This is a genomic window from Acidovorax sp. GW821-FHT11A03 (genome assembly GCF_058809075.1).
Genome location: NZ_JBXASG010000003.1, coordinates 349362 through 460057 on the forward strand (window position 1 = coordinate 349362; position 110696 = coordinate 460057).

Here is a 110696-nt window from a genome sequence, read left to right on the forward strand (position 1 = left end):
ATGCGGGAATAGCTCAGTTGGTAGAGCGCAACCTTGCCAAGGTTGAGGTCGAGAGTTCGAGACTCTTTTCCCGCTCCAATTTCCACAAAAAGGGAAGCAATTGCTTCCCTTTTTTGTCAGAGGAATGTGAATTCCTGGCGCGGTAGCAAAGCGGTTATGCCCCGGATTGCAAATCCGGTTAGTCCGGTTCGACTCCGGACCGCGCCTCCAGATACGGTTTGTGCCGTCGATGCGGCACAGGATCCTGCGGGATCTTTGCATCGACCGGATCGTGGAGGATGGATGGTGGTCAGTTGGTTGATTTTTTGGCTTGCAATCGAATAGAGCCAAAAAATAGCGATATAATTTGAGGCTTGCTGATTCATGCAGGTGGAAACATCGGCTGCAGTAGGCAAAATGCGGGAATAGCTCAGTTGGTAGAGCGCAACCTTGCCAAGGTTGAGGTCGAGAGTTCGAGACTCTTTTCCCGCTCCATATTTGTAAGGGAAGCTTCGGCTTCCCTTTTTTCTTGGCGGCGCAGCAAAGGTGGTTTGGCGACCAGCGGCCCTGTGACCAGAGATGCGACAGGGCATTGCGCGCATGCGCTGCCCGGGTTACGCTGCGACGCAGGAGTGCGTTGGGCAGCCGGCGCCCCGATGGTGAAATTGGTAGACACTGCGGACTTAAAATCCGCCGCTTTCCTGAAAAGGGGCGTGCCGGTTCGACCCCGGCTCGGGGCACCACTACGATTCAATCATGTCAAGTTACAACGCTCCCTTTGAAATCCACGTCCACGGACAAGTCCAGCTGCGCGCCGATGCCAGCTTCGACCAGCTCCAGGAGGCGCTCAAACCCTTGTGGAAGTACGCAGGAGCCCGCTCCCTGGCCGACGGTGCTGCGAGCGCCTACGAGGAAGAGCCGGGCATCAAGTTCGACACGCAGGAGCACCTGCTGCAGATGTGCTGGACCGTGCGGGGGGATGAGGATTTTCGCCAATCGCTCGACGAGATGTGCATGAGCCTGAACGAGCTGGCCGAGCAGGGTGCCGCCATTGAAGTCACGTTCTACGATGCGGACTTCGACGAGGAAGAGGAAGAGCAGGACGCAGAGTCGCGCGATGATTTCGTCATGCTTTTCGTGGGCCCGACGCCTGCGGCCATCATGCAGGTGCAGCGCGATCTCCTGGTCCAGGACGTGGTGAACATGATGGAGCGCCATTTCGACGGCGCGGAACTCGGCGGCGTGGTGGCCGAGATCGACAAGCTGTTCAGCCAGCGCTTCGATGCCCTGGTGAACTCGCTGGAAATCGGCAAGCCCCCCAGGGGCCCGGGGGGCTCGGGCAGCGGACACGGTGGCGGGGGGGGGCGCCGTCCGCGCCACCTCCACTGAGCGGCCGCCGGCTTCGCATCGCTCCGCTATTCGTGGGGCCGCAGCGGGCTCGGGCATCAGCGCGCGGTGCAAGCGCTGGCGCTGAACCGGCACCGTAGTAGCCGTCGCTGCCTCTTCGCTGTTCATGAACCATGACATCCGATCTTCCTTACCTGCGCTCCTACCCTGAGTCCCTGCAGGACCAGGCCCGCGACCTGCTCGCGCAAGGGCGCCTGGGGGCGATGCTGTTGCGCAAGTACCCCCGCGCGCATGCGGTGCGCAGCGACAAGGCGCTGTACGACTATGCGCTGGAGCTCAAGGCGCGCCACCTGCGCAACGCAGGCACGGTCAACAAGGTGCTTTTCGACAACAAGATCCATGTGGTGCGCCATGCGCTGGGCTTGCACACGGCCGTGTCGCGCGTGCAGGGCAACCGGCTCGCAGCGAAGCATGAAATCCGCATTGCCGCAATGTTCAAGCAAGCGCCGGACGAGTTTCTGCGCATGATCGTGGTCCACGAGCTGGCGCATCTGCGCGAGAAGAACCACGACAAGGCGTTCTATCAGCTGTGCACCCACATGGAGCCGCAGTACCACCAGTACGAATTCGACCTGCGTCTGTACCTCACGCACGTGGAGCATGCCGGAGAGCGGCTCTGGAGCGCCGAGCCTGCGTGAAGCGGCTCCTGGGCGCCAGCGCGATGGCTATGGCCGCGGGCGGTGCGGCATCAGGAGGTGATGGGCAGGCCTGCGCTGCGCGCGCTGAGGGCCTCCGAGGCGCCTGGGCAAGGCACCGCAACGGTTTCGCAGCAATCCGCGGGCAGGCCCAGCCAGCGCTGCGCCGCCGCCTCGAGCATGGCCACCGGGCCGGTCGTGAGCAGGCGGATGTCCGGCGATTGCGCCGCGGTGGCGCTGGAGGGCGTGTTGAGCAATCCCGCTGTTTCCAGGAGCCGCTGCGTCTGCCGTGCCACAGGCGCGCCGGTTTCGATGAACTGGACGTCAGGCCCCACCAGCGCCCGCAATTCATGCGCCACAAAGATGTAGTGCGTGCAGCCCAGCACCAGCGTGTCGATCTGCCCGGCTGAAGCGCCGAACACGCCCATGGCGTGGATGTAGCGCTCACACAAGGCGCCGGTTTCGGTGGCACCGACGGCGCCGCCAGGTGCTGGCATGGGCTGGGCCACGCCGCGCTCGATGGCATGGGCCAGGCCGTCGCACGGCTGCACCACGAACTCCGCTTGATCCGCCAGCGAACCCAGCAGCTTGCCGAACTTGCTGCTGGTGAGTGTGCCCCGCGTTCCGATCACGCCCACGCGGCCTGTTCTGGTGGCTGCCAGCGCTGGCTTGATGGCGGGCTCCAGGCCCACCAGGGGCAGGCCGGGGTGGTTGCTGCGCACCTCGTGGATGGCCGCCGCCGTGGCGGTGTTGCATGCCACCACCAGGGCCTTGATGTGGTGCTGCCCGCGCAGGTACTGCGTGATGGCGTGGGTGCGCGCGCTCACGTAGGCATCGCCGCGCTCGCCGTAGGGAGCGTTGGCGCTGTCCGCCAGGTACACGAAACGCTCGTGGGGCAGCTCGGCCCGCAGGGCGCGCAGCACGCTCAGGCCGCCGACCCCGCTGTCGAACACGCCGATGGGTTGTTGTGGCTGCGGCGGCGTTGGCTGGATCATGAAAAAATCACTGCGATGCTGGGGGAGATGAAGTCGACAGTGTGCCGCAGTCGCGCGCAAAATGCCGCGCGGCGGGAGGCACTCCGGGGGGCGCGTGCCTGGCGAGGGCCCGAGGAGGCCACCCACCAGGCCGCGCGGGCCGCCTGTCAGGCGGTGGCGGCGACCCCGATGCCCTTGAACTCCCCGGTGGCGATGCGCTTTTGCCACTCGGCCGGGCCGGTGACGTGCGCGCTGGTGCCGCCGGAATCCACGGCCACGGTCACGGGCATGTCCACCACGTCGAACTCGTAGATAGCCTCCATGCCCAGGTCCTCGAAGCCCACGACCTTGGCGGTCTTGATGGCCTTGCTCACCAGGTAGGCGGCGCCACCCACGGCCATGAGATAGGCGCTCTTGTGGTTCTTGATGGACTCGATGGCCACCGGGCCGCGTTCGGCCTTGCCGATCATGGCGATCAGGCCGGTTTTCTCCAGCATCATGTCGGTGAACTTGTCCATGCGGGTGGCGGTGGTGGGGCCGGCGGGGCCCACGGCCTCGTCCTTGACCGGGTCCACGGGGCCCACGTAGTAGATGACGCGGTTCGTGAAGTCCACGGGCAGCTTCTCGCCCTTGGCCAGCATGTCCTGGATGCGCTTGTGCGCGGCGTCGCGGCCGGTGAGCATCTTGCCGTTGAGCAGCAGCGTGTCGCCGGGCTTCCAGCTGGCCACTTCTTCCTTGGTCAGCGTGTCCAGGTTAACCTTCTTGCTCTTGTTGTAGTCGGGTGCCCAGTTCACGTTGGGCCACAGGTCCAGGCTGGGCGGCGTGAGGTAGACGGGCCCCGAGCCGTCCAGCACGAAGTGCGCGTGGCGCGTGGCGGCGCAGTTGGGGATCATCGCGATCGGCTTGCTGGCCGCGTGCGTGGGGTACATCTTGATCTTGACATCCAGCACGGTGGTCAGGCCGCCCAGGCCCTGAGCGCCGATGCCCAGGGCATTGACCTTCTCGAACAGCTCCAGGCGCAGCGCTTCGACCTTGTCGAGCGCGGGGCCGCCGGTCTTGGCGGCTTCGGCCTTGGCTTGCAGCTCGTACATATCGAGGTCGTCCATCAGGCTCTCCTTGGCCATGAGCACGGCCTTTTCCGCCGTGCCGCCGATGCCGATGCCCAGCATGCCGGGCGGGCACCAGCCGGCGCCCATGGTGGGCACGGTCTTGAGCACCCAGTCCACCACGCTGTCGCTGGGGTTGAGCATGTACATCTTGGACTTGTTCTCCGAGCCGCCGCCCTTGGCCGCCACGGTGATGTCCACGGTGTTGCCGGGCACGATCTCGGTGAAGATCACGGCGGGCGTGTTGTCCTTGGTGTTCTTGCGGTCGAACTGCGGGTCGGCCACCACGCTGGCGCGCAGGGTGTTGTCGGGGTGGTTGTAGCCGCGGCGCACGCCTTCGTTGATGGCGTCGTCCAGGCTGCCCGTGAAGCCGTCCCAGCGCACGTCCATGCCCACCTTCAGGAACACGTTGACGATGCCGGTGTCCTGGCAGATGGGGCGCTGGCCGGTGGCGCTCATCTTGCTGTTGGTCAGGATCTGCGCGATCGCGTCCTTGGCCGCCGGGCTTTGCTCGCGCTCGTAGGCGCGGGCCAGGTGGGCGATGTAATCGGTGGGGTGGTAGTAGCTGATGTACTGCAGCGCGGCGGCTACGGATTCGATGAGATCGTCCTGGCGGATGGAGGTGGTCATGGCGGTTCGTGGGGGAGTCTTTTGTGGAGAACGCAAACGCGTTCCTGTCCTGCCCGCCGCACACGCCGCCTGTCGACCAGCGCTGGGCCGCAAACCGCGCTGCCGATGGCAGGCGGACCGTATTTTGACAGACCCCCGCTGGCGCCACCTTGCGCCCGGGCAAAGGCGGGCGCCGCCGGTCGGCCATTGGCGTCTGCACGGGGCGCCAGATACCCCCATGGGGTGGTGTTCGGTCCGCCGTGTTCACGGCGCGCCTGTTCCCTCTCCGTCCTCCGGTTCTTCGTTGGTGTCGCTGCTGCCCGGCAGGTCGTCCGAGCTCAAGGGGGGCGCGCCGGCCTGCCGGTTGCCGCGCCCTGGCGTCTCGCGCTCGGTATCCACGGCGTCGCGTTCGTCATCCTGCATCCCTTCATCCGGGCCGCCGCCGTCACCGGGACCGCCAGCTTGCATGGTTTCCACATGGTCGGGGAGGATGTCGCGGGCGGTGGGCTGCGGGTCGGGCTCCACGCTGCCGCGCTCGCCCGTGCCAAAGCGGTCGGTGTCGCTGTCCGATTCCGTGCTGTAGGCCCCTGCGCTGTCGCTGCCGGAGTCGGAGGCGTCACTGGGCCCCAGGCTGTCGATGCCGGTAGCACTGTGGGCGGGGGGAAGGTTGTCGGCGTCGATGCCGAGAAGGCTGCTGGTGGCCATGGTCTGCTCCGATGGTTGAGGAGGGGGCGCGGGCTCCATGCGGATCCGCGGCGCGGAGGCGGAAACACCGCCGCAATGCCATCGTCGGCGTGCACGGCGCTGCCCCGCGTCAGGCAGCGCTGACATGGGTGTCGTCCATCTTCGCCGGTACCTTCCCAAGGCCTTGAAAAGGTGCCCGGGCGCTGGTTGCCGCGCTCAGAAGTCCGGCAGCGTCCCGATGACGGACGGGGTGAAGTCCGCGCTGCCCACGGGCTTTTCGCCCTGCGACCAGGCCAGCAGCGTGTCTGCCGGCATGGGGCGGGCGTAGAAGAAGCCCTGCAGCTCGTCACAGCCCATGCCCAGCAGGATGTCGCGCTGGCCGCTGGTCTCCACCCCCTCGGCCACCACGCGCAGGCCCAGGGCATGCGCCAGGCTGACCACGGCGGCCACGACGGCGCGGGCGTCCTCGCTGCTTTCCAGGTCGTTCACGAAGCTGCGGTCGATCTTGAGCTGCTGCGCGGGCAGCTGGCGCAGGTAGTTCAGGCTGGAGTAGCCGGTGCCGAAATCGTCGATGGACAGGAACACGCCGATGCGCGCCAGCCCGTCGAAGGTGCGCTGGGTGGCCTTGATGTCTTCCATGGCCACGGATTCGGTGATCTCGCACAGCAGCTGCGAGGCATCCACCCCGTGGCGCAGCAGGGCCTGCCCGATGCGCTCGGCCAGCCCGCTTTCGCGCAGCTGGTGCACCGACAGGTTGATCGCCACGCGCATGCGCATGCCGCTGCGCGCCCACTCGGCGACCTGGCGGCAGGCCTCGTTGATGACCCAGTTGCCCAGCCGCCCGATCAGGCCGAAGCGCTCGGCCAGCGCGATGAACACCACCGGGCTCACCATGCCATGCTTCGGATGGTTCCAGCGCAGCAGGGCCTCCACGCCGCTGATCTGGCCGCGCGTGCCGTCGATCTTGGGCTGGTAGTGCAGGGCCAGTTCGCCCCGGTCCAGCGCCTGGCGCAGGTCGTTCTGCAACTCCAGCTGCTCGGATGCATCGGAGCCCATGTGGGGTTCGAACAGCGCATAGCAGCCGCCGCCCGCGCGCTTGGCGGCGTACATGGCGGCATCGGCGTTGGCCACGAGCTTGTTGCGGTCACCGTGGTCGGGGTGCACCACGACGCCGATGGAGCAGGCGATCTGCACCTGCTTGCCCGACACCTCGAACGGCTGCGACAGGGAGGACAGCACCCGGTTGGCCACCGTCACGCAGTCGGCCACGTCGCTCACGTCCTCCAGCAGGATCAGGAATTCGTCGCCCCCCACGCGCGCCACGGTATCGCCCTCGCGGGCTTCGCGGCGCAGCCGGTCGGCCGCGCTGCGCAGGATCACGTCGCCCGCGGCATGGCCGAACGAATCGTTGATGGGCTTGAAGCCGTCCAGGTCCACGAACAGCACGGCCAGGCGGTCCTCCACGCGGTGGTGGTTGGTGCGGTCCAGGCGCAGCAGCGCGTGGATGAGGCGGTCTTCGAACAGCAGCCGGTTGGGCAGGCCGGTGAGGGCATCGGCGAATGCGCGTTTTTGCAGTTCGTCATTGGCCGCCTGCAGGCGGGTGTTGCTGTCCTGCAGCGACCGCGTCAGACGCTCGGCCGTGGCTTGCAGACGCGCGTCCAGGATGGAGGTGAACAAGGTGCTCACCAGCAGCATGCCGGTGGCCATGAGCACCATGGCCGTCAGGCCCGGGCCGCCGAGCTCTCCCGCGCTCAGGCACACGGAGCCCATGGCAAAGCTGGCCGCCGCCATGCCGGTGTAGTGCATGCCACAGATGGCCACGGCCATCACGAACGATGCCGCCAGCTGGTAGGGCAGGCGCTGGCTGGGCCGCACCCGGCGCAGCAGCTTGAAGATTAGCAGGGCCGTGGCCGAGGCCAGCACCGCGATCAGCACCGACAGCGCCACCAGCGGCAGGTTCCACACGATGCCTGGCGCCATTTCCATGGCCGCCATGCCGATGTAGTGCATGCCGCTGATGCCGGCTCCCATCACCAGCGCGCCCAGCGCCAGCTGCGTCCGTCCAAAGTGTGTGCGGCTTGCGAGCTGCAGGGCCATGGCGGAGGCGGCCACGGCGGCCAGCCACGACAGCAGCGTGAGCCCGCCGGCGAAGCCGATCTCGATGGGCAGCCGGAAGGCCTGCATGCCCAGGAAATGCATGGACCAGATGCCCGTGCCCATGACGATGGACCCTGCGGCCCACCACGCCAGGCCGACGCGGCGCTGCGCGGTGCGCACCCGCCGCGCCAGGTCGAGCGTCACGTACGACGCGAGCATGGCAATGGCAAAGGAGGCGGCCACCACGAACAGGTTGTAGCTGGAGGGCATGAACGTGTTCATGGTGCGAAAGGTGCTGGGGTTGGAAGGGCAGGGTGCATCGGGCGCGCGGCGCCGTCAAGGGCCTGGGCAGACATGCGGCGAAAGCCTGCAGGGCAGGGGCCGCGCGCGACGGAGTGTAGCCAGGGGCGCGAAGCCGCGCCGGAGTGGGGGTTTGCCCTGGCTGGGCCGGGTCGGGGGGCCGGGCGGATGTCCCCACCTGCAGTGGTGGCGGTGCGGGCTGTTTCCTTCCGGGGCAAGGCTTGCCGCACACTGACTGCTTCAGGCTCCCGCACGGGCCATACAAGCCTGTAAATGAGAATGGTTTGTTTTTGCATTATGCTGCCGGTCGCGCCGACATTCCCCGGTCGCACCCTTTTCCGGCCAGACGCCGGCCCGCCGCCGTGGCCTTCCCGCCACGCCGGGCGTCCGGCGTCCGCCCGCCTGTTGTTTCACTTGGAGAACCACTGCCCATGACCTCCCGTACCGAACGCGACACCTTTGGCCCCATCGAGGTGCCGGCCGACAAGCTGTGGGGCGCGCAGACGCAGCGCTCGCTGCAGAACTTCGACATCTCGGGCGAGCAGCAGCCGCGCGAGATCATCAAGGCGCTGGCCCAGGTCAAGCGCGCCTCGGCTGTCGTGAACCAGGCCCTGGGCCTGCAGGACGCGAAGAAGACCGAGGCCATCGTGGCTGCCGCCGATGAAGTCATTGCCGGCAAGCACCCCGGCGAGTTCCCGCTGGTGGTGTGGCAGACGGGCTCGGGCACGCAGACCAACATGAACGTCAATGAGGTGCTGGCCAACCGCGCCAGCGAGATCCTGGGCGGCGAGCGCGGCGAAGGCCGCCTGGTGCACCCCAATGACGACGTGAACCGCAGCCAGTCGAGCAACGACGTGTTCCCCACCGCCATGCACGTGGCCGCCGTGGAAGCGCTCACGCACAGGCTCCTGCCCGCCATCGCCAGGCTGCGTGCCACGCTGGCGAAGAAGGCAAAGGATTTCGACGGCATCGTCAAGATCGGCCGCACCCACCTGCAGGACGCCACCCCGCTCACGCTGGGCCAGGAGTTCTCGGGCTATGTGGCCCAGCTCGACCATGGCGAGCGCCACGTGCGCGCCGCGCTGCCCCACCTGTACGAGCTGGCTCTGGGCGGCACGGCGGTGGGCACGGGCCTGAATGCGCCCAAGGGCTATGCCGAGCAGGCCGCCGCCGAGCTGGCGCGCCTCACCGGCCTGCCCTTCGTCACCGCGCCGAACAAGTTCGAGGCGCTGGCCTCGGTGGATGGCCTGGTGCACGCCCACGGAGCCCTCAAGACCCTGGCCGCCAGCATGATGAAGATCGCCAACGACGTGCGCTGGCTCGCCAGCGGCCCGCGCAGCGGCATCGGCGAGCTGAGCATCCCCGAGAATGAGCCCGGCTCGTCCATCATGCCCGGCAAGGTCAACCCCACGCAGAGCGAGGCCGTGACCATGCTGGCCGCCCAGGTGTTCGGCAACGACGTGGCCATCAACTTCGGCGGTGCCTCGGGCAACTTCGAGCTCAATGTCTTCCGGCCCATGGTGGCGCACAACTTCCTGCAGAGCGTGCGCCTGCTGGCCGACGGCATGGTGAGCTTCAACGACCAGTGCGCCGTGGGCATCGAGCCCAACCGCGAGCGCATCACCGAGTTGGTGGACCGCTCGCTCATGCTGGTGACCGCGCTCAACACCCACATCGGCTACGACAAGGCCGCCTACATCGCCAAGAAGGCGCACAAGGAAGGCACCAGCCTGCGCGAAGCTGCTGTCGCCTCGGGCCACGTCACGGGCGAGCAGTTCGACCAGTGGGTGGTGCCGGGCAACATGGTGGGCCGCTGATTCCGCCCGGGTCGGCCTGCACGCCATGGGCACGGGGGCACTGCCGTCATCTCCGCTGCTCGCGAGCTTTCGCGACAGCTACCGCGACCTGCTGCGCTACCTCTCGCACCGCACCGGCAATGCCGATGACGCGCGCGACGTGGCGCACGACACCTGGCTGCGCCTGGCCGACATGGACCTGCGCGGCGAGCAGCCCGCGCTGTGCGAGGCCGAGGCGCGGGCCTATGTATTCGCCATGGCGCGCAATCTCGTCATCGACCGGCAGCGCCACGCGGGCGTGGTGGCCCGCCATGCGCTGGCCCAGGCCCATGCGGACTCGGGCGCCGGCACGGCGGCGCGCCACGGCCCCGATGCCGCCGAGGCCCTGATGTACCGGCAGGCGGTGGATGCGGTCGAAGCCGCGCTCGCCGCCGTGCCCGAGCGCGCGCGCCAGGTCTTCCTGCGCCACCGCATCAACGGCGAAGGCCAGGGCGCGCTCGCGGCCGAATACGGCATCTCGCGCAACATGGTCGAGCGCGACATGATGCTCGCGATGGACCGCGTGCAGGCCGCCATGGAGCAGTGGCACGCGGCGGGCCGCAGCTCTCCTGTGGCACCGGCGTCGCACCACGAAGCCCGCCGCACCGGCCGCCGCCGCTCGCTGGCGGCATTGCTGAGCTTTGCCGCAATGGGCGTGGGTGGCGTGGGGGCCTGGCAATGGTGGCGCACCGCAGTCGCGCAGTGGCAGCAGGTGGCACGCACCGGCCAGGGGCAGACGCTGCGCCACCCGCTGCCCGACGGCAGCCGCATCACGCTCGACGCGCAAAGCCGCGTGCACATGGCGTACTACGCCGGGCAGCGCCGCGTGAGCCTGCTGGCCGGGGCGGCGTTCTTCGACGTGGTGCGCGACGCGGACCGCCCCTTCGTGGTGGAGGTGCCCGGTGGCGCCGAGGGGGGCGCCGTGCGTGTGACCGTGCTGGGCACGCGCTTCGGCGTGGAGCACGGCGCCAGCGGGGTCGATGTGCAGGTGGAGTCGGGCCGCGTGCGGGTGGAGTCGCTGGGGCCGGATGGCCAGCCCCTGGCGGTGCGGGAACTCGCGGGCGGACAGGCGCTGCGGGTGCGGCCGGGCGAACCGCTCGCCCAGGCCGTCGCCCCGGCGCACGAGGCCGCCGCTTGGCGCCACGGCGTGGTGGCTTTTGCCGATGCGCCGCTGGCCGAGGCCGTGGACCGCCTGCGCCGCTACCTGCCGCGCCCGGTTCAGGTGGAGGCCGGTGCCGCCGCGCTGCGCCTGTCGGGGCAGGTGCGCATTGCACAGGCCGAGGACTTCGTGCGGGCACTGCCTTCCGTCGTGCCGGTGCAGGTGCGGCTCGTGGCGGGGCAATGGCGGGTGGCCGCGCGCTGACGGCCAGGCCGGAGGATGGGGCAGGACGCGCGACTTTGGTGAATTTTGGTGAAAGTGGCCGCCAGCGCTTTCTCCATAAGCGCTGAAAGCTATTGTTTTAATAGCTCTTTGGCCGATCAGGGCGCTGGCAGGCGCGCCGCCATTCAGGAAGTGGGAGGGCCCATTCGTTGTAGCGGGGAAAGGACTTCACCATGAACCGACAACGGCCCCGCACCCCGGCCCCCCGGCCTTCCGGCCCCGCACGCACCTCCCGTCCTGCCCGCCACGCACTCGCAGCCGCCATGCTGGCCATGGCGTCGCTGCAGATGGACATGGCCACCGCCCAGGGCGCACCCGCCCCGGCGGCCTTCGACATTGCCGCCCAGCCCCTGCCTGAGGCGCTGGCGCAATTCGCCCGGCAGTCGGGCGTGCAGCTGATCTACCCGCCCGAGCTGGTGCAGGGCCGGCATGCCCAGCCCGTGCAGGGCGCGCGCAGCCCCGAGGCGGCGCTGGCCGAGTTGCTGCGCGGCAGTGGCCTGCGCATGCGCCGCGACGGCGCCACCCTGGTGGTGGAACGCGCTCCGGCCGACGGCGCCGCCGCGCTGCCCGAGGTGCGCGTGGCCGCCGAGGCCGAGGTCGAAACCGCCACCGGCCCCGTGCGCGGACTGGTGGCCCGGCGCAGCGCCAGCGCCACCAAGACGGACACGCCGCTCATGGAAACGCCGCAGACCATCACCGTGGTCACGGCCGAGCAGATGCAGGTGCAGCGCGTGCGCGACCTGGAGCAGGCGTTCGAATACTCTGCGGGCGTGCGTCCCGTGTCCGGTTACAGCGGTTCGTACGACGCGATCTACAGCCGGGGCTTCTGGGCCGATGCGCGCAATGGCAGCCTGTTTGCCGACGGGCTCAAGGTGTCCGACAACTCCTGGGCCTCGGGCAAGCAGGAGCCGTACGGGCTGGAGCGCGTGGAACTGGTCAAGGGCGCGGCGTCGGTGCTGTACGGCATGTCGGCGCCCGGCGGCGTGCTGGCCACGGTGAGCAAGCGCCCCACGGCCGATGCCGTGCGCGAGGTGGTGGTGGAGGCGGGCACGTATGCGCACCGGCAGATCGGCGTGGACCTGGGTGGCGAGGTGGCACCGGGCAGCGACTGGACCTGGCGCCTCACCGCGCTGGCGCGCGACAGCGAGACACCCGTGCGTCCGCTGCAGGACGACGCGGTGTACATCGCGCCCGCGCTGCGCTGGCAGCCGTCGGCCGCCACATCGCTCACCCTGCTGATGCAGCACCAGAAGCGCCGCCTGGGCTATTCGTACCCGCTGCCGCGGGTGGGCACCCTGTTGCCCGGCCCCGGCGGCCAGCGCATCGCGCGCTTTCGCTTCGTGGGCGAGCCTGCCTACGACCGGCAGGATGTGCGGCAGACCACGCTCACCGCCTTGTTCGAGCACCAGGTGAACGAGCATGCCACCCTGCGCCAGGGGCTGCGGTTCTTCGACTCCGAGGCGGACATCTTCTTCACCAACGCCACCGTGGACCCGGCCGCGCCCACGCGCGTGCAGCGCCGCGCCATCGACGAGTTCGAGCGCGTGCGCGGCTTCTCGTCGGACACGAGCTGGCAGCAGCGCTGGCGCAGTGGCGAGGTGGAGCACACGCTGATCGCCGGCGTGGACTACACCCGCTACCGCTCGGAATCGGAGTGGTACGCGCGCACGCTCGCCCCGCTGGATTTGTACCAGCCGCAGTACGGCGCCGTGCCCGGCGCGCCCGCGCCGATGGCGTTCTCGGACACGTCGCAGCGCTGGCAGGCGGGCCTGTATGCGCAGGACCAGATCAAGCTGGGCGAGCGCTGGGTGGTGCTGGCCGGCCTGCGGCACGACTGGAGCGACGACCGCTCGCGCCCGTTCTTCACGGCCGCGCCGTGGTCGGTGGAGCGCACCGATGCCTTCACCGGCCGCGTGGGCGTGGTCTACCTGGCGCCGGGCGGCTGGGCGCCGTTCGCGGGCTACAGCCAGTCGTTCCAGCCGCAGGGCGGCACGGACGCGCAGGGCCGGCGCTTCAAGCCCACCGAGGGCGAGCAGTTTGAACTGGGGGTGCGGTGGCAGCCGAGCGGCAGCGAGGGGATGATGTTGTCGGCCGCCGTGTACGACCTGCGCCAGGACAACGTGCTCACGCCCGATCCCGCCCATCCGCAGTTCAGCGTGCAGACGGGGCAGGCACGCTCGCGCGGGGCCGAGCTGGAGGTGCGCGGGCAGGTGGCGCGCCACCTGGAGGTGGTGGGCGCCTATGCCTACACCGACCGCCGCATCACGCGCAGCAACCTGCCGGACGAAGTGGGCCGCCGTGCGGCCGAGGTGCCCTACCACCAGGCCTCGGTCTGGGGGCACTACCGCCTGGCGGCCTGGGGCCTTCCGGCGTGGACGCTGGGCACGGGTCTGCGCTACACCGGCGACATGGTCGATGGCACGGCCAGCGCCTACCGCATCCCGGGTTATGGACTCGTCGATGCCATGCTCGCCTGGCAGGACGGGCCGTGGCGCGTGGCGCTCAACGTGCGCAACCTGTTCGACAAGGCTTTCCTGATCTGCAACGGCGCCCACTGCCGGGACGGCAGCCCGCGCACGGCCACGCTTTCGGCCGCGTACCGCTGGTGATGCGCTGCGGCGGGCGGGGATGTGCGGGGCCTAGCCGTGGGACTCGGCCAGTTCCTGCTGCGCCAGCGCCTCGAGCTGCTCCTGCTGGTAGACCACGATGCTGCGCTGGTGGATGCCGATGATGCCTTCGCGTTCCATCCACTTGAGCTCCACGTTGATGCGCTGGCGCGAGCCGCCCAGGAGCTGCGCGAGCTCGTCCTGCACCAGCGACAGCCCGATGGCGCCGCGCTGGCCGGGCACGGCGGCGCGCTCGCCGAAGCGGCGCAGCACGTGCAGCAGCTGCTTGGCCAGCCGCGCGCGCAGGGGCAGGGTGGCCATGTCTTCCATCATCCAGTACAGGTAGCGCATGCGGCGCGCCTGCAGCGTGAGCAGGGCCTCGCCGAACTCGGAGTGTTCGCGCAGCAGCTGGCGGAACACGCCCTCGGCCACGCTCAGCACCGTGGTGGGGCCGTGGGCATGCGCGTCGTAGGTGTTGGGGCCGCGGTGCAGCACCTCGGCCTCGCCCACCCAGATGCCGGGCTCCACGTAGGCCAGCGTCACCTGCTTGCCCGAGGGCGTGGTGCGCCGAAACCGGATGGCGCCGCTGGCGCAGGCAAACCAGTCCTGCGCCAGATCACCCTGCTCCACGATCATCTGGCCGTGTGTGTAGCGCGTGATGCGGCCCAGCCGGAAGATGTCATGCCGCAGCGACGGCGTGAGCGCGGCGAACCAGCGGCCCCGGTTGATGGCTTCGCGCTCCGGCGGGCTGAGGAAGGGGCGTTGCTGGTGGCGGTCGGCCAGGGGGCTCTCGGACTCTGGCAAGGCGGTGGTGGGCATGGCGGCAGGCTGGCGTTGGGCGGGGCCGGCCTGTGCGCGGGGCCGGGCCGACAGGGCGGAGAAAAAGGCGCAGGCGCCAAGTTTAGCGATGCGCCCCGGCATGCCGGGCGTGGCGCGGCACCTGCGCGACAGCAGGCGCTCCAGGCGGGGCCTTCGCGGGCCGTGGACGGGCGCGCGGCTTGCGCAAGAAGGCCAGGAGCCTGCGCTCGGCCGCGCTCAGCCCCCGGGGCGACGCGCTGCCGCCGATGCGGTCCCACACTTCCTGCAAGCCCGGGCCGGAGTCGGATGCAAGCCGCGAGCCCAGCTCCAGCACGGCAGGATGAACGTACGACTTCTTGCACACCGCAGGGGTGTTGCCCAGCTGGCGCGCCACCTCGGCCAGGATGGCCTTGGCGCTGTAGCGCACGTTTTTGTCGGCCGCGCCGGAGGCATCGGTCTGCGCACATGCCAGGCGGGTCAGCTCCAGCGCCTGCGTGGTGCCATGCCAGGTGCGGAAGTCCTTGGCCGTGAAGTGGTCGCCGCCGGTGGCGGCCGTGCCGTGCGTGATCTCGCGCAGGTAGTCGTTCACGTCGCCCGAGCCCACGGTGCGTGGGGTGCCGTCTCCGTCCTCGTACTGGAAGAGCTCCTGCCCCGGCAGCTGCTGGCAGCGGCGCACCACCCGGGCCACGCGCGGGTCGTTCAGCTCGGCCTCCTGCAACACGCCGCTCTTGCCCCGAAAGCGCAGCCTGAGCTGGCTGCCGTGAAGCCGCGCATGCCGGGTGCGCAGCGTGGTCAGGCCGTAGGACCGGTTGCTGCTGGCGTATTCCTCGTTGCCCACGCGCAGGTAGGTGGTGTCCAGCAGGCGCACCAGCGCGGCCAGCACCAGCGTGCGCGTGAGCGGCTGGCCGCCGCGGTGCGCGGCCAGGTCGCGCGCCACGCGGGCGCGGATGCGCGGCAGCGCGCGGCCAAAGGCCTGCATGTGCTCGAACTTGCCTTCGTCGCGCTGCTGGCGCCACTGCGGGTGGTAGCGGTACTGGCGCCGTCCGCGCGCATCCAGCCCCGTGGCCTGCAGGTGGCCGTGGGGCAGGGGGCAGATCCACACATCGGTGTACGCGGGTGGAATGGCCAGGCGCTGGATGCGGGCGATCTCGTCCGGGTCCCGGAGCCATTGGCCGTCGGGCAGGCGGTAGCGAAAAGTCTTGTCGCCGCCGGGCTCCCGCGTGAGGCCTGGCATGGACGGGGTGACGTACACCAGCCCCCCGGGCAGCTTCTGTGGGCGGGGGGGGGGCCGGGGTGGCGCAGGTGCGCGGGGCGATGGGCAGGGGGTGGGCATCGGGGCGAGCAGGTGATAAGGACCAGTGCGTGGCCCCGATCACACCCGTGCCCGGGCGGTGCTGGTGTAGGTGCGCTGCGTGCGCCGGGGTGAGACAGGGACCGAATCGGCAGCGCCGCCGCGCCGCCATTTGGGGTGAATAATGGCCCTTGCGCTTATTGAATAAGCGGCAATAGCTATAAAAAATGTAGCAATCTGCTCGGTCGGGCCGCGCTCAATCGGCCGCAGCCGGTTCCAGCGCAAAACCCACGCCGTACACCGACCGGATCCAGTCGCTGCCGTCGCCGCTGGCGGCCTTGAGCTTCCTGCGCAGGTTCTTGATGTGGCTGTCGATGGCGCGCTCGTTCACGTCCAGCGTGTCGTCGTAGGCCTGGTCCAGCAGCTGTGCGCGCGAGAAGATGCGCCCGCGCTGGCGCGCCAGCACCTGCAGCAGCCGGAACTCGCGCCGCGTGAGGCCCAGCGGCGTGCCGTGCAGCGTGGCCTGCCAGTGCGATTCGTCGAGCACCAGCGCCGATCCGGCGGCGGGCGGCGGTTCCTGCGCGGCGGCCGTGCGGCGCAGCACGGCCCTGGCGCGGGCGACCACCTCGCGCGGCGAAAACGGCTTGCAGATGTAGTCGTCCGCGCCCAGCTCCAGGCCGATGAGGCGGTCCACCTCTTCCACGCGGGCGGTCAGCATGATGATGGGGTGCTGCGTGTGGCGCCGCGCCTGGCGCAGGATGGAGAGGCCGTCCATGCCGGGCAGCATGATGTCCAGCAGCGTGAGGTCGGGTGGCGCGGCCAGCAGGCTGGCGAGCGCGGCACGGCCCTCGGCCTGGTGCTCCACGGTGTAGCCCGCGTGGCGCAGGTAGTCCACCACGATGGCGGCGATGTCGGGTTCGTCTTCGACGACGAGGATGCGGTGGCTCATGAAGGGTTGTCCAGCAGGGGCAGTTGCAGGGTGACGCGCAGGCCTCCCAGCGGGGAGGCCTCGGCCGCGAGGGTGCCGCCATGGGCCAGCACGATGGCGCGGCAGATGGCCAGGCCCAGGCCGGAGCCGCCGTGGTCGCGGTTGCGCGAGGTTTCGGCACGGTACAGGCGCTCGAAGATGCGCGGCAGCTCGTGCGCGGGCACGCCGGGCGCGCTGTCGTCCAGCTGCACGCGCAGCAGCGGCGCGCCATCGGTGGCCCGTGTTTCCCCGGCCGTGACGCGCAACTGCCCGCCCGCATCGGTGTAGCGCAGGCTGTTTTCCAGCAGGTTCATGAAGACCTGGTGCAGCTGCTGCGCGTCGCCCCGCACCAGTGGCGCGGGGGCTTGCGCGGCCAGGGCCTCCAGGCCCGTGGTGTCCACCTCGATGCCGGCCTGGGCCAGGCGCGGGCGCATGGAGGCCAGCGCCTCGGCCAGCAGCGCGAGCGGGTGCACGGGCACCTGGGCCGACGGTGCACTGGTGCCAGCGGCATCCAGGCTGGCGCGCAGGTCGCCCACCAGCTGGATGAGGCGCATCACCTGCCGGTGCAGGCGCAGCGCGGTCTTGTCGTCAAAGGGGCGCACGCCGTCCTGCACGGCTTCGATCTCGGCGCGCATGGCGGCCAGGGGCGTGCGCAGCTCGTGGGCCACGTCGCCCAGCCACTGGCGGCGCGAAGACTCGATGCTGCTCAGTTGTTCGGCCATGGTGTTGAAGGTGCGGGCCAGTCGGGCCAGTTCATCGTTGCCGTGCACGGGCACACGGGTGTGCAGGTGGCCCTGTGCAATCTCGCGCGCGCCGGTGGCCAGGGCCTCGACCGGGGCCAGCCAGCGCCGTGCCAGCCAGCCCGACAGCAGCAGCGCCAGCGCCAGGCCGGCCAGGCCCGTCCACGCCACGAAGCCCAGGTGTTGCGCCAGAAAGGCCTGGTCGGCCTCGCTGCGCACGCCCTGCGGGGGCGCCAGCACCAGATGGCCGATGGCCTGGCCGTCGGCGCCGGTCAGGGCCACGCGCGCGCTGCCGGGCTGGGGTGCCGTGCCTGCCACCAGCTTCTGCTGCGCGTCCACCAGGCCCAGGCGGGGAAACAGGTCGTCGGGGTGGCGTTGCGCGGATGGGGGCGGGGGGCCGCTGGTGCCACGCTCGCCCGGGGGCGGGCCGCCATCGGGGGGCGGCGGCTGCTGCTGCATGCCGCGCTCCGACGCCGGGTTGCCGTTCGCCATCCCGGGGGGCATGCCGGGCGGCTGTCCGCTGCGGTCGCTGGGCGGGGCGTCTTCCATGCCCTGGTTGCCACCCCGGCGCGGGCTTGCGCCCGGGTGGCTGAGCTGGCCCCAGAGGCGGGGCTGGCCGCGCAACGTGTCCCAGCCGCCCGTCTGTGTGTGGTGGGCCTGCAGGCGCTCCGCGAGCCAGCCCATGCGGGCCAGTTCGATCTCGGCCACGTAGGGCCCCAGGCCCCGCTGCAATCCCAGGCGGGAGAAGCCCGCAAAGATCAGCAGCAAGGCCAGCAGCAGGGCCGCCAGGGCGATGAAGGCTTTGCGGTGCAGGGTCAGGTGGGGCATCGGTGGGGCTGCAGGTGTCGTCAGCGGGCGGGTGGCGGGCCGCCCGCACCGCCGGGGCCGCCAGGCCCGCCCGCGGGCATGGCCACCAGGGTGCCGCCCATTGTGCGGCATGTGCCCGCGAGCGATTTGCCGTCGGGCATGGTCAACGTCACGCTGGCGCCTTCGGTCTTGCCCTTGCAGGCGGCATAGGCCTCGGGCGGCGGCGCGGGCGGGTCCTGCCGGCCCTGGGGTTGCGCCAGCACGGGGGTGGCGGATATTGCAGCCAGCATGGTCGTGAGGGCCACGCAGGCCAGCCAGCGTGGACGAAGAGAGTGCACAGGCATGGTGTTTTTTCTTTCAGTGTTGTGGAGAAAGGATTTCAGCGAGTCAGCGCCAGCACGTGCTACCGGCGCGGCGCGTCTGAGGGCGCAATGGATTAAGGAAAGCGGTTGACGGGTGGGGCACGTTGTCAGAAACCGGCGCCGCCCAGGCCAGTGCACCCGAGGAACCGGCTTCGCCGGACCACCGGGTGCGTCCCCCTCCGGGGGAAGGCGCCGAAGGCGACTCAGGGGGGCTTTCAGTCAAGCTGCGATCGAGATCGTGATGCTGGCCGAGTACCCGCCGCCGCTGTTGGCCTGCATGGTGGTCATCTCCAGCGTGGTGCCGTCGCTGAAGACGTTGTCCGTGGCGAACGACATGGAGGCCAGGTTGCGCACGCTGGCGCTGTAGCCCGAATTGGCGCTGTAGATGGTGCTGAGCAGCGCGGTGGGGAAGGCCAGCTGCGTGGTCTTGATCTTGTTGCTCGCGCTGCTGGCGGCGGCCAGGCTGCGGTACACCTCCAGGTGCATGTGGGGCATGCGGCCCGCGTAGCAGCCGGGCACGATGGTGGTGAAGGTGACCGTGCCGCTCGCATCGGTGGCCTGCACGCCACGCAGGTAGTTGTCGGCGATGTTGCTGGAGCTGTACACGGAGTAGTTGCCGTCCTGCGTGCAGTGCCACAGGTAGATGGCGTAGCCGGACAGCGCGGCGCAGCTTGCGTTGGTGTTGGTCAGCGTGATGGTGATGGTGAACGGCACGCCGCTGACCTGCGTGGAGGAGCCGATGGAGCTGCGGATGTCCGAGCGCACGATGCCGCTGAGCGCCAGCACGTTGTAGGTGTTGTTGCTGGCATTGGAGCCATCGGCAGGGTAGGGGCCGGCGGTTTCTTCCGGAACAACCGAGCAGGTGGCGGCGGTGCCTGTCCCGGTGCCCGTACCTGTTCCCGTTCCGGTCCCCGTCCCCGTGCCGGTGGCCTCGGTCGTGTCGCTGGCTTCGGTGTCGCTGCCCCCGCCCCCGCAGCCAAGGAGCGTGGCCACGCCCAGCGAACCCAGGGCATTCAGCGCAAGGCGGCGGTTGGAAGGGGCCTGTGCGGCGGCCAGGGGCTCGGGGAAGGGGAGGCGGTCCATGGATGGCTCCTGCAAGTGGGTATGGCCTGCACTGTGCCGTCCGATTGGGGAGAAATTAGGGAGCCGCTGCTTCGTCGGAACGCTATATATTCAATAGCTATCAGCGCTTGTCCCTAAAGCGCAAAAGCGGTTTTTTGCCGGAAACCGTGGGCGCCGGATGCAAGCGCACTGCGCGGCGCCGGGCGGGCTTCGTGGGCTTACTTCGCCGCCCCGGTGGCCTCGTGCCGGCAGCTGAAGGACCGGTCGCCACGCACGATGTCGTCGCTGCCGCACTGCCATTTGTGGATGTCCGTCTGCTGCTTGCGGGTGCGCAGCACGGGGGTGTAGACCAGGTGCTTGCCAGCCAGCGCCCGGTCGCCTGAGCTGTCGGCAATGGTCAGCCGCACCACGCCATTGGCCGGATCGATGGCCATGGCCTGGAAGCCGGTGGGAAGCTGCCCGGGCCGGCCCAGGCCGATGGCGGCGGCGCTGGCGGGAAAGGCGCCGGTGCTCCGGTAGTGGTTCTCCACCAGCCCCAGCACCGTGCGCGCGGCGCCGTCCAGCTGGCGCACGGCTTCGCGGCGCGGATTGGCGGGCTCCTCTCCCTGGTGCCACAGCGCCACGGCCACCATGGCCGCAAAGCTCAAGGCGGCCACCCCGCCCAGCATCACCAGCGCCTTGAGGAACCAGCCGGGCCCGCGGACCAGGGCCACTGCCTGCTGGATGGCGGTATCGCTGGCGTGGCGGGAGACCACGAACGTGCCCGTGATCGAACTGTGCAGGCCCCGCTCGCCAAACAGGGCGGTCAGCAGGCGGTGCAGCAGGAACGGCACGGCCAGCGTGAGCGCCAGGGTGAGCGAATACTTCAGAAAGTGCCGCAGCACGGACCGCGCGATGCCGGGGCGTTCACCCGTGCGGGTCGCCACCCGCATGCCGAGCAGCCGCTTGCCCGCCGAGCCCTGGCCCAGCGCATCCATCAGCGCGGGGAGGAACAGGCCGAGGATGCCCAGCGCCAGCGCGGCCGGGTACGTGGCGCCCGGGGCGCTGTCGAAGGCCGGGCGCGCGAACACCCAGGCCAGCGCCAGCGCGACCGGAAAGGCCGCCATGCATGCGCCGTCGATCAGCGTGGCACCCAGGCGCGCCATGGTGCCCGGAAACACCTCCACCAGCCGCGCCGGCGCGGGTGTCTGGGCGGGCTGCCCCCGGCCTGCCGGGGCCCTCGGGGCGGGCATGTCCGCCACCAGCGGCGCCTGGCAACTGAAACACTGCGTGTAGGAAGCATGGTTCTGCCAGTTGCAGCGGGGGCATTGCATGGAGGGTGCGCCTGGGGTGGGCAAGAGGCCGCGCCAGGCGGCCTCCTCGCGGGGTGGGGGCTCAGTGCCGTGCGGGCGGCGCGGTGTGCGCCATCAGGCGGTCCGTCAGCGCGATGGCCAGCGCGCTCAGCAGGAACACCACGTGGATGATGGTCTGCCACATCAGCACCTTGAGGTCGTAGTTGGCGGCGTTGATGAAGGTCTTGAGCAGGTGGATCGAACTGATGCCGATGATGGCGGTGGCCAGCTTGACCTTGAGCACCGAGGCGTTCACGTGGCTCAGCCATTCGGGCTGGTCGGGGTGGTCTTCCAGGTGCAGGCGCGAGACGAAGGTCTCGTACCCGCCCACGATCACCATGATCAGCAGGTTGGAGATCATCACCACATCGATCAGCGCCAGCACCACCAGCATGATGATGGTCTCGTTGAGCGCGGTGACCTCGAAATCGCTCTTGTAGCCGATGCTGGAGACCAGCTGCTTGAGCGCGGCGGTGTTGCCGAAGGCTGCCTCGATCAGGTGCACCAGCTCCACCCAGAAGTGGAACACGTACACCGCCTGCGCCAGGATCAGGCCCAGGTACAGGGGCAGCTGCAGCCAGCGGCTGGCAAAGATCAGCGACGGCAAGGGGCGCATGGGCGACGGGGTGGCGGGATTTGGGGGGAGGGACATGGAATGTAGGGTGGGACTTGGGTCGCGCGATTTTAGGGGTGCCGCGTGACAGCCCCTCGCGCACAGGTGCCTTCTTCCCTGCCCGGCACTGGCGATTCTGTAAGCTTCGTGCCAGTCAGTGGCTTGTAAGTGCCGCGTCCGACAGTACCGCCCAATTCCAATTCCATCAGACCCAGGAGACAACACCATGAGTGCGCCCACATCCGCGATCGAGTCCGTATTGGTTGAGAACCGCGTGTTCCCGCCCGCCGATGCGGTCGTCAAGGCTGCCCGCATTTCGGGCATGGCGGGCTACGATGCGCTGTGTGCCGAAGCCGACAAGGACTTCGAAGGCTTCTGGGCCCGCCTGGCCCGCGAGAACGTGCAGTGGACCAAGCCTTTCACGCGCACGCTGGATGAATCCAACGCACCCTTCTTCCAGTGGTTCGCCGATGGGGAACTCAACGCCTCGGCCAACTGCCTGGACCGCCATATCGGCACGCCCACCGAGAACAAGACCGCCATCGTCTTCGAGGCCGACGACGGCACCGTCACCAGGATCACCTACAAGGAGCTGCTGGCCCGCGTGAGCCAGTTCGCCAACGCGCTCAAGGCCCACGGCGTGAACAAGGGCGACCGCGTGCTGATCTACATGCCCATGACCATCGAGGGCGTGATCGCCATGCAGGCCTGCGCGCGCATCGGCGCCACGCACAGCGTGGTGTTTGGCGGCTTCAGCGCCAAGGCGGTGCATGAGCGCATCATCGACGCGGGGGCCGTGGCCGTCATCACGGCCAACTACCAGATGCGCGGCGGCAAGGAGCTGCCGCTCAAGGCCATCATCGACGAGGCCCTGGCGACGGGCGGCTGCGACACGCTGCGCAACGTGTTTGTCTATGAACGCACATCCACGGCCTGCAACATGGTGGCGGGGCGCGACAAGACCTTCGCCGAGGCGCTTGCGGGCCAGAGCACCGACTGCCCGCCGGTGGCCGTGGGGGCCGAGCACCCGCTGTTCATCCTGTACACCAGCGGTTCCACCGGCAAGCCCAAGGGCGTGCAGCACAGCACCGGCGGTTACCTGCTGTGGGCCAAGCTCACCATGGACTGGACCTTCGACCTGCGCCCGGACGACGTGTTCTGGTGCACGGCCGACATCGGCTGGATCACCGGCCACACCTACGTGGCCTATGGACCGCTGGCGGCTGGCGCCACGCAGATCATCTTCGAGGGCATTCCCACCTTCCCCAACGCCGGGCGCTTCTGGCAGATGATCGAAAAGCACCGGTGCACGATCTTCTACACCGCGCCCACCGCCATCCGCTCGCTCATCAAGGCGGCCGAGGCCGACGCCGCCGTGCACCCCGCGCGGTCGGACCTGTCGAGCCTGCGCATCCTGGGCAGCGTGGGCGAGCCCATCAACCCCGAGGCCTGGATGTGGTACCACAAGAACGTGGGCGGCGAGCGCTGCCCCATCGTGGACACCTTCTGGCAGACCGAGACCGGCGGCCACGTGATCACCCCGCTGCCCGGCGCCACGCCGCTGGTGCCCGGCAGCTGCACGCTGCCGCTGCCCGGCATCACCGCAGCCATCGTGGACGAGACCGGTAACGATGTGGCCAACGGCGCCGGCGGCATCCTGGTCATCAAGCGCCCGTGGCCCAGCATGATCCGCACCATCTGGAACGATCCCGAGCGCTTCAAGAAGAGCTACTTCCCCGAAGAGCTCAAGGGCTACTACCTGGCTGGCGATGGCGCCGTGCGCAGCGCCGACCGGGGCTACTTCCGCATCACGGGCCGCATCGACGACGTGCTCAACGTGTCGGGCCACCGCATGGGCACGATGGAGATCGAATCGGCACTGGTCTCCAAGACCGACCTGGTGGCGGAGGCCGCCGTGGTGGGCCGCCCCGACGATGTGACCGGCGAGGCGATCTGCGCCTTCGTGGTGCTCAAGCGCTCGCGCCCCACCGGCGAGGAAGCCAAGCAGATCGCCAACGAGCTGCGCAACTGGGTTGCCAAGGAGATTGGCCCCATCGCCAAGCCCAAGGACATCCGCTTTGGCGACAACCTGCCCAAGACCCGCAGCGGCAAGATCATGCGCCGCCTTCTGCGCAGCATCGCCAAGGGGGAAGCCATCACGCAGGACACGAGCACGTTGGAAAACCCCGCAATCCTGGATCAGTTGGCCCAGACCAACTGATCCAGGAGGTGCCGTGCATGCGGCGCCAGCGTGCAGCGCCTGCGGGTTTGGGGCCACTCATGTCGCCACAGGCGATGTGACGTGGCCACAGAATCCGGCAATCCTGGACCAGCTGGCCAAGGCCAACTGACCAGAGGGCGGTGCACCGCCGCGGGGCGCGGGCGCGCTGCGCCTGCAAATCAGCGTGGTGGGGGGCCTTGCGTGGGGGCGTGGCTGGCGTTCACCGTTCACGGGAACCTCGCCATCGGCAACGGGGTGCCGTCCAGCCCGAAGGCGTGCGCGGCCCCTTGTAGGACACCGACTGAAACCGCTCCCCCGCGGCGCGGGATGGCCCCTGCATGGGTTACAACGGCGGCATCGTGTCCCAGGCTGCATGCCTGGGCGCTGCATACCGGAGGTTTCCCATGCATCTGCGTTCCATAGTACTTTTGTTGACGGTGCTGGCCATCGCGATACTCGCGGCGCTCAACTGGCCCACCCTGGCCGCTCCCGCCCTGGTCTCCCTGGGGATCGTGGTCTTCGAGGCACCGCTGGGCCTCATCATGCTGGCCCTGACGGCCCTGCTGGGGATATTCTTCCTGGCCTACGTCCTGTCCCTCCAGGGGTCCGTGCTCATGGAGACGCGGCGCCACGGCAAGGAGATGCAAGTCCAGCGTGAACTGGCCGACAAGGCAGAAGCCTCGCGGTTCACGGAATTGCGCACCTTCCTGGATGCCCAGCACCATCAGGCGCACGCCGCCTTGCTGACCCGGCTGGACCAGTTGGAGGCGCGCCTGGCGGCGCGGGTCGCCGAATCCGACAATTCCACCGCGGCCTACGTGGGGCAGCTGGAACACCAGCTGCGCACCCGGGGCCTGGAGCCCGCGCCCGTGGTGCCGCCACTCGTCTGATCCCCGCTTGCGCGAGGCGCGGGCGGCAGGGCCCGGAAACGTTTGCGGCCGTGACAGGGATCTGGCACGGCCGCAAGGGGCGGGGAAGGGCGATGCAGCCCCCCGCCGTAAGTCCATCAAAGGCGCATCACTTTTGCGTCAGCACCCAAGCCGCCAGCTTCTTGGCCTCTGCATCGTTGACCTGCGCGTTGGCCGGCATCGGGACCGGACCCCATACGCCCGCGCCACCCTTGATGATCTTGGCGGCCAGCTTGTCCACGGCATCCTTCTGGCCCGCATACTTGGCGGCCACGTCCTTGTACGAAGGACCCACCAGCTTCTTGTCCACGGCGTGGCAGGCCATGCAGTTCTTCGAGGTCGCCAGGGCCAGATCGGCCATGGCGGGTGCCGCAACCGACAGCGTCATGGCAAGGGTGATCAGGGTACGCTTCATGGTGGGATTTCCTGTGGGTTGGGTTACAGTTCTTTTAATGGAATTGTAGTGAGTTGGGTTGACAGGCATTTGTCTGTCGTCAACCCGGCGTTTTCTGGAGATCGCGATGTACCTGCTGGGTCTTTCACTGGTGCTTCTGGCACTGAAGTATTTCGAGATCGGACCCGTGGCCAACTGGTCCTGGTGGTGGGTGCTGGCACCCTTTGCCGCCACGGCCCTATGGTGGGCCTGGGCGGATTCCACAGGGTATACGAAACGTAAAGCCATGGAAAAGATGGACCAGCGCAAGCAGGACCGGATCAACAAGAACAAGGAAGCCCTGGGCATGCGCCCGCGCAAGCCACGCTAGACAGTCCATTGCGTTTGTTCCTCGCACCGCCAGCGCGGATGTACCCAGGTTGCGCCACAGAAAGAATCGATCATCGTTGCACATGGCAAAACAGCAGTCATCACTGGCGTAACCGGGCAGGATGGGGCCTATCTGGCAGAGTTTCTTCTGCGAAAAGACTACCAGGTCATAGGGACTCATCGCCGCACGAACAGTGTGAATACCTGGCGCCTGCGGGAGCTGGGCGTGCTGGGCCATCCCAATTTGTCCCTGGTCGATTTCGATCTGACGGACCCAGGTTCTGCCATCGCACTCCTGCAGAAATTTCGCCCCGATGAGTTGTACAACCTGGCGGCACAGAGCTTCGTGGGGGCCAGTTTCGATGTTCCGACCACCACGGCGCTGGTCAACGGCCAGGGTGCGCTCAATCTGCTGGAGGCCGTCCGGCTGGTGAATCCCCGCATACGCTATTACCAGGCCAGCTCCTCCGAGATGTTCGGAGGCGTGCAGGACGCTCCCCAGCATGAGGGCACTCCGTTTTCCCCCCGCAGCCCCTATGGCATCTCCAAGCTGTTTGCCCACTGGATGACGATCAACTACCGGGAAGTGCACGGCATCTATGCCGTCAGTGGCATTCTTTTCAATCACGAGAGCCCGCTGCGTGGCCTGGAATTCGTGACGCGCAAGGTCTCGGATGCCGCGGCCCGCATGGCCCACGGCCACCTGGGGCGGCTTGAGATCGGCAATCTGGATGCCCGCCGTGACTGGGGCTTCGCGGCCGAGTATGTGCAGGGCATGTGGCAGATGATGCAGGCCGATCAGCCCGGTACCTACGTGCTCGCCACCGGGCGCCAGCAGTCCGTGCGGGATTTTCTCGGCATGGCGTTCTCCGTGGTCGGGGTGACCCTGGAGTTCTTGGGAACCGGGGCGTCGGAGGTGGCGGTGGATTCGCGCACCGGCCGGGTGGTGGCGTGCGTGGATCCAGTTTTTTTCCGGCCTGCAGAGGTTGATCTGCTGGTAGGGGATGCCTCCATGGCAAAGGCCCGGCTGGGCTGGGAAGCGCACACGACGCTGGAGCAGCTCTGTTGCATGATGGTCGAAGCCGACCTGCGGCGAACCCATCCGGGGGCGCGGTGATGGGCGGCTGCTACCGTATTGCGCCCCGGGCCCTCCACTGCGGGGTGGCGCCATGAACGTGGCCTTTGGGGTCAGCGTGCTGGCGCGTTCTGTGCAACAGGGCGGTGTGGATGGCATTGGCACCTACACGCGGGAGTTGATGGCGGCCATGCCGCGGGCGGCGCGGCTGCAGCCCTATGTATTCGATGCTCCGGCCAGTGTGTGGCAGGGCCCGACACCCGCGATGTCGTTGGGACCCTTTGCGCGGCAGGCATTGGCCGCGACGCTGCCGGGCATGGACTTTGGCGGCGCGCGCCGCGCGCTGGGGGCGGGGACCGATCTGGTGCATGCCACCGACCACCTGGTGCCGCGCCTGCGCGGAATCCCGGTGGTGGCGACGATCTTCGATGCCATACCGCTGTCGAACCCGGAGTGGGTCAGATACCGTTTCAAGAGCCTGAAAAATGAGTTGTGGCGGCGCACGGCCTTCTGGGCGCAGCATGTCATCACGATTTCGGAGTACTCCCGCCAGCAGATCGCCATCCATTTCCGCCTGCCCGAGGAGCGGATCACCGCGATTCCGCTGGGAGTCGGGGCCCAGTGGTTCGTACCTCTGGACGCGGCCCTGCATGAGGCCGTGCGATCGCGGCATGCGCTGCCCGACCACTATTTCGTGAGCGTGGGCACCCTGCAGCCGCGCAAGAATATCGACCGCCTGCTGTCGGCGCATGCGAGCCTTCCAGAGCATCTGCAGCGCGAGTACCCCTTGCTCATCGTCGGCAAGCCGGGCTGGGGGTGCGATGACGTCGTTGCACGCTTCACGGGGGGTGGATTGAAGCATGTGCGGTGGCTTCGGCATCTGCCGGATGCGGAGCTTCAGGTCGTGATCAAGCGGGCCACCGCCCTGGTGTTTCCGTCGCTGCACGAAGGTTTCGGCTTGCCGGTGCTGGAGGCATTCGCTGCCGGCGTGCCGGTGGTGGCGTCCAACACGACATCGATCCCCGAGGTCGCGGGTGACGCGGCCTTGCTGATCGACCCTCTTCGCACCGATGAGATCGCGGATGCGATGCGCCGCATCGCGGAGCAGCCTGAGCTTGCGGCCCGGCTGGTGGCACGGGGGCGTGACCGGGTGCAGGCGTTCAGCTGGCAGGCGTGCGCCGAAAAAACCTTGCGTGTCTACGAGTCGATGGCTTGAAATATTTCTGCGATGACCACAGCGACCCACAGCCCCTCCGTCTCGGCGCGACAGCGCCAGGTCCAGCTGCTGTGGCGCGATATCCGGGGCGCCATGCTCGCATGGAGGTTCTGGTGCTTCATGGGATGGAACGATGTCGCCAAGCAGTACCGGCGCACCTTCCTGGGCCCCGTGTGGATTGCGTTGCACACGGCCTTGTTCATCATCGCTTTTGGCCTGATCGGTGCGCAGCTGTTCAAGTACCCGCCGGACTGGTACTTGCCTTATTTTTGCGCGGGGCATGTGCTGTTCGGGTATTTCAGCGCCTTGATCAATGAGGGCTGCCTGACCTACATCGGCGCGGACGCCTTCTTGAAGCAGACGCCCTATCCCAAGATGGCGTTTGTTTTTCGCACCGTGTTCCGGTGCTCCCTTCTGATGTTGCACAGCGCGGTCATCGTGCTGGCGGTGCTGCTCTGGTCGGGGCGGCTGGGGGACGTGCAGTGGTGGGCCTTGCTCGGCGCGGCTGCCTTGACGCTGGCCGCCGCCTGCTTCGTGGTCGCCATACTGGGGGGCCTGGCCACCCGTTTCCGTGATGTCACGGTGGCCACGGGCAGCCTCATGCAGGTCAGTTTCTTTGTGACGCCCGTGCTGTGGGTGCCGGACCAGTTGACCGAACGGGCCCAGTGGGTGGTGCACCTGAATCCCCTGGCCCTGTTCCTGGACCTGGTGCGCAGTCCCTTGATGGGGACCGTGCCCAGCATGCGGACCTGGGGGGCGGCCGGCGGCATGGTCGTGCTGCTGGCGCTGGTTTTTTTCTGGCAGTACGTGGTGATCCGGCGCCGGATCGTGTACTGGCTGTGATGCGGGCGCTTTCGGGGTCGGAGACGGCCTACATCCAGCTGAAAGGCGTGTCGATAGATTTCCCCGTCTTCACGACGCGTTCCCGTGGCCTGCTCAATACCGTGCTGGGGTTTCCCCAGCGCGACAAGGCCCGCGTCGAATCCAGCGGATTGGGCCGGGTCAGCGTGCATGCGTTGCGCGACGTGAACCTGGCGTTGCGCACGGGGGACCGCGTCGGCTTGATCGGCTCCAACGGCGCCGGCAAGACCACGCTGCTGCGCGTGCTGTCCGGCGTGTATGAGCCCATGCAGGGCGATCTGTCTTTCCGCGGCCGGGTGGCCGCCCTCACGGACATCATGCTGGGCATGGACGTGGATGCCACGGGCTACGACAACATCATCATGCGCGGCATCGTGATGGGCCTCACGCGCAGGCAGGCGATGGAACTTGTCCCTTCGGTGGAGGCGTTCACCCAGCTCGGTGAGCACCTGCAGCTGCCGGTAAGGACCTACTCCCAGGGCATGCTGCTGCGCCTGGCGTTCGCGGTGTCCACGAGTGTGGTGCCCGATATCCTGTTGATGGACGAGATGATTGGCGCCGGGGACGCCAAGTTCTTCAGCCAGGCCAAGGAGCGCATCAACGGGCTGATCGAGCAGGTCTCCATCCTGGTGCTGGCATCCCACAACGAGGTCATCCTGCGGAGCTTCTGCAACCGCGCACTCGTACTCAGCGAGGGGCGCGTGGTGATGGATGGCAGCGTCGATGACGCCCTGGCTTTCCACAACCTGCAGCAAGGAGTGCTCCGGTGAGACTGAAATGCACGGGCCCGGCCGAGGTGCTGGAAACCATCGCGGCGCTGGGGCGTACCGAGGACGTGAGCTGGTCGCCCAATGGGCGCCGCATCGCGCTGGCCGGCATCGCGGTGGACAAGCTGCTGATTCTCGGCGTGGATTGCCGCCTGGAGGATGGGCATAAATGCATCCATGTTTCCGATGCCATGCAGGTGGCTTCCTCCAGCCTGAAGCGCCCGCACGGGGTGTGCTGGGTCAGCGACGGGACCGTGGCGGTTGCCAGCCGCGAGGGCAACGTGTCGTTCTTTGATATTCCCGCCGCGCAGCGGCCCGTGTCCGCCTGCAGGCTGCAGCCGCTGGCGATGGTTGGCAAGGGCGATACCGAACTGCTGAAGTCGCCCGGCAGCCTGTGCGCCCGGCCTCTGGGCTCCGGCCTGCTTGAACTCTGGGTGTGCAATGGCTTCGCGCACTACGTGACCCACCACCTGCTGGATGCCCGTTCCGGCTTGACCCATGTGGACGCCCAGGTCCTGATGCGCGAAGGCCTGGAAGTGCCCGATGGCGTGGCACTGGATCCTGCGGGCGATTGGGTCGCCATCAGCAACCATGACCGGCATGTGGTGGCCCTGTATCGCAACGATGCGCGGCTGGAGGCCGCCGCCAGGCCGTCGGCCGAACTGCACGGGCTCAGCTATCCCCATGGCGTGTGCTTCGCGGCGGGGGGCAGCGTTTTGCTGGTCGCGGATGCGGGGACTCCGCACATCGCGTTGTTCCGCCGAGCGCCGCAGGGCTGGCAGGATGGTGCGTCCGAGCCCCATGCGCTGGTGCGGGTGCTCGACGATGCCACCTTCCGCAAGGGGCAGCACAACCCCAGGGAGGGCGGGCCCAAGGGGGTGGATGTGCATGAGCCCTGGGGTTTGCTGGTCACCACCTGTGCGGAACAGCCCCTGGCCTTTTTTGATCTTGAGGCCATCTTGCCGCCTGACCTGCGCCAGCAGGACACGCTGGCGCCCGCACAGGCCGCGGGCGAGGGGCTGCGGACCGCGATGCTTCGATTGGCGCGCGGTGTCTCTGCGCGAGAGGCGTTGCTGATGGGCGCGGTACGCAATGAAGCGGCCCTCATGCGCGCCAGCTGGTCGTGGCGTGTGACGGCCCCGCTCAGAAGCCTGGCGGGAGGATGGCTTCGCTGGATCTCCCGGTTTCGCAAGCATTGAGGCCCTGCGAACGGGCCGGCACGCACGGTGATGGGCTGGCCAGCGTCTTTCGGGAAACACCCGGGGCGCGTGCCCTGGGCCTCCCTGTGGTGATGCCCGCCAAGGCAAAACGCCCATGCGGGGCAGCATGGGCGCTTGTTTGTCCGGCGCGGCCCCGGGGGCGCTGCGGCCTGCCGCCAGAAAGGGCCATCAATGGCCGCTCATCCGTTCATCAATAGGCGTCCAGCACCGCACCCTTGCTCGCGCTCGATGCATTGAAGGCGAACTTGGCCTGCACGCCGCGGGTGTAGCGGGGGGCAGGGGCCGTCCAGGCGGCGCGGCGCTTGACGATTTCTTCCTCGGGCACGTTCAGCTCCAGCAGCAGCTGGCGCGCGTCGATGGTGATGCTGTCGCCTTCGTTGACGAAGGCGATGGTGCCGCCGGCCGCCGCCTCGGGCGCCACGTGGCCCACCACCATGCCCCAGGTGCCGCCGGAGAAGCGGCCGTCGGTGATCAGTCCCACGCTTTCGCCCAGGCCGGCGCCAATGAGCGCACCGGTGGGGGCCAGCATCTCGGGCATGCCGGGGCCGCCCTTGGGGCCGAGGTAGCGCAGCACCATCACGTCGCCGGCCACGATCTTGCCGGCCAGGATGGCTTCGAGGGCCGATTGTTCGTCGTCGAACACGCGGGCGGGGCCGGTGATGACGGGGTTCTTCAGGCCCGTGATCTTGGCCACGGCACCCTCGGGGCTCAGGTTGCCCTTGAGGATGGCCAGGTGGCCCTGCGCGTACATCGGGTTGTCGATGCCGCGGATCACGTCCTGGTCGGCGCGGGGCACGTCGGGCACGTCCTGGAGCACTTCGGCAATCGTCTTGCCGCTGATGGTGATGCAGTCGCCATGCAGCAGGCCGGCGTTGAGCAGCACCTTCATCACTTGCGGGATGCCGCCCGCGCGGTGCAGGTCCACGGCCAGGTACTTGCCGCTGGGCTTGAGGTCGCACAGCACGGGGGTCTTCTGGCGCACGCGCTCGAAGTCGTCGATGGTCCATTCCACGCCGGCGGCGTGTGCGATGGCCAGGAAGTGCAGCACCGCGTTGGTGGAGCCGCCGGTGGCCATGATCACGGCCACGGCGTTCTCGATGGCCTTCTTGGTCACGATGTCGCGGGGCTTCAGGTCCATCTTGATGGCCTCGATCAGCACCTTGGCCGATTCCTTGGCCGAGTTCATCTTCTCGTCGTGCGGGTTGGCCATGGTGGACGAGTACGGCAGGCTGATGCCCAGGGCCTCGAAGGCGCTGGACATGGTGTTGGCGGTGTACATCCCGCCGCACGAGCCGGTGCCGGGGATGGCGCGCTTCTCGATTTCCTTCAGGTCGAAGTCGCTCATCTTGCCCGCGGCGTTCTCGCCCACGGCCTCGAACACGCTCACGATGTTCAGGTCCTTGCCCTGGTAGTGGCCGGGCAGGATGGTGCCGCCGTAGACGTAGATGGCGGGCACGTTGGCGCGCAGCATGCCCATCAGGCCGCCGGGCATGTTCTTGTCGCAGCCGCCCACCACCAGCACGCCGTCCATCCACTGGCCGCCCACGCAGGTCTCGATGCAGTCGCTGATGACCTCGCGGCTCACCAGGCTGTACTTCATGCCTTCGGTGCCCATCGCCATGCCGTCGCTGATGGTGGGCGTGCCGAACACCTGGGCGTTGCCGCCCGCTTCCTCGATGCCGGCGATGGCCGCGTCGGCCAGCTTCTGCAGGCCGCTGTTGCAGGGCGTGATGGTGCTGTGGCCGTTGGCCACGCCGACCATGGGCTTGACGAAGTCGCCTTCCTCGTAGCCCATGGCGTAGTACATGGAGCGGTTGGGCGCGCGCGACTTGCCTTGCGTGATGTTGGCGCTGCGGCGGTTGATGGGCTGGATCGGGATGGTCTTGCTGTCTGCCATGGCGGTTTTCCTGGTGGGGAGTCGTTGTAGTGGGAAGACGCCGCAGAGGGGCGCACGGGTCTTCGGCTGTCGGGGTGCAAGTATGCGAGGTTTGGAGTGGCGTTTCCAATCCCTTTCGCCTGCTTCAGTAATATATAAAACATATCACCGGATCACCACCGCTATGAAAGAAGCATTCATCGACGTGCGCGCCTGGCGCCAGTTCGTGGCCGTGGCCGAGGAGCTGCACTTCGGCCGCGCCGCGCTGCGCCTGCACATGACGCAGCCGCCCCTGACCCAGGCGATCGCGCAGATGGAGCGCTCGCTGGGCGTGGTGCTGTTCGACCGCACGCGCCGGCGCGTGGCGCTGACCCCGGCGGGCGAGGCGCTGCTGCCCGACGTGCGCGACTTTCTGGAGCGTGCGCAGGCCTTGCCGGCCCGCGCCCGCGCGGCGGCGGCCGGTGAGGTGGGGCGCGTGCGCCTGGGATTCGTCTCCACCATCGGGTTCGAGCGCCTGCCTGAATGGGTGCGGGACTTTCGCGTGTTGTGCCCCCAGGTGGCGCTGGAACTGGTAGAGGCCACGGGCGATGTGCAGCGCGAACTGTTTGCGCGCGGTGAACTGGACGCCGGGCTCATGCTGCATTCGCCGGGCTTCGCGCCGCCCGGGCTGGCGCGGCTGGTGGTGGCGCAGGAGCCGCTGGTGCTCGCCTTGCCCGAGCGCCACGCGCTGGCCGGTGCGCCGCGCCTGGACCTGGCGCGGGTGCTGGCCGAACCTTTGGTGATCTTTCCGCGCCGCATCGTGCCTTCGCTGCACGACGCGATCTTTGCGCTGTACCACGCAGCGGGCCGCGTGCCCGTGGTGGCGCAGGAGGCCATCCAGATGCAGACCATCGTCAACCTGGTATGGGGCGGCCTGGGCGTGGCGTGGGTGCCCGAGAGCGTGACCCAGTTCCGCCGCGAGGGCGTGGTCTACCGCGCTGCGGATGCGTTCGGGGCCGCGCCGGCCAGGGCCGCCAAGGCGGCCGCCGCGCCGCCACTGCCCGTGTGCGAAACCAGCCTGGTCTGGCCCGCCGCGCTCAACAACCCCGCGCTGGCGCGCTTCACTGATTTTGTGCGCGAGCGCTCGGCGGCGGGGTGAGTCAGCCCGCCGCGGCCGGCGCGGCGCGCCCGCGCGCGAACAGCAGCCCCACCGCGATGGCCAGCAGTGGCAGCATCACCGCGTTGATCGCCGTCCAGCCCACGCCGGTGAGCAGCGCGCCCGAGGCAAAGGACATGGCCGCCGCCACGGTGCCGTTGGCCAGTTGCATCAGCGCCTGCGCCTGGCCGCGCTCCTCGGGTGCATGGCTTTCGGCGAGCAGCGCTGTGCCCGAGATCACCATCAGGTTCCAGCCCGTGCCCAGCAGGAAGGAGCTGGCCAGGAATTCGGTGAACGCCATGCCCGAGAGCGCCACCGCCGCGCTGGCCGCCAGACAGGCCGCCCCCACGGCCGCCACCGGGCGGCTGCCGAAGCGGTCCACGAGCTGGCCCGCGAACAGCGCCGGGAAGAACATGCCGATCACATGCCACTGGATCACCTGCGCGGCCGATGCCGCCGAGAAGCCGCACACCTCCATGGCCAGCGGCGTGGCGTTCATCACCAGGATCATCAGGCCGTGGCCGATGGCCGCCATCACCACGGCGGCGCGCAGCCCGGGCCGGGCGAGCAGGGTGCGCATGGCCGCGATGCCGCCCGCCGCAGGCTGGGGCGCGGCCCCCTCGCGCAGCCGTGCCATCACCGCCCACCCGAGTGCGGACAACACCGCAATGGCCAGGTAGGCGCCCGCCAGCGGCGTGGCCAGCAGGTTGCGCGACCACAGCGCCAGCGGTGGCGCGAACACGGCGGCGCACAGGCCGCCTGCCACCACGCAGGCCGCCGCGCGCCCTTTTTGCTGCGGGTCCACCGCCTCCAGCGCCGCATAGGTGTAGTAGCCCGACGATGCCTGGTACGCGCCGATGGCCAGCGTGCCCGCGCAGAACACGGCAAAGCTGCCCCATTGCACGCCCGCCATGCTCACCAGCCCGCCCGCCACGCCAAGGAGCGCACCGGCCTGCAGCCCCGCGCGCCGCCCCCGGCGCTGCATGAACAGCGACAGCGGCTGCACCGACAGCAGGTTGCCCAGCACCAGCAGTGCCAGCGGCAGCGTGGCGAGGGTGGGCCAGGGCGCCAGCCTTGCCCCCACGATGGAGGTGAGCGTGATGCCGATGATGGAGCAGCCCCAGTACAGGGCCTGGCCCGCGAACAGCAGGCGAACGGACGCATTGCGCAAGAGCAGCATGGATGGCTTTCGGTGGTGCGCCCCGGTGGGCGCGTAGGAAGGAAAGGGGCCGGGCCGCGGGGCGGTCAGTCCAGCGGCACACCCGCGCCAAAGCGCTGCGCATAGGCCTGCGGGCTCACGGCGCGGTGCTTGTGAAAGCTGCGGCGCAGGTTCTCCGGGTGCTCGAACCCGCACAGCCGGGCCACGGTGGAGATCGATGCCTGGGCCTGCGCCAGCAGCGTGGACGCAGCTTCCACGCGCACGCGTTCCACGTAGCGGGCGGGCGTCATGCCCAGCTCGCGCTGGAACACGCGCGAGAGCGTGCGGGTGGGCATGCAGGCACGTTCGGCCAGGGCATCAAGCGACAGGTCGCCGCCCAGCTGCGTGGGAATCCATTCGAGCAGCGCGGCCAGCCGTGGGGCGTGCAGGGTCTCGGGCGCCAACAGGGGGCTGAACTGGGCCTGCCCGCCCGGGCGGCGCATGAACATCACGAGCCGCCGCGCCACGGCCAGGGCCAGGGGACGGCCCAGGTCCGCCTCCACCAGCGCCAGGGCCAGGTCAATGCCGGCGGTGACGCCCGCCGAAGTGAAGACATGGCTGTCGTGTGGGCTGGCGGCGTCGTACGTGTGCAGGCAGTCGTGCTCCACCAGCACCTTCGGGTGGCTCTGGCGCAGGCGGTCCAGGCGCGACCAGTGGGTGGTGGCGCGCCGTCCGTCCAGCAGCCCCGCCTGTGCCAGCAGCAGCGCGCCGGAGCACACCGACCCCAGCCGCCGCACCCGCGGCTCGGCGTGGCGCAGCCACTCGCACAGGCCGGCATTGGACAGCTGCGCAATCACCCCATCGCCGCCCGCCACCAGCACGGTGTCGAAGCCAGCCGCATCCAGGGTTCCCCAGGCGCCATCGGCCACCAGCGCGAACCCGGCCGATGTGGGCACGGGCCCTGGCGCTTCGGCCAGCAGGTGCAGCGTGTAGGCCGGCGGCAGGCCATGGCCCGTGCGCTCTGCGTTCGCAGAGCCAAACACCTGCATGGGGCCGACCACGTCCAGGCTCATGACGCCGGGGTAGAGGAGGCAGGCGACAGCGCGGGATGGAGGGTGCATGGCGCCAGTGTGAAGGCTCCGTGGGTTGGCTGCAACGACAAGATCCCCACAGATCTGGCCACTGGCTGGAGGGCGGCCTGGGGGACAGGGTGCTTCCGGCGGGTCGCCGGCGTTCGCACCGGGGCCGGGGCAGTCGCCAGGCGATTCAGCGCGGGGACGGCGGTGCGCCGATGCCGGGCAGGACGGCGCTCAGATCGACGGCCTCGGCCATCGCGCGGTTGCCTTCATCGCCCGGATGCAGCCGGTCGCCTGAATCGAAGCGCGCCGCGATGTGGGCAGGGTGGGCCGGGTCGCGCAGCGCCGCATCGAAGTCGATCACCGCATCGAATGCGCCGCTTTGGCGGATCCAGTCGTTCACCTGCCGGCGCAGTGTGTCCTTGTCGGGATGGTGGTAGTTGCTGAGCGGCGTGCCAGGCAAGGCACCCTCGAACGGCGTGAGCGTCGCGCCGATCACCCTCAGCCCGTGGCCGCGTGCCTGCGCGATCAGCTGGCGGTAGCCAGCCACCAGCGCCTGCAGCGTCGGCCGGGGACTTGCCGGGGCGAACGCGGTGCCCGGCCAGGAGATATCGTTGATGCCCAGCATCACGATGACGCTTTGCACGCCAGGCTGGGCCAACACGTCGCGCTCCAGCCGCGCCAGCGCATTGGCGCCCATGCCGTCGGACAGCAGGCGGGCGCCGGAAATGCCGGCATTGACGACCGCCACCCCGTGCGGCGCCAGGCGGGTGGCCAGGAAATCCGGCCAGCGGCGGTCCTTGTCCAGGCTGGCGGTGGCCCCGTCGGTGATGGAGTCCCCGATCACGACGACCGCGCGCGCGGCCGGTGCGGCTTCCACCTGAATGCCCGCTAGCAGCGGGCGCGCCGTGGTGCTCTGCACCGCTGCGCCTCCGGCGACCAGCTCCGGGGCGGTGGCCTGGTCGCCGGGGGCGATCCAGGTGGTCTGCCGTCCGTCCCAATGGAAGGTGCTCACCGGCGTTTCATCGGGGAGGTACAGGCTCACCGCAAGCTGCGCCAGCGCGGGCACGGCCAGCCCCACGGGGTCGCTGACCAGCGACGCGCCGGGCAGGATCGTCGCCGCCTCCTGGCCGCCAAAAGTGACGGTGTGCAGGCTGTCTGCCAGCACGGCCCCGCCGGGAGCTGGCCGCGCGACCGTCGCCTTGCCCAGCGCCACCGGCTGCCGGCCGTAGGCATTGGACAGCACAATGCGCACGCGGGGCCCGCCCAGGCTGACGCGCGCCACCTGCCGCACCGTCTGGCCATGCAGCACCGGCGGAAGGTGGGTGGGGAACAGGAAGTCCGGTCCCCAGGCAGGCTGGGGGCTGGCGCCCCAGGTTGCCACCCAGGTGGACGCACGGACAGGCGCTGGAGCGTGGGGCGCGGCCGCGCCAGCCGAAAGTGCAATGGCCAGCAGCGCCGACGCCGAGAGTGCAGGGAGGGTTTTCATATTGTTGAATTCATTGGCTTTGTAAGATTCAATGATGAATTCAAAGACATGAATAAACTAGACTTCTCCCCGGAAGAACATTTGTGATTTGAATTCACCGAGGAAGCCGCGATGGCCCGTCTGGATGTCAATCGCTCCGGCGAACTGGAGGTATTTGTCCGTGTCATCGAGCTGGGCGGGTTTTCCGCGGCAGCCCGTGCCTGCGGCATGACGCCCTCTGCCGTGAGCAAGCTGGTGGCGCGCATGGAGCAACGCCTGGGCACGCGGCTGGTGAACCGCTCCACGCGGCAGCTCCAGCTCACCCCCGAGGGCTGTGCCTTGTACGAGCGTGGCGTGCGCATCCTGGCCGATCTGGACGAGGCCGAGCGCTGCGCCAATGCGCACGCCGCGCCGCGCGGGCGGCTGCGGGTGAACGCGAACGTGCCGTTCGGGCACCATTTCCTGCTGCCGCTTGCTCCGCAGTTCCTTGAGCGCTGTCCCGATGTCACCCTGGACATCGTGCTGACCGATGAAGTCATCGACATCCTGGAGCAGCGCACCGACGTGGCCGTGCGCGCGGGTCCGCTCAAGAGCTCGAACCTGATGGCGCGCAAGCTCGGTCAGACGCGCATGGTCATCGTTGGCGCGCCCGGCTACCTGGAGCGCAAGGGCATGCCGGCGGCGCCGGATGATCTGCTGCTGCACAACCGGCTGGGCACCAGCTACGTGCGCGCCCAGGCCGGCTGGCCGCTGCGGCACAACGGTGTGGACGTGGTGGTTCCGGTGGCGGGCAATGCCCAGGCCAGCGACGGTGAAGCCCTGCGCCACCTGGCGCTGGCCGGCCTGGGGCTGGCGCGCCTGGCCGCCTTCCAGGTCCGCGACGACCTGGCGGCAGGCCGGTTGCGGCCCGTGCTGGAGGAATCCAATCCGGGCGACCTGGAGGAAGTGCATGCCGTGTTCGTCGGCCAGGGAGGCTACCTGCCGCTGCGCGTGCGCGCCTTCCTGGATTTCCTTGCCGAACGGGTCGACATCGGCGCGCAGTCAGTTCGTTCATGAGGCGCGCCGCATGCTGCGGCCGGGCACGGCCTTGCCGGGATGGCAGTCCTTTGAGTTGTTCTAGGCCGAAAAGGCCTTGAACAGGTTCCTACGCCGATGCCTGTGACTGCAGGTAGTTCTGCAGGCCGATCCTGTCGATCAGTCCGATCTGCTTTTCGAGCCAGTAGGCGTGGTCTTCCTCGGTGTCGCGCAGCTGGGCCAGCAGCAGGTCGCGGCTCACGTAGTCGCCCACGCTTTCGCACAGGGCCATGCCGTTTTGCAGGGCGGCGCGCACTTCGTACTCGGTGGCCAGGTCCTTGCGCAGCATCTCGGGCACGGTCTCGCCGGGGGTGAATTCCTTGGGGCGCATGTCGGGGCGGCCGCCCAGGAAGAGGATGCGGCGCAGCAGCGCGTCGGCATGCTGGGTTTCTTCCTGCATCTCGTGGTCGAGACGGGTATAGAGCTTGACGAAGCCCTGGTCCTCGTAGATCCGCGAGTGCGCGAAATACTGGTCGCGCGCGGCCAGCTCGCCGCGCAGCAGATCCTTGAAATACTCGACGACTTGTGGGTTTCCCTGCATGTTCTTATCCTTGAATTTCTGGTGGGGAGTATCGCGCGGACCGTGGCCTTTGTGGGCAATGCCCCCGGCTTGCCGCTCTGCATGCGTACCGGGATCAGAAGCGTTCTCATTGGGGCGCAAATGGGGCGCGCGGCCCGCGCCGCGGCTGCCCCCACGCCCCGCGGGGCTGCCGGCTGCCCTCCGCCACGGCGCGCGGGCACAATACCGCCCAAATGCTGATCTACCCCCACATCGATCCCGTCGCCCTGCAAGTGGGCCCGCTGGCCATCCACTGGTATGGCCTGACCTACCTGGCGGCCTTCGGGCTGTTCATGCTGCTGGGCATCGCCCGGCTGCGGCACCCGCCATTCGCGTCCATCACGGGGCCCGGCGCGTGGACGCGCAAGGATGTGGAGGACATCCTGTTCCTCGGCGTGGCAGGCGTGGTGGTCGGTGGGCGCCTGGGCTACTGCCTGTTCTACAAGCCCGGCTACTACCTGAGCCACCCGCTGGAGATCTTCGCGGTGTGGCAGGGGGGCATGGCCTTTCACGGCGGGCTGCTGGGCGTGATTGCGGCGATGCTGTGGTTTGCCCATTCGCGCAAGCGTCCGTGGCTGCAGGTGGCCGACTTCGTGGCGCCCTGCGTGCCCACGGGGCTGGCGGCGGGGCGGGTCGGCAACTTCATCAACGGCGAGCTGTGGGGCCGCTTTTCCAGCCCCGACCTGCCGTGGGGCATGGTCTTCGCGCACAGCGGCTCCATGCAGCCACGCCACCCGTCGCAGATCTATCAGTTCCTGTTGGAAGGGCTGCTGCTGTTCATCCTGCTGTGGCTCTATGCGCGCAAGGAGCGCCGCCAGGGCCAGGTGGCGGCGGCGTTCCTTGTGGGCTACGGCGCGTTCCGCTTCATCGCCGAGTATTTCCGGGAGCCCGACGCCTTCCTGGGCGTCCTGTCGCTGGGCATGAGCATGGGCCAATGGCTCTGCGTGCCCATGATCGTCGCCGGCGTCGCGCTGTGGCTGTGGGCACAGCGGCAGCCGGCCCCCGTGCCCGGTTTCAAGTAAAAAATACTTCTGACGCTTGATGATCAAGCGCTGGCAGCTATTGAAAATATAGCAAACAGCGGGTTGTGGCCGACTGCTCATCCCGCAGCCTGTATTGCGGGGTGGCGGGCTTGCGCACGCGGCTTCTTCCGCTGCCTTCCTCAGGGCGCTCCTTCGCGGCGGGGCCCTGGCTGGCGCCGAACCCGAACCCGTGCCATGCGCGCGGCGCGTCCTGCAGGGCCTGGGGCACCGGTTTTCCAGTGAGTCCGGCGGCCGTGCGGGCCTTGCCACTGGGGGCGGGCAGCCCCGCCAACCTCATCCCGACGTGCGCGAAGCGCCTGGCTTCTCCGTGACCTCTTCCAGCGTGCTCCGATGGCCCGCTGAGTGCGCGCGGATGTGGTGTGGGTGCCACCGGCCCGCATTTTTTTGCGAAATTCAACGAATTGGACGTTTCAGGTCTTGTAATTTTTCATAATTATGAGAAATTACATAGAAATCAGAGAAAGCCCGGTATTTGTGAGCTTTTGGCGGCGTGTTGGCGGCCAAAGGCGTCAGAGGATCTGACTGTGCCGCCTCTGCCACTGGAGTTCACCCGCACCATGCGCCCGATTCCCAACTCATTGCACGACGAAGCCGCCTCGCGGCTGCGCGAGCAGATCTTCGCCGGGGCCTTGCCGCCGGGGAGTTTTCTGGACGAGGCGGCGCTGTGCGAGCGGCTGGCCATTTCGCGCACGCCGCTGCGCGAGGCGCTCAAGGTGCTGGTGGCCGAGGGCCTGCTGCGCCACGAGCCGCGCCGGGGGTGCTTCGTGGCAGAGATCTCCGAACGCGACCTGGACGACCTGTTCCCGGTGATCGCCTTGCTGGAGGGGCGGGCCGCGCACGAGGCCACCCGCAAGGCGGGCGCCGCCGACGTCGCGGCGCTGGAGGTGCTGCACGAGCGCCTGCAGCAGTGCGCCTCGGACGGACTCCTTACCGACTACTACGAAGCCAACTACGCGATCCATGAGGCCTTCATCACGCTGGCGGACAACCGCTGGCTGGCGCAGGTGATCGGCGACCTGCGCAAGATCCTGCGGCTGGCGCGGCTGCAGACGCTGCATGCGCCGGGCCGCCTGCAGCAAAGCCTGGCCGAGCACCTGGCCGTGTTCGCCGCGCTCAAGGCGCGCGACTGCGACGCTGCCGAGGAGGCCATGCGCACCCACCTGTTGCGCCAGCGCGATGCGCTGCGCGACGTTGCCCGCAACCAGCAATCGAGGCTGACACCATGATGAACAGTACCCCCGAATGGATCGCCCGCAGCGTGTCCCGCCTGCGCACCGCCGCGCCTGCCACGGACAAGGCGGCCGACAAGTCCGGCGAGAAGCCCGCGAGGGCCGCCATCGACAAGTCGGTGACGGATGTGGTGGCCAAGGTGGCCGTGCCGCGCTCCACGCACGAACGTCTGCAGGCGACGCTGCGCCGCGGGCAGGAGGCGCTGTCGCCGCGCGCGCTGCGCCGCCTGCTGGCGGACCTGCAGGAGGTGGTGGCCCCGCAGGTGAGTGAGCTCGAGGGCGGGCGCCGCGCCCAGGCGGTGGCCGAGTGGTATGCCAGGGCCGAGACCGAGGAGCGGCGCGACATGTGGCTCCTGATGTGCGAGCAGTTCGCGCCCGACGCCACGCGCTTCAAGTCGGCCCGCCAGCGCTACGAGGCCGCGGCGGGCACGGCCGAGGAGGGGCAGGCCGAGATCAGCCTGCGCCGCGCGCTGGTGTCGCCGCGCACCCGGCTGCTGCAGCGCTTTTCCGTGTTTCCCGAGGGCATGCGCTTCCTGGTGGACATGCGGGCCGAGCTGCTGCCGCTGCTCAAGGCCGACAAGCGCCTGCTGGCGCTGGATGCGGAGCTGGAACACCTGTTCTCCACCTGGTTCGACGTGGCCTTCCTGGAGCTGCGCCGCCTGTCGTGGGATTCGCCGGCCTCGCTGATCGAAAAGCTCATCAAGTACGAGGCCGTGCATGACATCCGCAGCTGGGCGGACCTCAAGAACCGGCTCGACAGCGACCGGCGCTGCTACGGCTTCTTTCACCCGCGCCTGCCCAACGAGCCGCTGATCTTCGTGGAGGTGGCACTGGTGGACAAGATTTCTGCCAGCATCACGCCCTTGCTGGACGAGGCGGCCGCACCGGTGGACATCTCCCGGGCCACCACGGCGATCTTCTACTCGATCAGCAACACACAGACGGGCCTGCGCGGCGTGAGCTTTGGCGATTCGCTCATCAAGCACGTGGTGGAGACGCTCACCGCCGAGTTCCCGCGGCTGCGCACCTTTGCCACGCTGTCGCCCATTCCGGGCTTCCGCTCGTGGCTGGGCAAGCACGCGGGCGCGATGCTCGAGCGCCTGGATGACAAGCGCCGCGCCGAGCTGGGCCGCGCGGTGGGCTTCGAGCCCCCGCAGCCCACGCACCTGCTGGCCGCCATCGACAAGGCCCTGGAGCTTGACGCCAAATCGCCCGTGCGCCAGATGCTGCTGGAATGCGCCGCCCGCTACCTGGGGCGCGAACTGCACGAAGGCAAGCCGGTCGACCCGGTGGCACGCTTTCACCTGGGCAACGGCGCGCGGGTTGAGCGGCTGAACTGGGCGGGCGATCCTTCCGGCAAGGGGCTCAAGCAGTCGTACGGGCTGATGGTGAACTATCTGTATGACCTCAAGCGCATCGACAAGCACCGCAGCCTGCTTGCGCAGGGCAAGGTGCCGGTGTCGGGGGACATCGACAGCCTGTGCCGTGGTGATTGATCCGTGCCGCCCGCGCGGCGGGCGGCACTGTTTTGGCCCTGGGCCGGTGGGCCGGGGGCCGAAAGGCGGCTGACCTGCCCGCCTGGCAGGCGTGGCGCCCGGGGCGCGGCGTCTTTCTGGTAGAAGTGCAGGCAGCAACCGGTGGCCGATGGCCGATCGCACGCCACGGGCCGGTTTCCATTTTTACAACGACGACAGGAGACAAGGAAATGACAGACAACATGCGAATCGACGACCGAGCGGTGCAGCGCCGCAGCCTGCTGGCCGCAGCGGCGGCAGCGGGCCTGGGCCTGGGCAGCGGCGGCAGCTGGGCGCAGGCCTCCGCCTGGCCCTCCAAGCCCGTGAACCTGGTCGTCCCCTTTCCGGCCGGAGGCGGCACCGATGCGTTCGCACGGCCGCTGGCCGCGCAGTTTTCCCGCGCCACCGGCAAGACGCTGGTGATCGACAACCGGGGCGGGGCGGGGGGCACCGTGGGGGCCAGTTTTGCCGCCAAGGCCGCGCCCGACGGGTACACGCTGTTCATGGGCGCGGTGCATCACGCCATCGCCCCGTCGATGTACCCCAAGCTCGACTACGACATCGAGAAGGATTTCATTCCGCTGTACCTGCTGGCCAACGTGCCGCAGGTGGTGGTGGTCAACCCGAAGAACGTGCCGGTGGGCAACTTCCAGCAGTTCATGGACCATGTCAAGCGCAACCCCGCCAAGCTCAACTACGGCTCGGCGGGCGCGGGCACATCGCACCATCTGGCGGGCGAGCTGTTCAAGCAGCAGACCAACACCTTCATCACGCACATCCCCTACCGTGGCGCGGGCCCTGCGCTGCAGGACCTGATCGGTGGGCAGGTGGACATGATGTTCGATGGCCTGGGTTCGTCGGCCGCGCATATCAAGGCGGGGCGCATCAAGGCGCTGATGGTGTCCGGCTCCAAGCGCAACGCGGCCTTCCCGGACGTGCCCTGCGCTTCCGAAGTGGGCCTGCCCGACTACACCGTGACCACCTGGTATGGCCTGTGGGCGCCCAAGGGAACGCCGGCCGATGTTCAGGCGCGCATCGTCGAGGAGATCCGCAAGCTCGGCGCGGCCGACGAGCTCAAGACCATCTGGGCCAGCAATGGCGCCGAATACGGCGGCCTCACGCAGCAGCAGTTCGCCGGCATGGTCAGCAGCGAGGTCAAGCGCTGGGCGGCGGTGGTGAAGGCTTCTGGCGCGAAACTTGATTGACCCCCTGAGGCGCTTCGCGCCATCCCCCTGAGGGGGACGCCACCCGTGGCCTGGCAGAGCCAGTTCCACGGTGGCACTGGCGATGGCGTTGCGCCAGTTGTTGTGGGGCGTGGACTTTGCAAACGTGATGGGCAACGAATATGTCAGGTGAAGTGTTGATGGATGCCGGTGAGCGTGGCGTGGTGCATGTCACCTTGCGCCATGCCGGGCGGCTGAACGCGATGTCGCGGGGCATGTGGCGGCAACTGCGCGAGGTGTTTCAAGACATCCAGCGGCGCAGCGATGTGCGCTGCGTGCTCATCGCCGGCGAGGGCGATGCCTTCTGCGCGGGGGGCGACATTTCGGAGTACCCGGGCTTTCGCTTCGACACCGCGGCCTTGCGCGATTTCCATGAGAACGACGTCTGGGGCGGGCTGAGCGCCATGCTCCTGTGCGACGTCCCCATCGTGGCCCAGATCAGCGGGGCCTGCATGGGTGCCGGGGTGGAGATCGCCAGCTGCTGCGACATCCGCATCGCGGGCGGTACGGCCCGCTTTGGTGCCCCCATCGCCAAGCTCGGCTTCCCCATGGCCCCCCGCGAGGCGCAGCTGGTGGCCGGCGCCGTGGGCGATGTGACGGCCCGGCAGATGCTGCTGGAAGCCGCCACCTTCAGCGCCGCCGACATGCTGGCGCGCGGTTTCCTGAGCCGCGTGGTGGCCGATGACAGGACGGCCACCGAGGCGGTGGGCAGCGCGCAGCGCATTGCCGCGCTGGCACCCCAGGCCGCCCGCATGAACAAACAGACATTTCGGGCATTGAAAGTGCCTGTGGCGCCTGCTGTAAATGCGCAATCAGCTATTAAAGATATAGCAAGCGATGTGCCTGACCCCTATGCGTACGCGGACAGCGCCGAGCACCGCGAAGGCATCACTGCGTTCCTTGAAAAACGCGCCCCCCTGTTTTGATGGGCCTTGCCCATTTCCATTCCTCTTGTGGATCTGACCATTTGCAACCCCGTCCAACTGCCATGAGCCAACACAACCTCTTCAGCGCCCTGCGCGCAGCCTTTCCCTCCGACCTGGGCCGCACCGCCGTGGAAACCACGGCGCCCGACGGCACCCCGCTGCACTACAGCTGGGCCGACCTGGACCATGCCAGCGCGCGCATCGCCAACCTGCTGGCCTCGCTCAAGCTGCCCGAGGGCAGCCGCGTGGCCGTGCAGGTGGAAAAGTCGGTCGAAGCCATGCTGCTGTACCTCGCCACCTTGCGCGCGGGCTACGTGTTCCTGCCGCTCAACACGGCCTACCAGAGCGCCGAGATCGAGTACTTCATCGGCAACGCCGAGCCTGCGGTGGTGGTGTGCAGCCCGGGCAACTTCGGCTGGGTGTCGAAGATCGCCTTCACGCTGGGCACGCAGCACGTCTTTACCCTGGGCGACGACCGCACCGGCAGCCTGCTGGAGCGCGCGGCGCACCATGGCGACAGCCACACGCCCGTGCAGCGCGCGGCCGATGACCTGGCCGCCATCCTGTACACCAGCGGCACCACGGGCCGCAGCAAGGGCGCCATGCTTACGCACGGCAACCTGCTGTCGAACGCGCAGGTGCTCAAGGAGTACTGGGGCTGGACGGCTACCGGAGGGCCTGATGGCCGTGGCGACGTGCTGATCCACGCCCTGCCCATCTTCCACGTGCACGGCCTGTTCGTGGCCATCCACGGCGCGCTGATCAATGGCAGCAAGATGATCTGGTTCAGCAAATTCGACCCCAAGGCCGTGCTCGCCGCCATGCCGCGCGCCACCGTCTTCATGGGCGTGCCCACGCTCTACGTGCGCCTGCTGGGCGAGGCCGGCCTCACCAAGGAGGCGGCGAAGAACATGCGCCTGTTCGTCGCGGGCTCGGCGCCGCTGCTCATCGAGACCTTCAACGAATGGCAGCAGCGCACCGGCCACACCATCCTGGAGCGCTACGGCATGAGCGAGACCATCATGCTCACCTCCAACCCCTACGCGGCCGATGCGCGCCATGCCGGCCAGACCGAGCGGCGCGGCGCCACCGTGGGCTTCCCGCTGCCCGGCGTGGGCCTGCGCGTGGTGGACGATGCCAACAAGCCGCTGCCCGTGGGCGAGATCGGCAACATCCAGGTTCAGGGCCCCAACGTGTTCAAGGGCTACTGGCGCATGCCCGAGAAGACGGCCGAGGAGTTCACGCCTGACGGCTGGTTCAAGACCGGTGACGTGGGCAAGGTGGACGAGCGCGGCTACGTGAGCATCGTGGGCCGCAGCAAGGACCTGATCATCAGCGGCGGCTACAACGTCTACCCCGCCGAGATCGAGGGCTACATCAACGACATGCCCGGCGTGGCCGAAAGCGCCCTGGTGGGCGTGCCGCACCCGGACTTCGGCGAAGTGGGCGTGGCCGTGGTCATCGCCAAGCCGGGCGTGAAGCTCGACGGCGAGGCCATCGTGGCGCGGCTCAAGTCGCAGCTGGCCAACTTCAAGATCCCCAAGCGCTGCTTCGTGGCCGACGAGTTGCCGCGCAACACCATGGGCAAGGTGCAGAAGAACCTTCTGCGCGAGCAGCACAAGGCACTGTTTTCCTGACCCCGTGGGCTGGCGGCTGCCGCAGGCGCGGCCTGCTGGCACCTGCCCGTCGCAGTCAGTGCCCGCCGCCGACCAGGGCGCGTCCGGCCGCCCGCAGGGCCTTGGCCGCGCTGTCGCCCAGCAGCAGCGCCCCGCTGCTGAACGCGCCATCCACGAGCAGCGAGAGCTGGGCGGCGGTCACGTCCGGCTTTTTCACACCGAGCCGCCGGCACAGCGCCGAAAGCCGCTTGCGCTGCTCCAGCCTGTGGCGGGCCGAGATGGCGCGGGCAGGGTGCGCGGGGTCCGCGAATTCCGCGGCCACGTTCAGCTGGGGGCATCCCCGGTAGCCCGGGCGGGCCACCCGCTCGCCCACCCACTGGAGCAGGGCGTCGAGCTCCGCCGCGGGATCGGGGCCGTGCGTTGAGACAACGTCGTCCCATTGCTGCCAGAACTCGCGGTCTTCGCGCTCCAGGAAGGCCGCGATCAGGTCATCCTTGGTGCGGTAGTAGCGGTAGAGGCTGGTCTTGGCGATCTTCGCGCGCTCGATGATCAGGTCGATGCCCACCGCGCGAACGCCTTCGTTGTAGAAAAGCTGGGAAGCGGTGTCGAGGATGCGTTGCTGCACATCGCCGGGCGGCATGGCCGCGGGCGTGGCGGAGGAGGCAGCTCGCGAGGACGGGGTGCCGTCACGGGTTCCAGGTGGTCTCATGCGCAGATTTTCCCACATCGCGCGGAGATGTGATACAGACCTGTATGTTGCCGGCAGGCCTGCATGCGCCGCGTGCCTTCAGCCCGCTCCGCGGGGGCGGCCAGGGCCAGGGCCGTGGGTCCGACCCTGCCGTTGGGCAAGGCCCGCGCGGCGGGGCCTCTGCCCTGTGCTCAGCGCAGCACCAGCACGGGGATGTGCGAGTGCGTGAGCACATGCTGGGTTTCGCTGCCCAGCAGCAGGCGCTTGAGCCCCTTGCGGCCGTGCGATGCCATGACGATCAGGTCGCACTTGTGTTTCTTGGCGGCGGAGATCACCGCTTCCGCGACGAGATCGGATTTGGCGATGACGGCCTTCACGGCAACGCCCTGGGCGATGCCTTCGGTCTTGACGCCATCGACCATGGCCTGCGCGGCGTCGCCCCACTGTTTCTCGATGCGCTTGACGTCGCTCATGTCGACCGGCATGCCGCCTTCAAAGTAGCTGCGGGGATAGCGTGGCACGACCTTGAGGGCCACCACCGTGGCGCCCGACAGGGCTGCAAGGGACAGGCCGTGCTCCACCGCTTTGTCCGACAGGGCCGAACCGTCCGTGGCAATCAGGATGCGTTTGTACATAAAGGGCTCCTCAAAGTGATGGAACAAGCTTAGGATCAATCATGTTCCGGGGCTTGATCCAGGTCAATGTACCTGCCGGGCCCTCACGATAGGCTTGAACCATGTCAATGTTTGGACCCGGTGCGCCGGCCTCATCCCCGGTGCATCAGACAGATGCCGGGACGGACGCGTGGCCGGCGGCCGCGCCCGCTCCGCAGGCCGTGCTGCTGGACGACCCGCAGGAATGGTCGGCATTCGGCCGCCCGTGTGCTCAGGCGGGTGGTGCTCCCGCGGACCTTGCCGCGTGCGCCTGGGAATCCCAGGTGGTGCTGGAGGGCATGCACTGCGCGGCCTGCGCGCTCACCATCGAAGACGCGCTGCGCGCCGTGCCGGGCGTGCAGCAGGCCGATGTGAGCGCCGCCACGCGGCGCGCGCGCGTGGTCTGGCACCCGGCGCAGGTGCGCCCCTCGCAGTGGATGCAAGCAGTGCACAAGGCAGGCTACCGCGCCATGCCCGCCATGGACGCCTTTGCACGCGAGCAGCGCCTGCGCGAGAGCCGCCGCGCGCTGTGGCGCTGGCTGGTGGCGGGTTTTTGCATGATGCAGGTCATGATGTACGCGTGGCCGGCCTATGTGGCACAGCCGGGCGACCTCACGCAGGAGATGGAGCAGCTGCTGCGCTGGGCTTCCTGGGTCATTACCTTGCCGATGGTGGTCTTTGCGTGCGGACCCTTCTTCTCCAGCGCGCTGCGCGATATCCGGTTGCGCCGCGTGAGCATGGACCTGCCCGTGGCGCTGGGCATGGCCATCACTTTCGCGGTGAGCACGGCCGGGACCTTCGACCCCACGGGCATCTTCGGGAAAGAGGTGTACTACGACTCGCTGACCATGTTCGTCTTTTTCCTGCTCACGGGGCGCTGGCTCGAACTGCGCCTGCGCGACCGCACTGCCGGCGCGCTGGAAGCCGTGATGAACCGCCTGCCCGACAGCGTGGAGCGGCGCTCGGCGGATGGCAGTTTCGTGCGCGTGGCCACACGCCGCCTGGCCGTGGGGGACACGATCCGCGTGCTGCCGGGGGAGGCCTTTCCGGCCGATGGGCGCATCACCCGGGGCAGCACCCAGGCCGACGAATCCCTTCTGACGGGAGAGTCCACCCCGGTGGCGCGGCCTGTGGGCAGCGTGGTCACGGCCGGCAGCTACAACCTGCAGGCGCCGGTGGAGGTGCAGGTGGAGGGCACGGGCGGGCAGACGCGCTTCGCGCAGATCGTGGCCTTGATGGAAAGCGCGTCGCTGCAGAAACCCCGGCTGGCACAGCTGGCCGACCGCATCGCGCGGCCGTTCCTGGTGGCGGTGCTCGCGGCCGCGGCCCTGGCGGCCGCGTATTGGTGGCCCTCCGATCCTGGCCATGCGCTGATGGTGGCGGTGGCGGTCCTCATCGTGACCTGCCCCTGCGCACTGTCCCTGGCCACACCGGTCGCCATGCTCACGGCGGCGGGCACGCTGGCGCGCCATGGCGTGCTGGTGCGCAACCTGCAGGGCCTGGAGGCCTTGGCCCGTGTGGATACCGTGGTGTTTGACAAGACCGGCACACTCACGCGGGACGGCATGGCATTGCAAGCCGTGCATGCCACCGAAGGATGGACGGCGCGGGGCGCGCTGGCGCTGGCGTCCGCCTTGGCGCGCCAATCGATGCATCCCGCATCGCGCGCCGTGGTGGCCGCTGCTGGCGCGCAGGACGACGGGCGCTGGATCGTGAGCGGCCTGCAGGAGGAAGCCGGGCTCGGCCTGGTGGCCGTGGCGCGGGATGGCCTGGGCGCGGAGCCTGCCCGCACGTTCCGGCTGGGCTCCGCTCGCCATGCGGGCGTGGCGCCGCAGGACGGCGCCGCACTGCAGGTGGTGCTGTCGGAACAGCGCCCCGACGGGCGGGTGCTGGAACTGGCGCGCTTCGACCTGGTGGAGGCTCTGCGCGCCGAGGCCCCGGCCGTGGTGACGACGTTGGCGGATGCCGGCATGGCGGTGCAGCTGCTGTCCGGTGACCGGGCCGTGTCGGTGCGGCGCGTGGCTGCGCAGGCGGGCATAGCGCAGGCGGCGGGGGAGTGCACGCCCCAGGGCAAGCTGGCCGCGTTGCAGGCGCTGCAGGCCGGCGGCCACCACGTGGCCATGGTGGGCGATGGCATGAACGATGGCCCGGTGCTGGCAGGCGCCCATGTGTCCTTCGCGTTTGGCCGCGCCGTGCCGCTGGCGCAGGCGCAGGCCGATTTTGTCGTGCTGGGCGACAGCCTGGCGCTGGTGCCGCAAACGGTGCTGCTGGCGCGGCGCACCCTGCGTGTGGTGCGCCAGAACCTGTGGTGGGCCGCGGGCTACAACGCCCTGTGTGTTCCATTGGCCGTGGCGGGTTTCATGCCCGCCTGGCTTGCCGGGCTGGGAATGGCGCTGAGTTCGCTGCTGGTGGTCCTCAATGCCGCGCGCCTCGCACGAGATCTTCCGCCGTTGTCTTCCTCGGGCGCGGCGCCGCTGCCGCCAGAGGGTGCTCCGGCCATTGAAATCACCAAGACAACGCTGAAGGCCGCCTGATGGACATTCTGTACCTGCTGATTCCGCTGTCCGTGGTGCTGGTCTTGATGGTTCTTGCAGGACTGTGGTGGGCGGTTCATCACGGCCAGTTCGAGAGCGTCGAGCAAGAAGGTGAACGGATTCTCCGAGACGATTGACTTGTGTCAATGCCCTGAAAAGCTGGCTGCAACAAACTCTTAATGCAATACAAAGAGGTGCCCGATGGATTCTCCAAAAACAAATGCTGCGCACTACAACGACACGGTGGTGCGGCAGTTTTCTATCATGGCCGTGGTATGGGGGGTGGTTGGCATGCTGGTGGGCGTCATCATCGCCGCCCAGCTGGCCTGGCCTGAACTCAACTTTGGCATACCCTGGCTCAGCTACGGGCGCTTGCGCCCCCTGCACACCAACGCGGTGATTTTTGCGTTTGGCGGCTGCGCGCTGTTTGCCACAAGCTACTACGTGGTGCAGCGCACCAGCCAGGTCCGGTTGTTCGCCGGGCCGCTGGCGGCGTTCACGTTCTGGGGCTGGCAGCTGGTCATCGTGGCCGCCGCCATCAGCCTGCCGCTGGGCTACACCTCCGGCAAGGAGTACGCCGAGCTTGAATGGCCCATCGACATCCTGATCACGCTGGTCTGGGTGTCCTACGCCATCGTGTTCTTCGGCACCATCGGTGTGCGCAAGGTCAAGCACATCTATGTGGCCAACTGGTTCTTCGGTGCGTTCATCCTGGCGGTGGCATTGCTGCATGTGGTCAACAGCGCAGCGATTCCCGCCGGCTTCATGAAGAGCTACTCGGCCTATGCGGGCGTGCAGGATGCGATGGTGCAGTGGTGGTATGGCCACAATGCCGTGGGCTTCTTCCTCACGGCGGGCTTCCTCGGGATGATGTACTACTTCATCCCCAAGCAGGCAGGCCGTCCGGTGTACAGCTACCGCCTGTCCATCGTCCACTTCTGGGCGCTGATCTTCACCTACATGTGGGCCGGTCCCCACCACCTGCACTACACCGCGCTGCCCGACTGGACGCAATCGGTGGGCATGGTGTTCTCGCTGATCCTGCTGGCCCCCAGCTGGGGCGGCATGATCAACGGCGTGATGACGCTGTCCGGCGCCTGGCACAAGCTGCGCGACGACCCGATCCTGCGTTTCCTGATCGTGTCGCTGTCGTTCTACGGCATGTCCACGTTCGAGGGCCCGATGATGTCCATCAAGACCGTCAATGCCCTGAGCCACTACACCGACTGGACCGTGGGCCACGTGCACTCCGGCGCCCTGGGCTGGGTGGGTCTGATCTCGATGGGGTCGCTGTACTACCTGGTTCCCCGCCTGTTCGGCCGCGAGAAGATGCACTCCATCAAGGCGATCGAGCTGCACTTCTGGATGGCCACCATCGGCATCGTCCTGTACATCGCCGCCATGTGGATCGCCGGCGTGATGCAGGGCCTGATGTGGCGCGCCATCAATCCCGATGGCACGCTCACCTACACCTTCGTCGAGAGCGTGAAGGCCACGTACCCCTTCTATGTGATCCGTGTGGCTGGCGGCCTGCTGTATCTGGGGGGCATGGTGGTCATGGCCTGGAACGTGTGGGTGACAGCGATCTCGGGCCGTTCGGTCAAGGTTGCCATTCCCGCCGTGAATGCGGCGCACGCCTGAGCCGAAGGAGATAACCCATGTCCAACAACAATCCATCTTCTTCGACCGGCTTCTCCCACGAGAAAGTCGAGACCAACAACTTCCTGATGATCGTGCTGATCCTGCTCGTGATCGCCATTGGCGGCCTGGTGGAGATCGTGCCGCTGTTCTTCCAGAAGTCCACGACCGAGGCGGTCAAGGGTGTGGAGCCCTACAACGCCATGCAACTGGTGGGCCGCGACATCTATATCCGCGAGGGCTGCTACAACTGCCATTCGCAGATGATCCGCCCCTTCCGCGCCGAGACGCTGCGCTACGGCCACTACTCGGTAGCGGGCGAGTTCGTGTACGACCATCCCTTCCAGTGGGGCAGCAAGCGCACCGGACCCGACCTGCACCGCGTGGGCGGCAAGTACAGCGATGAGTGGCACCGCATCCACCTGAACAACCCGCGCGACGTGGTGCCTGAGTCGAACATGCCCGCCTATCCCTGGCTGGAAAAGAACGCGGTGGACCCCGCGAGCGTTGCGCCGCGCATGAAGGCGCTGCGCACCGTCGGCGTGCCCTACACGGACGAGCAGATCGCGGCATCCGCGGCCGACGTCAAGGGCAAGACCGAGATGGAGGCGCTGGTCGCCTACCTGCAAGTCATGGGCCGTGCGCTCAAGTAAAGGAGGTTCGCAATGGACATCACCACCATGCGCATCGTCGCCACGCTGGCCTCGATGGCCTGCTTCGTCGGCATCTGGGTCTGGGCCTACCGGGGCCGCAACAAGGCCCGGTTTGACGAGGCCGCTCGGCTGCCCTTTGAACAAGATTGACCCCCACCAGAACGAGAACACCCCATGAGTGACTTCACCAGCAATTTCTGGTCGGTCTTTGTGACCACGCTGACCCTGGTCGGCATCATCGCCTGCGGCATCCTGCTATGGATGGCAGGCCGCAAGAAGGTGATGGCCACGGCCGACAACACCACGGGCCACGTCTGGGACGAGGACCTGGTCGAAATGAACAACCCCCTGCCGCGTTGGTGGGTCTGGCTGTTCGTCATCACCATCGTCTTCGGCTTCGGCTACCTGGCCGCCTACCCAGGCCTTGGCAGTTTCACCGGCAAGCTGAACTGGACGCAGAAGGGCGAATACGAAGCCGAGATGGCCAAGGCCAAGGCTGAACTGGAGCCGCTGTATGCCCGTTTCGCCTCGATGAAGCCGGAAGACGTGGCCAGGGACCCGCAGGCCCAGGCCATTGGCGAGCGCCTGTTCATGAACAACTGCGCTCAGTGCCATGGTTCCGACGCGCGCGGCAGCAAGGGTTTCCCCAATCTGGCGGACGGTGACTGGCTCCATGGCGGGGCGCCCGAGAAGATCCGTGAAACGATCGAGAAGGGCCGTGTGGGCAACATGCCTCCCATGGCGGCCGCAGTGGGCACGCCCGAAGACGTGCGCAACCTGTCGCACTATGTGCTGAGCCTGTCGGGCAGCCCGCACGATTCGCTGCGTGCTTCGCTGGGCAAGTCCAAGTTCACGGCATGCGCGGCCTGCCATGGCATGGACGGCAAGGGCAACCAGGCGCTGGGTGCCCCCAATCTGACCGACGACGTCTGGCTGCATGGCTGGGGCGAGGCGGCCATTACCGCCATGGTCAACAACGGCAAGGTCAACCAGATGCCGGCCCAGGCCGACAAGTTGACGGAAGCGCAGATCGGCGTGCTGTCTGCGTACGTATGGGGCCTGTCCAACGGCAAGCAGGCTGCCGCGGTGCGCTGATCCGGGCCGGGTGGTGCGCCCCCTGGCGCTGCCCCCGGTTTTTTGCCCCATTGCTGAAGACACACCAAGCCAATAGGTCGACACCACCATGAAGCCACCCAGCGGGCCAGCCCGCAAGGTCATTCCGATTGCACCGGTTGCATCCGATGCCTCGTCCGAGGGCGAGATCGTCTCCTTGTACGAAGCGCAGAAGAAGATTTACCCGCGCTCCATCAGTGGCCTGTTCGCACGCTGGCGCTGGGGCATGGTGTTTCTCACGCAACTGGTCTTTTACGGCCTTCCCTGGTTCGAGTGGGGGCAGCGCCAGATGGTGCTGTTCGACCTGGGGGCACGGCGGTTCTATATTTTCGGGCTGGTGCTCTATCCGCAGGACTTCATCTATCTCACGGGCCTGCTCATCATCTCGGCGCTGTCGCTTTTCCTGTTCACGGCCGTGGCGGGGCGGCTGTGGTGCGGTTTCGCCTGTCCCCAGACGGTCTACACCGAAATGTTCATGTGGATCGAGCACAAGATCGAAGGCGATCGCAGTGCCCGGCTGCGGCTGGACAACGGGCCCTGGACCTTCGAGAAGATCCGCAAGAAGTTTCTCAAACAGGTGGTATGGATCACCGTGGCGCTGTGGACGGGGTTCACGTTCGTGGGCTATTTCGTTCCCATCCGCGAGCTCGGCGCGGAACTGCTGGCGCTGCAGGGCAACTGGCAGATATTCTGGGTGCTGTTCTACGGCTTTGCCACGTATGGCAATGCGGGCTACATGCGCGAGCAGGTGTGCAAGTACATGTGCCCCTACGCGCGCTTTCAGAGCGCGATGTTCGACCGGGACACCCTGATCGTGAGCTATGACGTGGAACGCGGCGAGCCGCGCGGCCCGCGCAACAAGACGATCGACCACAAGGCCAAGGGCCTGGGCGACTGCATTGACTGCACCTTGTGCGTGCAGGTGTGTCCCGTGGGCATCGATATCCGCAAGGGCCTGCAGTACGAGTGCATTGGCTGCGGACTGTGCGTGGATGCGTGCAACACGGTGATGGACAAGATGCACTACCCCCGGGGGCTGATCCGCTTTTCCACGCAGAACGGCGTGGCGCAGCGCTGGAGCCAGTCGCAGATCCTGCGGCGCGTCCTGCGGCCTCGCGTGCTGATCTACACCGCCGTGCTGGTGGCACTGTGCGTGGGCATGATGGCCAGCTTGGTCACCCGCACGCCGCTCAAGGTGGATGTGGTGCGCGACCGCGCGGCCCTGTCGCGCATCGTGGCGGGCGGCAAGCTGGAGAATATCTACCGCCTGCAGATCATGAACGCCACCGAAGGCCCCCAGCGCTACCGCATCGGCGCCCGCGGCCTGGACGGGCTGGAGGTGGCCTCTGAAGCCGAGGTGGACATTGGCCCCGCGGAGTCCCGGTGGGTGGCCGTGCGCCTGCAGATACCGTATGGCTCCGCGCCCCCGGGCTCCCATGCCGTGCAGTTCGATGTGCAGGCGGTGGGCGCTGCGGCCCATGTGACCGAGAAGTCCGTATTCCTGGTGCCCCGATGAGGCGACGTGCACCCCGGTGCACGGCACCGGGGACTTTGTATGACCGAGAAGATTTTTGAGGAGCAAGCACCCATGCCATCCAATCCAGCCATCGGCTCCGCCCCCGCCACCGCTGCGCCCTGGTGGAAATTCGGCCACGTCTGGCTGATCATCGCCGGCCCTGCCATCGTCATCGTGGCGGGTTTTGTCACGCTGTGGCTGGCGATTTCGCGGCCAGACCCCGTGGTCGCCGAGGACTACTACCGCCAGGGCATCGAAATCAACAAGACGCTGGAGGCTCCGGAGAAGAGCCTGGCCCCGGCCATGAAGGGCCGCAACCACGCGGCGACACCGGTTCAGGACCAGCCACGCTGAAACCCCTGGCCGAGCAGCGGGTCTGCGCGGCCTTACCAGGAGACAACCCCGATGTGGACGCAACGCCTGATGTGGATTGCATGGCCCGCCTTTCTGATGGCGGGCGCGATGGAGATGCTGGTTTTTGCGATGGTGGACCCGCAGGACCTGCATTGGTTCGGGCAGCCGCTGGCCCTGTCGCGCCAGGGCGTCTACACGCTCGCGTTCTTTGCGTTCTGGGCCATCACCATGGCCTCCAGCGCGTTGACCACGCTGCTGGCAATGTCGCCCTTTGAACTCAACCGCTGCCCCGTGCCTGAAGGCGAGCGCCCTGATGATTGCCGAAAGACATCATCCTGCCCTTGAACAGCGCACCGGCCGGGCTCCGGTGGCAAGGCGTTGCCGGGACGGGCGGACCTGGCTCGCCTTGCTCAGTGGCAGGCGGACTGGTTGTTCACGATGCGCTTGAGCGCGTCGGTCTCGAGGATGCGGACATGGCGCTGCTTGACTTCGACAATGCCTTCTTCCACAAACTTGGAGAAGGTGCGGCTCACGGTCTCGAGCTTGAGGCCCAGGTAGCTGCCGATCTCCTCGCGCGTCATGCGCAGCACCAGCTCGGACTGCGAGAATCCGCGGGCGTGCAGGCGCTGCACCAGATTGAGCAGGAACGCTGCCAGGCGCTCCTCGGCCCGCATGCTGCCCAGCAGCAGCATCACGCCGTGTTCGCGCACGATCTCCCGGCTCATGATCTTGTGCACGTGGTGCTGCAGCGCGGTGACCTCGCGGGACAATTCCTCGATGCGGTCAAACGGCATGACGCAGACCTCGGCGTCTTCCAGGGCCACCGCATCGCAGGTGTGGTGATCATTCACGATGCCGTCCAGGCCGATGATCTCGCCCGCCATCTGGAACCCCGTGACCTGGTCGCGTCCGTCCTCGGTGGCCACGCAGGTCTTGAAAAAGCCGGTGCGGATGGCATAAAGCGAGGTGAACGACTCACCATTGCGAAACAGCGTGCCGCCGCGCTTCACCTTGCGGCGAACTGCAACGACCTCGTCGATGCGGTGCAGTTGCTCTTCGCTCAGGCCCACCGGCATGCACAGCTCGCGCAGGTTGCAATTGGAACAGGCGACTTTGATGGTGAGCGGGTTCATAGGCACAGGGCGGAGTTAGGTTTCGAGCATACCGCCCGATGGCCGAAGAGGGAGTCTCTTGGAGGGCGGGCAGGCGACTGACATGCATCAAATTGTCGCTGTTCCGGCCACTCCATCACTTGATTCATGTCAAGGACATGGGGAGCAGCTTACGGCACAGTCAAGGTGTACGCAAGGATTCGCCCCATGACCGCTGTTTCGCCTGACCTGCTGCGCCGTTTTGACGTACCAGGCCCCCGCTATACCTCCTATCCGACGGCCGACCGGTTTGTGGAAGCCTTCGGCCAGGAGGACTACGCCCTCGCCCTCGAGCAGCGCCGCATGGGCACCCTGACCAAGGCGCTGCCCTTGTCCCTGTATGTGCACATCCCCTTTTGCGAGTCGCTGTGCTACTACTGCGCCTGCAACAAGATCATCACCAAGCACCACGACCGGGCTGAAGTCTATCTGCGCTATCTCAGCCGCGAGATCGATCTGCACACGGCGCACTGCGGCACGGGTCAGGTGGTGAGCCAGCTGCACCTGGGCGGCGGCACCCCCACCTTCCTGTCGGACGATGGCTTGCGGGAACTCATGGCGATGCTCCAGCGCAGCTTCACCCTGGCGCCGGGCGGGGAGTACTCAATCGAGGTGGACCCCCGTACCGTCAATGCCGACCGGCTTGCCGTGCTCGCGGAGCTTGGATTCAACCGGCTGAGTTTTGGCGTGCAGGATTTTGACCCCGAGGTCCAGAAGGCGGTGCACCGCATCCAGCCCGCCGAACAGGTGTTTTCGCTGGTGGAATCCGCGCGCTCGCTCGGCTTCGAATCGATCAATGTGGACCTGATCTACGGGTTGCCGCGCCAGACGCCGGAGTCGTTCGACCGTACGCTGGCGCAGGTGGTTCAGTTGCGGCCTGATCGCATTGCGCTGTATGCCTATGCCCACCTGCCGGAGCGGTTCAAGCCCCAGCGCCGCATCCTCTCCGCCGAACTGCCCGCAGCCTCCGGCAAGGTGTCGATGCTCTCCCGTTCGCTCGACGCGTTCATGGGCGCCGGCTATGTGTATGTGGGGATGGACCACTTCGCGCTGCCGGAGGACTCGCTGGCCGTCGCCAAGCGGCAGGGCCGCCTGCACCGCAACTTCCAGGGCTACAGCACCCAGCCCGACTGCGACCTGATCGGCCTGGGCGTGTCGGCCATTGGCAGGGTCGGCGCCACCTACAGCCAGAACGCCAAGACCCTGGATGAGTACTACGACCTGCTGAACCAGGGGCGTCTGCCCGTGGTGCGTGGCCTGGCCCTGACGCGGGACGACCTCGTGCGCCGCGCCGTCATCATGTCCTTGATGTGCCAGGGAGAACTGCTGTTCGAGCCCATGGAGCAGGCCTGGCTCCTCGATTTTCGGCACTATTTCTCCGCCGAACTGGCGCAACTCGACACCATGGCCGAGCAGGGGCTGGTCAAGGTGAGGCCCGACGGTGTCGAGGTCACGGCCATGGGCTGGTTCTTCGTGCGCGGCATCGCCATGGTTTTCGACCGATATCTGCAGGCAGACCGCAACCGCGCGCGTTTTTCACGCATCATCTGAATCCCATGCTTGCAACGGTTGCCTCGACTGCCTTGTTGATGGGGCTCGTTGGCGGGTCCCATTGCCTGGCCATGTGCTCGGCACCTTGTGGCGCCGTGGTGGGGCAGGGGAGCGCGGGCTGCGCATCCGCCCCGGGCGCAGGGGCGCCGGCGGAGGGGGCTCCCCCGAAGGTGCAGGCGGTGCGGTGGGCACCGCGCGGTGGCGTGGCCCGGCGGGCCGTGGCCTTTCATGCGGGCCGCCTGACGGGATATGCCCTGGCGGGCGGGCTGGCCGCCCTGGCCATGGACAGCCTGGCGTGGCTCACTCAGCAGACCATGGCACTGCGCCCGGCGTGGACCTTGATGCACGTCGCGGTGATGGCGTGGGGGCTGATGCTGATGGTCCAGGCGCGGCAGCCGCTCTGGGTGGAGCAGGCGGGCCGTGGCGTGTGGGAGCGCGTGAGGCCTCTGGTCCGTGCCCCGGGAGGCATTCTTGCCGCGGGGTTTCTCTGGGCGCTGATGCCCTGTGGCTTGCTGTATTCGGCGCTGCTGGTGGCTGCCTTGAGCGGAGGGCCCCTGGAGGGCGCATTGTCCATGGCGCTTTTTGGCATTGGCAGCGGCGTCTGGCTGGTCGGCGGGCCCTGGGCCTGGACGCGGTTGCGGGCCCGGCTCAACACCGTGCGCGCGGACTGGGGGACGCGCGCCGCCGGTGGCCTGCTCTGCGCGGTGGCAAGCTGGGCACTGTGGATGGACCTCGTCTACAAACCCTCGCTGTGGTGCCGCTAGCGTGCATTCGGGCCGCGGCGGCCTGAGGGCGAGGCGGTTTCGGTAACCCACATCCCCATGAGGGGGATTGCCCCGCCCCGCGCCTTCGGGCAGGCAAGTGTTGCCGTGCCGCCGCGGCGCGGGTGGGCTCCTTCGACAAGGCCTTCGAACTGGCGATAATCTGTGTAACTATTGGTGGCATTCACGTCTCCATGTTTCGCGCGCCCCGAAGTGAACTCCTCCATCCTCATCGATATCAGCCAACTGCGCGTCGGCATGTACATCCAGCTCGATGTGGGCTGGATGCACCATCCGTTCCCGGTGAGCAGTTTTCGGGTGGCATCGGCGGACCAGATCGCGACGTTACGGGAGCTGGGGCTCACCGAGGTGCGATACGTCCCCAAGAAAAGCGATCCGGAGCAAAGAGAGCTGGTTCCGGCCGCCTGGAGCGTGCCGGAGATGACGGTGCCCTCGGCCCAGGGACCGGATGCCCCCGGCGCCACGGCCACCGTGGACCCGGAGGCGCAGCGCCGGCGCGAATTGCTGGAGGCGCAGAACCGCACCTTGGCGGCCTGCAACCAGCGGTTCGGAGAGGCCACCCGGCAGTACCAGGCACTCGAACGCGTTGCGTCCGAGCACCCGGACCAGGCCCGCACCAAGGGCGATGCGCTGGTGGCTGGCTGCGTATCGGAACTCCTCGAGAACGGTGACTCCGTCATCCGGTTGCTGTCGGAGGGCGTTGGCGAGCGCAATGCCCTGCACCCCATCAACGTGATGGTGATCTCCCTGCTGCTGGGCCGTGCCCTGGGCATGAAGAGCTCCGAGCTGCATGATCTCGGCATCGCGGCCCTGATCCATGACCTGGGCAAGCTCAAGCTGCCGCCGAACCTGCGCCAGCCCACGCCCTCGATGATCCCCATGGAGCGAACGCGCTACGAGTCCCACGTGGGCGAGTCCGTGGCATTCGCCACGCGCATGGGGCTGCCCGAAGCGGTGCTGACGGCCATTGCGCGGCATCACGAAATGGCCGATGGCAGCGGGTTCCCCCTGCGGCTGTCGGGGCCTGACCTGGGACGGGCGGGGCAGGTGCTGGCGCTGGTCAACCGGTACGACCGCATGTGCAACCCGGCCAACGGCGTGGATGCGCTCACGCCCCACGAGGCGTTGTCCGTCATCTTCGCGCAGCTCAAGGCGCGCTTCGATTCCGTGGTTCTGGGGGCATTCATCCGCATGATGGGGGTGTACCCGCCGGGCTCCATTGTCCAGTTGGTCAATGACCGCTATGCGATCGTTGCCTCGGTCAACTCGTCGCGGCCCCTGCGGCCCAAGGTCATCGTGCACGATTCCCGTGTGCCCAAGGACGAAGCACCGATCCTGGACCTGGAAACGGTGCCCGAGCTGGGCATCCGGCGCAGCCTCAAGCCCGCGCAGCTGCCACGCGATGCGCTGGACTATCTCTCTCCCCGTCAGCGCATCTGTTACTTTTTCGAGCGTGCGGTCAGTCCCGGCAATGAAGAGGCAGGTTCGTGAGGGTTTCGCAATCCCACGGCTGGCTGGACGCGCTGCAGGAAGCCGTCTGGCTTGTCGATGAGGCCAGTCTGCTCATCCTGCACGCGAATGCCGCCGCGCAGCGGCTGGTAGGGACCCCCGTGTCCGCCATGGTCGGTGCATCGGTGCTTGGCCTGGCCACCACGCCGCAGGACCAGGCGTTCTGGGGGGAGCCCGCCGAGGTGGTGGCGGGCGGCATCCATTCCCACACCCGTCTTCTGCGTGCGGATGGCACGCTGGTGCCCGTGGACCGGCAGGTAAGCCGCGTGCCCTGGGGCGCAGCGGGGGGCGATACGGTGTACATGCTGACCATGCTGGACCGCAGTGCCCAGGAGGCCACCGAGCGCGAACTGGAAACCCTGCTGTCCGAACTGCGCGCCACCCTGGACTCCGCGGCCGACGGCATGCTCGTCTGCAGCCTTGATGGCCGGGTGCGGGCGTTCAATCAGCGCCTTGCACAGCTGTGGAGCATTCCGCGCGACCTGCTCCTTGAGCGTGACGACGGGGCGGTGTATGCCCACATGGCTACGCAGGTGAACGATGCGGCGGCCTATTCGGAGCGCCTGGCCGCGATTGCGCGCGAGCCGATGCAGGAGAGCACCGACATCCTGGTGCTGCGCAACGGCGCGGTGCTGGAGCTGCGCACGGTCCCCCAGTTCAGCCAGGGTCGGCCGGTGGGGCGTGTGTACTCGTTCCGGGACATCACCCGGCAGACCGAGATACAAGCCAGCCTGCGCCTTGCCGCCAGGGTGTTCGAATCCAGCCTGGACGCGATCTTCATCGCCGACAGCCAGCACCGGGTCCTGCGCATGAACCCGGGATGCGAGCGCCTCGTGGGCCCGTCGGCCAAGTCGTTCGAAGGCAACACGGCGGCCTCTCTCTTTGGCGGCGGCCCCGATGCGGCGTTCATGGAACAGGTGCTGCAAGGCTGGTCCAGAGAAGGCTTCTGGGAAGGCGAGCTGTGGCTTCCCCGGGACAACGGGACCTATTGCGCGGTGCAGCTGTCGTGGGTGGCGTTGCGCGACGACGAGGGGCGGCTGGTGCAGAGCATCGGCTTCATGCGCGACCTGACGCTGCAGCATGCGGCCCAGAAGCGCATCGAAGAGCTGGCGTACAGCGATGTGCTCACAGGGCTGCCCAACCGGCTGCTTCTGTCGCAGCGGGTGGACACGGCCATCCAGGGCGCCCGCCAGAGCGACACCGGTTTCGCGATCCTGTTCCTGGACCTCGACCGTTTCAAGATCATCAATGACTCGCTGGGCCATCCCTTTGGCGACCGGGTGCTGCAGCTGGTGGCCGAGCGATTGCAGGCCTGCCTGCGCCAGACGGACATGCTGTGCCGGCTGGGCGGGGATGAGTTCGTCATCTATCTGCACGGTGGGGATGCCGTGGTGGCCGAGAGCGTGGCGCGCCGCATCCTTGACGACATGCTCAAGCCCTTCATGCTCGATGGCATGGGTTTCTCCATCCAGTGCAGCATCGGCATGGCGCTGTACCCGCAGGACGGGGCCACGCTGGACGACCTCATCAAGCAGGCCGATACCGCCATGTACCGCGTCAAGGAGCGCGGCCGGGGCAGCTATGGCTTCTACCAGCCGCAAATGAACGCCAACCTGCTCTCGCGCATGCGGATGGAGCATGCGATGCGCCAGGCGCTGGGTCTGGACCGCATGGCGGTGCACTACCAGCCGCAGGTCAACATGGCCACGGGGCGCATCACGGGCGCCGAGGCCCTGATCCGCTGGACCGACCCTGAATTCGGCGCGGTCTCGCCCGGGCAGTTCATCCCCCTCGCGGAGGAGTCCGGCTACATCGTCACGCTGGGTGCCTGGGTCATGGAGCAGGCCGTGCGCGAGGCGGCGGTGTGGATGCACAGCGGCATGCCCATCATGATCTCGGTGAACGTGTCCGCGCTGGAGTTCCGCCAGCCCGATTTCGTGGACCGGATCACGCGCCTGCTGGCGGTGCACCAGCTGCCGCCCACGCTGCTGGAGCTGGAGCTGACCGAAACCATCCTGCTGCAGGATGCGCAGGAGATGGAGCAGCGCCTGCGCGTGCTGGCCGGCCTGGGCATTGGCCTCGCCATCGATGATTTCGGCACGGGCTATTCCAGCCTGGCGTACCTGAAGAAGCTGCCGATCCACAAGCTCAAGATCGACCAGTCGTTCGTGCGCGGGCTGCCCGACGACGATGGCGACCGGGCCATCGTGAGCGCGATCATCAGCATGGGGCGCGCCATGCATGTGGAGGTGGTGGCGGAGGGCGTGGAAACCGAAACCCAGCAGGCGGTGCTGCTTCAGATGCAATGCGACCACTACCAGGGTTTTCTGTGCGCGCCCGGGCTTCCTGCCCACGAGTTTCGTGCCCTGCTGGGCAAGCCGCTGCCCTTGAAGGCGCAGGGCCGGCGCAATTCCGTCCAGACCTAGGCGCGCGAGGCCAAGGGCTTCGCACCACCGCCTTGGCCACCATCTCCGCTGCCCTTGCGCCGTGGCCCCACGGCAGAGCCTCAGGAGGCCGCGATGCCCTTCCAGAGCATGTAGGCCGCCAGGCCGAAGAGCAGGGATGCGAACACGCGCTTGAGTTGCTTGACCGGCAGGCTGTGCGCCGCCCTGGCGCCCAGGGGCGCGGTGAGCACGCTGCAGGTCGCGATCACCGCCAGGGCGGGAAGCCAGATGTAGCCCAGCGATGCCGGGGGCAATCCGCTCACGTTCTGGCCGCCAATCACGTAGCCCACCACGTTGGCGAGGGCGATGGGAAAGCCGAGCGCGGCGCTGGTGGCCACGGCATTGTGGATGGGCACGTTGCACCACGTCATGAACGGCACGCTCACGAAGCCGCCGCCGGCACCCACCAGCCCCGACAGGAACCCGATCACGCCGCCCGCCGCCACCTGCCCCGCGCCGGCAGGCATCTGGCGCGAGGGGGCGGGCTTCTTGTCCAGGAACATCTGAGAGGCCGAAAAACTCACGAACAGCGCGAAGAAGATCGCCAGGAACGAGCCCTTGAGGAGCGCGAACACGCCCAGGCTGGCGATGAATCCACCGAGCACGATGCCGGGCGCCAGGCGCTTGACGATGTCCCAGCGCACCGCCCCACGCTGGTGGTGCGCGCGCACGCTGGAGATCGAGGTGAACATGATCGTCGCCATGGAGGTCGCGATGGCCATCTTCACCGCGAGGTCCGGTGCCACCTTCTGGGCACCCAGGATGTACGTCATGAACGGCACCAGCAGCATGCCGCCGCCGATGCCGAGCAGGCCGGCCAGAAAGCCGGTTGCCAGGCCCAGTACACCGAGTTCAACGATCAGGAGAGGATCCAGCATGGGGCAAAAAGGGAGAAGGGGAGGGAACAAGGGGCGGGGAGGCGGCGCCCGGTCGGCCGTTCAGCGGGAAGGTGAGGCGGCGGCGACAGCGGCATGGGGAAGGAAGAAGGTGTCTGCGATTGCCACCGGACTCTCATCCTGAACCGGGGGTTCAGGTGGGCGAGGGCAGCCAAGCGTTGGGTTCATCTGACGCGAGATGATCACGCTCACCGGGCAATGTACCAAGCCCGAGCTCGTTGAGCATTGGTTCAAGGAAATATAAAGCCCGACAGCATCGCAGACAGCCTGATTGTAGGCGCTGGCGGAGTCCGACGCCGGCGCCAGGACATGTAAAGACCGCAGGGCGGCGCGCCGGGTTCAGAGGTGCCGGGGGGCGCCGTGTCAGAGCAGGCGCCCGTCCTCGCCCAATGCCTCGTCGAGCCGCTGGACCAGGGCCTTGAGGTGGTCCTCGTCCCGCTCGGGCAGGGGCAAGGCGGCCTGCGCTCCGGGCTGTGCCGCAGGCGGCGGGGAGGACTTGGCGGCCGCGCCCGCCGCCAGGTCGGCCGCCTCGCGGTCCGCAATCTCGAAAGCCAGGTTCAGCGCGGCCAGCACCGCGATGCGTTCACGGGCGCGCACCTTGCCGGCGTCGCGGATGCGGGTCATGGCCGTGTCGACGCGTTCAACGGCATCCAGCAAGCGGCTTTCATGCCCCTCGGGGCAGGTCAGCAGGTAGCTTTGCTGCAGGATCTGCACCTCGATTTGCTTCATTCGGATTCTTTCGTGACAGGGGCCGCCGCGGGCAGCCGCTCCAGCAGCGCGTCAACCCGGGCGCGGGCCGCGCTCAGGCGCGATTTGAGCGAATCCCGCTCCTGCGCGAGGGCGGCCACCTGATCGGCGAGCAGCGCGTTGGTGCGTTGCAGTTCCGCGTGCCGCAGCAGCAGGCGTTCGACGCGCTCGGCGATCTGGTCGGTGGTGGACGGTGTTGCCATACAGCTGTCGATTGTAGGGTTGGCGGTTGTAAACGGTCGTAAAATCCCATTGTTGGTGCTCGCGGTGTGGTTCACATGCCGCAGTTCAACGGGAAGCAGGGAGGTGCCGCCAACCATGGTGCGCCCAGCCTGCGCTGCCCCCGCAACGGTCAGCGGACGAATCGTTCCGATTCCCCCTTCATACACATGCCACTGGGTGCCTTGAACAAGCCCCTGGGAAGGCTTTGAAGGGTGTTCCGCCAGCCCGGATACCGGCCAACACGGTGGTTGCACGCGCCCGATCAGGGTGCGCGCAGCCGTATCACCCATTTGCTGGCGGGGAGGCCGGCGCGGGTTTTGTTTGTTGACGATGTTCCCCATGAAAATCCGTACCTCTCGTGCGCGCCTTGCTGCGCCGCTGTGCCTGCGTCCCGCGCTGGTGGCGCTGGCCGTTGTGGGCGCCTGCTCCGTGCAGGCCCAGCAGGCCGATGCCGGCGGCCCCGTGCTGCTGGCGCAGAACCTGCGCGCGCCCTCGCTGACCGAAACCGTGGTGACCGCCACGCGCACGCCCCAGCCCTTGTCCGACCTGGTGGCCGATGTGACCGTCCTGGATCGCGAGACCATCGAAACCAGTGGCGCCACCGGCCTGGCCGACGTGCTCGCCCGTGTCCCCGGCATCGAGTTCTCGCGCAACGGCGGCCCCGGCACGACCACGGGCGTGTTCCTGCGCGGCGCTGAGTCGCGCTTCACGGCCGTGTACATCGACGGCGTGCGCATCGATTCCCAATCCACCGGCGGCGCGGCATGGGAGTCGATCCCGCTGGCGCAGATCGACCGCATCGAAGTGCTGCGCGGCCCGGCGGGCGCGGTCTATGGCTCCGACGCCATGGGTGGGGTGGTGCAGATCTTCACCAAGCGCGGCGAAAACGGCACCGCGCCCTATGTGGGCGTGGGGTTCGGCAGCCACGGCACGCGCAAGATCGAAGCCGGTGTGAGCGGTGCCAGCGGCACGATCGACTACGCGCTGGGCATTGCACGCGAGGAAAGCAAGGGCTTCAACGCGCGCACCGTCGCCACGCAGAACCCCGACCGCGACGGGTATGAAAGCACCTCTGCCAACGCGCGGGTGGGCCTGCAGGTCAACGCCATGCACCGGCTGGAAGGCACGCTGCTGGTCAACGACCTCGACAGCGGCTACGACAGCGGCCTGGGCAAGGATGACCGCAACAAGCACAGGCTGCATGCCCTGGGCCTGAACTGGCAGGCGCAATGGACCCCGCAGTACAAGACGCGCCTGCAGCTGACCGATTCGCGCGACAGGTACGAAACCAAGCCCTCGGTGTACCTGAGCGATACCCACCTGCGCGGCTACCTGTTCCAGAATGAATGGCGCGAGGGTGCGCACCTGCTGACCGCCGCGCTGGAGCGCCGCGAAGACAACCTGGAAAACAAGCCCATCGACCGCAAGCGCTCGCAGGACGCCGTTGCGCTGGGCTATGGCTACAGCGCGGGCGGCCATACGGTGCAGGCCAATGTGCGGCACGACGCGGACAGCGAGTTCGGCGGCAAGGGCACGGGCAGCCTGGCCTACGGCTACGCCTTTGCACCCCGGTGGCGCGCGACGGCATCGGTGGGCACGGCCTTCCGGGCCCCCACGCTGTACCACCGCTTCAGCGAATACGGCACGGGGTCGCTCAATCCCGAGAGCAGCCGCAATGTCGAGGTGGGCCTGCGCTGGGCCGAGGGCAGCAGCAGCTTCTCCGCCACCGCCTACCGCAACCGGGTGCAGGATCTGATCACGTTCGGGGCTGCAGGGCCTTGCCCGTCGGATTTCGGCTGCTACGTGAACACCGCGCGGGCCGAGTACAAGGGAGTGACGCTGGCGGGTTCGTACCGCCTCGGCGGCGTGCAACTGCGCGGCTCGCTCGATCTGCAGAACCCGCGCGACCTGGCCACGGGCAAGCTGCTGGCCCGCCGCTCCAAGCGCCACGGCACGCTCGGAGCCGACACGCAACTCGCTGGCTGGACGGTGGGCGCCGAGGTGCAGGCCTCTGGCCGCCGCTTCGACAACGCCGCCAACACCACGGTGCTGGGCGGCTACACGCTGGTCAGCCTGTATGCCAGCACGCGGGTTGCTCGCGATTTCACCCTGGTGGCGCGCGTGGACAACCTGGCCGACAAGCATTATGAGCTGGCCCGCACCTACGCCACCGCGGGCCGCATCGCCTACGTCGGCGTGAAGTGGGCCCCGCAGTGAAGCACCCCCTGAGGCGCTGCGCGCCTTCCCCCCGCGGGGGGATGCCACCCGGGGCCTGGCGGAGCCAGTTCCACGGTGGCACTGGCTTCGTGCGTGCCAGTTTCATCGGCATGCCGGGAATGTGTCCCACAGGGTTGCTGAAATGACCAGGTGCCCCGCGCTGCTGATCGCCGCCCCGGCCTCCGGGCAGGGCAAGACCACCGTCACCGCCGCCCTGGCGCGCCTGCATGCGCGCCAGGGGCGGCGGGTGCGGGTGTTCAAGTGCGGCCCGGATTTTCTGGACCCGCACTGGCACCAGCTGGCCAGCGGAGCGCCGGTGCACCAGCTCGACCTGTGGATGAACGGCGAGGCGGACTGTGCCCAGCGCCTGCACGACGCCGCCCGGGCGTCGGACCTGGTCCTGATCGAAGGCGTGATGGGGCTGTTTGACGGCACCCCCAGCGCGGCCGATCTGGCGCGGCACTTCGGCGTGCCGGTGCTGGCCGTGGTCGATGCCTCGGCCATGGCGGGCACCTTTGGCGCGCTGGCCTATGGCCTTCGCCACTACCGGCCGGGCCTGCCCTGGGCGGGGGTGCTGGCCAATCGCGTAGGCAGCGCGCGCCATGCCGACATGCTGCAGGGTGGCTTGCACGATGCGGAGGACTGGATGGGGGCGCTGATGCGCGTGCAGGCCACAGGCACTGCGCCCGCCACCGGTAAGGCCGGTGCGGCGCTGCTGCCCGAACGCCACCTGGGTCTGGTCGCGGCGCATGAGCTGCCCGACAGTCTGCAGCGGCTGGACGCCGCCGCCGATGCCCTGGCGGCGACGCCCCTGGGCCAGATGACGCTGGAGGATCTGCAGCGCTGGGCCGTGGAGTTTCCGGCTCCCGCAGTGGCAGACACGGTGCCGCCGCTGCTGGCCGGCCGCACCGTGGCCGTGGGGCGCGACGCGGCGTTCTGCTTCATCTACGCCGCCAATGTGCTATGCCTTGAAAAAATGGGCGCGCGTGTGGTGTTCTTCTCGCCCCTGCACGATGCCGCGCTGCCCGACTGCGATGCCGTGTGGCTGCCCGGCGGCTACCCCGAGCTGCACACAGCGCAGATCGCCGCCAACACCGGCATGCAGGCCAGCCTGCGCGCCCATGGGGCCGCAGGCAAACCCCTGTGGGCCGAGTGCGGCGGCATGATGACGCTGTTTGAATCCATCACGCTGGCCGACGGCAGCACGGCCCCGCTGTGGAGTCTGCTGCCCGGCCGCGTGACCATGCAAAAACGCCTGGCGGCGCTCGGGCCGCAGCAACTGGCGGTGGCGGGGCACACCCTGCGCGGCCACACCTTCCACTACTCGACCAGCGACAGCAGCGCCCCCGTGGTGGCCCGCACGGCCCGCCCCCATGAAGCGGTTGCGCCGGATGCGGGCGAGGCGCTGTACCAGCAGGGCAGCCTCCACGCCAGCTACTTCCATGCGTGGTTTCCGTCCAGCCCCGAGGCCGTGGCGCATCTGCTGGGAGGCGTCTCGGCATGACTCCCACCCCGCACCCCATCACCAGCGAACTCATCCTGGGTGGCCAGAAAAGCGGCAAGTCCCGCCGCGCCGAGTTGCTGGCGCGCGACTGGCTGGCGCAGTCCAGCGACCACCGCGCCGTGCTCATCGCCACGGGGCAAGCCTGGGACGACGAGATGCGCGAGCGCATCGCCCGCCACCAGCGGGACCGCGCCGAGCGCGTGCCGGGTCTGCGGACCGTGGAAGAGCCACACGATGTGGCCGCTGCCGTGGTGTTGCACAGCACGCCGCAGACCCTGGTGGTGGTGGACTGCCTCACGCTGTGGCTCACCCACTGGACCATGCCCATGGGCTGCGAAGACATGGATTTGAAGCAAAAACAGGCTCTGGCTCTGGATTGGCAAGCGCAAGCAGCTATGTTTTTGATAGCGGTTCGGAAATCCCCCGGCCCCGTTGTTCTGGTGGGCAACGAAATTGGCCTGGGGGTCATCCCGATGGGGCGCGAGGTGCGCGCCTTCGTGGATGCGCTGGGCACGCTGAACCAGCAGGTGGCCCAGGTGTGCCCCCGCGTCACGCTGATGGCCGCCGGGCTGCCATTGACCTTGAAATGAAACTATGAAACCAACCCCCGTGCGCCGCATCCTGTGGGTGATCGCCATCCTGTTGCTGCTGGGCCTGCTCATGGCCGGGCTGGCGCGGGCGCAGCCTGTGCAGATCACCGACGACAAGGGCCGCAAGATCGCGTTGCCCCGCCCGCCCGAGCGCATCGTGAGCCTGCTGCCCTCGCTGACCGAAAGCGTGTGCGAGCTGGAGCAGTGCCACCGGCTCGTGGGGGTGGACCGCTATTCCAACTGGCCCGAGGCCGTGGTCGGCAAGCTGCCCAAGATGGGAGGCGGCATAGATCCCAGCATCGAGGCCATCGTCGCGCTCAAGCCGGACCTGGTGCTCATGTCCGTCAGCTCGCGCGCCAGCGACCGGCTGGAGGCGCTGGGTCTCACCGTCGTGCAGCTGGAGCCCAAGACCCATGCCGACGTGCGCCGCGTGCTGGGCACCGTGAGCGACCTGCTGGGCGTGCCCCGCGCGCAAGGCTCAGACCGTCTCTGGCGCGTGATCGATGCGGGCGTGCTGGCGGCGGCGCAGTCCCTGCCACCCAAGGCGAAAAATGCGCGCGTGTACTTCGAGGTGAGCCGGGGGCCCTATGCGGCGGGCGAGGCGTCGTTCATCGGCGAATCGCTCACCCGGCTGGGGGTGCGCAACGTGGTGCCCGCGTCGCTCGGTCCGTTCCCGCGCCTGAACCCCGAATTTGTGGTGCGCGCCAACCCCGACATCATCATGATCGGCAACCGCAGCATGCAGGCCATGGTGCCGTACCCCGGCTGGGCCGGCATGCGCGCCATCCGCGACAACCGGCTGTGCGTGTTTGGCCCCGGTGATTCGGATGTGGTGGTGCGACCTGGCCCGCGCATGGCCGAGGCCGCGCGCATCATGGCCCGCTGTCTGGTGGAGAAAGCTCCATGACCAGCCTTGCCATGGATTTGCCAACAGGTTCCGCCAGCCGCCGCGCGGCATGGTGTGCCGCCTGGCTGCTGCTGGCCAGTGTTGTGCTGGCCGTGTGTGGCGCCAGCGTGGGCAGCACGGGTTTTGACAGCGTGCTGCGCATGCGCGGCGACCCCGTCGCCTGGCAGATCGTGTGGGACATCCGCCTGCCGCGCACGCTGGGCGCGTGGCTGGCGGGTGCGCTGCTGGGCCTGTCGGGTGCTGTGGCGCAGGGGCTGTTTCGCAACCCATTGGCCGACCCGTACCTGCTGGGCAGCGCCTCGGGCGCCGCGCTGGGCGGGGCGGTGGCGATGGCGCTGTTCGGTGTGTCGCCGGTGGCGGCGCAGTGGATGGCCCGCATCGGCATCACGGGCATGGCTTTCCTGGGCGCGGCGGGGGCGGTGGTGCTCACGCTGCTGTTGGCCAAAGGCGTGCAGCACACGCTGCGCCTGCTGCTGGCGGGGGTGATCGTGGGCGTGGTGCTGGGCGCGCTGCGCGACCTGGTGGAGCTGGCCTCGCCCGACATCCTGCAGGCCATGCAGGCGTTCACGCTGGGCAGCACCGCCTTTGTGGGCTGGATGGCCTGCGTGCTCATGGCCGTGGCCTGGGGGCTGTGCTCGGTGGTCGCCTGGATGCTGGCGCGCGCGCTCGACGGCCTCACGCTGGGCGAGGCCACGGCGGCCAGCCTGGGCCTGCCGCTCATGCCCATGCGCGTCGGGCTGGTGGCCGCCATGGCGCTGGCCACGGGCACGGCCGTGGCGCAAACGGGGCTCATCGCGTTTGTGGGGCTGGCCGCGCCACACCTGGTGCGCTCCATCGTGCGCGTGACGCACGAGCGGCACATCGTGCTCGCAAGCCTGATGGGTGCGGTGCTGCTGCTGGCGGCCGACATCCTGGCGCGCTGGCTGCTGGCACCGCAGGAACTGCCCGTGGGCGTGCTCACGGCGGCGCTGGGCGGAACCTACCTGCTGTGGCTCATGCACCGGCGGACGTCGCAAGGTGGTTCACTATGAATTCAGTAGCTATCAGCGCTTGCCAGATAAGCGCCAGCATCGGAAATCGCTTGATATTGCAGGGCATTGACCTGCAACTGCCTGCCGGGCGCTGGACCAGCATCGTCGGCCCCAACGGCGCGGGCAAGTCCACCTTGCTCAAGGTGCTGGCGGGCCTGCTGCCGCGCGCTGCGGTGCAGGGAGAAGTATTGCTGCTGGGCCGCCCACTCGCGCAGATCCCCGCACGCGAACGTGCCCGCCAGCTCGCCTGGCTGGGGCAGAACGAAGGCTCGGCCGACGACCTCACGAGCTACGACGTGGCCATGCTGGGCCGCCTGCCGCACCAGGCCTGGCTGGCACCGCCGGGTGCGGCCGACCACGCAGCGGTCGAGCAGGCGCTGCGCACCACGCAGGCCTGGGACTGGCGCCACCGCCCGCTGGCGCAGCTGTCGGGCGGCGAGCGCCAGCGCGTGTTGCTGGCCCGCGCCCTGGCCGTGCAGGCACAGGTGCTGCTGATGGACGAGCCCCTGGCCAACCTCGACCCGCCCCACCAGACCGACTGGCTGCACACCATGCGCGCGCTGGTCGATGCGGGCGGCACGGTGGTCAGCGTGCTGCACGAGGTGTCGCTGGCGCTGCAGGCCGACGACATGGTGGTGATGGCCGATGGCCGCGTGCTGCACCAGGGCGCCTGCGATGCGCCCGATACCCACGCCGCGCTGGAGAGCGTGTTTGACCACCGCATCCATGTGCGGCATCTGGATGGCATGTGGATGGCGCTGCCGTCCCTGCAACGCAAGAACAACAACCAAGGAATGAAGGAAGTGAAAGCATGAACATCGAATCGGGCTTTTCGCAGGTCGCGCAGTCGCTGCTGTGGCCGGTGCTGGTGCTGGTGGGGCTGGCGTTTGTCTACGCGCTGTGGTCGGGCGGCGCCACGCTGATGGAAGCCTGGCAGCGCTGGCGCCAGCCGCAGTACCGCTCGCTGCGGGTGGCCCCTGGCTTGTCGATGGAAGAACTGGAGTTGCAACTGGTGCGCCAGGTGGAGCCCGTGCGCCTGCTCAGCCGTCTGTCGCCCATGCTGGGGCTGATCGCCACGATGATCCCGCTGGGCCCCGCGCTGCAGAGCGTGGCGGCGGGCAACGGCCAGCAGGCGCTGGCGGTGTTCAGCGGCGCGTTTGCGGGCGTGGTGCTGGCGCTGGCCGCCGCGTCGGTGGGCCTGGTGGTGTACTCGGTGCGCCGTCGCTGGCTGCTGGCCGAGCTGCTGGTGGTGCGCAAGGAGCGTGGGGTGGCGCAATGAGCGCCGCGCCGGGCCGCCCCAAGCAAGCGGTACAACGCAGCGCGCAGCGCGGAGGTGTCTTATGAGCCTTCGCCACCTCAATGTGCTGGCCGAAGACGACGACGACCCAATGCTGTCGGCCGTGAACCTGGTGGACGTGTTCCTGGTGCTCGTGGTAGCGCTGCTCACGGCCGTGGCCGTGCAGACCCAGACCAGCGCCAACGAGAGCGTCACCATCATCCGCAACCCCGGCCAGCCCGACATGGAAGTGGTGGTGCGCGAGCAGGGCAAGGAGGTGCGCTTCAAGGGCGCGGGCAGCGCGGCGCAAGGGCAGGGCGTGCGCGCGGGCGTGGCCTACAAGCTCGAAGACGGCAACATCGTCTACATCCCTGAAACGGGCGCTGCTCCTGCCGGCGCTTCGGCCGGTGGCGCGGGTGGCGCCGCCACGCCGGCACCCGCCAAGCCATGAAGGCGCTGATCCTGCGCGCGGCACTCTGGTGCCTGCTGCTGGCTGCGCCGCTGGCGCATGCGGTGCAGGCGGACAAGGCCCAGGGCGCAGCGGGCGCCAACAAGGCCGCACCCGTTCTGCTGTGGCTCACCTCCGACATCACCACAGCCACGCGCACGGCCATGGTGCAGCGCCTGGCCACCGAGGCAGGCCTGGGCTTTGCGCACATCGACTACCCGCTCGCCGGGCCGGCGGTGCTCGACGCAGCACAGGCCCGGACGCTGGAGCGCGCGCTGGCGGGCGCTGCGCTGGTGTGGGTGGATGCGCCGCATGCCAGCGTGGAGGCACGCCTGCGCCGCATGGCGGGGGCGCAGCTCGATGGCCGTGCCACACGTTCCCCCGGCCGCGTGGTGTGGGTGCCTGCGGGCGCCCCCGCCGCCGACCTGACCGCGCTCGATACGCCCGGCCGCATGGTGGCCTACCTGCAGGCCGGTGGCCCGCGCAACCTGAAGAGCGCCATCGCCCTGGCGCGTGCCACCGTGGCGGGTGTGGCCATGCCCGTTTTGCCCGCGCCGGAGATCCTGCCCACCCGGGGCATCTACCACCCCGACGCGCCCCGGCTGCTGCCCAACGCCATGGCGCTGGAGGCATGGCGCCAGGGCCAGCCCGCGCTGCGCGGCCTGCCGGCGGTGGCCGTGCTGGTGCACCGCCACCATTTTGTCGATGGCAGCACCGAATGGCTCGATGCCTGGCTGCGCACTTTCCGCCAGCAAGGCCTGTTCGCCTATGCGGCGTTCGGCCAGCAGGTCACGGCGCAGACGCTGGCCGAGGTGCTGGAGCTGCCCTCCGAGAGCGGCACCGGCCCCGGCCGCCTGCATGCCTCCGCCCTGGTGCTGCACCAGCTCGTGCCCCAGGCCGCCGCGCTGCAGCCGCTGCTGGCCCGCTGGGGCGCACCCTTGCTGGGCACGCAGCCCTACCGCGCGGGCGATGCCGCCGCGTGGGAGGCCAGCGACACGGGCCTGTCGCTGTCCGATGTGCCGTTCTACCTGGCGCAGCCCGAGGCGGCGGGGGCCATCGATCCCGTCCTGGTCGCCGCCCACGGCGCCGAGGGGCAAGACTTTCGCCTCATCGAGCGCCAGGCCCAGGCCGTGGCCGCCAAGGCACGGCGCCTGATCGCGCTGCAGACCAAACCGGCAGCAGACAAGCGCCTGGTGGCCATGGTCTACAACTACCCGCCGGGCGGCACCAACTTCGGCGCCTCGTTCCTCAACGTGCCGCGCAGCCTGGAGCAGGTCTCTGGCGGCCTGGCCCAGGCGGGCTACCGCACGCAGCAGGTGCCCGAACAGGGCTGGATCGACGGGCTCAAGCCGCTACTGGCCGCCTATTACCCCGGCGCCGATGTGCGCGCGCTGCTGCAAAACGGCCAGGCCGCCGCGCTGCCACTGGCGCGCTATGAGCAGCACCTGGCCACGCTGCCGAAGGCCGTGCGCGAGCGCATGAACGCGCACTGGGGCCCGCCCGAAAAGAGCCGCTACGTGGTCGAGTGGCAGGGCGAAAAAGTGTTCGCCATCCCGCGCCTGCAGGTGGGCAAACTCTCGGTATTGCCCCAGCCCCCGCGCGAAGAAACCCTGCGCCTGGGCCAGAACCCGTTCATGCACAAGAGCAAGGCGCCGCTGTCGCACCATTACCTGGCCGTGTACCTGTGGGCGCAGCTGGAGGCCGATGCCCTCATCCACTTCGGCACGCACGGCACGCAGGAATGGGCCGGTGGCAAGGCGCGTGCGCTGAATGTGCACGACGACGCGCTGCTGCCACTCGGTGACCTGCCCGTGGTCTACCCCTACATCGTGGACAACCTGGGCGAGGCCCTCACGGCCAAGCGCCGGGGCCGCGCCGTGCTGGTGAGCCACCGCACGCCCGTGTTCGCGCCTGCAGGCTTCGAGGCGCGCATGGCCCACATGCACGAGGTGATGCACGAGTGGGAAACCGTGGACGAAGGCCCCACGCGCCGCGCGCTCGAAAAGCAGCTGGTCGCGCAGTTCGTGGAGCACCAGCTGCACCGCGACCTGGGATGGAGCGCCGAGCGCATCGCGGCCGACTTCAGCGGATTTCTTGAAATCCTGCACCCCTACCTGGACCAGCTCGCACAAAGCTCGCAGCCCAAGGGCCTGGCCGTGTTCGGCCGCGTGCCCGCGCCCGAGCAGCGGCGCGAGACCATCCTGCAGGCGCTGCGCAAGCCGCTGATCGAGGCACTGGGCGAAGACATCGACGAAGCCTTCCTCATCAAGCACGATGCCGTGCTGGCCGCGCGCCCCGCACGCTGGCTGGAAGTGGCGCTGACCGACGCGCAGGCCGCCAGCGTGCTGGACCTGCGCCCCGTGCTGCCAGCGCAGGTGGCAACACCGGGTGCGGCGGGCGCATCCGACGTGGTGCGCGCCGAAGACCATGTGCCCAACCGCGCCGCGCGCAAGCCCATCGACACGCCCGCGCTGCTGCAACTGGCCCAGCGCGCGCAGGAGCTGGAGCGCCTCTTGGCCGCCGAAGGCGAAATGCCCGGCCTGCTGGCGGGGCTGGAGGGCCGTTTCCTCACCGCTGCGTACGGTGGCGATCCGATCCGCAACCCCGAGAGCCTGCCCACGGGCCGCAACCTCACGGGGCTGGACCCGAGCCGCCTGCCCACGCGCCAGGCCTATGCCGTGGCGCAGACGCTGTTCAACGACTGGTTCAAGGACTACCAGGCGCGCCATGGCGGCCAGGTGCCGCAGCGCATGGCGTTGTCGCTGTGGGCGGGCGAAACACTGCGCCACCAGGGGATCATGGAAGCGCAGGCCCTCGTGGCGTTGGGCATGCGCCCGGTGTGGGACGACTCGGGCCGCCCGGTGCGTGTGGAGACCATTGCCGCAGAAGAACTCAAACGCCCGCGCGTCGATGTGCTCATGAGCATCACCGGCTCGTACCGCGACCAGTTCCCCGCGCTGATGGCGCTCCTCGACCGCGCCGTGGCCCAGGCCGCGACGGCCGAGCCCGGCAATGTGATTGCGCGCAACACCGAGCAGATCGGCCAGGAGCTGCGCAAGCAGGGTGTGCCCCGCGCGCAGGCCGAGCAACTGGCGCGCGTGCGCTCGTTCGGCAACGCGGTGGGCGACTATGGCACCGGCCTGTCCGACGCGGTGCAGAGCGACGGCCTGCAAACCAACGATGCGCGCCTGGGCCAGATGTTCCTCGAACGCATGAGCCAGCCCTATTTGGAGGGCGAGCCGGTGACGGGGGTTGCGGGCGGCACGGCCGCGAAGGCGCTGGGGGCCCACCTGCGCCGTACCGACGCCGCCATCCTGTCGCGCAGCTCGAACCTGTACGCCATGGTCAGCTCGGACGACCCGTTTCAGTACCTGGGCGGCCTGTCGGCCGCAGCCCGCGTGGCCGGCCGGTCGCAGGGGCTGGAGCTGCACGTGGCCCAGCTGCAGGATGTGAGCGAGCCCACCACCGAAACCGCGCAGCGCGCCATTGCGCTGGAGATGCAGTCGCGCTACCTGCACCCCGGCTGGCTCAAGGCGCAAAAGGCCGAGGGCTATTCGGGCACGCTGCAGGTGCTCAAGGCCGTGCAGTTCGCCTGGGGCTGGCAGGCCGTGGCGCCCGACACGGTGCGCAGCGACCATTGGCAGAGTTTCTACGACGTGCTGGTGCGCGACAAGCACCAGCTGGGCCTGCCTGAATGGCTGAAGGAGCATCCGCAGGCCTATGCCCAGTCGCTGGAGCGCCTGGTGCAGGCGCAGCGCCAGGGCTATTGGCAGGCCGATGCCGCCACGCAAAAGCAACTCGCGCAGATGTACCAGGAGCTCACGCGCGCGGCCCCGCTGGCGGCCGAGCTGCCCAGCGTGCGGCGCTGGGTGGAGCAGGCCGCACAGGATGTGCAAGCAGTAGAGTCCGTGCCCGCCGGGATGGCCGTGGCCACGCCGCAGTCGCCTGCCGCGCCGGCGCCGCGGCCCGTGCCGCCTGCTGCCGACCTGCCTGCGCCACCCGCCCAGGCAGAAGCCCCGCCCGCCGCACCCACCGTGCCCGCCATGGGCGTGCTGCTGGAGCGCCAGCCCGAGCGCGATGCCCCCGACACCGCCCAAGAACCCAGCCCCGTGGAGCGCATGGCCGGCATCGTGGCCCTGCTGGTCATGGCCCTGGTAGTGCTGGCGGGCGCTGCATGGCAGGCGCGCCGTCCGTTCTCACTGTCCGCCGCGCCCGGCCTGGCCCGCGCGTGAATCGACCCTTCTTGAAAGCCCCCCCACCATGCAGATCGAAACCCCACCCACCGAGAAGCGCTATGAAAAGCCCGAGGGCGAGCGCCGCGGCATCGTCATCGTCAACACCGGCGATGGCAAGGGCAAAAGCACGGCGGCCTTTGGCCTGGCGCTGCGCGCCCACGGCCGGGGCAAGGCCGTGAAGATCTTCCAGTTCATGAAGGTGCCCACCGCGCGCTTCGGCGAGCACCGCATGTTCGAGCAGCTCGGCCTGCCCATCGAGGGCCTGGGCGACGGCTTCAGCTGGAAGAGCAAGGACCTGGAGCACTCGGCCCAGCTGGCGCGCGACGGCTGGGAGAAGGCGCGCGCCGCCATCCTGTCGGGTGAGCACTTCCTGGTAGTGCTCGATGAGATCACCTACCCGCTGATCTACGGCTGGCTCCCGCTGGAGGGTGTGCTGCAGACGCTGCGCGAGCGGCCCAAGGAGGTGCATGTGTGCCTCACCGGCCGCCGCTGCCCGCCCGAGATCATCGAGCTGGCCGACACGGTGACCGAGATGCAGATGGTCAAGCACGCATTCAAGGCGGGCATTCCCGCGCAGCGTGGCATCGAGGACTGAGCACGTTCAAAGTCGCTTTGCGTCGATAATGCAACTTGGTTGCGTTATGCTTTCGCCCTTCCGCTTTCCCAAGGTCCTGTTCCATGCGCGTTTCCCTGACTTCCATTTCCCTGTGCCTCTGGTCTTTTGGCATGCAGTCACCGGCTGCGGCCGAGTCCGCCACCCTGTTGCCGGTGGAGGTGACGGCGCCGCGTGAGACGGCCGGCAGCACGCTGGGGCTCGACCTGCCTGGCACCACCGGCTCACGCCTGGGCCTCACCGCACGCGAGACGCCCGCCAGCGTGAGCAGCCTGGGCGCGGCCGACATCGCCGAGCGCAGCCTGACCCGCGCGCAGGACGTGGCCGTGCGCATGCCCGGCATCACCGAGGCGCCGGCCCCCGGCAACGGCGGCACCAGCCTGGTGGCGCGCGGCTTTGCGGGCCACAGCTCGGTGGCGCAGATGGTGGACGGCACGCGCCTCATCGTGGCCTCGGGCACCATCACCTACCCGTTCTCGACCTGGCCCATGGAGTCGGTCGAGGTGCTGCGCGGCCCGGCCTCGGTGCTCTATGGCGACGGGGCGATCGGCGCGGCCGTGAACTACGTGACCAAGCGCCCGGTCTTCGGAACGCCGCAGCGCGAGGCGTTCCTGAGCGTGGGTTCGTTCGGCAGCGTGCAGGGCGGCGTGGGCCTGCGCGGCCCCATCAACGATGTGCTGGCCTACTCGGTCTACCTCGATGCCGAAAAGAGCGACGGCTACCGCCAGTTCATGGACACGCAGCGCCACAACTACGCGCTGGCCCTGGCCGTGCGCGCCAGCCCCGACCTGAATGTGACCCTGTCGCTGGACGGTGGCGTGAACGACGATGCGCGCTACTTCGGCACCCCGCTGCGCAATGGCGTGCTCGACGAGCGCCTGCGCCGCACCAATTTCAACGTGGCCGACTCGGTGGTCCAGTACGACGACCGCATCTGGCGCGCCAAGGTCGACTGGCAGGCCGCCGGCGTGCGCCTGCGCAACGAGACCTACCACCTGACCACCGACCGCCACTGGCGCAATGCCGAGGCCTATGCCTTCAACGCCGCCGGCACGGCCGTGAACCGCAGCGACTACCTGGAGATCCTGCACGACCAGCAGCAGACCGGCAACCGCCTCGACGCCGCGTTCGACGGCCACCTCGGCGGCATGAAGAACCGCTTCATCGTGGGCCTGGACTGGTACCGCACCAGGCTGCTGCACACCAACAACTCCCCGTACGGCGGGGCGAGCACGGTGGACCCGTTCAATTTCGCCCCGGGCGGCTTCATCAGCCCCGTGCCCACCCTCCCGGGCCGCGCGTCCGAACTCCAGACCACCGCGCTGTTCGCCGAGAACGCGCTCGACCTCACCAAGGAATGGAAGCTCGTGGCCGGCCTGCGCAGCGACCGCATGGAGCTTGACACCACCGACCTGCGCACGGGCGTGAACCTGGTCAAGAAGTATTCGCCCGTCACCGGCCGCCTGGGCGCCGTGTGGTCGCCCAGCGAGGCGCTGTCGCTCTACGGCCAGTTCGGCACCGGCACCGACCCGCTGTCCGGCGCGCTGTCGCTGCCGGGCGACGGCAACACCTTCGACCTCACCAAGGGCCGCCAGGTCGAGGTCGGCGCCAAGGGCGCGGTGCCCGCCGTGCGCGGGGAGTGGACCGTGGCGCTGTACAAGATCGAAAAACGCAACCTGCTGTCGCGCGACGCCGGCAATCCCAACCTCTCGCAGCAGGTGGGCCAGCAGTCCTCCACCGGCATCGAGCTGGCCTTCGCGGCCGAGCCCGTGCGCGGCTGGACCATCGACGCCAATGCCGCCTTGCTGCGTGCGCGTTACGACGCATTCAAGGAACTGGTCTCCGGCGCCCTGGTCTCGCGCGATGGCAACACGCCCACCGGCGTGCCCGAGCGCACCGCCAGCATCTGGACCACCTACCGCTTCCTGCCGCAGTGGCAGGCGGGTTTTGGCGCGCGCTACGTGGGTGCGCGTCAGGGCAACACCGCCAACACCACGCAACTGCCGTCGTATGTGGTGCTGGATGCCTCGCTGGCCTACGACCATTCGCGCAACCTCAAGCTCGGCCTGGCCGTGAAGAACCTGGCCGACCGCGACTATGCGCTGGCCGGCACGGCCAACGCGCGCTGGCTGCTGGGAGCGCCGCGCACCGTGCAGCTGACCGCGCGCGCAACGTTCTGATCGCGGCGAACCGGGCAAGGCGCGGCGCATGCTGAAGAAGCTCGTCATCTTCGTGCACAAGTGGCTGGGCGTGGTGCTGGCGCTGTTCTTCCTCATGTGGTTCGTGAGCGGGGTGGTTCTGTACTTCGTGCCGTTCCCCAGCCTCACGGCGGCGGAGCGGCTGGCCGCCTTGCCCGCCCTGACGCTGGAAGGCCCGGGATGCTGCCTTGCGGCGCAGGATGCCGCCCAGCGCGCGGGCCTGCGGCCTGCGGTGGGCGGCGAGGCGCGCCTGGGCATGCTGGGCGATGCGCCGGTGTGGCGCCTGCTGGCCACGGAAGAGGCAGTGCAGGCACGCGCCGTGGCGCGTGCGCCGCAGCCCGATGCCAGGCCGCGCTGGCGCACCGTGGACGCGCGCAGCGGGACGCTGCTCGCGCCGCTGTCGCCGGACGCGGCCGCCCGGGTGGCCGAGGCCTTCAGCGGCCGCCGCGCCACGGGCACCGAGTGGGTCGAGCGCGACCAGTGGACGGTGCCGCAGGGCCTGGATGTGCACCGTCCCCTCATCAAGGTGCTGCTGGACGGCGATGACGGACTGCAGCTGTACGTCTCGCCCGGCGCGGCCGAGGTGGTGCGCGACACGCGCCGCGCCGAACGCTTCTGGAACTGGGTGGGCGCCGTGCCGCACTGGATCTACCCCACCGTGCTGCGGCAGTTCCCCAGGGCCTGGCACCACGTGGTGGTGTGGCTTTCCATCCCCGGGGTGCTGCTGGCCGCCACGGGCATCGTGCTCGGCGTCTGGCAGTTGTTCCTGAACCGCCAGCGGTGGATTCCGTACCGCAGGTTCTGGATGCGCTGGCACCACATCCTGGGCCTGGTGGCCGCGGTGTTCACGCTCACCTGGATGTTCTCGGGGTTGATGTCGATGAACCCGTTTGGCGTGTTCGGCGGCGCGGCCGTGGGGCCCCAGGCGCGGGCGCAGTGGGCCGGTGAGCCCGCCCCGCTCAGCCGGGGGCCACGGGATGCGGTGGTGCAGGCGGCGGCGCAGGGCATGGTCGTGCAGGAGCTGGATCTGCTGCGCATCGCGGGCCAGGCCTGGTACCGGGTGCGTGGCCGGGAATCCGCGGGCATTCCTTCACAATGGCTGGTGCGGGCGGATGGTCCGTCTGCCACCATGGCGCGGGCACTGCCCGACGCCATGCTGCGCGCGCGGCTGCAGATGCTGCGCCCCGAAGCACCGGCACCTGCCGTGGAGAAGATGGAGCACTACGACGACCTTTACTATGCGCGGCGCCAGGACGGCGCTGCCCTGCACACGCGGCCGCTGCCGGTGTGGCGCGCGCGCTGGGCCGATGACGGGGTGGCGGTGTATGCCGACCCGGCGTCGGGCCGCATCGTGCTGCGCACCGACGCGGGCACGGCGTGGCAGCGCATGCTGTACCACGGCCTGCACAGCCTGGATTTCGCGCCGCTGCTCGCGCGGCCTGTGCTGCGCACCTGGCTGATCGTCGGGCTTTCGCTGCTGGGTGTCGCGCTGTGTGCCACTTCGTGCGTGATCGCGTGGCGGGTGCTGGTGCCCCGGCGGCGCGCCGCCCGCGCCCAGGGGCCGGCCCGCGATGCGGGAGGCGCATGGACGGCGTAGTCGCGGGGCTGGTTCCCGGCGCGGGCTGGGCCGCATGGCGCGTGCTCGTGTGGGTACCCGCGCTGGCCCTGGTGATCGACTGGTGGCTGGGCGAGCCGCCCGCGGCCTGGCACCCCGTGGTGTGGATGGGCAAGGCGCTGCAGCGCGGGGGCGAGCGGCTGGCCCCCACGGTGCCCGTGGCGCAGGATTGGAGATGTTTTTGGCTTGCAGCGCTTGTCTGGTGTGCGCTGGCAGCTATTGTTTTGATAGTTTCCGCGGTGTTGCAGCATGCGGCGTTCGCGCTGCATGAACTGCTTGCCGCGGCCGTGCTGGCCTTTCTGCTCAAGCCCTTGCTCGCCTGGCGCATGCTGCGCGACGAGGTGCTGGCGGTGGAGGTGGCGCTGGGCCAGTCGCTGCCCGAAGGGCGCGCGCGCCTGTCGCGGCTGGTGAGCCGGGACGTGAGCGCCCTGAGCGCTGTCGAGGTGCGTGAATCGGCCATCGAATCGCTGGCCGAGAACCTCAACGATTCGGTGGTGGCGCCCCTGTTCTGGTTCGTGCTGCTGGGCCTGCCCGGTGCCGCGCTGTACCGGTTTGCCAACACGGCCGATGCCATGTGGGGCTACCCCGGCATGCGCGGGGGGCGCTACTGGCAGTGGGCGGGCAAATGGGCCGCGCATGCCGATGATGTCCTGTCGTGGCTGCCGGCGCGCATCACCGCCTTGCTGCTGGTGGCCGGCGCACGCGGCATGCGGCTGCGCACGCTGGCGCGCCAGGCCCGCAAGACGCCTTCGCCCAACAGCGGCTGGCCGATGGCGGCCATGGCGCTGGCGCTCGGGGTGCGGCTGGCCAAGCCCGGCGTGTACACGCTGCATGGCGCGGGCCGCGCGGCCGGTCCGCTGGATACGCGGCGCGCGGCGCGCCTGGGCGGCAACGCGGTGCTGGCGCTGGTTCCGCTGCTGGCGGCCGCCCAGTTGCTGCTGGTGATGGTGTGCACGGCATGAGCGGGCCCCTGCGCTGGAGCGCGGCCGCCCCCGAGCACGGCGGGCCGGATGCGATGGGCGCGGCGCTCCATGACTTCTCCACCAACAGCAATGCCTGCGGGCCATGCCCGGGAGCGCTGCATGCCGTGCGGGCGGCCGACGCCACCCGCTACCCCGACCCGGCCTACACCGCCCTGCGCGAGGGCCTGGGGGCATTCCACGGCGTGGCCCCCCGGCGCATCGTGCTGGCGGGCGGCGCCAGCGAGTTCATCCACCGCATCACTGCGCTGGCCGTGCAGCAGGGCTGCGTGCAGGTCGCGTTGCCCGCGCACAGCTATGGCGACTACGCCCAGGCCGCGCTGGCGCGGGGCCTGGCACTGGCGCGCGCAGGCGAAGCGGGCGCGGGCCTGGCGGGCTTGGCGGGCTTGGCGGGCTTGCAATGGGCCTGCGACCCTTCCAGTCCCCTGGGCCGGCCAGACCCCGCCGCGCATGTTTGGCATGCGCCGGCCGATGGCGGCGTCCCCGGCGTCCTGCGCGTGCTCGACTGCGCCTATGCGCCGCTGCGGCTGGAGGGCCCGGGCGCCTGGACCGGCCGGCCCGCCACCACCCCGGCCCATTGCTGGCAGGTGTGGACGCCGAACAAGGCACTGGGCCTCACCGGCGTGCGTGCGGCCTATGCCGTGGCGCCCGCGGGTGCCGAAGGGCAGGTGGACACACTGGTTGCGCTGGCTCCCTCGTGGCCGCTGGGCGCGCACGGCGTGGCCCTGCTGCAGGCCTGGCTGGACCCCGCCGTGCAGCAGTGGGTGGTGGGCAGCCTTGCCACCCTGCGCGACTGGAAAGCGCGCCAGCTGGCGCTGTGCGCGGGCCTGGGCTGGGCGGTGCGGGCGGGCAGCCAGGCCAACTACTTCTGCGCCCGGCCTGACGGCGGGCCCGATCCCCAGTCCCTGGCCGAACGGCTGGCCGGGCTGCGCGGCCAGGGCATCAAGCTGCGCGACTGCACCTCGTTCGGCCTGCCGGGCCATGTGCGGCTGGGGGTGCTGCCGCCAGCGTCGCAACAGGCTTTGCTGCAGGCATGGGGGCGCTGATCCCGCGCCGCGCGGGCGCTACCATGCCGGATTCATCCATGCATCTTCCTCTCCCTATCTCTTCAGGAGGCCCGGCCCCCGTGCGAACCATCACCGTCACCCGCTACGTCACGCCGCTGCGTGAAGGCGGATCCATGCCCGCCGTGGTCGAAGGCGACGACCTCGGGCTGTACGTGCTCAAGTTCCGGGGGGCGGGGCAGGGCGTGCGCGCCCTCCTGGCCGAGCTCATTTCCGGGGGGCTGGCGCGGGCCCTGGGCTTGCCCGTGCCCGAGATCGTGCTCGCCCAGCTGGACACGGGCCTGGCCCAGACCGAGCCCGACCCCGAGATCCAGGACCTGGTGCGCGCCAGCGGCGGTCTCAACGTGGGGCTCGACTACCTGTCGGGCGCGCTCAACTTCGACCCCGCGGTGGACGAGGTGTCCGAGGACTTCGCCTCGCGCCTGGTCTGGTTTGATGCCCTGGTGGCCAATGTGGACCGCACGGCGCGCAACACCAACCTGCTCGTGTGGCACCGCAAGCCCTGGCTCATCGACCATGGCGCCTCGCTCACTTTCCACCATGCGTGGAATGGCGCGGTGGCGCAGCCCGCCAGGCCTTTCGCGCCGATTGCCGACCATGTGCTGCTGCACCGCGCCACGGCCATCGGCGAGGTGGACGGCGAACTGGCGGCGCTGCTCACGCGCGAGGTGCTCACGGGCATCCTGGCGGATGTGCCCGATGAATTCCTGGCCTTGGCCGGCGCCGAGCATGCCGAGGGCCCGCTGTCGGCCCCGGCCAGCCATCGCCAGGCCTATGTGGACCATTTCGCGGCGCGCATCGCGGGGCGCGAGGCCTGGGTGAAGGGGGCCATCGATGCACGCGGCTGAGGTGTACGACTACGCCATCGTGCGTGTGGTGCCGCGCGTGGAGCGCGAGGAGTTCATCAACGCGGGCGTGATCCTCTCGTGCCAGCGCAGCGGCTTCCTGCAGGCCGCCATCGCGCTCGACGAGGCGCGCCTGCTGGCCATCGACCCGCGGGCCGACATCGACACCGTGCGCCGCCACCTGGCGGCCATCGTGGCCATTTGCGCCGGGGACGAGGGCTGCGGGCCGATTGCGCGGCTGCCCTACCGCTCGCGCTTTCACTGGCTCACCGCCAGGCGCAGTGCCGTCATCCAGACATCGCCCGTGCACACCGGCCGCTGCACCGACGCGGCGGCGGCGCTCGACCACATCATGGACCGCATGGTGAGGCCCCTGCCTTGAACGCATCCACTTCTCCGCGCATGGCGCGCTGCGTGATGGTGCTGGGCACCACCAGCGGCGCCGGCAAGAGCTGGCTCACCACCGCGCTGTGCCGCCACTACAGCAACCTGGGCCTGAAGGTCGCGCCGTTCAAGGCGCAGAACATGAGCAACAACGCGCGCGTCGTGCCCGGCCCCGGCGGGTTGCTGGGCGAGATCGGCAGCGCGCAGTACTTCCAGGCCCTCGCGGCCCGCGCCGGGCCCGAGGTGCGCATGAACCCGCTGCTGCTCAAGCCCGAGGCCGACACGCACAGCCAGGTCGTGCTGATGGGGCAGGTGAGCGCGGAGCTCACGGCCATGCCCTGGCGCGGCCGCAGCGAAAAGGTGTGGCCGCAGATCGCCGCCGCGCTCGATGCGCTGCGCGCCGAGAACGACGTGGTGGTGATCGAAGGCGCGGGCTCGCCCGCCGAGATCAACCTGCACGCGAGCGACATCGTGAACATGCGCGTCGCGCGCCATGCCGGCGCCCGCTGCCTGCTGGTGACCGACATCGACCGGGGCGGCGCCTTTGCGCACCTGTACGGCACCTGGGCGCTGCTGCCCGAGGACGAGCGCGCACTGATCCATGGATTCGTGCTCAACAAGTTCCGCGGCGATGCCCGCCTGCTGGCGCCCGCGCCGCAGATGCTGCAGGACCTGACCGGCGTGCCCACCGTGGCGACGGTGCCGATGCACTGGCGCCATGGCCTGCCCGAGGAGGATGGCGTGTTCGACGACCGCAGCACCTCGGCCGGCACCGTGCACACCACCGTGGCCGTGGTGGCCTATCCGCGCATCAGCAACCTCGACGAGTTCCAGCCCCTGAAGAACGTGCCCGGCGTGCGCCTGCTGTGGGCGCGCAGCCCGGCCGACCTGGGCGGCCTGAAGCCCACGGACTGGGTGGTGCTGCCCGGTTCCAAGGCGACGGCCGCCGACCTGGCCTGGCTGCGCGCGCAGGGGCTGGACCAGTCCATCGCGGCCCATGCCGCGCGCGGCGGGGCCGTGCTGGGGGTGTGTGGCGGCCTGCAGATGCTGGGCGAGGCGCTGATCGACACCGAGGGCATCGACGGCAATGCGCCCGGCCTGGGCCTGCTGCCGTTGGTCACCGCCTTCGCGCGCGACAAGACGGTGCGGCTCACGCGCGCGCGTTGCGGTGTGCTGCCGGGCGCCTGGGGGGCGCTGTCGGGGGTGGAGGTGGCGGGCTATGAAATCCACCACGGCCAGACCGCGCAGCACCCGGCCATGGCGGCCAAGGGCGATGTGGCACACGAGGTGATGCCAGGCCTGGCCTGGAGCAATGCGGCGGGCAATGTGCTGGGGGTGTACCTGCACGGCCTGTTCGAGGACGGGGCGGCGCTCCAGGCGCTGTTCGGTGCGCGGCTCGCCGCGCCGGTGCCCACGCTCGACAGCGTGTTCGACGGCCTGGCGCACGCCATCGGCCCCTGTTTCACGCCCGGGGTGCTGGATGCGCTGGTGGCCGCGTAGGGCTGCCGCGGTGGCGGGCCTTGGTGCTTTACACCCGTTCGCAGTGGTATGCGAGCGTGGTGTACGGGAAGCGCACGGTGCCCTGCCCGCGCAGCGCGGGGTGGTGGGCGATGAGTGCCTCGATCCGTGCGCGCACCTGGGCCCGCTCGCTGTCGGGCAGGGCGGCGATGAAGCTCACCGACATGAAGCGGTCCATGATGACCTGCTGTGGCGGCCCCACATGTTCATGCGGCAGCCGGGTCTCGGCCAGTGGGCTGAAGCCGGGGTGCGGGAAGGGCCGGCGCCAGTCGCCCTTGTAGAAGCGCGGCGCATCGCCCTCGAAGGGCGTGATGATGTCCGTGAGTTCCGCCACCCAGTCCACCGACTCGTCGCGCACATTCCACACCAGGCCAAGCCGGCCGCCGGGGCGCAGCACGCGGTGGAATTCATCCAGAGACTCGCTCGTGGCAAACCAGTGGAAGGCCTGCGCACAGACCACGGCATCGAGCGCGCCGGACGGCAGCGGAATGGCCTGGGCCGTTCCCGCCACGGCGCGCACCGTGGGCAATTGCAGGGCATCGATCCTGGCGCGCATCGCATCCACGGGCTCCACGCCCACCACACCGGCCCCGGTGGCCGCGAGCAGCGCGGTGAACTTGCCCGTGCCCGCGCCCACATCGGCCACCTGGCGGCCGGGGCCCAGGCCCAGGGTCTGCCCCAGCCAGGCCGACAGCGCCGCCGGGTAGTCGGGCCGGCCGCGCGCGTATGTCTGGGCCTCATTCGCATAACCCCGCTGTGCCGCTGCGTGCACGGCATCTTTCTTCGTGTTCTCTACCACCATGACCGCACCTTTCATTCTTCCACCCGTTGATGACCTCCATGATGCCGCGTTGGCCAGCCGCCTGCAGCACGTGATCGATTACAAGACCAAGCCGCTCGGCTCCCTGGGGCTGCTGGAGCGCCTGGCGCTGCGCCTGGGGCTCATCCTGGGCACCGAGACGCCTGCACTGCATGCGCCGCAGATGCTGGTGTGCGCGGGCGACCACGGGCTGGCCGCAAGGGGCGTGTCGGCGTTTCCGAGCGATGTGACCTGGCAGATGGTCGAGAACTTCCTGGCCGGTGGCGCCGCCGTGAGCGTGCTCGCGCGCCAGCACGGCCTGGGCCTGACGGTGGTGGACTGCGGCGTGGCCAAGCCCATCGCCGCGCGCGAGGCAGCGCCCGGCCAGCCGCAGTTGCTGCTGCGCAAGGTGGCGCTGGGCACGCAGGACGCTTCCGTCGGGCCCGCGATGACGGCGGCGCAGTGCGCTGGGGCCCTGGCGAACGGCGCGGAGGTGGTGCGCGGCCTGCCCGGCAATGCGCTGTTGCTGGGCGAGATGGGCATCGGCAACACGTCCGTGGCCTCGCTGCTGCTGGCACGGCTGGCCGGCCTGCCGCTGGCCGAGGTGACGGGCGCCGGCACGGGGCTGGATGCGGCGGGTATCGAGCGCAAGCGCGAGGTGCTGCAGCAGGCGCTGGACGTGAACGCCGGGGCCACCGGCCCGCTGGATGCGCTGGCCGCCCTGGGCGGCTTCGAGGTCGCCACGCTGGTGGGCGCGGTGCTGCAGGCCGCGGCCGAGCGCCGTGTGATCGTGGTGGATGGCTTCATCACCAGCGCCGCCGTGCTGGTGGCCAGCCGCCTGCAGCCGGCCGTGCTGCAGCGCTGCGTGTTCGCCCACCGCTCGGGCGAGCGCGGCCACAGCCTCATGCTCGCGCAGATGCAGGCCGAGCCGCTGCTGGACCTGGGCCTGCGCCTGGGCGAGGGCTCGGGCGCTGCGCTCGCCTGGCCGCTGCTGCAGTCGGCGTGCGCGGTGCTCAGCGAGATGGCAAGCTTCGAGTCGGCCGGGGTCGCCACCCAGACAGCCTGAACCAGGGGGGGCGCCCCTGCGGCGCAGCCTTCCACCTCCTGGCGCCCGGCGGCGTGCGATTTGTCTCTCAGGCCTCGACCGTCTGGTTGCGCCCCTGCTCCTTGGCGCGGTACAGCGCGGCATCGGCGCGCGAGAGCATGCCGTCCAGCGTCTCGCCGGGGCCTGCCCAGCTGGTGAGTCCGATGCTGACCTCGCAGTCGAGCGGGTGGCCCGTCGCCAGCGCAGTGTGGATGCGCTGCGCCACGCTCCGGGCCGCCACTCCCTGCGTGCCTGGCAGCAGCACCATGAATTCCTCTCCGCCATACCGCCCCAGGCGGTCCGCGCGGCGCAGTACCTGGCGCGTCCGTTCGGTGAAATGCACGAGCACGGCATCTCCGTGCTGGTGTCCATGGGTGTCGTTCACGGACTTGAAGTTGTCCAGGTCCAGCATCATGATCGAAGGGCCGTTGCCGTAGCGCTGTGCGCGCTCCAGCTCGTCCTCGCAGCGCTGCAGCAGCGCGCGCCGGTTCAGTGTCTGGGTGAGCGAGTCGTGCGTCGCCAGATGTTCCAGCTCGGTGCGCAGGCGGTCGGTGGCCATGAGCACCGCGCCGATGGACAGCATGAGCACCGTCAGCACGTAGGCGCCGATGTACAGGGTCTGGAACAGCGAAGGTTCCATCAGGTCCGCGCCGGCGCGCCCGGCCATGATGGAGCCCAGGCGCACGGCAAGGACGCCCATGTGCAGCGCCAGGACGACCTCCACCAGCCGCACGGGGAAGTTGCGCCCGCCGTGCCGCAGCATGAAGCGCAATTGCGCGGCATAGACGATGCCCATGGCCACCGTGAAGAACCCGACGCGCAGGCCGTAGTGCGGCATCCAGTAGGTCAGCCAGATGAACACGAGGGTGGTGCCCGCCATGACCCAGGACCAAGTGCGCCAGGTGGAGGGCCTGCCCATGAAGCTGCGCGTGCCCATGTAGTAGGTCACGGTGCCCAGCACCAGCAGCTGGTTGGCCAGCACCAGGCTCAGCCAGTCCGGGATGAAGCCGCGCGCGCTGAAAAGCACCGTGGACGCCAGCCACAGCAGCGGCGCCAGCGCCCAGGCGCCCACCCCCTGGATCGACGGCGGGTAGTAGCGCCTCATGAAAAGCAGGACGATGGCCATGACGGCGGACATGAAGCCCGCCATGGCGATCATGGAGCGCGGGTCGAGGTTCGTCATCCAGCGTGAATGGGAAGAGGGCGCGCTACGTAAGAAATTGTTTCTGCTGCGATTTCAGTATAGCCATACGGATATGTTTCAGGTGTGTGCCATGGGCCCCGCAAACGTTTCCGTGCACCAGAAAAAGGAGCCTAAGCGGCAAGGATGGTGCGCGCAGCACGGGGGCCGGCACAGGCCGGGCACAAGGATGGTGCAATTTGTATGCAAACTCAATGAAAAATTGTGTACAAAGTTGGCATGGGCCTTGCGTTCATGGGTGCCATGCAAGCTCCCATCCCCGCCCAGCCCCCGGTTGCCATTGAAATCGTCGCGCTCACCAAGCGCTACGCCAGCGGCAAGCCCGCCGTGGACGCCATCGACCTGCGCATCGCCAGCGGCAGCTACTGCTGCCTGCTGGGCCCCTCGGGATGTGGCAAGAGCACCACCTTGCGCATGATCGCCGGGCACGAGTCGGTGACCAGCGGCGACATCCTGCTGGAGAACCGCAACATCACCGACCTGCCCGCCGCCGCGCGCGGCACGGCCATGATGTTCCAGAGCTTCGCGCTGTTCCCGCACCTCTCGGCGCTGGACAACGTGGCCTTCAGCCTCAAGATGAAGGGCGTCGCCAAGGCCGAGCGGCAAGCCAAGGCGCGCGATCTGCTGGAGCGCGTGGCCATGGGCCACCTGGCCGAGCGCAAGCCCGCCGAACTCTCGGGCGGGCAGCAACAGCGGGTGGCGCTGGCGCGGGCCCTCATCACCCAGCCGCGTGTCTTGCTGCTGGACGAACCCCTTTCGGCACTCGACCCCTTCCTGCGCATCCAGATGCGCGCCGAGCTGCGCCGCTGGCAGAAGGAACTGGGCCTGACATTCATCCACGTGACCCACTCGCAGGAAGAGGCCATGGCCCTGGCCGACACCATGGTGGTGATGAACCACGGCGTGATCGAGCAGGTGGGTTCGCCGCACGAGGTCTACAACCGCCCGGCCAGCGAATTCGTGGCGCGCTTCATGGGCGGCCACAACGTGATCGACACGCCCGAGGGCAAGGTCGGCGTGCGCACCGACCACCTGCAGATAACCCCCGCCATCGCCGAGCTGCCCTGGGGTGCCCAGCGCATGCAGGCCGTGGTGACCGACGTGGAATACCAGGGCACCTACGTGCTGCTGGGCCTGCAAAAGCAGGGCGTGGCGCTGTCGGCCAACGCCACGGCGGCGTACTCGGTGATGGTGTCCGAGGCCGCTTTTGCCGCGCAGCCCTACCAGGTGGGGCAGGCGGTGCAATTGCACTGGACGCCGGAGCAGGCGCACCCGCTGTCCAAGCCTGCTGCCGCATCACCGGCGGTGCCATCTCCAGCCGTGGCCGTTGCCGCCTGATGGCGCTGCCACGCATCTTCCCTTTTTCCACCCGTCCCCTTCCGCAACCCAAGGAGTTTTCCCATGTCCGATGATTCCCGTGCCGATTCCCCCGCTGTTGTCGTTACCGAGGCTGCAGGCGTGCAGCGCCGCTCGCTGCTCAAGGGCACGGCGGGCATCCTGGCCGCCGGCGTGTTCCCGGCCGTCCACTCGCAGGAAAAGATCGTGCTGCGCTACCTGGGCACGGCCGTGAACCAGGACAAGGCCATTGCCGAGAAGTTCAAGGCCGACACCGGCATCGAGATCCAGTACGTGGCCGTGACCACCGACGACGTGACCAAGCGCGCCGTGACCGCGCCCAACAGTTTCGACCTGATCGACACCGAGTACTTCTCGCTGAAAAAGATCGTGCCCACCGGCAACCTCAAGGGCATCGACACCAAGCGCATCAAGAACGCCGACAAGATCACCACGCTGTTCACCAACGGCATGGTGGCCGGCAAGGCCGTGGGCGACCAGGGCACCGCGCCCAAGAAGGTGATCTACCTGGAGGGCGAGAAGTCCAAGAAGTTCGCGACCGCGCCCACGCAGTTCATGAGCCTGATCCCCACCGTGTACAACGCCGACACGCTGGGCATCCGCCCCGACCTGATCAAGCGCCCCATCAACTCCTGGGCCGAGCTGCTCAACCCCGAGTTCAAGGGCAAGACCGCCATCCTGAACATCCCCTCCATCGGCATCATGGACGCCGCCATGGTGGTCGAGGCCATGGGCATCTACAAGTACCCCGACAAGGGCAACATGACCAAGAAGGAGATCGATCTCACGATCAAGACCCTGATCGAGGCCAAGAAGCAGGGCCAGTTCCGCGCGCTGTGGAAGGATTTCAACGAGTCGGTGAACCTGATGGCATCGGGCGAGGTGGTGATCCAGTCGATGTGGAGCCCGGCCGTCACCGCCGTGCGCACCAAGGGCATCGCCTGCAACTTCCAGCCGCTCAAGGAAGGCTACCGCGCCTGGGCCGCCGGCTTCGGCCTGCCGGCCACCCTGTCGGGCAGGAAGCTCGATGGCGCGTACGAATTCATCAACTGGTTCCTGGACGGCTGGGCGGGTGCCTACCTGAACCGCCAGGGCTACTACAGCGCCGTGCTGGAGACCGCCAAGTCCAAGATGGAAGCCTACGAGTGGGCCTACTGGATGGAAGGCAAGCCCGCCACGCAGGACATCAAGAGCCCCAATGGCGACGTGCTGGCCAAGACCGGCGCGGTGCGCGACGGCGGCAGTTATGAGTCGCGCATGGGCGGCATCGCCTGCTGGAACGCGTTGATGGACGAGAACAACTACATGGTGCAGAAGTGGAATGAATTCGTCGCGGCGTAGAGGTTTCACCCCCTGAGGCGCTGCGCGCCTTCACCCCTCTCTCGAACCGCTGCGCGGTTCGGGAGGGGGACGCCCCCGGTGCGGCGGGGCGGCCCTTGCACGGGGGCACTGGCCTCTGGCAGCGTCAGTTTCGGCGACCGTTGCCCGATGCGATGGATATTTGATTTGAAAACACCATGAGCACTACCCACACTCCGACCATGCCTGCAGCTGCCACTCCCGGGCGCGGCATTGCCGCCTGGTGGCAGGCCGCGCCGTTCACGCTGGTGTTCGTGCTGTTCTTCCTGGTGCCGCTCGCGCTGATCGTGATGGTCAGCTTCTGGGACTTCAACGAGTACGAGTTGCTGCCGGGCTTCACGTTCAAGAACTACGTGTCGATCTTCGCGGGGTGCGGTGATGCGTCAGACGGCCTGTGCGTCACGCTCAAGACGTACTGGTCCACGCTCAAGTTCAGTTTTCTGGTGTGGCTGATCACGCTGGTGATCGGTTTCACCGTGGCCTATTTCCTGGCCTTCCATGTGCGCTCCTCGGGCATGCAGACGCTGCTGTTCGTGCTGTGCACCATTCCGTTCTGGACGTCGAACGTGATCCGCATGATCTCCTGGGTGCCGCTGCTGGGGCGCAACGGGCTGGTGAACCAGACCCTGGTGGGGGCCGGGCTGGTCGATCAGCCCATCGAATGGCTGCTGTTCTCGGACTTCTCGGTGGTGCTGGCCTTCGTGCACCTGTACACCATGTTCATGATCGTGCCCATCTTCAACAGCATGATGCGCATCGACCGCAGCCTCATCGAGGCGGCCAGCGACAGCGGGGCCAGCGGCTGGCAGACGCTGTGGAACGTGATCATCCCGCTGTCGCGCACCGGCATCATCATCGGCTCCATCTTCGTGATCACCATCGTCATGGGCGACTTCGTGACCATCGGCGTGATGGGCGGGCAGCAGATCGCATCGATTGGCAAGATCATCCAGGTGCAGACCTCGTACCTGCAGTTCCCGCTGGCCGCGGCCAATGCCGTGATCCTGCTCGCGGTGGTGCTGATGATCATCTGGTGCTTGACGCGCCTGGTCGACATCCGAAAGGAACTCTGACATGTCCATGCGCGATTCCCGCCCCGCGAGCTTCTGGCCCCTGGCCCTCGTGTTTGCCCTGTTCGTGCTGTTCATGTACGGGCCCATGCTGGTCATCTTCATCCTGAGCTTCCAGGGCCCCGAAGGCGGGCTGACCTTTCCCATGCGCGGCGTGTCGCTGCACTGGTTCCACAAGCTGGCCGAAGGCCTGGGCGTGGTGGACATCGGCGCGGCGCTGTGGCGCTCGCTGGGCCTGGGCGTGGCGGTGATGCTGTGCACGGTGGTGCTGTCGGTGCTGGCCGGCCTGGCCTTCCGCAAGCGGCTGGCGGGGGGCAACACGCTGTTCTTCATCGTCGTGGCCAGCCTGATCATGCCGTCCATCATCGTCTCGCTGGGCATCGGGCTGGAGTTCCGGCTCATCGACAACGGTATCAAGGCGGCCCTGGAATGGCTGGGCATGGAGAGCACGCTCGAGGGCTACGGTACGTCGCTGGGCCTGTTCACCTCGGCCCTGGGCGCGCACCTGACCTGGACGCTGCCGTTCGGCCTGCTCATCATGTTCGCGGTGTTCAACCGCTTCAACCCCGCGTACGAAGAGGCGGCGCGCGACCTGGGCGCCACGCCCTGGCAGGGCTTCGCCCATGTCGTGCTGCCGCTGATCGCGCCCTCGGTCGTGGGCATCGGCATGTTCGGCTTCACCCTGAGCTGGGACGAGATCGCCCGCACCTCGCAGGCCATCGGCGACGTGAACACGCTGCCGCTGGAGCTGCAGGGTCTGACCAGCACGGTGACCACGCCGTCCATCTACGCGCTGGGCACGCTGACCACCGTGGTGTCGTTCATCGTCATGGGCATCACGCTGGCGTTGGTATGGGCCTTGGGGCGCAGGCGCAAGGGCCGTCCGGGTTAAAAACGGCACCCTTATGACGACCATCAACCCCAAGCCCCGGCGCACACGCGCTGCGGTCACCGAGCCGCCCGTGCAGCCCGGCGCGACCGGCCAGCTCAGCGACAACGACATGTACGACCGCATGGTGTCGGCCATCCTCGACCACCGGCTGCCTCCGGGCACCAAGCTGGTGGAGGACAAGCTGGCGGCGGCCTTTGGCGTGTCGCGCACGCGCGTGCGGCCGGTGCTGGTGCGGCTGGCCAATGAACAGGTTGTCACGCTCACGCCCAACCGGGGCGCATCCATTGCCCAGCCCACGCCGCAAGAGGCGCTGGAGGTGTTCGAGGCCCGCCGCCTGCTGGAGCCGCGCCTGGTGGAGCTGTTCATCGCCAACGCGACCGATGCCGACATTGCCGCGCTGCGCGCCTGCATCGACGACGAAGAGTCGGCCCGGGCCAGTGGCGACATGCGCCGCGCCATTCGCCTGTCGGGCGATTTTCATCTGCACATCGCGCAGGCCGCCGGGCACCAGACGCTGGGGCGCATCCTGCGGGAGCTGGTCTCGCGCACCTCGCTGATCCTCATGACCTACAGCCCGAGCCACGCGCGCGAACGCGAGGAGGCCACGGCCTGCGGCTGCCGCGAGCACCGGGCGTTGATCGATGCCATCCGCCTGCGCGACGCGCGCGAGGCGGCGCGCCTCATGCTGACGCACTTGGCCCGCATCGAAACGCAGCTGGAGTTCACCCCGCCGGCCAGCGATGTGCCCGATCTGGCGCAATTGCTGGGCGCCTGAATCCCGACACCTTGCCATGCGCCAGCTGCTCGTCCTCAACCCCAACACCTCGGCCAGCGTCAGCGCCTTGCTGCAGCGGCATGTGCAGGCAGCCGCAGGTTCGCATGTGGCGGTGCGCACGGCCACGGCACGTTTTGGCGCCCCCTACATCGCCTGCGAGGCCAGCTATGCCGTGGCAGCCCATGCCGCATTGGACGCCTGGGCCCGTGAGCTGGCGCAACCCCGGCCCCGGCCCGATGCCGTGCTGATCGGCTGCTTTGGCGACCCGGGCCTGATGGCGCTGCGCGAAAGCTGCCCCGTGCCTGTGACGGGCCTGGCCGAAGCCTCCTTCATCGAAGCCGCCCGCCATGGGCGCTATGCCATCGTCACCGGCGGCGAGCGCTGGGGCCCCATGCTGCAGCGCCTGGCGCAGGCGCTGGGGCACTCGCACGGGCTCGCGGGTATTCACACGGTGGCGCCCACGGGGGCCCAGCTGGCGGCAGACCCCGAAGCCGCCCGTGCTTTGCTGGTGGAGGCCTGCCGCGACGTGGTGCGGCAGATGGGGGTGCAGGCTGTCATCCTGGGCGGGGCAGGGCTTGCCGGCATGGCCGCTGCGGTGCAACCCCAGGTGGCGGTGCCGGTGATCGACAGCGTGGTGGCCGGTGCGACCTGGGCCCTGCGTGCGCACCCCGTGCCGCCGGAGCGGAAAGTGGCGGGGTTTGAGGTGGCGTGGGTGGGGGTGTCGGGGGAAATGGCGGCCTTGGGAGTGGCGGGGATGGTTTGACGCAGGTAGGTGGAAAGTCAGGTAATACGTTTGTAATTACTTGGAGATCAACCATCCTTTTGTCGACGGTAACAAGCGCACGGGCTTCGTGGCCGCCAAGCTTTTCCTGCGGCTGAACGGATGGGCGCTCGCCGCCGACGATGCGTCGTGTGTGCTCACCATGCTCGCTGTAACTGCAGGCGACATCACCGAAGAGGCCTTCGCCGCCTGGCTGCGGGACCACGCCGCCGCTCGTTGATGTCAATTTGAAGTATTTTCAGGCTCCAGCGCTTGTCAAGAAAGCGCGCGTAGCTATGAAAACAGAAGCAATCCGAGCTCAGGGCGCCAGTGTCTTCGGCTGGTAGTCGCAATACTCGCTCACCACACATTCCCAGCAGCGCGGCTTGCGCGCCTGGCACACATAGCGGCCCAGCAGGATGAGCCAGTGGTGCGAGTCCACCGCGTAGGCGGCAGGCACGCGCTTCATCAGCTGCAATTCCACCGCCAGCGGGTTCCTGCCGGGCGCCAGGCCCGTGCGGTTGCTCACGCGAAAGATGTGCGTGTCGACCGCCATGGTGGGCTGGCCGAAGGCCACGTTCAGCACCACATTGGCCGTCTTGCGGCCCACGCCAGGCAGGGCTTCCAGGGCTTCGCGCGTGCGGGGCACCACGCTGCCGTGCTGCTCCACCAGGATGCGGCAGGTTTCCAGCAGGTTTTTGGCCTTGGTGCGGTACAGGCCGATGGTCTTGATGTAGCCCTCCAGCCCTTCCAGCCCCAGGTCCAGGATGGCCTGGGGTGTGCCCGCCACCGGGAACAGCTTGCGCGTGGCCTTGTTCACGCCCACATCGGTGGCCTGGGCCGACAGCAGCACGGCGGCCAGCAGCTCGAACGGGGTGGTGTATTCCAGCTCCGTGTTGGGCATGGGGTTGGCCGCCTTCAGGGTGGCGAAGAAGGGTTCGATCTGCGCGGTTTTCATGGGGGAGAGTTTGTTCTGGAGGAATGCGTGGGTTCTGCATTGTCCCGTAGCTGTGTGCGCAAGAACTCCAGGAACATGCGCACGGCCGCCGGCAGGGTGCGGCCGCTCAGCGTCTGCAGTTCGGCGGCGCGTGCGTTCATGCCGGGCTCGCGGATCTGTGCCGCATGCAGCTCGCCGCGCCGCACGCGGTCGCGCACCGTCACTTCGCCCGATATCGACAGCCCGCCGCCGTGCAGCACGAAGTGGGTCAGCGTCTCGAAGTGGTTGCACACCAGCACGGGCTCGAACACCAGGCCGCGCTGGCTGCAGCCGATGTCGAACAGCTGGCGCACGGTGTTGTCGCGTTCGGGCAGGGCGATGGGGCAGGGGTGCATCTGCGCCAGCGTCACACTGGGGAAGCGCGCCAGCGCGTGGTCGGGCCGCATGATCGCGATGACCGGCGAGGCCTCGCGGTGCTGCACGGTGATGTCCCGCTCGGCCGAGCGGCTGTAGGTGAGGCCGATGTCCGCGTCGCCGTTGAGCACGGCCGTGGTCACCGCCGCCGGGCTGACCACGCGCAGGTGGAACTGGATACCCGGGTACTGCGTGCGGAACTGCGCCATCACGCGTGGCAAAAATTCGATGGCAAAACCGGCTGAACTGCACAGCCGCACCCGCCCCGTGTGCAGCCCCTGCAGCGCCTGGATGTCCGAGACCACGCGGTCGGCCTCCAGCGCGCCGCGCCGCGCGTGCGCGGCCAGCAGCTCGCCCGCCGCGCTGGGCGCCATGCCACGCGGACGGCGGTCGAACAGCGGCACGCCCAGCAGGTCTTCGAGCGCCGCCACCTGCCGGCTCACGGCCGAGGGCGACACATGCAGGCGCGTGGCGGCTTCGCTCACCGAGCCGCTGCGCACCACCTCCAGAAAGTAGCGCAGGGCCGTGTCCTGCAGGCGGCTTGAGAGCATGGGAGGCCTGGGTGTGTGGTTTGCGTAAAACGCAACGATAACCTCAGAAATCGTCGATTGTCGAAACGCAAGCGGCTGCTTATGCTGACTTCCCAATGACACATTCGCCCGCAACCCCCTTGCACCCCCAGACCAGCACCCCGCCCGGCGGCATCGTGGCCCGCACGGCCGTGGGCCTGTCACACGCCATCCATGCCCGCGAGGTGTCGTGCGTCGAGGTGCTCGATGCCTACCTGGCCCAGATCGACCGGCTGAACCCGGTGGTCAATGCCGTGGTGGCCCTGGCCGACCGCGATGCGCTGCACACCCTGGCTGCTGAACGCGATGCGCAACTGGCGCGCGGCGAGAGCCTGGGGCCGCTGCACGGCTTTCCGCAGGCGCCCAAGGACATCATGCCCGCCGCCGGCATGGTCACCACACGCGGCTCGCCCATTTTCGCGGGCCAGGTCTCTGCCACCGACGCCGTGGTGTTCGAGCGCATGCGTGCCAGCGGCGCGCTCTTCGTGGGCCGAACCAACTCGCCCGAGTTCGGCCTGGGCGGGCACACCTACAACCCGGTGTATGGCACCACGCGCAATGCCTTCGACCCGGCCGTGTCGGCGGGCGGCAGCAGCGGCGGGGCGGCGGTGGCCGTGGCGCTGCACATGCTGCCGGTGGCCGACGGCTCGGACATGATGGGATCGCTGCGCACGCCGGCGGCGTTCAACAACGTGTACGGGCTGCGCACCTCGTTCGGCCTGGTGCCGCACGGCCCGACGGAGGAGGTGTTCTTCCAGCAGTTCAGCGTGGCGGGCCCCATGGCGCGCAACATCCCGGACCTGGCGCTGCTGCTGTCGGTGCAGGCGGGCTTCGATGCGCGGCTGCCGCTCACCCGCCGGCACGAGGACGTGGCCTTGCTGGGCCAGCCGCTGGAGCGTGGCTTCCACGGCGCGCGCATCGGCTGGCTGGGCGACCTGGGCGGGCACCTGCCCACCGAGCCCGGCGTGCTGGCCACCTGCGAGCAGGCACTTGCGCACTTCCGCACGGTGGGCTGCACGGTGGAATCCGTGGTGCCCGCGTTCGACATGGAGCAGCTGTGGAATGCCTGGATCGACCTGCGCAGCTTCAGCGTGGCGGGTGCCAACGCAGGCCTGTACCGCAACCCCGCCACGCACTCGCTGCTCAAGCCCGAGGCGGTGTGGGAGATCGAGCGCGGCATGCGCCTCACGGCGCTGCAGGTGTACGACGCAGCCCGCGTACGCAGTGCCTGGTACCAGGTGCTGCGCGGATTGTTCGAGCAGTTCGACTTTCTGGTGCTGCCGGCCGCGCAGGTCTTTCCGTTCAATGCCGACCTGGACTGGCCGCACGAGGTCGGCGGCCGCACCATGGACACCTACCACCGCTGGATGGAGGCCGTGGTGCCCGCCACCATGGCCGGCCTGCCTGCACTGGCAGCACCCGCCGGCTTCGGGCCTGGTGGACTGCCTGCCGGGCTGCAGATCATCGGCCCGGCGCAGGCCGATGCCGCCGTGCTGCAGATAGGGCACGCATACGACCGGGCCAGTGGCTACGCCCGTGTGGCGAGCCCCTTGCTGGGTTGATGGGCCCCGTTCCGTTCCACGTTTTATATGCCTTCCCCTGCCGCCTTTCCCGCATTTTCTTGACCGGAGAACTTCCCCATGCCCTTGCCGCGCTCCCGCTTCATCTCGTGCCTTCTGGCCAGCGCGTTCGCGCTGGCCGCGCCCGCCGTGGCGTTGGCGCAGACCTATCCCGACCGCCCTGTGAAGCTGGTCGTTCCGTTCGCACCCGGCGGCGCCACGGACATCCTGGGGCGCCTGCTGGCCACGGCGATGGGCGAGCGGCTGGGCCAGCCGGTGGTGGTGGAGAACCGTCCCGGGGCGGGCACGGTGGTCGCGGCCTCGCTGGTGGCCAAGGCGCCGGCCGATGGCTACACCCTGCTGCTGGGCGCCAACACCACGCTCACCATGAACCCCGCCATCCGCACCAACCTGCCGTACGACCCCGTGCGCAGCTTCACGCCCATCGGCATGGTGGCGGACATGGGGCTGCTGCTGGTGGCCCACAACGATGTGCAGGGCAGCACGCTCAAGGACATCGTGGCCCAGGCCAAGGCCGCGCCGGACAAGTTCTCGTACGGCTCCTACGGCACGGGCTCGTCGGTGCACTTCGGCGCCGAGATGCTCAAGGCCACCGCGGGCTTCCCGATGATGCATGTGCCCTTCAACGGCAGCTCGCCCAACCTCACGGCGCTGATGGGCGGGCAGGTGCAGCTGGCGGTGGACACGGTGGTGGCCTCCACCCCGCTCATCAAGGCCGGCAAGATCAAGCCCATCGCCGTGCTGAGCCCGCAGCGCCTGCCGCTGCTGCCCAACGTGCCCACGGTGGCCGAGAGCGGCTACCCGGGCTTCGACATGGGGTCGTGGTTCGCGTTCGTCGCGCCCGCCGGCCTGCCCGCACCGGTGCAGAAAAAGCTGGAGAAGGCCCTGGCCGACACCATGGCCTCCGCCGAGTTCAAGAAGAAGCTGGTGGACATCGGCATGACCCCGGCCTGGGGCAACGGCGACGCGCTGCGCGCCCGCATCGAGCGCGAGCTGCCGCTGATGCGCGCCGTGGCGGCGCGGGCGGACATCCGCGTCGACTGAGGGCGAGGGTTTCAGGCCGTGCGCTGCACCGCCAGGCACAGCCAGCAGGGAAACGCGCCCGTGGCGGGGTTGACGGCGAAGTGCTCGTCATAGACCTCGACGGCGGGCCGCGCGGCCACTTCCCAGCCTGCGGGGATCTGCCCCGGGGCCATCATTCCCGCCCAGGCCGCGCCGATCTCGGGCCCGGTGCCGACGAACTGCAAACAGGCGTAGTCGCCGCCCGGAAAGTCCTGTACCAGCGCCTCGGTGCCCGTGCGCAACCCGACGCCCACCTGCACGCAGGCGTCGTAGCGGCATTGCGCGGGCGGTGTGCAGGCGGGGTTGTCCAGGCTGATGCCGTAGTACCTGGGGCGTGGCTCGGCGAGGCCATGGGCCGCGCACCATTGGCCAAAGCGGTCCCACAGCTGCGTGAGCGACGGGCCGTAGGGGCCGGTCTGGCGCATGTAGGCAAGGCGCATCGGGGGCAACTGGCGGATGTCGAGGGGCATGGGTGGTCCTGGATGGGGTTGCGGTAGGGAGGGCGCTTTTGTGCCTTGCAGTCTAAGCCGCAGGAAACCTGCTCGGCAATTGGCGACAATGCGGGAATCCTTTGCCACCCATTTTTGTCCACGCCATGCAATTCGCCGACCGCCTGAACAATGTAGAAACCTCCGCCATCCGTGAGCTTTTCAAGCTGCTGGGCAAGCCCGGCATCATCAGCTTCGCGGGTGGCTTCCCCGACAGCGCGATGTTCGACGTGGAAGGCATCCGCGCTGCCAGCAACGCCGCCCTGGCCGAAGAACCCGGCGCCGCGCTGCAGTACGGCGCGACCGAAGGCTACAACCCCCTGCGCGAGCAACTGGCCGCCTTCATGGCCAGCAAGGGCGCCCAGGACGTGGCGGCCGACAACCTCATCGTCACCACCGGCAGCCAGCAGGCGCTGGACCTGCTGGGCAAGACGCTCATCAGTCCCGGCGACAAGGTGATCGTGGAAGGCCCGACCTTCCTGGCCACCATCCAGTGCTTTCGCCTGTACGGCGCCGAACTCATCAGCGCGCCCATCGACGGCAACGGCGTGAAGACCGACGAGCTGGAAAAGCTCATCGCCGAACACAAGCCCAAATTCGTCTACCTCATCCCCACCTTCGGCAACCCCAGCGGCGCCATGCTGAGTCTGGAGCGCCGCAAGGCCGTGCTGGAGATGGCCGTGAAGCACAGCACCCTGATCGTCGAGGACGACCCCTACGGCGACCTGTACTTCGGCGACGCACCGCCCCCCAGCCTGCTCAACCTGTCGGCCAGCGTGCCCGGCAGCCGCGAGCTGCTGGTGCACTGCGGCAGCTTGAGCAAGGTGCTGTCACCCGGCCTGCGCGTGGGCTGGATGATCGCCCCGGCCGAGCTGCTGGCCAAGGCCACCATGTGCAAGCAGTTCAGCGATGCGCACACCAGCACCTTCGCCCAGGCCACGGCCGCCCAGTACCTCAAGGCCGGCCGCATGCCCGGCACGCTGGCGAACGTGCGCAAGGTGTATGCCGAACGCGCCCAGGCCATGGGCGATGCGCTGCGCAAGGAGCTGGGCGGCGCCATCGAGTTCGTGCAGCCCCAGGGCGGCCTGTTCGTGTGGGCGCGCCTCACGGGCGCGGGTGGCAAGGTGGCCGACGGCAATGTGTTGGCCCAGCGCGCGATTGAAAAGGGTGTGGCCTTCGTGCCCGGCACGCCGTTCTTCTGCGCCAACCCCGACCACGCCACGCTGCGCCTGTCGTTCGCGACGGCCGACGTGGAAAAGATCCGCGAAGGCGTGGCGCGCCTGGGCCAGGCCCTCTGAAGCGTCGATGTCGGACGCCAACGATCTCGCCCAGATTCTCCAGCGCCTGGAAAGCCTGGAGATCAAGGCCAGCTTCACCGAAGACCTGCTGGACCAGCTGAACATGACCATCTACCAGCAGCAGCAACTGATCGACCGGTTGACGCACGAGGTCATCCAGCTGCGCCAGCAGGCGCCCGAGGGCGGCTCGAACGGCCCGCGCAACCTGCGCGACGAGCTGCCGCCGCATTACTGATCTAGCGATCTAGGCTTTCACGGACCGCCAGGCCGCATCCGCCAACTCCGCGCGGTACGTGGTGGACGAGGGCAGGCCGCCCTGGCCAGCGTTGCCCGACAGCCACGCCCTGCAATAGCTTTGCACCGGGCCCATGACCAGCGACGGCATCAGTTCGCAAGGCAGGTCGCGCAGCGCGCCCGATTGGCGGTGCGGCTCGAACCAGGCCACCAGCGCCTGGTTGCGGCCCCGCGCCGCCTCGGCCAGGTCGGCGGTGCGCGGGCCTGCGGCCACGGCGCCGCGCGCCTGGAACAGGAAACGTGCCCGCTCGGGTTGTGCCACCACCCAGTCCAGATAGCCCGTGACCAGGGCCGACACGCCCGCCTCGACGCCCTGGGCGGCATCCAGCTGCGCCTGCACGCTGCGCGACTGGTCGTGAAAGATGTCGAAGAACAGCGCCGCCACGATGCCGTCGCGGTTGCCGAAGTGGTGATAAATGCTGCCCACGCTGGCCCCGCAGCGGGCGCGCACCCCGTCGATGGTGACGGCATCCACGCCGCCTTCGGCCGCGCAGGCGAGGGCGGCGTTCAGGATGTCCTGGCGGCGGTCGGTGGCGGCCTCGGCCGGGGATGAGGTGGAGGGCGGGGAATTGCGGCTTGCCATGGAATGCGATTCTAGAATAAAGTTCTAGAAAATACTTCTAGTCCACGATTTCCATGCATCCTTCCCCCATTGCCGCCCCTGCAGCCGCTGCATCCATGCCCGGTGCCGCCTTGTACCCGCACTTGTTCGCGCCGCTTGACCTGGGTTTCACCACCCTCAAAAACCGCGTGTTGATGGGCTCCATGCACACCGGCCTGGAGGACGGGCGCGACCTCACGCGCATGGCGGCGTACTTCCGCGAGCGGGCCGAGGGGGATGTGGGACTGATCGTGACGGGCGGCTTTGCTCCCAACATCGCGGGCTGGGCCAAGCCCTTCGCGGGCACGCTGGCGACCTCGGGTGCCGCCCGGCGCCACCGGGTGGTGACCGACGCGGTGCACGGCGCCGGCGGCAAGATCGCGCTGCAGATCCTGCACACCGGCCGCTATGCCTACCACCCGCTGGCCGTGGCACCCTCGCGCCTGCAGTCGCCCATCTCGCCGTTCACGCCGTTCGCGCTGTCGGCGCGCGGGGTGGAGCGCCAGATCCGCGCGTTCGTCAACTGCGCCGTGAAGGCGCGCGAGGCAGGCTACGACGGCGTGGAGGTGATGGGCTCGGAGGGCTACTTCATCAACCAGTTCCTCTCGCAAACCACCAACCTGCGCAGCGACGCCTGGGGCGGCGACTACAGCCACCGCATGCGCCTGCCGGTGGAGATCCTGGCCCGCATGCGCGAGGCCGTGGGGCCGGACTTCATCATCATCTACCGCCTGTCGATGATCGACCTGGTGCCCGGCGGCAGCGCCTGGGACGAGATCGTCACCTTGGGCAAGGCCGTGGCCACCGGTGGCGCGAACATCGTCAATACCGGCATCGGCTGGCACGAAGCGCGCGTGCCCACGATTGCCACCAGCGTGCCGCGCGCGGCGTTCGCCTGGGTCACGCAGAAGATGAAGGCCGAGTTCGCGGCGGCAGGCATTGCCACGCCGCTGGTCACGTCCAACCGCATCAACACGCCCGAGGTGGCCGAGCAGGTGCTGGCGGATGGCTGCGCCGACATGGTGTCGATGGCGCGTCCGCTGCTGGCCGACGCCGCCTTCGTGAAGAAGGCGGCAGAGGGCCGGGCCGACCGCATCAACACCTGCATCGCCTGCAACCAGGCCTGCCTGGACCATGTGTTCCAGAACAAGACCAGCAGCTGCCTGGTGAACCCGCGCGCCTGCCACGAGACGGAACTGGTCTACCGGCCCATCGCCACACCGTCCGCACGCAAGCGCATCGCCGTGGTGGGCGCCGGGCCCGCCGGCCTGACGGCGGCCACGGTGGCGGCCGAACGGGGGCACGAGGTGCACCTGTTCGACGCCGCGCCCGCCATCGGCGGCCAGCTCAACATGGCCAAGGTGGTGCCGGGCAAGGAGGAGTTCCACGAGATGCTGCGCTACCTGGCCACGCGGGTGGAGGATACGGGCGTGCAGCTGCACCTGAACCGCGTGGTGCAGGCCTGCGACCTGGAGGGCTTCGACGAGGTGGTGATCGCCACGGGCGTGCTGCCGCGCGACCCGCAGATCCCTGGCCAGGACCACGCCAAGGTGCTCAGCTACATCGACGTGCTGCGCCACGGCAAGCCGGTGGGCGAGCGCGTGGCCATCATCGGCGCGGGGGGCATCGGCTTTGACGTGGCCGAGTACCTCACGCATGGCGAGCACCCTTCCACCACGCTCGACCTGCCGGCCTGGAAGGCCGAGTGGGGCATCACCGACCCCGCCGAGGCGCGCGGTGGCCTGGCCCCCTCGGGCCCGCGCGCCACGCCCCCCGCGCGGCAGGTGACGCTGCTGCAGCGCAAGAAGGGCAAGCTGGGCGCGGGCCTGGGCAAGACCACGGGCTGGATCCACCGCACCACGCTCAAGATGAAAGAAGTGCAGATGGTGAGCGGCGTGAACTACGAGCGCATCGCCGACGAGGGGCTGCTGGTGTCCTACGGCGACAAGCGCGAGGACCCGACCTGGATCCCTTGCGACACCGTGGTGCTGTGCGCGGGACAGGTGCCCCTTTTCAGCCTGGCGCAGGCGCTGGAGGCCACGGGCCGCAAGCCGCACCGCATCGGCGGCGCGCTGGAGGCGGGCGAGCTGGATGCCAAGCGCGCCATCGACCAGGCGGCGCGGCTGGCGGCGCGCTTGTAAGGCGAGTGAAGCCAGTTTTTAAGCAAAACAGGCCGCCAGCGCTGGATAGGAAAGCGCTGGCAGCTATTGTTTTGATAGTGTCTGGCCGACGGCCGATGTCCCCCGCTGCGCGGCAGAGCTCTCGAGTGCATTGAACACCCGCAGCGCGGCCCACGCATCGTTGGCCGCGTAGACCAGCTGGGCCTCCGTCAGCCGGGCGTTGGCCCAGTTCGAGGTGGCGGCCTTCTTGGACTTGATGAAGCGCCGGTTGAACAGCACGGCCACCGCGCCCTTCACACCCATGTCCTTGCGATAGCCGCGCTGGCGGAACACGGTGTTGAGTTCCAGCACATCGGCCGGCTGCACGCCCAGCTTGTGCTGGATGCGTTTGGTGTCGTCCCCCAGGCCAAAGCCCGCCTTGGTCACGCCGCGCAGGGCCAGCAGCTCGGCCACGCGCGCGCGGCAGCCGGGGTCGTGCAGCTGGAAGACCCAGGCGGTGTCGAGCGTGGCCAGCTGCACGATGTGCGGCCCGTCGGACTGTTCGCCCTGCACGAAGGTGGGCTTGGATTCGGTGTCGAACCCCCACGCGCTGGCCGCCGCCAGGGCATCGCAGGCCTTGTCGGCCTGCTCCGGGGTGGAGACGAGGGCGATGCGGTCGGTGCCCAGGCGCTCGAAGGGTTCCAGCAGGGCGATCTGGTCTTTGCCGGGGGTGGCGTGGTGGGCGGCGCGCGAAGGAGCGTGGGGGTGCCGGGGAGGGGGTGGTGCCGTCATGGGCCCATTGTGCCGTGCGGGCCCTGGAGCCCCGACGTGCCCGCGCCCAGAGGTCGGGCGCATCCGCCTGCGTGCCGGCCTCTCAGCGCTTGCCTGTCGTGTGCAGGCGGGGCATTTCGGCAATGTGGCCCAGGGCCTCTTCGCAGGCCGCCACGGTCAGTGCCTGCCGCGCAGCCAGCCAGCCCACGCCAAACCAGGCCTTCGGGTCGGTGGCGGCGATGTCGCCATACAGCACGCTGGCCACGCGTTCATCGTTCAGCCGGCCCAGGGCCGCCAGCGCGGGCTGCAGGCTGTCGAGGAAAGATTCCCCTTCGGCGTCCAGCGCAGGCGCCACGAACTCCGTGAGATAGCGCAAGCGCTTGAGGCGCTTGCGCAGGCGGTGTTGCTCGTCCACCGGCAGGGCTGCAAAGCCCTGGGCCCCCTGGCGCACCCTGGCGTGCAGGCGGTGCAATCGCTTTTGCAGCAGGCGGCGGGTGTCCCGGGCCTCCAGGCCTTGGTCCCCGGCCGCCGACGCGTCATCGCGGCCCCGGGCCGTGAACGCCATGAGGGCGATGAGTGCCGCCTGGAACGCGGGCGTGCGCACGATGATGGCGGCGGCGGGGCCGGGAGCCTGGTCCGCCGCCGCACGCACCTCCAGCGCAGGCGCGCCCGCATCGCGCATGTCGGCGACGATGGCCTGCAGCGCCTGGCCCCGGTCGCGCAGCTGGCCCAGGCGCTGGAACACCTCCACCAGCGGTGGCTCCCAGGCGGGGTCGAACGCGCCGGGGGCCAACGGCGCCAACTCGCGCAAGGCCGTGCGCAGCCGGCGGATGCCGATGCGCAGCTGGTGCACATGTTCCTCGTCGCCCCCGCCTTCCACGATCTCGCTGGCATTGCCCAGGATCTGCTGGAGGCAGTGCGCCACCACCACGCGCTGCAGGCCGCGCCCCTGCAAAAAGTGCTTGCGCTGGCCGCTGGCACGCAGGGGGGCGGCCTTGGTGGCGGGCCGGGCCCATTGCGCGGCCAGCAGCCGCTCGCCGCGCTCCGCCTTGGACACCGTGCTCAGAAACAGCCCGTGCCGTGTGGCCCACCGGGCGGCGATGGCCGCCAGGCCTGATACCGGCCCGGTCTTGAGCTCCAGCTCCAGCTCGCAGATGCGCGCCTCTTTCTGCTGCGGCGTGCCACGGTGGGCGATGACCCGCCCGGTGTCCAGGGCCAGCTCCACCACGCCGCCCTTGAAGGCGATGTCCCGCGTCACGCGGTCCATGGCGGTGCCATAGGTTTCGGCCAGGGGGCCGCTGGCGCCCTGCAGCGCGTGCAGCAGCCGGGTGCCCGCCAGGGTGCCGGCATGCAGTGCGGGGTGGGGCTCGGGGGCGGGGCCCGCGGCGTGGGCCGGACCCCGGTCCACGTTGTGCTCCTCCCGGTCCAGGGGGCCGTCACCCAGGGCCTTGACGGTCTGCACCCACAGGTCGCCTTCGCGGCGCAGCCGCAGCGCGATGCCGCGGGCCGCCAGCGCGCCGTCGGGCGTGTCGAAGTAGCGGGCCTCCATGCGGATGGACGCGCACGGGCCGCGGCGCGCGGCCGCCTGCACGGCCGCCAGGCGCTCGGGAGGAATGCAGAACTTGAATTCGATTTCCATGGGGTTTATTTTGCCTGCGCGTGGAAGTGTTTTTATTTTTGCAGAGAGAAAATACAGTGGTGAATAATGCGTGGAGATAATCGGAAATATCCAAGAATGATCATCATGATAATTTATTGAATGACCCCGGTGGCATCAAGCGTACCCGTGCCTTGCACCGAATTCCCGGTTGGCTGCCGGATGTGGCGGGAATTCGGCGGATTATAGGGTGGCCATGAATATCCGTGTTCGAATTGCCCTGTTCTTCGGTGGAGGATGTGTCAATACTTCCCTTTCGACTTGGATTATCGATTGGTCACGGTTCTGTCATTTGAAACAATTAGTATCTTCTGGGTGCCCGGGGTCGTCTCCGGTGGCCATTCAAGAGGATTCCAGATGCTTCAGAAAATGAAAATTGGCACCAGGCTGGCCCTGGCATTTGCAGTGCTTCTGCTGCTGATCTCCGCGCTGGCGGCTGGCGGCATCAGTGGCGCCAAGCGCCTGACGGAGCGCAGCGCGGCGCTGTATGGGGACCGCACGGTGCCCATGGGCGTGCTGGCCGAGATCAGCCACCTGACCCAACGCAACCGCGTGCTCGTGATGGACATGCTGATGGACCCCGGCACCAGCAATCTGCAGGCAAGCCATGCGGCGCTGTCCGCGAACGTGGAGCGGATCCGGGCCCTGTGGAAGTCCTACACCGCCAAACCCCTCGGCGAGCAGGAGCAGGCGCTGGCCCGGGCCTTCGCGCAGGCCAATGCCGCGTACCTGGACAAGGGGCTGATTCCCGCGGCCGCGGCGCTGGTGGCGGGCAAGTACGACGATGGCTCCGAGCTCTACATCAGCCAGATCCGGCCCCAGGCCGCGAAGGTGCAGGATGCCGTGGAACAGCTGGTGGCGCTGCAGATCAGCCTGGCGGACGCGGAGTTCGGCGCGGCCCGGCAGATGAGCGAAACCATCCATGTGTGGATGCTGGCGGCCACCGTGCTGGCGCTGCTGGCGGGCACGGCGATGGCATGGGTCATCACCCGGTCGATCTCGCATCCGCTGCGGCAGGCCGTGGCGTTGGCGCGGACGGTGGCCGGAGGCGACCTGAGCGCGCAGATCGAGGTGCGCGGTGCCGACGAGACGGCGGAGCTTCTGGGGGCGTTGCGCGAGATGAACCAGCAGCTGGTGCGCGTCATCACCGAAGTGCGCGAGAGCACCGAGTCGGTGGCGCAGGAGGCCGTGCTGATCGCGGGGGGCACCGAAGACCTGGCCCGCCGCACGGAGACGCAGGCCTCCAATCTGCAGGAGACGGCTGCCTCCATGGAGCAGCTCACCATCACGGTGCAGCACAACACCGACAACGCCCACCGCGCCACCCACCTGGCGCAGGAGGCCAGCAAGGTCGCGAACGAAGGCGGCAGCGTGATGCGCAATGTCATCGCCACCATGCAGGAGATCCATGTCCAGTCGCAAAAGATCACGGACATCATCAAGGTGATCGACGACATCGCGTTCCAGACCAACCTGCTGGCCCTCAATGCGGCCGTCGAGGCCGCCCGCGCGGGGGAGCAGGGGCGGGGCTTCGCCGTCGTGGCCGGGGAAGTGCGGGGGCTGTCGCAGCGCAGCAGCACGGCGGCGCGCGAAATCCGGGGGCTGATCACGGCGAGCGTGGATGGGGTCGAGCGGGGCTCGGCGCTGGTCGGCCAGGCGGGCGAGCGCGTGGCCAATACGGTGCGGCATGTCGATCAGGTGGTGGAGCTCATCAGCGAGATCCGGGACGCCGGCCAGGAGCAGTCCCGGGGCATCGCGCAGATCGGTGAAGCCGTGCGCCAGCTTGACGCCGCGACGCAGAAAAATGCGGCGCTGGTGGATGACAGCTCGTCGGCGTCCACGGGCATGAAGCACCAGGTGCGGCGGCTGCTGGAAGTGATCCACCAGTTCCGCCTTGCCCCCGACGGCGCCGCTGCGGCGGTGGACGGGACGGCGCCGCAACCATCGGGCGGTGCGCGGCAGCTTCTGGCGGCACCGCCACGGCCCCAGGCGGCGCACAAGCGCCTGGCCACGGTGCCGCGCTAGGACGGAGCCCTTTCCATGAACAGGACCGATGTACTGATTGCCATTGCCGAGGTGGCGCGCACGGGAGGCGCTTCGAGCCCCGAGGACTCCATTTCGCAGCTGGCCATGGTCATCGACGGCCTGGAGCTGTCCAGCAGTGGTTCGGAGATGGCGATGGAGATGCTGCTCAAAAGCGCCGCCTGCCTGTGGAACCTGCAGCAGGAGCGGCTGCGCCTGTGAAGCACCGGGAGGCGGGCGCTGCCCCGGTGCGCCTTCTCAGCGCGGGGCCGGTGGCGGCTCTTGCGGGGCGGCCACGTCGAGGGACGCGATCTGGTTGCGCCCCTGGTGCTTGGCCAGGTACAGCGCCTGGTCGGTACGGTCCAGCATGTCGCGCAGGCTGCGGTCGCTTTGCCGGAAGGCGCCCAGCCCCAGGCTGGCGGTGATGCCATAGCCGTGGCCCGCCTCGTCGGCCAGGCGCAGCGCGCGGATGCTCTGGAGAATGCGCATGGCCACTTCCATGCCCTCGGCCAGCGCGGTCAGCGGCAGCAGCACGCCAAACTCCTCGCCCCCCAGCCGGCCCACCGTGTCGCTGGCGCGCAGCTGGCTCTTGACGGCCTGGGCAAACGCCACCAGCGCGCGGTCGCCCTCCAGGTGGCCAAAGCGGTCGTTGATGGACTTGAAGTGGTCCAGGTCCAGCATGAGCAGCGCGAGCGGCTCGCCGTTGCTGCGCGAGCGCGCGTACACCGATTCGGCGCATTCCAGGAACGCGCGGCGGTTGGCCATCCCCGTCAGCATGTCGGTGGTGGCCAGGCGCTGCAGCTCGCGCTCCAGGTTCTTGCGCTGCGTCACGTCGCGGTAGATGCCCTCCACGCCCGCGAAGTTGCCCGCATGGTCGTACAGCGCGTGGCTGCTGATGGAGATGTCGATCACCTGCCCGTCGCGCCGCACCATCTGGCCGGGAAAGTCCGACACCTCGCCTTTTTCCACGATGGCGGCCTTGAACGCGTCGCGGTCGGAGCTGTGCGGGTAGTACGACTCGGCGGTGCGGCCCTCGATCTCGTGGGGCTCATAGCCCAGCACGCGCCGCACGCCCGGGCCCACGTGCTGCACGACACCCTTGGCGTCCGTGCGGTAGTACACGTCCTGCATGTTCTCGAACAGGCGGCGGAAGTTCTGTTCGCTTTCGCGCAGCTGGTCCTCGATCTCGCTCTGGTGCGTCATGTCCAGGCCGCACATCAGCACGGCGGGGGCGCCCTGC

The 110696-nt window shown here is 68.7% G+C and carries 99 protein-coding genes, 4 tRNA genes and 1 riboswitch (1 of these 104 only partly in view); of the genes, 70 read left to right on the forward strand and 33 right to left on the reverse strand.

Annotated features, from left to right (window positions below; translation table 11 throughout):
* Positions 1-2 precede the first annotated feature (2 nt).
* The 6 genes from AC1RVY_RS08875 to AC1RVY_RS08900 all read left to right on the forward strand — a co-directional run bounded on the left by AC1RVY_RS08875 (position 3) and on the right by AC1RVY_RS08900 (position 2024).
* A tRNA-Gly gene (locus AC1RVY_RS08875) sits at positions 3-78 on the forward strand.
* A 58-nt stretch (positions 79-136) separates the two neighbouring features.
* A tRNA-Cys gene (locus AC1RVY_RS08880) sits at positions 137-210 on the forward strand.
* A gap of 188 nt (positions 211-398) precedes the next feature.
* Positions 399-474: transfer RNA gene (locus AC1RVY_RS08885), tRNA-Gly, on the forward strand.
* Between the two features lie 155 nt (positions 475-629).
* A tRNA-Leu gene (locus AC1RVY_RS08890) sits at positions 630-722 on the forward strand.
* 13 nt (positions 723-735) lie between these two features.
* Positions 736-1368, forward strand: a complete 633-nt coding sequence (locus tag AC1RVY_RS08895; protein WP_218340779.1) for a DUF6806 family protein — start codon at positions 736-738, stop codon at positions 1366-1368.
* Positions 1369-1499: 131 nt separating this feature from the next.
* Positions 1500-2024 carry a M48 metallopeptidase family protein gene (locus AC1RVY_RS08900; RefSeq protein ID WP_218294107.1) on the forward strand — a complete coding sequence of 175 codons (525 nt, stop codon included), beginning with the start codon at positions 1500-1502 and terminating at the stop codon, positions 2022-2024.
* 50 nt (positions 2025-2074) lie between these two features.
* On the opposite strand, the gene AC1RVY_RS08905 is transcribed toward AC1RVY_RS08900, so the two are convergent.
* The 4 genes from AC1RVY_RS08905 to AC1RVY_RS08920 form a co-directional block, all read right to left on the reverse strand.
* Complete coding sequence (locus tag AC1RVY_RS08905) at positions 2075-3016, reverse strand: glutamate racemase (RefSeq protein WP_492806276.1); 942 nt, start codon at positions 3014-3016, stop codon at positions 2075-2077.
* 146 nt (positions 3017-3162) lie between these two features.
* Positions 3163-4731: a fumarate hydratase gene (locus tag AC1RVY_RS08910; protein WP_492806278.1), complete on the reverse strand. Its 1569-nt coding sequence runs from the start codon at positions 4729-4731 to the stop codon at positions 3163-3165.
* Positions 4732-4974: 243 nt separating this feature from the next.
* A complete protein-coding gene (locus tag AC1RVY_RS08915) occupies positions 4975-5415 on the reverse strand; it encodes a hypothetical protein (RefSeq protein ID WP_492806280.1) in 441 nt (146 codons plus the stop codon).
* Between the two features lie 195 nt (positions 5416-5610).
* Entirely contained in the window at positions 5611-7773 is a 2163-nt protein-coding gene (locus tag AC1RVY_RS08920; protein WP_492806281.1) for a putative bifunctional diguanylate cyclase/phosphodiesterase, read from the reverse strand.
* Between the two features lie 449 nt (positions 7774-8222).
* On the opposite strand from AC1RVY_RS08920, the gene fumC reads away from it, so the two are divergent.
* The 3 genes from fumC to AC1RVY_RS08935 all read left to right on the forward strand — a co-directional run bounded on the left by fumC (position 8223) and on the right by AC1RVY_RS08935 (position 13616).
* A complete protein-coding gene (gene fumC, locus AC1RVY_RS08925; protein WP_492806283.1) occupies positions 8223-9608 on the forward strand; it encodes a class II fumarate hydratase in 1386 nt (461 codons plus the stop codon).
* A gap of 25 nt (positions 9609-9633) precedes the next feature.
* Positions 9634-10989 carry a sigma-70 family RNA polymerase sigma factor gene (locus tag AC1RVY_RS08930; RefSeq protein WP_492806285.1) on the forward strand — a complete coding sequence of 452 codons (1356 nt, stop codon included), beginning with the start codon at positions 9634-9636 and terminating at the stop codon, positions 10987-10989.
* Positions 10990-11180: 191 nt separating this feature from the next.
* Positions 11181-13616 carry a TonB-dependent siderophore receptor gene (locus AC1RVY_RS08935; protein ID WP_492806286.1) on the forward strand — a complete coding sequence of 812 codons (2436 nt, stop codon included), beginning with the start codon at positions 11181-11183 and terminating at the stop codon, positions 13614-13616.
* Between the two features lie 30 nt (positions 13617-13646).
* On the opposite strand, the gene AC1RVY_RS08940 is transcribed toward AC1RVY_RS08935, so the two are convergent.
* The 8 genes from AC1RVY_RS08940 to AC1RVY_RS08975 all read right to left on the reverse strand — a co-directional run bounded on the left by AC1RVY_RS08940 (position 13647) and on the right by AC1RVY_RS08975 (position 21623).
* A complete protein-coding gene (locus AC1RVY_RS08940; protein WP_492806288.1) occupies positions 13647-14432 on the reverse strand; it encodes a Crp/Fnr family transcriptional regulator in 786 nt (261 codons plus the stop codon).
* A gap of 82 nt (positions 14433-14514) precedes the next feature.
* A complete protein-coding gene (locus AC1RVY_RS08945) occupies positions 14515-15744 on the reverse strand; it encodes a DNA topoisomerase IB (protein ID WP_492806290.1) in 1230 nt (409 codons plus the stop codon).
* A gap of 214 nt (positions 15745-15958) precedes the next feature.
* Positions 15959-16651: a response regulator gene (locus AC1RVY_RS08950; RefSeq protein WP_492806292.1), complete on the reverse strand. Its 693-nt coding sequence runs from the start codon at positions 16649-16651 to the stop codon at positions 15959-15961.
* Entirely contained in the window at positions 16648-18237 is a 1590-nt protein-coding gene (locus AC1RVY_RS08955) for an ATP-binding protein (protein ID WP_492806294.1), read from the reverse strand. Before AC1RVY_RS08955 ends, AC1RVY_RS08950 begins: the two co-directional genes overlap by 4 nt.
* 20 nt (positions 18238-18257) lie before the next feature.
* A complete protein-coding gene (locus AC1RVY_RS08960; protein WP_492806296.1) occupies positions 18258-18560 on the reverse strand; it encodes a hypothetical protein in 303 nt (100 codons plus the stop codon).
* A gap of 237 nt (positions 18561-18797) precedes the next feature.
* On the reverse strand, positions 18798-19661 hold the full coding sequence (locus tag AC1RVY_RS08965) for a dioxygenase family protein (RefSeq protein ID WP_492806297.1): 864 nt from the start codon (positions 19659-19661) through the stop codon (positions 18798-18800).
* 197 nt (positions 19662-19858) lie between these two features.
* Positions 19859-20953, reverse strand: coding sequence for an RDD family protein (locus AC1RVY_RS08970; RefSeq protein ID WP_218294119.1), 1095 nt, complete (start codon positions 20951-20953; stop codon positions 19859-19861).
* A 61-nt stretch (positions 20954-21014) separates the two neighbouring features.
* Entirely contained in the window at positions 21015-21623 is a 609-nt protein-coding gene (locus tag AC1RVY_RS08975; protein ID WP_255591377.1) for a TIGR00645 family protein, read from the reverse strand.
* A 187-nt stretch (positions 21624-21810) separates the two neighbouring features.
* Between AC1RVY_RS08975 and acs the strand changes: the two genes are divergently transcribed.
* Entirely contained in the window at positions 21811-23805 is a 1995-nt protein-coding gene (acs, locus tag AC1RVY_RS08980; protein ID WP_218294120.1) for an acetate--CoA ligase, read from the forward strand.
* 404 nt (positions 23806-24209) lie between these two features.
* The gene (locus AC1RVY_RS08985; RefSeq protein WP_218294121.1) at positions 24210-24695 is read left to right on the forward strand and encodes a LapA family protein; all 486 of its coding nucleotides are present in this window, start codon (positions 24210-24212) and stop codon (positions 24693-24695) included.
* A gap of 127 nt (positions 24696-24822) precedes the next feature.
* Here AC1RVY_RS08985 and AC1RVY_RS08990 read toward each other — a convergent pair whose 3' ends face one another.
* On the reverse strand, positions 24823-25128 hold the full coding sequence (locus AC1RVY_RS08990; protein ID WP_218294122.1) for a c-type cytochrome: 306 nt from the start codon (positions 25126-25128) through the stop codon (positions 24823-24825).
* Between the two features lie 106 nt (positions 25129-25234).
* Between AC1RVY_RS08990 and AC1RVY_RS08995 the strand changes: the two genes are divergently transcribed.
* From AC1RVY_RS08995 to AC1RVY_RS09020, 6 genes are all read left to right on the forward strand, one after another.
* Positions 25235-25477, forward strand: a complete 243-nt coding sequence (locus AC1RVY_RS08995; RefSeq protein ID WP_218294123.1) for a TIGR04438 family Trp-rich protein — start codon at positions 25235-25237, stop codon at positions 25475-25477.
* 72 nt (positions 25478-25549) lie between these two features.
* Positions 25550-26593 (forward strand): GDP-mannose 4,6-dehydratase, encoded by a 1044-nt coding sequence (gene gmd / locus AC1RVY_RS09000; RefSeq protein WP_369643885.1) that lies wholly within the window; start codon positions 25550-25552, stop codon positions 26591-26593.
* Between the two features lie 52 nt (positions 26594-26645).
* A complete protein-coding gene (locus tag AC1RVY_RS09005) occupies positions 26646-27767 on the forward strand; it encodes a glycosyltransferase family 4 protein (RefSeq protein WP_492806300.1) in 1122 nt (373 codons plus the stop codon).
* Positions 27768-27779: 12 nt separating this feature from the next.
* The gene (locus AC1RVY_RS09010) at positions 27780-28610 is read left to right on the forward strand and encodes an ABC transporter permease (protein ID WP_218294125.1); all 831 of its coding nucleotides are present in this window, start codon (positions 27780-27782) and stop codon (positions 28608-28610) included.
* Entirely contained in the window at positions 28610-29398 is a 789-nt protein-coding gene (locus AC1RVY_RS09015) for an ABC transporter ATP-binding protein (protein ID WP_218294126.1), read from the forward strand. Before AC1RVY_RS09010 ends, AC1RVY_RS09015 begins: the two co-directional genes overlap by 1 nt.
* Positions 29395-30594: a YncE family protein gene (locus AC1RVY_RS09020; RefSeq protein WP_492806303.1), complete on the forward strand. Its 1200-nt coding sequence runs from the start codon at positions 29395-29397 to the stop codon at positions 30592-30594. Before AC1RVY_RS09015 ends, AC1RVY_RS09020 begins: the two co-directional genes overlap by 4 nt.
* Before the next feature lie 211 nt (positions 30595-30805).
* Here AC1RVY_RS09020 and ilvD read toward each other — a convergent pair whose 3' ends face one another.
* Complete coding sequence (ilvD, locus tag AC1RVY_RS09025; RefSeq protein WP_492806305.1) at positions 30806-32512, reverse strand: dihydroxy-acid dehydratase; 1707 nt, start codon at positions 32510-32512, stop codon at positions 30806-30808.
* 163 nt (positions 32513-32675) lie between these two features.
* Here ilvD and AC1RVY_RS09030 point away from each other — a divergent pair, with 163 nt between their 5' ends.
* Positions 32676-33629 carry a LysR family transcriptional regulator gene (locus AC1RVY_RS09030; protein ID WP_492806307.1) on the forward strand — a complete coding sequence of 318 codons (954 nt, stop codon included), beginning with the start codon at positions 32676-32678 and terminating at the stop codon, positions 33627-33629.
* Between the two features lies 1 nt (position 33630).
* Here AC1RVY_RS09030 and AC1RVY_RS09035 read toward each other — a convergent pair whose 3' ends face one another.
* The 3 genes from AC1RVY_RS09035 to AC1RVY_RS09045 all read right to left on the reverse strand — a co-directional run bounded on the left by AC1RVY_RS09035 (position 33631) and on the right by AC1RVY_RS09045 (position 37329).
* Complete coding sequence (locus AC1RVY_RS09035; RefSeq protein WP_492806309.1) at positions 33631-34806, reverse strand: MFS transporter; 1176 nt, start codon at positions 34804-34806, stop codon at positions 33631-33633.
* Between the two features lie 65 nt (positions 34807-34871).
* Positions 34872-35885, reverse strand: coding sequence for a GlxA family transcriptional regulator (locus AC1RVY_RS09040; protein WP_218294131.1), 1014 nt, complete (start codon positions 35883-35885; stop codon positions 34872-34874).
* A gap of 145 nt (positions 35886-36030) precedes the next feature.
* On the reverse strand, positions 36031-37329 hold the full coding sequence (locus AC1RVY_RS09045) for an SGNH/GDSL hydrolase family protein (protein WP_492806311.1): 1299 nt from the start codon (positions 37327-37329) through the stop codon (positions 36031-36033).
* A gap of 111 nt (positions 37330-37440) precedes the next feature.
* Here AC1RVY_RS09045 and AC1RVY_RS09050 point away from each other — a divergent pair, with 111 nt between their 5' ends.
* Positions 37441-38364 (forward strand): LysR family transcriptional regulator, encoded by a 924-nt coding sequence (locus AC1RVY_RS09050; RefSeq protein WP_492254994.1) that lies wholly within the window; start codon positions 37441-37443, stop codon positions 38362-38364.
* A gap of 88 nt (positions 38365-38452) precedes the next feature.
* On the opposite strand, the gene bfr is transcribed toward AC1RVY_RS09050, so the two are convergent.
* On the reverse strand, positions 38453-38923 hold the full coding sequence (bfr, locus tag AC1RVY_RS09055; protein WP_218294134.1) for a bacterioferritin: 471 nt from the start codon (positions 38921-38923) through the stop codon (positions 38453-38455).
* Between the two features lie 212 nt (positions 38924-39135).
* Between bfr and lgt the strand changes: the two genes are divergently transcribed.
* The 6 genes from lgt to AC1RVY_RS09085 all read left to right on the forward strand — a co-directional run bounded on the left by lgt (position 39136) and on the right by AC1RVY_RS09085 (position 46513).
* Positions 39136-39963: a prolipoprotein diacylglyceryl transferase gene (gene lgt / locus AC1RVY_RS09060; protein WP_218294135.1), complete on the forward strand. Its 828-nt coding sequence runs from the start codon at positions 39136-39138 to the stop codon at positions 39961-39963.
* A 578-nt stretch (positions 39964-40541) separates the two neighbouring features.
* On the forward strand, positions 40542-41210 hold the full coding sequence (locus AC1RVY_RS09065) for a GntR family transcriptional regulator (RefSeq protein WP_218294136.1): 669 nt from the start codon (positions 40542-40544) through the stop codon (positions 41208-41210).
* Positions 41210-42709, forward strand: a complete 1500-nt coding sequence (locus AC1RVY_RS09070) for a malonyl-CoA decarboxylase (RefSeq protein WP_218340944.1) — start codon at positions 41210-41212, stop codon at positions 42707-42709. Before AC1RVY_RS09065 ends, AC1RVY_RS09070 begins: the two co-directional genes overlap by 1 nt.
* 209 nt (positions 42710-42918) lie before the next feature.
* Positions 42919-43932 carry a Bug family tripartite tricarboxylate transporter substrate binding protein gene (locus AC1RVY_RS09075; protein WP_218294137.1) on the forward strand — a complete coding sequence of 338 codons (1014 nt, stop codon included), beginning with the start codon at positions 42919-42921 and terminating at the stop codon, positions 43930-43932.
* Between the two features lie 140 nt (positions 43933-44072).
* On the forward strand, positions 44073-44876 hold the full coding sequence (locus AC1RVY_RS09080) for an enoyl-CoA hydratase/isomerase family protein (protein WP_492806315.1): 804 nt from the start codon (positions 44073-44075) through the stop codon (positions 44874-44876).
* A gap of 62 nt (positions 44877-44938) precedes the next feature.
* Complete coding sequence (locus AC1RVY_RS09085; RefSeq protein ID WP_492806316.1) at positions 44939-46513, forward strand: malonate--CoA ligase; 1575 nt, start codon at positions 44939-44941, stop codon at positions 46511-46513.
* 55 nt (positions 46514-46568) lie between these two features.
* Here AC1RVY_RS09085 and AC1RVY_RS09090 read toward each other — a convergent pair whose 3' ends face one another.
* Together AC1RVY_RS09090 and AC1RVY_RS09095 are read right to left on the reverse strand one after the other, a co-directional pair.
* On the reverse strand, positions 46569-47201 hold the full coding sequence (locus AC1RVY_RS09090; protein WP_492806317.1) for a TetR/AcrR family transcriptional regulator: 633 nt from the start codon (positions 47199-47201) through the stop codon (positions 46569-46571).
* Between the two features lie 170 nt (positions 47202-47371).
* Positions 47372-47815, reverse strand: coding sequence for a universal stress protein (locus AC1RVY_RS09095; RefSeq protein WP_218294141.1), 444 nt, complete (start codon positions 47813-47815; stop codon positions 47372-47374).
* A gap of 107 nt (positions 47816-47922) precedes the next feature.
* Here AC1RVY_RS09095 and AC1RVY_RS09100 point away from each other — a divergent pair, with 107 nt between their 5' ends.
* From AC1RVY_RS09100 to AC1RVY_RS09140, 9 genes are all read left to right on the forward strand, one after another.
* Positions 47923-50367 (forward strand): heavy metal translocating P-type ATPase, encoded by a 2445-nt coding sequence (locus AC1RVY_RS09100; protein WP_218294472.1) that lies wholly within the window; start codon positions 47923-47925, stop codon positions 50365-50367.
* The gene (ccoS, locus tag AC1RVY_RS09105) at positions 50367-50504 is read left to right on the forward strand and encodes a cbb3-type cytochrome oxidase assembly protein CcoS (protein ID WP_056169616.1); all 138 of its coding nucleotides are present in this window, start codon (positions 50367-50369) and stop codon (positions 50502-50504) included. The genes AC1RVY_RS09100 and ccoS overlap by 1 nt, the downstream gene beginning before the upstream one ends.
* A 64-nt stretch (positions 50505-50568) precedes the next feature.
* Positions 50569-52008, forward strand: a complete 1440-nt coding sequence (ccoN, locus tag AC1RVY_RS09110; protein WP_218294142.1) for a cytochrome-c oxidase, cbb3-type subunit I — start codon at positions 50569-50571, stop codon at positions 52006-52008.
* Between the two features lie 17 nt (positions 52009-52025).
* Positions 52026-52658, forward strand: a complete 633-nt coding sequence (gene ccoO / locus AC1RVY_RS09115; protein ID WP_218294143.1) for a cytochrome-c oxidase, cbb3-type subunit II — start codon at positions 52026-52028, stop codon at positions 52656-52658.
* Positions 52659-52670: 12 nt separating this feature from the next.
* A complete protein-coding gene (locus AC1RVY_RS09120) occupies positions 52671-52808 on the forward strand; it encodes a cbb3-type cytochrome oxidase subunit 3 (RefSeq protein WP_010460656.1) in 138 nt (45 codons plus the stop codon).
* 24 nt (positions 52809-52832) lie between these two features.
* Positions 52833-53753, forward strand: coding sequence for a cytochrome-c oxidase, cbb3-type subunit III (gene ccoP, locus AC1RVY_RS09125; protein ID WP_218294144.1), 921 nt, complete (start codon positions 52833-52835; stop codon positions 53751-53753).
* An 88-nt stretch (positions 53754-53841) separates the two neighbouring features.
* Positions 53842-55287, forward strand: a complete 1446-nt coding sequence (gene ccoG / locus AC1RVY_RS09130) for a cytochrome c oxidase accessory protein CcoG (RefSeq protein ID WP_492806321.1) — start codon at positions 53842-53844, stop codon at positions 55285-55287.
* 72 nt (positions 55288-55359) lie between these two features.
* Positions 55360-55641: a FixH family protein gene (locus tag AC1RVY_RS09135; protein WP_218294146.1), complete on the forward strand. Its 282-nt coding sequence runs from the start codon at positions 55360-55362 to the stop codon at positions 55639-55641.
* Between the two features lie 51 nt (positions 55642-55692).
* Positions 55693-55986 carry a hypothetical protein gene (locus AC1RVY_RS09140; protein ID WP_218294147.1) on the forward strand — a complete coding sequence of 98 codons (294 nt, stop codon included), beginning with the start codon at positions 55693-55695 and terminating at the stop codon, positions 55984-55986.
* A gap of 65 nt (positions 55987-56051) precedes the next feature.
* Here AC1RVY_RS09140 and fnr read toward each other — a convergent pair whose 3' ends face one another.
* On the reverse strand, positions 56052-56774 hold the full coding sequence (fnr, locus tag AC1RVY_RS09145; RefSeq protein WP_218294148.1) for a fumarate/nitrate reduction transcriptional regulator Fnr: 723 nt from the start codon (positions 56772-56774) through the stop codon (positions 56052-56054).
* A 186-nt stretch (positions 56775-56960) separates the two neighbouring features.
* On the opposite strand from fnr, the gene hemN reads away from it, so the two are divergent.
* The 4 genes from hemN (at position 56961) to AC1RVY_RS09165 (ending at position 63060) form a co-directional block, all read left to right on the forward strand.
* A complete protein-coding gene (hemN, locus tag AC1RVY_RS09150) occupies positions 56961-58343 on the forward strand; it encodes an oxygen-independent coproporphyrinogen III oxidase (protein WP_218294149.1) in 1383 nt (460 codons plus the stop codon).
* 5 nt (positions 58344-58348) lie between these two features.
* Positions 58349-59107 carry a sulfite exporter TauE/SafE family protein gene (locus tag AC1RVY_RS09155; RefSeq protein ID WP_218294150.1) on the forward strand — a complete coding sequence of 253 codons (759 nt, stop codon included), beginning with the start codon at positions 58349-58351 and terminating at the stop codon, positions 59105-59107.
* A 210-nt stretch (positions 59108-59317) separates the two neighbouring features.
* Positions 59318-60616: a cyclic di-GMP phosphodiesterase gene (locus tag AC1RVY_RS09160; protein ID WP_218294151.1), complete on the forward strand. Its 1299-nt coding sequence runs from the start codon at positions 59318-59320 to the stop codon at positions 60614-60616.
* Positions 60613-63060, forward strand: coding sequence for a sensor domain-containing protein (locus AC1RVY_RS09165; RefSeq protein ID WP_492806324.1), 2448 nt, complete (start codon positions 60613-60615; stop codon positions 63058-63060). Before AC1RVY_RS09160 ends, AC1RVY_RS09165 begins: the two co-directional genes overlap by 4 nt.
* 80 nt (positions 63061-63140) lie before the next feature.
* Here the strand turns inward: AC1RVY_RS09165 and AC1RVY_RS09170 are convergent, their stop codons facing one another.
* The 3 genes from AC1RVY_RS09170 to AC1RVY_RS09180 form a co-directional block, all read right to left on the reverse strand.
* Positions 63141-63956 (reverse strand): sulfite exporter TauE/SafE family protein, encoded by an 816-nt coding sequence (locus AC1RVY_RS09170; RefSeq protein WP_218294153.1) that lies wholly within the window; start codon positions 63954-63956, stop codon positions 63141-63143.
* Between the two features lie 381 nt (positions 63957-64337).
* Entirely contained in the window at positions 64338-64703 is a 366-nt protein-coding gene (locus tag AC1RVY_RS09175) for a cell division protein ZapA (RefSeq protein WP_369642189.1), read from the reverse strand.
* Positions 64700-64924 (reverse strand): DUF904 domain-containing protein, encoded by a 225-nt coding sequence (locus tag AC1RVY_RS09180; RefSeq protein ID WP_218294155.1) that lies wholly within the window; start codon positions 64922-64924, stop codon positions 64700-64702. The genes AC1RVY_RS09175 and AC1RVY_RS09180 overlap by 4 nt, the downstream gene beginning before the upstream one ends.
* Before the next feature lie 36 nt (positions 64925-64960).
* Positions 64961-65198: riboswitch (cobalamin riboswitch) on the forward strand.
* Between the two features lie 84 nt (positions 65199-65282).
* On the opposite strand from AC1RVY_RS09180, the gene AC1RVY_RS09185 reads away from it, so the two are divergent.
* From AC1RVY_RS09185 to AC1RVY_RS09265, 17 genes are all read left to right on the forward strand, one after another.
* On the forward strand, positions 65283-67160 hold the full coding sequence (locus AC1RVY_RS09185; RefSeq protein ID WP_492806325.1) for a TonB-dependent receptor domain-containing protein: 1878 nt from the start codon (positions 65283-65285) through the stop codon (positions 67158-67160).
* Positions 67161-67302: 142 nt separating this feature from the next.
* Complete coding sequence (locus AC1RVY_RS09190) at positions 67303-68664, forward strand: cobyrinic acid a,c-diamide synthase CobB (RefSeq protein WP_492806326.1); 1362 nt, start codon at positions 67303-67305, stop codon at positions 68662-68664.
* Positions 68661-69254 (forward strand): bifunctional adenosylcobinamide kinase/adenosylcobinamide-phosphate guanylyltransferase, encoded by a 594-nt coding sequence (locus tag AC1RVY_RS09195; protein ID WP_218340805.1) that lies wholly within the window; start codon positions 68661-68663, stop codon positions 69252-69254. The genes AC1RVY_RS09190 and AC1RVY_RS09195 overlap by 4 nt, the downstream gene beginning before the upstream one ends.
* A 4-nt stretch (positions 69255-69258) precedes the next feature.
* Positions 69259-70161: an ABC transporter substrate-binding protein gene (locus AC1RVY_RS09200; RefSeq protein ID WP_218340806.1), complete on the forward strand. Its 903-nt coding sequence runs from the start codon at positions 69259-69261 to the stop codon at positions 70159-70161.
* Positions 70158-71192, forward strand: a complete 1035-nt coding sequence (locus AC1RVY_RS09205) for a FecCD family ABC transporter permease (protein ID WP_492806328.1) — start codon at positions 70158-70160, stop codon at positions 71190-71192. The genes AC1RVY_RS09200 and AC1RVY_RS09205 overlap by 4 nt, the downstream gene beginning before the upstream one ends.
* Entirely contained in the window at positions 71189-72007 is an 819-nt protein-coding gene (locus AC1RVY_RS09210; protein ID WP_492806330.1) for an ABC transporter ATP-binding protein, read from the forward strand. Before AC1RVY_RS09205 ends, AC1RVY_RS09210 begins: the two co-directional genes overlap by 4 nt.
* On the forward strand, positions 72004-72471 hold the full coding sequence (locus AC1RVY_RS09215) for a hypothetical protein (RefSeq protein ID WP_008906167.1): 468 nt from the start codon (positions 72004-72006) through the stop codon (positions 72469-72471). Before AC1RVY_RS09210 ends, AC1RVY_RS09215 begins: the two co-directional genes overlap by 4 nt.
* Positions 72472-72532: 61 nt before the next feature.
* Positions 72533-72919: a DUF2149 domain-containing protein gene (locus AC1RVY_RS09220; protein WP_492806331.1), complete on the forward strand. Its 387-nt coding sequence runs from the start codon at positions 72533-72535 to the stop codon at positions 72917-72919.
* Positions 72916-77148 (forward strand): cobaltochelatase subunit CobN, encoded by a 4233-nt coding sequence (gene cobN / locus AC1RVY_RS09225; RefSeq protein ID WP_492806332.1) that lies wholly within the window; start codon positions 72916-72918, stop codon positions 77146-77148. The genes AC1RVY_RS09220 and cobN overlap by 4 nt, the downstream gene beginning before the upstream one ends.
* A 28-nt stretch (positions 77149-77176) precedes the next feature.
* Positions 77177-77746, forward strand: a complete 570-nt coding sequence (gene cobO, locus AC1RVY_RS09230; RefSeq protein WP_218294164.1) for a cob(I)yrinic acid a,c-diamide adenosyltransferase — start codon at positions 77177-77179, stop codon at positions 77744-77746.
* 83 nt (positions 77747-77829) lie between these two features.
* A complete protein-coding gene (locus AC1RVY_RS09235) occupies positions 77830-79944 on the forward strand; it encodes a TonB-dependent receptor (RefSeq protein WP_492806333.1) in 2115 nt (704 codons plus the stop codon).
* A 28-nt stretch (positions 79945-79972) separates the two neighbouring features.
* Positions 79973-81559 carry a PepSY domain-containing protein gene (locus AC1RVY_RS09240; RefSeq protein ID WP_492806335.1) on the forward strand — a complete coding sequence of 529 codons (1587 nt, stop codon included), beginning with the start codon at positions 79973-79975 and terminating at the stop codon, positions 81557-81559.
* The gene (cbiB, locus tag AC1RVY_RS09245) at positions 81547-82539 is read left to right on the forward strand and encodes an adenosylcobinamide-phosphate synthase CbiB (protein WP_218294167.1); all 993 of its coding nucleotides are present in this window, start codon (positions 81547-81549) and stop codon (positions 82537-82539) included. Before AC1RVY_RS09240 ends, cbiB begins: the two co-directional genes overlap by 13 nt.
* Positions 82536-83603 (forward strand): aminotransferase class I/II-fold pyridoxal phosphate-dependent enzyme, encoded by a 1068-nt coding sequence (locus AC1RVY_RS09250; RefSeq protein WP_492806337.1) that lies wholly within the window; start codon positions 82536-82538, stop codon positions 83601-83603. Before cbiB ends, AC1RVY_RS09250 begins: the two co-directional genes overlap by 4 nt.
* Before the next feature lie 80 nt (positions 83604-83683).
* Positions 83684-84469 (forward strand): HipA family kinase, encoded by a 786-nt coding sequence (locus AC1RVY_RS09255; protein WP_218294168.1) that lies wholly within the window; start codon positions 83684-83686, stop codon positions 84467-84469.
* The gene (locus AC1RVY_RS09260) at positions 84456-84848 is read left to right on the forward strand and encodes a DUF3037 domain-containing protein (protein ID WP_218294169.1); all 393 of its coding nucleotides are present in this window, start codon (positions 84456-84458) and stop codon (positions 84846-84848) included. Before AC1RVY_RS09255 ends, AC1RVY_RS09260 begins: the two co-directional genes overlap by 14 nt.
* 35 nt (positions 84849-84883) lie before the next feature.
* Positions 84884-86350 carry a cobyric acid synthase gene (locus AC1RVY_RS09265; protein ID WP_492246089.1) on the forward strand — a complete coding sequence of 489 codons (1467 nt, stop codon included), beginning with the start codon at positions 84884-84886 and terminating at the stop codon, positions 86348-86350.
* A gap of 28 nt (positions 86351-86378) precedes the next feature.
* On the opposite strand, the gene AC1RVY_RS09270 is transcribed toward AC1RVY_RS09265, so the two are convergent.
* Positions 86379-87170: a class I SAM-dependent methyltransferase gene (locus AC1RVY_RS09270; RefSeq protein WP_492806338.1), complete on the reverse strand. Its 792-nt coding sequence runs from the start codon at positions 87168-87170 to the stop codon at positions 86379-86381.
* Here AC1RVY_RS09270 and cobT point away from each other — a divergent pair.
* A complete protein-coding gene (cobT, locus tag AC1RVY_RS09275; RefSeq protein WP_492806340.1) occupies positions 87169-88233 on the forward strand; it encodes a nicotinate-nucleotide--dimethylbenzimidazole phosphoribosyltransferase in 1065 nt (354 codons plus the stop codon). The genes AC1RVY_RS09270 and cobT overlap by 2 nt on opposite strands.
* Positions 88234-88300: 67 nt before the next feature.
* Here the strand turns inward: cobT and AC1RVY_RS09280 are convergent, their stop codons facing one another.
* Positions 88301-89434 carry a GGDEF domain-containing protein gene (locus AC1RVY_RS09280; protein ID WP_492806342.1) on the reverse strand — a complete coding sequence of 378 codons (1134 nt, stop codon included), beginning with the start codon at positions 89432-89434 and terminating at the stop codon, positions 88301-88303.
* Positions 89435-89695: 261 nt separating this feature from the next.
* Between AC1RVY_RS09280 and AC1RVY_RS09285 the strand changes: the two genes are divergently transcribed.
* The 7 genes from AC1RVY_RS09285 to AC1RVY_RS09315 all read left to right on the forward strand — a co-directional run bounded on the left by AC1RVY_RS09285 (position 89696) and on the right by AC1RVY_RS09315 (position 95905).
* Complete coding sequence (locus AC1RVY_RS09285) at positions 89696-90790, forward strand: ABC transporter ATP-binding protein (protein WP_492806344.1); 1095 nt, start codon at positions 89696-89698, stop codon at positions 90788-90790.
* Between the two features lie 63 nt (positions 90791-90853).
* Positions 90854-92149 (forward strand): ABC transporter substrate-binding protein, encoded by a 1296-nt coding sequence (locus AC1RVY_RS09290; RefSeq protein WP_492255011.1) that lies wholly within the window; start codon positions 90854-90856, stop codon positions 92147-92149.
* Between the two features lie 176 nt (positions 92150-92325).
* Entirely contained in the window at positions 92326-93240 is a 915-nt protein-coding gene (locus AC1RVY_RS09295; protein ID WP_492806346.1) for an ABC transporter permease, read from the forward strand.
* Between the two features lies 1 nt (position 93241).
* Positions 93242-94129 (forward strand): ABC transporter permease, encoded by an 888-nt coding sequence (locus AC1RVY_RS09300; protein ID WP_492806347.1) that lies wholly within the window; start codon positions 93242-93244, stop codon positions 94127-94129.
* 13 nt (positions 94130-94142) lie between these two features.
* Entirely contained in the window at positions 94143-94904 is a 762-nt protein-coding gene (locus AC1RVY_RS09305) for a GntR family transcriptional regulator (RefSeq protein ID WP_218294175.1), read from the forward strand.
* A gap of 16 nt (positions 94905-94920) precedes the next feature.
* Complete coding sequence (locus tag AC1RVY_RS09310; RefSeq protein ID WP_492806349.1) at positions 94921-95667, forward strand: aspartate/glutamate racemase family protein; 747 nt, start codon at positions 94921-94923, stop codon at positions 95665-95667.
* Positions 95668-95707: 40 nt separating this feature from the next.
* Positions 95708-95905: a type II toxin-antitoxin system death-on-curing family toxin gene (locus tag AC1RVY_RS09315; RefSeq protein ID WP_492806350.1), complete on the forward strand. Its 198-nt coding sequence runs from the start codon at positions 95708-95710 to the stop codon at positions 95903-95905.
* A 78-nt stretch (positions 95906-95983) separates the two neighbouring features.
* On the opposite strand, the gene nth is transcribed toward AC1RVY_RS09315, so the two are convergent.
* Both nth and AC1RVY_RS09325 read right to left on the reverse strand, forming a co-directional pair.
* Positions 95984-96622 (reverse strand): endonuclease III, encoded by a 639-nt coding sequence (gene nth, locus AC1RVY_RS09320; protein ID WP_492806352.1) that lies wholly within the window; start codon positions 96620-96622, stop codon positions 95984-95986.
* Positions 96619-97566: a LysR family transcriptional regulator gene (locus tag AC1RVY_RS09325; protein WP_218294178.1), complete on the reverse strand. Its 948-nt coding sequence runs from the start codon at positions 97564-97566 to the stop codon at positions 96619-96621. Before AC1RVY_RS09325 ends, nth begins: the two co-directional genes overlap by 4 nt.
* 95 nt (positions 97567-97661) lie before the next feature.
* Here AC1RVY_RS09325 and AC1RVY_RS09330 point away from each other — a divergent pair, with 95 nt between their 5' ends.
* Together AC1RVY_RS09330 and AC1RVY_RS09335 are read left to right on the forward strand one after the other, a co-directional pair.
* A complete protein-coding gene (locus tag AC1RVY_RS09330) occupies positions 97662-99146 on the forward strand; it encodes an amidase (protein ID WP_492806354.1) in 1485 nt (494 codons plus the stop codon).
* Between the two features lie 78 nt (positions 99147-99224).
* On the forward strand, positions 99225-100208 hold the full coding sequence (locus tag AC1RVY_RS09335) for a Bug family tripartite tricarboxylate transporter substrate binding protein (RefSeq protein ID WP_492255017.1): 984 nt from the start codon (positions 99225-99227) through the stop codon (positions 100206-100208).
* An 11-nt stretch (positions 100209-100219) separates the two neighbouring features.
* Here AC1RVY_RS09335 and AC1RVY_RS09340 read toward each other — a convergent pair whose 3' ends face one another.
* Complete coding sequence (locus tag AC1RVY_RS09340; RefSeq protein ID WP_218340823.1) at positions 100220-100696, reverse strand: AraC family transcriptional regulator; 477 nt, start codon at positions 100694-100696, stop codon at positions 100220-100222.
* Positions 100697-100821: 125 nt separating this feature from the next.
* On the opposite strand from AC1RVY_RS09340, the gene AC1RVY_RS09345 reads away from it, so the two are divergent.
* A complete protein-coding gene (locus AC1RVY_RS09345) occupies positions 100822-102012 on the forward strand; it encodes an aminotransferase-like domain-containing protein (RefSeq protein WP_492806356.1) in 1191 nt (396 codons plus the stop codon).
* Positions 102013-102019: 7 nt separating this feature from the next.
* Positions 102020-102247, forward strand: coding sequence for a SlyX family protein (locus tag AC1RVY_RS09350; protein WP_369642211.1), 228 nt, complete (start codon positions 102020-102022; stop codon positions 102245-102247).
* Positions 102248-102256: 9 nt separating this feature from the next.
* Here the strand turns inward: AC1RVY_RS09350 and AC1RVY_RS09355 are convergent, their stop codons facing one another.
* A complete protein-coding gene (locus AC1RVY_RS09355) occupies positions 102257-102889 on the reverse strand; it encodes a TetR/AcrR family transcriptional regulator (RefSeq protein WP_492806358.1) in 633 nt (210 codons plus the stop codon).
* Between the two features lie 95 nt (positions 102890-102984).
* Here AC1RVY_RS09355 and AC1RVY_RS09360 point away from each other — a divergent pair, with 95 nt between their 5' ends.
* A complete protein-coding gene (locus tag AC1RVY_RS09360) occupies positions 102985-105048 on the forward strand; it encodes an oxidoreductase (protein ID WP_492806549.1) in 2064 nt (687 codons plus the stop codon).
* A 63-nt stretch (positions 105049-105111) separates the two neighbouring features.
* Here AC1RVY_RS09360 and AC1RVY_RS09365 read toward each other — a convergent pair whose 3' ends face one another.
* Both AC1RVY_RS09365 and AC1RVY_RS09370 read right to left on the reverse strand, forming a co-directional pair.
* A complete protein-coding gene (locus AC1RVY_RS09365) occupies positions 105112-105798 on the reverse strand; it encodes a 3'-5' exonuclease (RefSeq protein ID WP_492806359.1) in 687 nt (228 codons plus the stop codon).
* An 82-nt stretch (positions 105799-105880) separates the two neighbouring features.
* Positions 105881-107416, reverse strand: coding sequence for a CYTH and CHAD domain-containing protein (locus AC1RVY_RS09370; protein ID WP_492806360.1), 1536 nt, complete (start codon positions 107414-107416; stop codon positions 105881-105883).
* Positions 107417-107803: 387 nt separating this feature from the next.
* Here AC1RVY_RS09370 and AC1RVY_RS09375 point away from each other — a divergent pair, with 387 nt between their 5' ends.
* Together AC1RVY_RS09375 and AC1RVY_RS09380 are read left to right on the forward strand one after the other, a co-directional pair.
* Positions 107804-109459: a methyl-accepting chemotaxis protein gene (locus AC1RVY_RS09375; RefSeq protein ID WP_255591399.1), complete on the forward strand. Its 1656-nt coding sequence runs from the start codon at positions 107804-107806 to the stop codon at positions 109457-109459.
* 15 nt (positions 109460-109474) lie between these two features.
* On the forward strand, positions 109475-109678 hold the full coding sequence (locus AC1RVY_RS09380) for a hypothetical protein (protein ID WP_218294188.1): 204 nt from the start codon (positions 109475-109477) through the stop codon (positions 109676-109678).
* 36 nt (positions 109679-109714) lie between these two features.
* On the opposite strand, the gene AC1RVY_RS09385 is transcribed toward AC1RVY_RS09380, so the two are convergent.
* Positions 109715-110696, reverse strand: partial view of a sensor domain-containing diguanylate cyclase gene (locus AC1RVY_RS09385; RefSeq protein ID WP_218294189.1) — the 3' portion only. Its footprint extends 305 nt past the window's final position; 982 of the gene's 1287 nt are visible here — the last part of the coding sequence; its start codon lies beyond the right edge, outside the window; its stop codon occupies positions 109715-109717.

What these genes read in the sequence shown, in the direction of transcription:
- AC1RVY_RS09380 (WP_218294188.1), top strand. Translation starts at nt 109,475, where the DNA reads ATGAACAGGACCGATGTACTGATTGCCATTGCCGAGGTGGCGCGCACG.
- AC1RVY_RS09215 (WP_008906167.1), top strand. Translation starts at nt 72,004, where the DNA reads ATGAACATCGAATCGGGCTTTTCGCAGGTCGCGCAGTCGCTGCTGTGG.
- AC1RVY_RS09340 (WP_218340823.1), bottom strand. Translation starts at nt 100,696, where the DNA reads ATGCCCCTCGACATCCGCCAGTTGCCCCCGATGCGCCTTGCCTACATG.
- ccoS (WP_056169616.1), top strand. Translation starts at nt 50,367, where the DNA reads ATGGACATTCTGTACCTGCTGATTCCGCTGTCCGTGGTGCTGGTCTTG.
- AC1RVY_RS09050 (WP_492254994.1), top strand. Translation starts at nt 37,441, where the DNA reads ATGGCCCGTCTGGATGTCAATCGCTCCGGCGAACTGGAGGTATTTGTC.
- AC1RVY_RS09205 (WP_492806328.1), top strand. Translation starts at nt 70,158, where the DNA reads ATGACCAGCCTTGCCATGGATTTGCCAACAGGTTCCGCCAGCCGCCGC.
- AC1RVY_RS09250 (WP_492806337.1), top strand. Translation starts at nt 82,536, where the DNA reads ATGAGCGGGCCCCTGCGCTGGAGCGCGGCCGCCCCCGAGCACGGCGGG.
- AC1RVY_RS08900 (WP_218294107.1), top strand. Translation starts at nt 1,500, where the DNA reads ATGACATCCGATCTTCCTTACCTGCGCTCCTACCCTGAGTCCCTGCAG.
- AC1RVY_RS09285 (WP_492806344.1), top strand. Translation starts at nt 89,696, where the DNA reads ATGCAAGCTCCCATCCCCGCCCAGCCCCCGGTTGCCATTGAAATCGTC.
- AC1RVY_RS09170 (WP_218294153.1), bottom strand. Translation starts at nt 63,956, where the DNA reads ATGCTGGATCCTCTCCTGATCGTTGAACTCGGTGTACTGGGCCTGGCA.
- AC1RVY_RS08905 (WP_492806276.1), bottom strand. Translation starts at nt 3,016, where the DNA reads ATGATCCAGCCAACGCCGCCGCAGCCACAACAACCCATCGGCGTGTTC.
- ccoP (WP_218294144.1), top strand. Translation starts at nt 52,833, where the DNA reads ATGAGTGACTTCACCAGCAATTTCTGGTCGGTCTTTGTGACCACGCTG.
- AC1RVY_RS09235 (WP_492806333.1), top strand. Translation starts at nt 77,830, where the DNA reads ATGCGCGTTTCCCTGACTTCCATTTCCCTGTGCCTCTGGTCTTTTGGC.
- AC1RVY_RS09120 (WP_010460656.1), top strand. Translation starts at nt 52,671, where the DNA reads ATGGACATCACCACCATGCGCATCGTCGCCACGCTGGCCTCGATGGCC.
- AC1RVY_RS08950 (WP_492806292.1), bottom strand. Translation starts at nt 16,651, where the DNA reads ATGAGCCACCGCATCCTCGTCGTCGAAGACGAACCCGACATCGCCGCC.
- AC1RVY_RS09080 (WP_492806315.1), top strand. Translation starts at nt 44,073, where the DNA reads ATGTCAGGTGAAGTGTTGATGGATGCCGGTGAGCGTGGCGTGGTGCAT.
- AC1RVY_RS09085 (WP_492806316.1), top strand. Translation starts at nt 44,939, where the DNA reads ATGAGCCAACACAACCTCTTCAGCGCCCTGCGCGCAGCCTTTCCCTCC.
- AC1RVY_RS09030 (WP_492806307.1), top strand. Translation starts at nt 32,676, where the DNA reads ATGAAAGAAGCATTCATCGACGTGCGCGCCTGGCGCCAGTTCGTGGCC.
- AC1RVY_RS09090 (WP_492806317.1), bottom strand. Translation starts at nt 47,201, where the DNA reads ATGAGACCACCTGGAACCCGTGACGGCACCCCGTCCTCGCGAGCTGCC.
- ccoO (WP_218294143.1), top strand. Translation starts at nt 52,026, where the DNA reads ATGTCCAACAACAATCCATCTTCTTCGACCGGCTTCTCCCACGAGAAA.
- AC1RVY_RS09185 (WP_492806325.1), top strand. Translation starts at nt 65,283, where the DNA reads ATGAAAATCCGTACCTCTCGTGCGCGCCTTGCTGCGCCGCTGTGCCTG.
- AC1RVY_RS09265 (WP_492246089.1), top strand. Translation starts at nt 84,884, where the DNA reads ATGGTGCTGGGCACCACCAGCGGCGCCGGCAAGAGCTGGCTCACCACC.
- AC1RVY_RS09345 (WP_492806356.1), top strand. Translation starts at nt 100,822, where the DNA reads ATGCAATTCGCCGACCGCCTGAACAATGTAGAAACCTCCGCCATCCGT.
- AC1RVY_RS09310 (WP_492806349.1), top strand. Translation starts at nt 94,921, where the DNA reads ATGCGCCAGCTGCTCGTCCTCAACCCCAACACCTCGGCCAGCGTCAGC.
- AC1RVY_RS08930 (WP_492806285.1), top strand. Translation starts at nt 9,634, where the DNA reads ATGGGCACGGGGGCACTGCCGTCATCTCCGCTGCTCGCGAGCTTTCGC.
- AC1RVY_RS09045 (WP_492806311.1), bottom strand. Translation starts at nt 37,329, where the DNA reads ATGAAAACCCTCCCTGCACTCTCGGCGTCGGCGCTGCTGGCCATTGCA.
- AC1RVY_RS09240 (WP_492806335.1), top strand. Translation starts at nt 79,973, where the DNA reads ATGCTGAAGAAGCTCGTCATCTTCGTGCACAAGTGGCTGGGCGTGGTG.
- AC1RVY_RS09180 (WP_218294155.1), bottom strand. Translation starts at nt 64,924, where the DNA reads ATGGCAACACCGTCCACCACCGACCAGATCGCCGAGCGCGTCGAACGC.
- AC1RVY_RS09100 (WP_218294472.1), top strand. Translation starts at nt 47,923, where the DNA reads ATGTTTGGACCCGGTGCGCCGGCCTCATCCCCGGTGCATCAGACAGAT.
- AC1RVY_RS09175 (WP_369642189.1), bottom strand. Translation starts at nt 64,703, where the DNA reads ATGAAGCAAATCGAGGTGCAGATCCTGCAGCAAAGCTACCTGCTGACC.
- AC1RVY_RS08895 (WP_218340779.1), top strand. Translation starts at nt 736, where the DNA reads ATGTCAAGTTACAACGCTCCCTTTGAAATCCACGTCCACGGACAAGTC.
- AC1RVY_RS08975 (WP_255591377.1), bottom strand. Translation starts at nt 21,623, where the DNA reads ATGTCCCTCCCCCCAAATCCCGCCACCCCGTCGCCCATGCGCCCCTTG.
- cobN (WP_492806332.1), top strand. Translation starts at nt 72,916, where the DNA reads ATGAAGGCGCTGATCCTGCGCGCGGCACTCTGGTGCCTGCTGCTGGCT.
- AC1RVY_RS09075 (WP_218294137.1), top strand. Translation starts at nt 42,919, where the DNA reads ATGACAGACAACATGCGAATCGACGACCGAGCGGTGCAGCGCCGCAGC.
- AC1RVY_RS09070 (WP_218340944.1), top strand. Translation starts at nt 41,210, where the DNA reads ATGAACAGTACCCCCGAATGGATCGCCCGCAGCGTGTCCCGCCTGCGC.
- AC1RVY_RS09300 (WP_492806347.1), top strand. Translation starts at nt 93,242, where the DNA reads ATGTCCATGCGCGATTCCCGCCCCGCGAGCTTCTGGCCCCTGGCCCTC.
- ccoN (WP_218294142.1), top strand. Translation starts at nt 50,569, where the DNA reads ATGGATTCTCCAAAAACAAATGCTGCGCACTACAACGACACGGTGGTG.
- AC1RVY_RS09280 (WP_492806342.1), bottom strand. Translation starts at nt 89,434, where the DNA reads ATGACGAACCTCGACCCGCGCTCCATGATCGCCATGGCGGGCTTCATG.
- AC1RVY_RS08955 (WP_492806294.1), bottom strand. Translation starts at nt 18,237, where the DNA reads ATGCCCCACCTGACCCTGCACCGCAAAGCCTTCATCGCCCTGGCGGCC.
- AC1RVY_RS09355 (WP_492806358.1), bottom strand. Translation starts at nt 102,889, where the DNA reads ATGGCAAGCCGCAATTCCCCGCCCTCCACCTCATCCCCGGCCGAGGCC.
- AC1RVY_RS08920 (WP_492806281.1), bottom strand. Translation starts at nt 7,773, where the DNA reads ATGAACACGTTCATGCCCTCCAGCTACAACCTGTTCGTGGTGGCCGCC.
- AC1RVY_RS08985 (WP_218294121.1), top strand. Translation starts at nt 24,210, where the DNA reads ATGCATCTGCGTTCCATAGTACTTTTGTTGACGGTGCTGGCCATCGCG.
- AC1RVY_RS09270 (WP_492806338.1), bottom strand. Translation starts at nt 87,170, where the DNA reads ATGGTGGTAGAGAACACGAAGAAAGATGCCGTGCACGCAGCGGCACAG.
- AC1RVY_RS09155 (WP_218294150.1), top strand. Translation starts at nt 58,349, where the DNA reads ATGCTTGCAACGGTTGCCTCGACTGCCTTGTTGATGGGGCTCGTTGGC.
- AC1RVY_RS09375 (WP_255591399.1), top strand. Translation starts at nt 107,804, where the DNA reads ATGAAAATTGGCACCAGGCTGGCCCTGGCATTTGCAGTGCTTCTGCTG.
- AC1RVY_RS09335 (WP_492255017.1), top strand. Translation starts at nt 99,225, where the DNA reads ATGCCCTTGCCGCGCTCCCGCTTCATCTCGTGCCTTCTGGCCAGCGCG.
- fumC (WP_492806283.1), top strand. Translation starts at nt 8,223, where the DNA reads ATGACCTCCCGTACCGAACGCGACACCTTTGGCCCCATCGAGGTGCCG.
- AC1RVY_RS09290 (WP_492255011.1), top strand. Translation starts at nt 90,854, where the DNA reads ATGTCCGATGATTCCCGTGCCGATTCCCCCGCTGTTGTCGTTACCGAG.
- AC1RVY_RS09005 (WP_492806300.1), top strand. Translation starts at nt 26,646, where the DNA reads ATGAACGTGGCCTTTGGGGTCAGCGTGCTGGCGCGTTCTGTGCAACAG.
- nth (WP_492806352.1), bottom strand. Translation starts at nt 96,622, where the DNA reads ATGAAAACCGCGCAGATCGAACCCTTCTTCGCCACCCTGAAGGCGGCC.
- AC1RVY_RS08960 (WP_492806296.1), bottom strand. Translation starts at nt 18,560, where the DNA reads ATGCCTGTGCACTCTCTTCGTCCACGCTGGCTGGCCTGCGTGGCCCTC.
- AC1RVY_RS09360 (WP_492806549.1), top strand. Translation starts at nt 102,985, where the DNA reads ATGCCCGGTGCCGCCTTGTACCCGCACTTGTTCGCGCCGCTTGACCTG.
- AC1RVY_RS08995 (WP_218294123.1), top strand. Translation starts at nt 25,235, where the DNA reads ATGTACCTGCTGGGTCTTTCACTGGTGCTTCTGGCACTGAAGTATTTC.
- ccoG (WP_492806321.1), top strand. Translation starts at nt 53,842, where the DNA reads ATGAAGCCACCCAGCGGGCCAGCCCGCAAGGTCATTCCGATTGCACCG.
- AC1RVY_RS09325 (WP_218294178.1), bottom strand. Translation starts at nt 97,566, where the DNA reads ATGCTCTCAAGCCGCCTGCAGGACACGGCCCTGCGCTACTTTCTGGAG.
- AC1RVY_RS09135 (WP_218294146.1), top strand. Translation starts at nt 55,360, where the DNA reads ATGCCATCCAATCCAGCCATCGGCTCCGCCCCCGCCACCGCTGCGCCC.
- AC1RVY_RS09140 (WP_218294147.1), top strand. Translation starts at nt 55,693, where the DNA reads ATGTGGACGCAACGCCTGATGTGGATTGCATGGCCCGCCTTTCTGATG.
- AC1RVY_RS08965 (WP_492806297.1), bottom strand. Translation starts at nt 19,661, where the DNA reads ATGGACCGCCTCCCCTTCCCCGAGCCCCTGGCCGCCGCACAGGCCCCT.
- AC1RVY_RS09370 (WP_492806360.1), bottom strand. Translation starts at nt 107,416, where the DNA reads ATGGAAATCGAATTCAAGTTCTGCATTCCTCCCGAGCGCCTGGCGGCC.
- AC1RVY_RS09260 (WP_218294169.1), top strand. Translation starts at nt 84,456, where the DNA reads ATGCACGCGGCTGAGGTGTACGACTACGCCATCGTGCGTGTGGTGCCG.
- ilvD (WP_492806305.1), bottom strand. Translation starts at nt 32,512, where the DNA reads ATGGCAGACAGCAAGACCATCCCGATCCAGCCCATCAACCGCCGCAGC.
- AC1RVY_RS09330 (WP_492806354.1), top strand. Translation starts at nt 97,662, where the DNA reads ATGACACATTCGCCCGCAACCCCCTTGCACCCCCAGACCAGCACCCCG.
- cbiB (WP_218294167.1), top strand. Translation starts at nt 81,547, where the DNA reads ATGGACGGCGTAGTCGCGGGGCTGGTTCCCGGCGCGGGCTGGGCCGCA.
- AC1RVY_RS09065 (WP_218294136.1), top strand. Translation starts at nt 40,542, where the DNA reads ATGCGCCCGATTCCCAACTCATTGCACGACGAAGCCGCCTCGCGGCTG.
- cobO (WP_218294164.1), top strand. Translation starts at nt 77,177, where the DNA reads ATGCAGATCGAAACCCCACCCACCGAGAAGCGCTATGAAAAGCCCGAG.
- AC1RVY_RS09295 (WP_492806346.1), top strand. Translation starts at nt 92,326, where the DNA reads ATGAGCACTACCCACACTCCGACCATGCCTGCAGCTGCCACTCCCGGG.
- AC1RVY_RS08915 (WP_492806280.1), bottom strand. Translation starts at nt 5,415, where the DNA reads ATGGCCACCAGCAGCCTTCTCGGCATCGACGCCGACAACCTTCCCCCC.
- acs (WP_218294120.1), top strand. Translation starts at nt 21,811, where the DNA reads ATGAGTGCGCCCACATCCGCGATCGAGTCCGTATTGGTTGAGAACCGC.
- AC1RVY_RS08945 (WP_492806290.1), bottom strand. Translation starts at nt 15,744, where the DNA reads ATGCCCACCCCCTGCCCATCGCCCCGCGCACCTGCGCCACCCCGGCCC.
- AC1RVY_RS09010 (WP_218294125.1), top strand. Translation starts at nt 27,780, where the DNA reads ATGACCACAGCGACCCACAGCCCCTCCGTCTCGGCGCGACAGCGCCAG.
- lgt (WP_218294135.1), top strand. Translation starts at nt 39,136, where the DNA reads ATGCTGATCTACCCCCACATCGATCCCGTCGCCCTGCAAGTGGGCCCG.
- cobT (WP_492806340.1), top strand. Translation starts at nt 87,169, where the DNA reads ATGACCGCACCTTTCATTCTTCCACCCGTTGATGACCTCCATGATGCC.
- AC1RVY_RS09350 (WP_369642211.1), top strand. Translation starts at nt 102,020, where the DNA reads ATGTCGGACGCCAACGATCTCGCCCAGATTCTCCAGCGCCTGGAAAGC.
- AC1RVY_RS09195 (WP_218340805.1), top strand. Translation starts at nt 68,661, where the DNA reads ATGACTCCCACCCCGCACCCCATCACCAGCGAACTCATCCTGGGTGGC.
- AC1RVY_RS09035 (WP_492806309.1), bottom strand. Translation starts at nt 34,806, where the DNA reads ATGCTGCTCTTGCGCAATGCGTCCGTTCGCCTGCTGTTCGCGGGCCAG.
- AC1RVY_RS09305 (WP_218294175.1), top strand. Translation starts at nt 94,143, where the DNA reads ATGACGACCATCAACCCCAAGCCCCGGCGCACACGCGCTGCGGTCACC.
- AC1RVY_RS09095 (WP_218294141.1), bottom strand. Translation starts at nt 47,815, where the DNA reads ATGTACAAACGCATCCTGATTGCCACGGACGGTTCGGCCCTGTCGGAC.
- AC1RVY_RS09200 (WP_218340806.1), top strand. Translation starts at nt 69,259, where the DNA reads ATGAAACCAACCCCCGTGCGCCGCATCCTGTGGGTGATCGCCATCCTG.
- AC1RVY_RS08990 (WP_218294122.1), bottom strand. Translation starts at nt 25,128, where the DNA reads ATGAAGCGTACCCTGATCACCCTTGCCATGACGCTGTCGGTTGCGGCA.
- bfr (WP_218294134.1), bottom strand. Translation starts at nt 38,923, where the DNA reads ATGCAGGGAAACCCACAAGTCGTCGAGTATTTCAAGGATCTGCTGCGC.
- AC1RVY_RS08910 (WP_492806278.1), bottom strand. Translation starts at nt 4,731, where the DNA reads ATGACCACCTCCATCCGCCAGGACGATCTCATCGAATCCGTAGCCGCC.
- AC1RVY_RS09220 (WP_492806331.1), top strand. Translation starts at nt 72,533, where the DNA reads ATGAGCCTTCGCCACCTCAATGTGCTGGCCGAAGACGACGACGACCCA.
- AC1RVY_RS09015 (WP_218294126.1), top strand. Translation starts at nt 28,610, where the DNA reads ATGCGGGCGCTTTCGGGGTCGGAGACGGCCTACATCCAGCTGAAAGGC.
- fnr (WP_218294148.1), bottom strand. Translation starts at nt 56,774, where the DNA reads ATGAACCCGCTCACCATCAAAGTCGCCTGTTCCAATTGCAACCTGCGC.
- AC1RVY_RS09040 (WP_218294131.1), bottom strand. Translation starts at nt 35,885, where the DNA reads ATGCACCCTCCATCCCGCGCTGTCGCCTGCCTCCTCTACCCCGGCGTC.
- hemN (WP_218294149.1), top strand. Translation starts at nt 56,961, where the DNA reads ATGACCGCTGTTTCGCCTGACCTGCTGCGCCGTTTTGACGTACCAGGC.
- AC1RVY_RS09365 (WP_492806359.1), bottom strand. Translation starts at nt 105,798, where the DNA reads ATGACGGCACCACCCCCTCCCCGGCACCCCCACGCTCCTTCGCGCGCC.
- AC1RVY_RS09190 (WP_492806326.1), top strand. Translation starts at nt 67,303, where the DNA reads ATGACCAGGTGCCCCGCGCTGCTGATCGCCGCCCCGGCCTCCGGGCAG.
- AC1RVY_RS08970 (WP_218294119.1), bottom strand. Translation starts at nt 20,953, where the DNA reads ATGCAATGCCCCCGCTGCAACTGGCAGAACCATGCTTCCTACACGCAG.
- AC1RVY_RS08935 (WP_492806286.1), top strand. Translation starts at nt 11,181, where the DNA reads ATGAACCGACAACGGCCCCGCACCCCGGCCCCCCGGCCTTCCGGCCCC.
- AC1RVY_RS08940 (WP_492806288.1), bottom strand. Translation starts at nt 14,432, where the DNA reads ATGCCCACCACCGCCTTGCCAGAGTCCGAGAGCCCCCTGGCCGACCGC.
- AC1RVY_RS09210 (WP_492806330.1), top strand. Translation starts at nt 71,189, where the DNA reads ATGAATTCAGTAGCTATCAGCGCTTGCCAGATAAGCGCCAGCATCGGA.